96 protein-coding genes, 1 tRNA gene and 1 riboswitch (1 of these 98 running past the window's edge) are annotated in these 115343 nt (G+C 51.8%); of the genes, 51 read left to right on the forward strand and 46 right to left on the reverse strand.

Going from position 1 to position 115343, the window contains the following annotated elements:
• Nucleotides 1-280: 280 nt before the first annotated feature.
• The 3 genes from BZJ19_RS03470 to BZJ19_RS03480 form a co-directional block, all read right to left on the reverse strand.
• Nucleotides 281-493 (reverse strand): hypothetical protein, encoded by a 213-nt coding sequence (locus BZJ19_RS03470; protein WP_069589232.1) that lies wholly within the window; start codon nt 491-493, stop codon nt 281-283.
• Between the two features lie 75 nt (nt 494-568).
• Nucleotides 569-2116, reverse strand: a complete 1548-nt coding sequence (locus BZJ19_RS03475) for an aminotransferase-like domain-containing protein (RefSeq protein WP_201249168.1) — start codon at nt 2114-2116, stop codon at nt 569-571.
• Between the two features lie 62 nt (nt 2117-2178).
• Nucleotides 2179-2265 (reverse strand) — tRNA-Leu (locus BZJ19_RS03480).
• Between the two features lie 216 nt (nt 2266-2481).
• Between BZJ19_RS03480 and BZJ19_RS03485 the strand changes: the two genes are divergently transcribed.
• The 7 genes from BZJ19_RS03485 (at nt 2482) to BZJ19_RS03515 (ending at nt 9968) form a co-directional block, all read left to right on the forward strand.
• Entirely contained in the window at nt 2482-2982 is a 501-nt protein-coding gene (locus BZJ19_RS03485; protein ID WP_077674612.1) for an RDD family protein, read from the forward strand.
• A gap of 518 nt (nt 2983-3500) precedes the next feature.
• Nucleotides 3501-4943, forward strand: coding sequence for a YfcC family protein (locus BZJ19_RS03490; protein ID WP_077457540.1), 1443 nt, complete (start codon nt 3501-3503; stop codon nt 4941-4943).
• Between the two features lie 636 nt (nt 4944-5579).
• On the forward strand, nt 5580-6800 hold the full coding sequence (gene arcA, locus BZJ19_RS03495) for an arginine deiminase (RefSeq protein WP_077674613.1): 1221 nt from the start codon (nt 5580-5582) through the stop codon (nt 6798-6800).
• Between the two features lie 58 nt (nt 6801-6858).
• A complete protein-coding gene (arcC, locus tag BZJ19_RS03500) occupies nt 6859-7821 on the forward strand; it encodes a carbamate kinase (protein ID WP_069589240.1) in 963 nt (320 codons plus the stop codon).
• A 26-nt stretch (nt 7822-7847) separates the two neighbouring features.
• Nucleotides 7848-8852 carry an ornithine carbamoyltransferase gene (argF, locus tag BZJ19_RS03505; RefSeq protein WP_069589241.1) on the forward strand — a complete coding sequence of 335 codons (1005 nt, stop codon included), beginning with the start codon at nt 7848-7850 and terminating at the stop codon, nt 8850-8852.
• 168 nt (nt 8853-9020) lie between these two features.
• A complete protein-coding gene (locus BZJ19_RS03510; RefSeq protein WP_069589242.1) occupies nt 9021-9509 on the forward strand; it encodes an arginine repressor in 489 nt (162 codons plus the stop codon).
• A gap of 66 nt (nt 9510-9575) precedes the next feature.
• On the forward strand, nt 9576-9968 hold the full coding sequence (locus BZJ19_RS03515; RefSeq protein WP_069589244.1) for a RidA family protein: 393 nt from the start codon (nt 9576-9578) through the stop codon (nt 9966-9968).
• 61 nt (nt 9969-10029) lie between these two features.
• Here the strand turns inward: BZJ19_RS03515 and idi are convergent, their stop codons facing one another.
• The 8 genes from idi to nudF all read right to left on the reverse strand — a co-directional run bounded on the left by idi (nt 10030) and on the right by nudF (nt 18316).
• Entirely contained in the window at nt 10030-10590 is a 561-nt protein-coding gene (idi, locus tag BZJ19_RS03520) for an isopentenyl-diphosphate Delta-isomerase (RefSeq protein WP_077641165.1), read from the reverse strand.
• 14 nt (nt 10591-10604) lie between these two features.
• Complete coding sequence (locus BZJ19_RS03525) at nt 10605-11339, reverse strand: 1-acylglycerol-3-phosphate O-acyltransferase (RefSeq protein WP_077457546.1); 735 nt, start codon at nt 11337-11339, stop codon at nt 10605-10607.
• A gap of 108 nt (nt 11340-11447) precedes the next feature.
• Complete coding sequence (parC, locus tag BZJ19_RS03530; RefSeq protein WP_077674614.1) at nt 11448-13706, reverse strand: DNA topoisomerase IV subunit A; 2259 nt, start codon at nt 13704-13706, stop codon at nt 11448-11450.
• Nucleotides 13707-13731: 25 nt separating this feature from the next.
• A complete protein-coding gene (gene parE, locus BZJ19_RS03535) occupies nt 13732-15624 on the reverse strand; it encodes a DNA topoisomerase IV subunit B (RefSeq protein WP_077674705.1) in 1893 nt (630 codons plus the stop codon).
• A gap of 163 nt (nt 15625-15787) precedes the next feature.
• On the reverse strand, nt 15788-16366 hold the full coding sequence (yqiA, locus tag BZJ19_RS03540; RefSeq protein WP_069589251.1) for an esterase YqiA: 579 nt from the start codon (nt 16364-16366) through the stop codon (nt 15788-15790).
• Nucleotides 16367-16370: 4 nt separating this feature from the next.
• Nucleotides 16371-17195, reverse strand: coding sequence for a 3',5'-cyclic-AMP phosphodiesterase (gene cpdA / locus BZJ19_RS03545; RefSeq protein WP_077674615.1), 825 nt, complete (start codon nt 17193-17195; stop codon nt 16371-16373).
• Between the two features lie 22 nt (nt 17196-17217).
• Nucleotides 17218-17664 carry a DUF1249 family protein gene (locus BZJ19_RS03550; RefSeq protein WP_108744080.1) on the reverse strand — a complete coding sequence of 149 codons (447 nt, stop codon included), beginning with the start codon at nt 17662-17664 and terminating at the stop codon, nt 17218-17220.
• A gap of 13 nt (nt 17665-17677) precedes the next feature.
• Nucleotides 17678-18316 (reverse strand): ADP-ribose diphosphatase, encoded by a 639-nt coding sequence (gene nudF / locus BZJ19_RS03555; protein WP_077641168.1) that lies wholly within the window; start codon nt 18314-18316, stop codon nt 17678-17680.
• 231 nt (nt 18317-18547) lie between these two features.
• Between nudF and tolC the strand changes: the two genes are divergently transcribed.
• Entirely contained in the window at nt 18548-19858 is a 1311-nt protein-coding gene (gene tolC, locus BZJ19_RS03560) for an outer membrane channel protein TolC (RefSeq protein WP_077674616.1), read from the forward strand.
• A gap of 72 nt (nt 19859-19930) precedes the next feature.
• Here tolC and hldE read toward each other — a convergent pair whose 3' ends face one another.
• Nucleotides 19931-21358 carry a bifunctional D-glycero-beta-D-manno-heptose-7-phosphate kinase/D-glycero-beta-D-manno-heptose 1-phosphate adenylyltransferase HldE gene (gene hldE, locus BZJ19_RS03565; protein ID WP_077662764.1) on the reverse strand — a complete coding sequence of 476 codons (1428 nt, stop codon included), beginning with the start codon at nt 21356-21358 and terminating at the stop codon, nt 19931-19933.
• Between the two features lie 226 nt (nt 21359-21584).
• On the opposite strand from hldE, the gene lpxL reads away from it, so the two are divergent.
• Entirely contained in the window at nt 21585-22505 is a 921-nt protein-coding gene (gene lpxL / locus BZJ19_RS03570) for an LpxL/LpxP family Kdo(2)-lipid IV(A) lauroyl/palmitoleoyl acyltransferase (protein ID WP_077674617.1), read from the forward strand.
• A gap of 36 nt (nt 22506-22541) precedes the next feature.
• Here lpxL and glnE read toward each other — a convergent pair whose 3' ends face one another.
• The 3 genes from glnE to BZJ19_RS03585 all read right to left on the reverse strand — a co-directional run bounded on the left by glnE (nt 22542) and on the right by BZJ19_RS03585 (nt 28946).
• Complete coding sequence (gene glnE, locus BZJ19_RS03575; protein ID WP_077674618.1) at nt 22542-25391, reverse strand: bifunctional [glutamate--ammonia ligase]-adenylyl-L-tyrosine phosphorylase/[glutamate--ammonia-ligase] adenylyltransferase; 2850 nt, start codon at nt 25389-25391, stop codon at nt 22542-22544.
• 92 nt (nt 25392-25483) lie between these two features.
• Complete coding sequence (locus tag BZJ19_RS03580) at nt 25484-27085, reverse strand: methyl-accepting chemotaxis protein (protein ID WP_077674619.1); 1602 nt, start codon at nt 27083-27085, stop codon at nt 25484-25486.
• 337 nt (nt 27086-27422) lie between these two features.
• A complete protein-coding gene (locus BZJ19_RS03585) occupies nt 27423-28946 on the reverse strand; it encodes a CYTH and CHAD domain-containing protein (protein WP_077674620.1) in 1524 nt (507 codons plus the stop codon).
• A gap of 222 nt (nt 28947-29168) precedes the next feature.
• Here BZJ19_RS03585 and BZJ19_RS03590 point away from each other — a divergent pair, with 222 nt between their 5' ends.
• From BZJ19_RS03590 to BZJ19_RS03605, 4 genes are all read left to right on the forward strand, one after another.
• A complete protein-coding gene (locus BZJ19_RS03590) occupies nt 29169-29849 on the forward strand; it encodes a TIGR00153 family protein (RefSeq protein WP_069590816.1) in 681 nt (226 codons plus the stop codon).
• A gap of 28 nt (nt 29850-29877) precedes the next feature.
• Complete coding sequence (locus tag BZJ19_RS03595; RefSeq protein WP_077479495.1) at nt 29878-31134, forward strand: inorganic phosphate transporter; 1257 nt, start codon at nt 29878-29880, stop codon at nt 31132-31134.
• A 128-nt stretch (nt 31135-31262) separates the two neighbouring features.
• Nucleotides 31263-31874: a TIGR04211 family SH3 domain-containing protein gene (locus BZJ19_RS03600; RefSeq protein WP_077674707.1), complete on the forward strand. Its 612-nt coding sequence runs from the start codon at nt 31263-31265 to the stop codon at nt 31872-31874.
• A gap of 127 nt (nt 31875-32001) precedes the next feature.
• Complete coding sequence (locus tag BZJ19_RS03605; protein WP_420876428.1) at nt 32002-33291, forward strand: multifunctional CCA addition/repair protein; 1290 nt, start codon at nt 32002-32004, stop codon at nt 33289-33291.
• Here the strand turns inward: BZJ19_RS03605 and BZJ19_RS03610 are convergent.
• From BZJ19_RS03610 to BZJ19_RS03625, 4 genes are all read right to left on the reverse strand, one after another.
• Entirely contained in the window at nt 33288-36353 is a 3066-nt protein-coding gene (locus tag BZJ19_RS03610) for an error-prone DNA polymerase (protein WP_077674622.1), read from the reverse strand. The two genes, BZJ19_RS03605 and BZJ19_RS03610, sit on opposite strands and share 4 nt — an antisense overlap.
• 11 nt (nt 36354-36364) lie before the next feature.
• On the reverse strand, nt 36365-37768 hold the full coding sequence (locus BZJ19_RS03615) for a Y-family DNA polymerase (protein WP_077674623.1): 1404 nt from the start codon (nt 37766-37768) through the stop codon (nt 36365-36367).
• Nucleotides 37768-38460 (reverse strand): translesion DNA synthesis-associated protein ImuA, encoded by a 693-nt coding sequence (gene imuA / locus BZJ19_RS03620; protein WP_077674624.1) that lies wholly within the window; start codon nt 38458-38460, stop codon nt 37768-37770. The genes BZJ19_RS03615 and imuA overlap by 1 nt, the downstream gene beginning before the upstream one ends.
• Before the next feature lie 94 nt (nt 38461-38554).
• The gene (locus BZJ19_RS03625; protein WP_162274210.1) at nt 38555-39934 is read right to left on the reverse strand and encodes a transporter substrate-binding domain-containing diguanylate cyclase; all 1380 of its coding nucleotides are present in this window, start codon (nt 39932-39934) and stop codon (nt 38555-38557) included.
• A 636-nt stretch (nt 39935-40570) separates the two neighbouring features.
• On the opposite strand from BZJ19_RS03625, the gene pykF reads away from it, so the two are divergent.
• Together pykF and BZJ19_RS03635 are read left to right on the forward strand one after the other, a co-directional pair.
• A complete protein-coding gene (gene pykF / locus BZJ19_RS03630; RefSeq protein ID WP_077674626.1) occupies nt 40571-41983 on the forward strand; it encodes a pyruvate kinase PykF in 1413 nt (470 codons plus the stop codon).
• Between the two features lie 129 nt (nt 41984-42112).
• A complete protein-coding gene (locus BZJ19_RS03635; RefSeq protein ID WP_077674627.1) occupies nt 42113-42790 on the forward strand; it encodes a GntR family transcriptional regulator in 678 nt (225 codons plus the stop codon).
• Here the strand turns inward: BZJ19_RS03635 and BZJ19_RS17175 are convergent.
• Nucleotides 42768-42920: a hypothetical protein gene (locus BZJ19_RS17175; protein ID WP_167370403.1), complete on the reverse strand. Its 153-nt coding sequence runs from the start codon at nt 42918-42920 to the stop codon at nt 42768-42770. The genes BZJ19_RS03635 and BZJ19_RS17175 overlap by 23 nt on opposite strands.
• Before the next feature lie 153 nt (nt 42921-43073).
• On the opposite strand from BZJ19_RS17175, the gene treR reads away from it, so the two are divergent.
• From treR to treC, 3 genes are all read left to right on the forward strand, one after another.
• Nucleotides 43074-44030 carry a trehalose operon repressor TreR gene (treR, locus tag BZJ19_RS03640; RefSeq protein ID WP_077674628.1) on the forward strand — a complete coding sequence of 319 codons (957 nt, stop codon included), beginning with the start codon at nt 43074-43076 and terminating at the stop codon, nt 44028-44030.
• A gap of 144 nt (nt 44031-44174) precedes the next feature.
• A complete protein-coding gene (gene treB / locus BZJ19_RS03645) occupies nt 44175-45593 on the forward strand; it encodes a PTS trehalose transporter subunit IIBC (protein ID WP_069591000.1) in 1419 nt (472 codons plus the stop codon).
• A gap of 58 nt (nt 45594-45651) precedes the next feature.
• Nucleotides 45652-47316 (forward strand): alpha,alpha-phosphotrehalase, encoded by a 1665-nt coding sequence (treC, locus tag BZJ19_RS03650; protein ID WP_077674629.1) that lies wholly within the window; start codon nt 45652-45654, stop codon nt 47314-47316.
• 60 nt (nt 47317-47376) lie between these two features.
• Here treC and ilvN read toward each other — a convergent pair whose 3' ends face one another.
• The 5 genes from ilvN to BZJ19_RS03675 all read right to left on the reverse strand — a co-directional run bounded on the left by ilvN (nt 47377) and on the right by BZJ19_RS03675 (nt 53602).
• Nucleotides 47377-47874, reverse strand: coding sequence for an acetolactate synthase small subunit (ilvN, locus tag BZJ19_RS03655; protein WP_077479504.1), 498 nt, complete (start codon nt 47872-47874; stop codon nt 47377-47379).
• The gene (locus BZJ19_RS03660; RefSeq protein WP_077662778.1) at nt 47874-49592 is read right to left on the reverse strand and encodes an acetolactate synthase 3 large subunit; all 1719 of its coding nucleotides are present in this window, start codon (nt 49590-49592) and stop codon (nt 47874-47876) included. The genes ilvN and BZJ19_RS03660 overlap by 1 nt, the downstream gene beginning before the upstream one ends.
• 398 nt (nt 49593-49990) lie before the next feature.
• Complete coding sequence (locus BZJ19_RS03665; RefSeq protein WP_077674630.1) at nt 49991-51781, reverse strand: AMP-dependent synthetase/ligase; 1791 nt, start codon at nt 51779-51781, stop codon at nt 49991-49993.
• A 157-nt stretch (nt 51782-51938) separates the two neighbouring features.
• The gene (locus BZJ19_RS03670) at nt 51939-53066 is read right to left on the reverse strand and encodes an MJ1255/VC2487 family glycosyltransferase (RefSeq protein ID WP_077674631.1); all 1128 of its coding nucleotides are present in this window, start codon (nt 53064-53066) and stop codon (nt 51939-51941) included.
• Entirely contained in the window at nt 53063-53602 is a 540-nt protein-coding gene (locus BZJ19_RS03675; RefSeq protein WP_077674708.1) for a phosphatase PAP2 family protein, read from the reverse strand. Before BZJ19_RS03675 ends, BZJ19_RS03670 begins: the two co-directional genes overlap by 4 nt.
• A 521-nt stretch (nt 53603-54123) precedes the next feature.
• On the opposite strand from BZJ19_RS03675, the gene leuA reads away from it, so the two are divergent.
• From leuA to BZJ19_RS03720, 9 genes are all read left to right on the forward strand, one after another.
• A complete protein-coding gene (gene leuA / locus BZJ19_RS03680; RefSeq protein ID WP_077674632.1) occupies nt 54124-55686 on the forward strand; it encodes a 2-isopropylmalate synthase in 1563 nt (520 codons plus the stop codon).
• A gap of 2 nt (nt 55687-55688) precedes the next feature.
• Nucleotides 55689-56783: a 3-isopropylmalate dehydrogenase gene (gene leuB, locus BZJ19_RS03685; RefSeq protein WP_077674633.1), complete on the forward strand. Its 1095-nt coding sequence runs from the start codon at nt 55689-55691 to the stop codon at nt 56781-56783.
• A gap of 21 nt (nt 56784-56804) precedes the next feature.
• Nucleotides 56805-58226, forward strand: coding sequence for a 3-isopropylmalate dehydratase large subunit (leuC, locus tag BZJ19_RS03690; RefSeq protein ID WP_077674634.1), 1422 nt, complete (start codon nt 56805-56807; stop codon nt 58224-58226).
• 9 nt (nt 58227-58235) lie between these two features.
• The gene (leuD, locus tag BZJ19_RS03695) at nt 58236-58838 is read left to right on the forward strand and encodes a 3-isopropylmalate dehydratase small subunit (RefSeq protein ID WP_077674635.1); all 603 of its coding nucleotides are present in this window, start codon (nt 58236-58238) and stop codon (nt 58836-58838) included.
• A 119-nt stretch (nt 58839-58957) separates the two neighbouring features.
• Complete coding sequence (locus tag BZJ19_RS03700; RefSeq protein ID WP_077674636.1) at nt 58958-59749, forward strand: DUF547 domain-containing protein; 792 nt, start codon at nt 58958-58960, stop codon at nt 59747-59749.
• A 38-nt stretch (nt 59750-59787) separates the two neighbouring features.
• A riboswitch (TPP riboswitch) is annotated at nt 59788-59889 on the forward strand.
• A gap of 52 nt (nt 59890-59941) precedes the next feature.
• On the forward strand, nt 59942-60928 hold the full coding sequence (thiB, locus tag BZJ19_RS03705; protein ID WP_077674709.1) for a thiamine ABC transporter substrate binding subunit: 987 nt from the start codon (nt 59942-59944) through the stop codon (nt 60926-60928).
• Between the two features lie 5 nt (nt 60929-60933).
• A complete protein-coding gene (gene thiP / locus BZJ19_RS03710) occupies nt 60934-62523 on the forward strand; it encodes a thiamine/thiamine pyrophosphate ABC transporter permease (protein WP_077674637.1) in 1590 nt (529 codons plus the stop codon).
• Nucleotides 62517-63221, forward strand: coding sequence for a thiamine ABC transporter ATP-binding protein (gene thiQ, locus BZJ19_RS03715; protein WP_077481297.1), 705 nt, complete (start codon nt 62517-62519; stop codon nt 63219-63221). The genes thiP and thiQ overlap by 7 nt, the downstream gene beginning before the upstream one ends.
• Before the next feature lie 67 nt (nt 63222-63288).
• A complete protein-coding gene (locus BZJ19_RS03720) occupies nt 63289-64293 on the forward strand; it encodes a GGDEF domain-containing protein (protein ID WP_077674638.1) in 1005 nt (334 codons plus the stop codon).
• Between the two features lie 36 nt (nt 64294-64329).
• Here the strand turns inward: BZJ19_RS03720 and BZJ19_RS03725 are convergent, their stop codons facing one another.
• The gene (locus tag BZJ19_RS03725; protein WP_077674639.1) at nt 64330-65703 is read right to left on the reverse strand and encodes a PhoH family protein; all 1374 of its coding nucleotides are present in this window, start codon (nt 65701-65703) and stop codon (nt 64330-64332) included.
• A gap of 311 nt (nt 65704-66014) precedes the next feature.
• Here BZJ19_RS03725 and rapA point away from each other — a divergent pair, with 311 nt between their 5' ends.
• The 3 genes from rapA (at nt 66015) to BZJ19_RS03740 (ending at nt 70747) form a co-directional block, all read left to right on the forward strand.
• A complete protein-coding gene (gene rapA, locus BZJ19_RS03730) occupies nt 66015-68924 on the forward strand; it encodes an RNA polymerase-associated protein RapA (protein ID WP_077674640.1) in 2910 nt (969 codons plus the stop codon).
• Nucleotides 68925-68963: 39 nt separating this feature from the next.
• Entirely contained in the window at nt 68964-69683 is a 720-nt protein-coding gene (gene rluA, locus BZJ19_RS03735; protein WP_077481305.1) for a bifunctional tRNA pseudouridine(32) synthase/23S rRNA pseudouridine(746) synthase RluA, read from the forward strand.
• A gap of 86 nt (nt 69684-69769) precedes the next feature.
• Nucleotides 69770-70747, forward strand: a complete 978-nt coding sequence (locus BZJ19_RS03740) for a D-2-hydroxyacid dehydrogenase (RefSeq protein WP_420876429.1) — start codon at nt 69770-69772, stop codon at nt 70745-70747.
• Between the two features lie 12 nt (nt 70748-70759).
• Here the strand turns inward: BZJ19_RS03740 and djlA are convergent, their stop codons facing one another.
• Nucleotides 70760-71593: a co-chaperone DjlA gene (gene djlA, locus BZJ19_RS03745; RefSeq protein ID WP_077674642.1), complete on the reverse strand. Its 834-nt coding sequence runs from the start codon at nt 71591-71593 to the stop codon at nt 70760-70762.
• Nucleotides 71594-71747: 154 nt separating this feature from the next.
• On the opposite strand from djlA, the gene lptD reads away from it, so the two are divergent.
• Genes lptD through apaH form a run of 6 tightly spaced genes read left to right on the forward strand, consistent with a single transcriptional unit; the run spans nt 71748 to nt 78451 of the window.
• Complete coding sequence (gene lptD / locus BZJ19_RS03750; RefSeq protein WP_077674643.1) at nt 71748-74072, forward strand: LPS assembly protein LptD; 2325 nt, start codon at nt 71748-71750, stop codon at nt 74070-74072.
• Between the two features lie 54 nt (nt 74073-74126).
• A complete protein-coding gene (gene surA, locus BZJ19_RS03755) occupies nt 74127-75422 on the forward strand; it encodes a peptidylprolyl isomerase SurA (RefSeq protein WP_069589586.1) in 1296 nt (431 codons plus the stop codon).
• Nucleotides 75412-76398 (forward strand): 4-hydroxythreonine-4-phosphate dehydrogenase PdxA, encoded by a 987-nt coding sequence (gene pdxA / locus BZJ19_RS03760; RefSeq protein WP_077674644.1) that lies wholly within the window; start codon nt 75412-75414, stop codon nt 76396-76398. Before surA ends, pdxA begins: the two co-directional genes overlap by 11 nt.
• The gene (rsmA, locus tag BZJ19_RS03765) at nt 76395-77201 is read left to right on the forward strand and encodes a 16S rRNA (adenine(1518)-N(6)/adenine(1519)-N(6))-dimethyltransferase RsmA (RefSeq protein WP_077674645.1); all 807 of its coding nucleotides are present in this window, start codon (nt 76395-76397) and stop codon (nt 77199-77201) included. The genes pdxA and rsmA overlap by 4 nt, the downstream gene beginning before the upstream one ends.
• Nucleotides 77202-77215: 14 nt before the next feature.
• Complete coding sequence (apaG, locus tag BZJ19_RS03770) at nt 77216-77599, forward strand: Co2+/Mg2+ efflux protein ApaG (protein WP_069589589.1); 384 nt, start codon at nt 77216-77218, stop codon at nt 77597-77599.
• A gap of 21 nt (nt 77600-77620) precedes the next feature.
• Nucleotides 77621-78451: a bis(5'-nucleosyl)-tetraphosphatase (symmetrical) ApaH gene (gene apaH / locus BZJ19_RS03775; RefSeq protein ID WP_077674646.1), complete on the forward strand. Its 831-nt coding sequence runs from the start codon at nt 77621-77623 to the stop codon at nt 78449-78451.
• Here the strand turns inward: apaH and folA are convergent.
• The 6 genes from folA to rplU all read right to left on the reverse strand — a co-directional run bounded on the left by folA (nt 78448) and on the right by rplU (nt 82362).
• Nucleotides 78448-78930 carry a type 3 dihydrofolate reductase gene (folA, locus tag BZJ19_RS03780; protein ID WP_069589594.1) on the reverse strand — a complete coding sequence of 161 codons (483 nt, stop codon included), beginning with the start codon at nt 78928-78930 and terminating at the stop codon, nt 78448-78450. The two genes, apaH and folA, sit on opposite strands and share 4 nt — an antisense overlap.
• 18 nt (nt 78931-78948) lie before the next feature.
• Nucleotides 78949-79413, reverse strand: coding sequence for a threonine/serine exporter family protein (locus tag BZJ19_RS03785; protein WP_077674647.1), 465 nt, complete (start codon nt 79411-79413; stop codon nt 78949-78951).
• Entirely contained in the window at nt 79410-80189 is a 780-nt protein-coding gene (locus BZJ19_RS03790) for a threonine/serine exporter family protein (RefSeq protein ID WP_069589598.1), read from the reverse strand. The genes BZJ19_RS03785 and BZJ19_RS03790 overlap by 4 nt, the downstream gene beginning before the upstream one ends.
• A gap of 201 nt (nt 80190-80390) precedes the next feature.
• Nucleotides 80391-81554, reverse strand: a complete 1164-nt coding sequence (gene cgtA / locus BZJ19_RS03795) for an Obg family GTPase CgtA (protein ID WP_077674648.1) — start codon at nt 81552-81554, stop codon at nt 80391-80393.
• Nucleotides 81555-81773: 219 nt separating this feature from the next.
• Nucleotides 81774-82031, reverse strand: coding sequence for a 50S ribosomal protein L27 (gene rpmA, locus BZJ19_RS03800; RefSeq protein ID WP_069589603.1), 258 nt, complete (start codon nt 82029-82031; stop codon nt 81774-81776).
• Between the two features lie 19 nt (nt 82032-82050).
• Nucleotides 82051-82362: a 50S ribosomal protein L21 gene (rplU, locus tag BZJ19_RS03805; RefSeq protein WP_069589607.1), complete on the reverse strand. Its 312-nt coding sequence runs from the start codon at nt 82360-82362 to the stop codon at nt 82051-82053.
• Between the two features lie 364 nt (nt 82363-82726).
• Between rplU and ispB the strand changes: the two genes are divergently transcribed.
• Nucleotides 82727-83698 carry an octaprenyl diphosphate synthase gene (gene ispB, locus BZJ19_RS03810; protein WP_069589608.1) on the forward strand — a complete coding sequence of 324 codons (972 nt, stop codon included), beginning with the start codon at nt 82727-82729 and terminating at the stop codon, nt 83696-83698.
• A gap of 83 nt (nt 83699-83781) precedes the next feature.
• Here ispB and mdh read toward each other — a convergent pair whose 3' ends face one another.
• Nucleotides 83782-84720: a malate dehydrogenase gene (gene mdh, locus BZJ19_RS03815; RefSeq protein WP_069589609.1), complete on the reverse strand. Its 939-nt coding sequence runs from the start codon at nt 84718-84720 to the stop codon at nt 83782-83784.
• 293 nt (nt 84721-85013) lie between these two features.
• On the opposite strand from mdh, the gene argR reads away from it, so the two are divergent.
• The 3 genes from argR to BZJ19_RS03830 all read left to right on the forward strand — a co-directional run bounded on the left by argR (nt 85014) and on the right by BZJ19_RS03830 (nt 88852).
• The gene (gene argR, locus BZJ19_RS03820; RefSeq protein ID WP_069589610.1) at nt 85014-85484 is read left to right on the forward strand and encodes a transcriptional regulator ArgR; all 471 of its coding nucleotides are present in this window, start codon (nt 85014-85016) and stop codon (nt 85482-85484) included.
• Between the two features lie 304 nt (nt 85485-85788).
• Complete coding sequence (locus BZJ19_RS03825) at nt 85789-88359, forward strand: TRAP transporter permease (RefSeq protein WP_077674649.1); 2571 nt, start codon at nt 85789-85791, stop codon at nt 88357-88359.
• A 61-nt stretch (nt 88360-88420) separates the two neighbouring features.
• Nucleotides 88421-88852 carry a universal stress protein gene (locus tag BZJ19_RS03830; RefSeq protein ID WP_069589614.1) on the forward strand — a complete coding sequence of 144 codons (432 nt, stop codon included), beginning with the start codon at nt 88421-88423 and terminating at the stop codon, nt 88850-88852.
• 42 nt (nt 88853-88894) lie between these two features.
• Here the strand turns inward: BZJ19_RS03830 and BZJ19_RS03835 are convergent, their stop codons facing one another.
• Both BZJ19_RS03835 and mpl read right to left on the reverse strand, forming a co-directional pair.
• On the reverse strand, nt 88895-89515 hold the full coding sequence (locus BZJ19_RS03835) for a flavin prenyltransferase UbiX (protein ID WP_077674650.1): 621 nt from the start codon (nt 89513-89515) through the stop codon (nt 88895-88897).
• The gene (gene mpl / locus BZJ19_RS03840; protein ID WP_077674651.1) at nt 89505-90878 is read right to left on the reverse strand and encodes a UDP-N-acetylmuramate:L-alanyl-gamma-D-glutamyl-meso-diaminopimelate ligase; all 1374 of its coding nucleotides are present in this window, start codon (nt 90876-90878) and stop codon (nt 89505-89507) included. Before mpl ends, BZJ19_RS03835 begins: the two co-directional genes overlap by 11 nt.
• A gap of 259 nt (nt 90879-91137) precedes the next feature.
• On the opposite strand from mpl, the gene fbp reads away from it, so the two are divergent.
• A complete protein-coding gene (gene fbp, locus BZJ19_RS03845) occupies nt 91138-92160 on the forward strand; it encodes a class 1 fructose-bisphosphatase (RefSeq protein ID WP_077674652.1) in 1023 nt (340 codons plus the stop codon).
• A 128-nt stretch (nt 92161-92288) separates the two neighbouring features.
• Nucleotides 92289-92816 carry an inorganic diphosphatase gene (ppa, locus tag BZJ19_RS03850; protein ID WP_069589628.1) on the forward strand — a complete coding sequence of 176 codons (528 nt, stop codon included), beginning with the start codon at nt 92289-92291 and terminating at the stop codon, nt 92814-92816.
• A 51-nt stretch (nt 92817-92867) separates the two neighbouring features.
• Here ppa and tamB read toward each other — a convergent pair whose 3' ends face one another.
• Together tamB and tamA are read right to left on the reverse strand one after the other, a co-directional pair.
• The gene (gene tamB / locus BZJ19_RS03855; RefSeq protein WP_077674653.1) at nt 92868-96632 is read right to left on the reverse strand and encodes an autotransporter assembly complex protein TamB; all 3765 of its coding nucleotides are present in this window, start codon (nt 96630-96632) and stop codon (nt 92868-92870) included.
• Entirely contained in the window at nt 96629-98332 is a 1704-nt protein-coding gene (tamA, locus tag BZJ19_RS03860) for an autotransporter assembly complex protein TamA (RefSeq protein WP_102136097.1), read from the reverse strand. The genes tamB and tamA overlap by 4 nt, the downstream gene beginning before the upstream one ends.
• Before the next feature lie 183 nt (nt 98333-98515).
• Between tamA and msrA the strand changes: the two genes are divergently transcribed.
• Nucleotides 98516-99154, forward strand: a complete 639-nt coding sequence (msrA, locus tag BZJ19_RS03865) for a peptide-methionine (S)-S-oxide reductase MsrA (RefSeq protein ID WP_077674654.1) — start codon at nt 98516-98518, stop codon at nt 99152-99154.
• Nucleotides 99155-99235: 81 nt separating this feature from the next.
• Here msrA and BZJ19_RS03870 read toward each other — a convergent pair whose 3' ends face one another.
• Complete coding sequence (locus tag BZJ19_RS03870; protein WP_069589637.1) at nt 99236-99442, reverse strand: DUF1107 domain-containing protein; 207 nt, start codon at nt 99440-99442, stop codon at nt 99236-99238.
• A 372-nt stretch (nt 99443-99814) separates the two neighbouring features.
• On the opposite strand from BZJ19_RS03870, the gene BZJ19_RS03875 reads away from it, so the two are divergent.
• Nucleotides 99815-100372: a YtfJ family protein gene (locus BZJ19_RS03875; RefSeq protein ID WP_077674655.1), complete on the forward strand. Its 558-nt coding sequence runs from the start codon at nt 99815-99817 to the stop codon at nt 100370-100372.
• 58 nt (nt 100373-100430) lie between these two features.
• On the opposite strand, the gene BZJ19_RS17240 is transcribed toward BZJ19_RS03875, so the two are convergent.
• The gene (locus BZJ19_RS17240; RefSeq protein WP_235608136.1) at nt 100431-100595 is read right to left on the reverse strand and encodes a hypothetical protein; all 165 of its coding nucleotides are present in this window, start codon (nt 100593-100595) and stop codon (nt 100431-100433) included.
• A 187-nt stretch (nt 100596-100782) separates the two neighbouring features.
• Here BZJ19_RS17240 and zrgA point away from each other — a divergent pair, with 187 nt between their 5' ends.
• From zrgA to BZJ19_RS03900, 5 genes are all read left to right on the forward strand, one after another.
• Nucleotides 100783-101649, forward strand: a complete 867-nt coding sequence (gene zrgA / locus BZJ19_RS03880) for a zinc uptake protein ZrgA (protein WP_077674656.1) — start codon at nt 100783-100785, stop codon at nt 101647-101649.
• A gap of 40 nt (nt 101650-101689) precedes the next feature.
• A complete protein-coding gene (locus tag BZJ19_RS03885) occupies nt 101690-102385 on the forward strand; it encodes an ABC transporter ATP-binding protein (protein ID WP_077674657.1) in 696 nt (231 codons plus the stop codon).
• The gene (locus BZJ19_RS03890) at nt 102382-103641 is read left to right on the forward strand and encodes an ABC transporter permease (RefSeq protein WP_077674658.1); all 1260 of its coding nucleotides are present in this window, start codon (nt 102382-102384) and stop codon (nt 103639-103641) included. The genes BZJ19_RS03885 and BZJ19_RS03890 overlap by 4 nt, the downstream gene beginning before the upstream one ends.
• Before the next feature lie 3 nt (nt 103642-103644).
• On the forward strand, nt 103645-104142 hold the full coding sequence (locus BZJ19_RS03895) for a DUF3299 domain-containing protein (RefSeq protein WP_077480313.1): 498 nt from the start codon (nt 103645-103647) through the stop codon (nt 104140-104142).
• 239 nt (nt 104143-104381) lie between these two features.
• A complete protein-coding gene (locus BZJ19_RS03900) occupies nt 104382-105284 on the forward strand; it encodes a TIGR03899 family protein (protein ID WP_077662809.1) in 903 nt (300 codons plus the stop codon).
• On the opposite strand, the gene cysC is transcribed toward BZJ19_RS03900, so the two are convergent.
• Genes cysC through cysG form a run of 5 tightly spaced genes read right to left on the reverse strand, consistent with a single transcriptional unit; the run spans nt 105281 to nt 111470 of the window.
• Nucleotides 105281-105907, reverse strand: coding sequence for an adenylyl-sulfate kinase (gene cysC, locus BZJ19_RS03905; protein WP_077674659.1), 627 nt, complete (start codon nt 105905-105907; stop codon nt 105281-105283). The two genes, BZJ19_RS03900 and cysC, sit on opposite strands and share 4 nt — an antisense overlap.
• A 34-nt stretch (nt 105908-105941) precedes the next feature.
• Entirely contained in the window at nt 105942-107684 is a 1743-nt protein-coding gene (locus BZJ19_RS03910) for an SLC13 family permease (protein WP_077674660.1), read from the reverse strand.
• 3 nt (nt 107685-107687) lie between these two features.
• Nucleotides 107688-109112: a sulfate adenylyltransferase subunit CysN gene (gene cysN, locus BZJ19_RS03915; protein WP_077674661.1), complete on the reverse strand. Its 1425-nt coding sequence runs from the start codon at nt 109110-109112 to the stop codon at nt 107688-107690.
• A 9-nt stretch (nt 109113-109121) separates the two neighbouring features.
• Complete coding sequence (gene cysD / locus BZJ19_RS03920) at nt 109122-110030, reverse strand: sulfate adenylyltransferase subunit CysD (protein ID WP_077674662.1); 909 nt, start codon at nt 110028-110030, stop codon at nt 109122-109124.
• Nucleotides 110031-110042: 12 nt separating this feature from the next.
• Nucleotides 110043-111470, reverse strand: a complete 1428-nt coding sequence (gene cysG / locus BZJ19_RS03925; RefSeq protein ID WP_077674663.1) for a siroheme synthase CysG — start codon at nt 111468-111470, stop codon at nt 110043-110045.
• Between the two features lie 296 nt (nt 111471-111766).
• On the opposite strand from cysG, the gene BZJ19_RS03930 reads away from it, so the two are divergent.
• Nucleotides 111767-113731, forward strand: a complete 1965-nt coding sequence (locus BZJ19_RS03930) for a bifunctional 2',3'-cyclic-nucleotide 2'-phosphodiesterase/3'-nucleotidase (RefSeq protein WP_077674664.1) — start codon at nt 111767-111769, stop codon at nt 113729-113731.
• Nucleotides 113732-113811: 80 nt separating this feature from the next.
• Nucleotides 113812-114264 carry a GNAT family N-acetyltransferase gene (locus BZJ19_RS03935; RefSeq protein ID WP_077674665.1) on the forward strand — a complete coding sequence of 151 codons (453 nt, stop codon included), beginning with the start codon at nt 113812-113814 and terminating at the stop codon, nt 114262-114264.
• An 89-nt stretch (nt 114265-114353) separates the two neighbouring features.
• Here BZJ19_RS03935 and BZJ19_RS03940 read toward each other — a convergent pair whose 3' ends face one another.
• Nucleotides 114354-115343, reverse strand: the 3' portion of a protein-coding gene (locus BZJ19_RS03940; RefSeq protein ID WP_077674666.1) for a methyl-accepting chemotaxis protein. It continues 642 nt past the right edge of the window; only the last 990 of its 1632 coding nucleotides appear in the window; its start codon lies off the right edge, out of view — the gene reads right to left on this strand; it ends in the stop codon at nt 114354-114356.

The raw sequence follows: 115343 nt of genomic DNA on the forward strand, positions 1-115343 counted from the left end.
TAACTAAAAGTTATCGTTTGGTCACTCAGTTCATCGAATAAATCTTTTTGTCTATTCTCAACGAGTGCCCACACAGATTGCATAGGTCAAATTGTTAAAGAGCGTGTCGATTTAGTGGTCGGCATTTCGTGACTTGCGTCTCATTGCCCCGTCGACAGGAAGCGCAGTATAGAGATTTCAGTTTTTCCCGCAACCCCTAAATATAAAAAAAATGCGCCTTGCGGTTTGTTTGTCTATAAAACAAACAAAAACCGTCAAGGCGCCAAAGATTACCGTTCAATTAATGCTGATTCTGGCGCTCTTCTGCCCGCTCTTTCGCGCGGCAATGTCGAATAGACGCCCACGCCATAAAGAAAAGTACAAAAGGGATGGCGCCAGCGGTCCATTCAGCCCACGTGTAGTAAGCCAATGTTTCAATAATGATGACATGGCCCAGAATCAGTAGGGCTGCGCAGATAATCGCAACGACCATCATGCTTAGCTCTGATTTCATCCTTTTCTCCCCCTAAAGTGTGTGCCCAGTTAGTGTATGCCTAGGGCCAGTGACGGGATTAGTACAAAGCCACCGCTATTTAGCTGTAACAGTATCGGCTATTGATAAAGATGAGAGCACAGTCGCAATCTGTGTAAGGCCGCTGTCAACGCTCGCTGGCGTATCAGCATCAACAGTCTCAGGCGCACTGATAGAGAAGTTTAAGCGGAAGCAGTCGTTAAACCGATCATCAGTGGCAAACAAAGCGCCCGGTGCGAGTGTAATGCCATATGGCAAGAGTTCTCGAAATAGCTGGCGAGTGTCCATGCCATTATTCAGTGCGACCCATAAGAAGTAGCCACCTTGAGGGTCGGTGATCGATGCACTCGTCGGCAAAATACGACGCAGACTGTCACGTACCGCGTGTTTGCGCTGTAACAAGGCAGTGCGCAAACGGCGCAGGTGTGCATCATACCCACCCTGCTGCAAATAATGCGCGATAGCGAGCTGGTTAGGGGCACCAACAGATAAACTGGACACATACTGTCGCTTTTCAATTTGCGTGGCATAACACCCTGCCGCCACCCAACCAACCCGGAAGCCAGGCGCTAACTGTTTTGAAAACGACCCACAATGCAAAACTAGCCCTTGGCTGTCATAACACTTCAGTGGCATTGGGCGTGATTCAGAGAAAAAGAGCTCACCATAGACATCGTCTTCTATTAAGGGGACTTGGTGACTCGCGAGCAGTGATACCAGTGCTGGTCTATCTTTTTCAGGAATAGATGCCCCCGTTGGATTATGAAAGTTACTCATCAGCCAGCAGGCAGCGACGTGGTGAGTACTCAACGCAGCTTCAAGCGCGTTTATATTCACTCCCGTTTCAGGATCAACCGGCACGGGCACGGGCTCCAGTTGCAAACGCTCAAGGGTTTGCAGCACCCCATAAAAGGCTGGCGCTTCGATGATCACTTTATCCCCGGGCTGAGTCAGTGCCGCTAGTGATAGGCTTAACGCTTCGATGGCACCATTGGTGATGATGATCTCATCCATCGCCACTTTTATTCCTTGCCGCAGATAGCGCTGCGCAATCATGCGACGCAAACCTTCATCGCCAGGAGGAAGCATGGTGAGATAATCTGGATGCGATGATTGACGAAGTACTCGTGCCATCGCCCGTCCTAACGCTTGCATGGGAAATAGCGTGGGATCAGGGAACGCAGAGCCGAACGGAAAGCACGAGCCTGACTTGCTCGCGCTAATCACATCAAAGACATCTTGATGCGCCTGCAGCCAATGAGAGTCTGCTTGAGGACGCGCCAAAGAGTCGGAGGACAATTGATTGTAATGCGGACGTACAAAGTATCCAGCTCTGGGGCGAGCCTCAACCCAGCCATCCGCTTCTAGCTGCTCATAAGCGCGCATGACAGTCATTGGGCTAACATTTTGGAGGCGGCTCATCTCACGAACGGAAGGGATCCGCTCACCGGCTTGCCACACCCTTTGATCGATTTGCGTTTTTACCCAAACGGCGATGTCTTGATAGCGAACTTGCACCATACCACTCCCTGTGACAACCACGGCTCGATAATACCTTGCCGCGTTCGCTTTGCCTTGCGCGATACCCGAGGATTGTGAAGTCATCACGATTCAGACGACATAAACGAAAAAAGCCCCTGTCTTTCGACAGGGGCTTTTTTGGGATTTGGTGCCGAGAGAGGGACTTGAACCCTCACACCCGTTAAGGCGGCGGATTTTGAATCCGCTGCGTCTACCAATTCCGCCATCTCGGCAAGTGCTGGCAATTATACGTACCGCCCTTTCGAGTGCAAGCATTAAAAAACAAAAAATGTGTGTTCGCGCTATTTTTAACCAATTCGCGGTTAAATACATCAAAGGCGGTGTAATCATGAGCAAACGACATCGCAAAACCGCCCTATCAGCTTACTCACCCAAACAGTGAATGTGCTAGGCTAGCGGCGACTTTGATACTTGGATGTAGCTAAACCATGCAGACTTCTTCTATTGCATGCCCAACCGCCGGTTTTTTTCGCCGTCTTGCTGTTTGGGTTTATGATCTTTTGATTGTTGCCGCATTACTTATGCTTGCGGGCGGCGCGGTGATGGCAGCATTGGCTATCGCACAAGCGCTCGGGATGTCGATGACACCTTATCAAGATGCCAGTGATTTCCTCACCCATCACCCTATCGCACAGCCTCTTTACACTGCCTATCTCGCCTGTGTGATTTGCGGGTTCTACGGCTACTTCTGGTGTAAAGCCGGTCAGACGCTGGGGATGCGAGCCTGGCGCCTGCGCATTCAAAATGCTGACGGTAGTAATATTCGCCCCACACAGGCACTGATTCGTCTTGCAACAGCCTGCTTTGGACTCGGCAACCTTATCGTGATTTTCGATAAGAACAACCGTGCGTTTCAAGATCACTTCGCAGAGTGCGACATGATCGTATTACCGAAGCCCGCCAAAGCCTCGAAAAGAAAGAAGCAATAGCTGTCATTGGGAAGGCCCTGTGCCTTCCTCTTTTTTTCAACAATTCTATCGTAACCTCTAAATTTGATATAAAACAAAAAAACAGCGAGTTTTTAATCCTGCGATATTTTCACTTAATCTGCTTTTTATTCACCACACCTATAGAGTAAGCATGACTAATTACGCAGTCTATGCACATAGAAAAGTCGTGGTAACTTGATGATTAGCGGCTAAAGCAAATTTAAAAAAATAAAAACCCACCTCACCATCATACCAAGAACATTCTGAGTGATATATCTAAGCACATAAACCAAACAGCCATTCACTTTTAACCTGCTCATCAATTAAGCGACAGCATACAGTCCCTTTCTTTTGTGAGATATCACTAAGAACTATTTACGGATGCACTTTTACAATAAAGAAAAAGCCACTGACGACGGCAGAAAAGAACAACGAAAATAACGTGAAACTTAAAAGAGTTACCTCAACACGTGTAGTGCCCTATTTTATTGCACTCAGAAGAGGTATGAGGAGATAGTATGAGTACCCAAAGTGTTCCTGAAAAAAAAGGTTGGTTCGCCAACCTCAAATTCCCATCCGCCTATACCATATTGTTCATTCTGATTGCCTTGGTCGCCGCGCTGAGTTGGATAGTCCCTGCCGGTCAGTACGAACGAGAATATAACGCTGAACTCGGCCGAGATGTGCCTGTATCAGGCACCTACCACCAAGTAGAGAGTAACCCTCAAGGCGTGGTCGACGTGCTGCTGGCCCCCATTGACGGTTTTTATAACCACGAAACCTATGAAGCGGCCGCCATTGATGTCTCACTCTTCATCCTCATTATTGGTGGCTTTTTAGGTCTGGTGACCAAAACCGGTGCCATTGATGCAGGGATTGAGCGGGTGACCAAACGCTTAGAAGGACGCGAAGAGTGGATGATCCCTATCCTAATGGGCCTCTTTGCCGCGGGCGGTACGATTTACGGGATGGCCGAAGAGTCCTTGCCTTTTTATACCCTACTCGTCCCTGTGATGATGGCGGCACGCTTTGACCCTGTGGTTGCAGCGGCTACCGTACTCCTTGGTGCCGGTATTGGTACTTTAGGATCAACCATCAACCCGTTTGCAACTGTCATTGCCGCGAATGCCGCCGGTATCCCTTTTACCGATGGTATTCTGTTACGCCTCGCTATCCTGGCCATTGGCTGGCTTATCTGTGTTGCCTATGTGATGCGTTATGCCCGCAAAGTGCGCGCCGACCAGAGCCAATCCATAGTTTACGATCAGTTTGAGAGCAATAAAAAACACTTCCTTGGCGATCATGACGAAACACAAACGCTTGCTTTCACTACCACGCGTAAAGTGATCTTAGGCATTTTTGCTGCCGCGTTTGCCGTGATGATCTATGGCGTATCCTCGCTAGGATGGTGGATGGCCGAGATCTCTGCCGTTTTCCTCGGTGCTGCGATTATTATTGGTCTGATTGCACGTATGAGTGAAGAAGAGATCACCACCAGCTTTATTGATGGCGCACGAGACCTTCTGGGGGTGGCACTTATCATCGGTATTGCCCGCGGTATCGTGGTGATAATGGATAAAGGCATGATCACAGATACCATCTTAAACAGTGCTGAAGGTATGGTGACTGGGCTATCGTCTTTTGTTTTTATCAACGTTATGTATTGGCTGGAAGTCTTGCTGTCTTTCTTAGTGCCATCGTCATCTGGTTTGGCTGTCCTAACCATGCCTATCATGGCGCCACTGGCTGACTTTGCAAACGTTGGGCGCGAGTTAGTCGTGACCGCTTATCAATCTGCATCAGGTGTCGTCAACCTCGTCACCCCAACCTCAGGCGTGGTGATGGGTGGCCTTGCGATCGCTCGCGTTCCCTATGTTAAATGGATCAAATGGGTGGCGCCTTTACTCGGTATTCTTACCATCATGATTATGATCATGCTCAGTGTAGGTGTCATGCTATAACCTCTATTGATACACCGACTAGCGCGCTCACGTATTCGTCAGCGCGCTTTTTTATGTCTGCCACTCCCTCGCTCAACCATGCTTCACCACGCTGATATATTCCTCTTCTCTTCTCATAACAACATGGCACCGTATTTCTCTTTTTACACCGTTCCGTTACCGGTATAAAACGGACATCCGCCATCGGACACTAAGTACAGTTATTTTACACTTTTAACAAAAAACGTATTTATATCGACATCAATCACAGTTTTGAGGAAAAAAACGTCTTTATTTGTTAACAAAGAAAAAATAGAAAGATAGCCATTCACTTATTACGCATACCCTCACCATTCAAAGTAATACTGATTGGCATAAAAAAGAAAACAGATCCGCATTAACAAAGGGAAATTAAAAAATATTTCGTTAGACACTCACAATTCCTGCTTAATTATTAAAAAACAAAAAAATCTCATGCCATAAATACCATTAACACAGGGTAAAAAAGGCAAAAGACAATGTTTTAATTCACTGTGATCTAACTTCAAGAATACCCCAGACACCGCGTTAGAATGAATCTGTACCCAATAATACATCTGCACTTTTTATTCATCCCTTCCGATAAAAAGCCAAGCAGAGATATACGGAGAAAGAAAGATGAACAACTTCTATGTCGGCTCTGAAATTGGTCAATTACGTACCGTGATGCTGCATCGTCCTGAGCGTGCGCTCACCCACTTAACACCATCAAACTGTCATGACTTACTGTTTGATGATGTTCTGTCCGTTGAACGTGCAGGTGAAGAGCATGACAAATTTGCTCAAACCCTACGTGATCAAGGCGTTGAAGTCCTCCTGCTCCAAAATCTACTGGCTGAGACTCTAGATGTACCTGAAGCCAAAGACTGGCTGATGAACCTAAAAATCTCGGATTATACCTTCGGCCCTTCGTTTGCTAATAACATCCGTTGCTATTTGAATGACCTGCCTCACCATGAACTCGCGTCGATGTTCTTAGGCGGATTGGCCTACTCTGAGCTGCCAATTGCAACAACCTCTATGTTGCAAGCCATGCACGCACCGTCCGACTTTATTATTGATCCACTCCCCAACCACCTATTCACCCGCGATACCTCCTGCTGGGTTTACGGTGGTGTATCAATTAACCCAATGGCGAAACCCGCGCGTAAACGTGAAACCAATCATCTTCGCGCCATTTATAAATGGCACCCTCGCTTTGCGAACGGTGATTTTATTACCTACTTCGGCGGCGAAAATATCGACTATGACAACGCCACCATTGAAGGCGGCGATGTTACCGTCCTCGGCAAGGGCGTGGTGCTTATCGGTATGTCCGAGCGCACAACCCCACAAGGGGTAGAAAACTTGGCTTCTAGCTTATTTAGACACGGCCAAGCCAAACAAGTGATTGCGATGGAGCTACCGAAACACCGCTCTTGCATGCACCTTGATACCGTGATGACCCATATGCGTGAAGATACCTTCTCGGTGTATCCAGAAGTGATCCGTAAAGATATCAAATGCTGGAGCCTCACCGGTGATCGCACCGGCAAACTCAACGTTCGCGAAGAAGATTACTTCCTGACCGCGATTGAAAAAGGACTGGATGTTGGCCCGCTAAACCTGATCACCACAGGGGGTGACAGCTTCGAAGCCGAACGCGAACAGTGGAATGATGCTAACAACGTACTGACTGTCCGTCCTGGCGTAGTCGTGGGTTATGAACGCAACACCTATACCAATGAAAAGTATGACAAAGCGGGTATCACTGTGTTGTCTATTCCCGGTGACGAGTTAGGTCGCGGTCGTGGCGGAGCACGCTGCATGAGCTGCCCAATCCATCGTGACGGCATCTAATCGCCTTGTTGGGCTGAGCAAGTAGCTCAGCCCCCACCGACTGTAGAGAGTATTAAGTATGAAAAAACAAACTGTGGTGGTGGCACTCGGAGGCAATGCACTCCTTCGCCGGGGTGAGCCTTTAGAAGCTGACATTCAACGCGCCAATATTGCCAAAGCGGCAAAAACCATTGCGGCAATTGGCGAACAATACAACGTGGTACTCGTGCACGGTAATGGTCCACAGGTTGGCCTACTCGCCTTACAGGGGTTGGAGTATAAATCCGTCACGCCATATCCACTCGACGTTCTCGGTTCAGAGACCCAAGGCATGATTGGCTATATGTTAATGCAAGAGCTGCATAACCTAGCCCCAGAGCAACACGTTTCTTGCATGCTCACGCAAATGACAGTCGATCCGAATGATCCCGCGTTTGCCAACCCCACCAAGCCCATTGGTCCCGTTTACGACCAACAAGAAGCCTCAGCGCTGGCTGAAAAATATGGCTGGGATATCAAACCAGATGGCCAGTATTATCGTCGTGTTGTACCCAGCCCACAGCCAACCGGCATTGTGGAAGATGACGCCATCGCTAGCCTGATTGCGCAAGGACACCTTGTGATTTGTACCGGTGGTGGCGGCATTCCTGTGATTCAAGAGGGGAATCAGCTTAAAGGGATTGAGGCTGTGATTGATAAAGACATGTCAGCGGCTTTCCTTGCTCGTCAAATCAATGCCGATGCCTTGCTGATTTTGACCGATGCCGACGCGGTGTATTTGGACTATGGCCAACCCACCCAACGTGCATTGGCGGATACCACCCCTGATGATCTGAGCCAATACACCTTCGACGCAGGCTCCATGGGACCCAAAATTGACGCGTCCTGCGAATTTATCCGTCAAGGCGGAAAACTGGTTGGCATCGGAGCCTTAGAGGATGGCCTTGCTATTCTTGCCGGCCAAGCCGGAACACGTATTCGTGCCCAAGCAGTAAATAACAACAATATTTCTCACGGCCAACCTGCACCAGCGCAAGCCTGAGACCAATAACGAGAGGATTACCCACTATGGCATTTAATCTACGTAACCGTAATTTCCTAAAGCTGCTGGACTTCACACCTCGTGAGATCCAACACTTTATCGACATGGCCATTGAACTCAAAAAAGCCAAATACAATGGCTATGAAACCCCACGTTTAAAAGGTAAAAATATCGCGCTGATCTTTGAGAAGTCATCGACTCGTACCCGTTGTGCGTTTGAAACCGCCGTGTTCGACCAAGGCGGACAAGTCAGCTATATCGGCCCAACAGGCTCTCAAATTGGCCACAAAGAATCCATGAAAGATACGGCCCGCGTGCTTGGTCGCATGTATGACGGCATTGAATACCGTGGCTTTGGGCAAGCGATTGTTGAAGAGCTGGGCGAATATGCTGGTGTGCCGGTCTGGAACGGGTTAACCACCGAGTTTCACCCCACCCAAATCTTGGCGGATTTGATGACCATGATTGAACATGGTCGTGGAAAACAGCTTCACGAAATGCGCTTTGCGTACCTCGGTGATGCCCGCAACAATATGGGCAACTCTCTGATGGTCGGTGCGGCTAAAATGGGGATGGATATTCGTCTAGTGGCGCCAAAAGCATTCTGGCCTGAAGAAGAGCTGGTCGCACAATGCCGCGCGATCGCTGAACAAACGGGCGCACGCATTACCCTCACCGAGGACGTGCAGGAAGGTGTCAAAGACTGTGATTTCTTGTACACCGACGTGTGGGTGTCTATGGGTGAATCCAAAGAAGCATGGGATGAGCGTGTCGCATTGATGAAGCCTTACCAAGTCAATATGGACGTGGTCAAAGCAACCGGCAATCCACACGTAAAATTCATGCATTGCTTACCCGCTTTCCACAACAACGAAACCACCGTGGGTGCGGAAATCGAAGCCAAATATGGCTTAAAAGGCCTTGAAGTGACAGAAGATGTCTTCGAGTCTGACTATTCGATTGTCTTTGATGAAGCAGAAAATCGCTTGCACACCATCAAAGCGGTTATGGTTGCCACTCTCGGCGACTGATCCACGCGCCGGGTGCCTATGCATCCGGCGTCTATTCTTTGCGTCAAGCAGTGACCATCATCAAGGTTTGCCCCCGCCAACACTGATACTATGCGTTTAAAATCACCAGAAAGCAGTGAAATTCACTATTTTCGAGGTTAATAGCCATCGATTATAAAGGAGTGACCGGTGAGTGATTATGCAATTCCGTCGGTGACAGCCTCCAATCCGGAGGAGAACATCCTCTCAGCCTGCCGGCATTTATTACAAACCCAAAGCTTTACCACCCAAGACGAAGTGCGTCAGCAGTTGGTCCAACTGGGGTATCTCGACGTCAGCCAATCTACCGTCTCTCGTTTGCTCTCCAAACTTGGAGTGGCAAAGATCCCCAATGCACATGGACAGAAGGTGTATTCGATCAGCGGCGATATTGAGCCCGTTTACGCGGTGTCATCGGTAGGATCTCAAATTGATGAAATCACGTGCAGTCATGCCATGGTGGTGATCAAAACCCACCCTGGTGGTGCGCAGTTGATCGCGCGCTTAATCGATCTGAATCGTCACCCTGCGATTTTAGGCACGGTAGGCGGTAACGACACGATTTTCGTTGCACCTCGCCGTGTGAGCGAGTTGAACTTATGCGAAAAAGCAGTACGAGAACGTCTGGCAAGCGAGTAAGTACTTTACCTCGCCGCGCAACCGTTGCAGACTATTAACGTCGCTTTTTTAACAAAGGAATACAGCATGACCCAAGTACTGCAAACTGAGCAGGCACCTGAAGCTATTGGCCCATATTCACAGGGTGTCGATCTCGGCAACATGGTACTGACTTCCGGTCAGATCCCTGTCAATCCAGTGACTGGTCAAATTTCACCAGAGATCACTGCTCAAACACGCCAATCACTCGATAACGTTAAAGCCGTTGTTGAAGCGGCGGGCCTCAAAGTGAATGACATTGTTAAACTGACTGTCTTCGTTAAAAACCTTGAGGACTTTGCGGAAATCAATAAAGTCTACGGCGCTTTTTTTGATGAGCACGGCGTAGAAAACTATCCCGCCCGTTCTTGTGTGGAAGTCGCTCGCCTTCCTAAAGATGTAGATATTGAAATTGAAGGGATTGCGGTGCGTCACGCGTAACCTATGCCCTTGCATACAAGAAAGCGGCGTTTGACGCCGCTTTTTTTATGCTTCCTCACACCTAAGCCATAGCATGCGTCGGCGTCATCGCACAAATGTGAGCAAATACCTGTGAGAACCAAGCCGTAAATTGCTCCGGCGAGTCCGCCAGTGCCGCTTGTATATCTTGCTCCGACCACCAGCGACAATCTGATACCTCATCCGGGTTTAAGATCATCTCCACATGATTCACTTCACACGCAATCACCTGATCCCACTCGTGCTCAACCAGACCATTATCCAGTTCAGCACGGTAGATAAAGACAGGCCCCATGGCGAAATCAAGCGGACGCGCAATACCAAGCTCTTCATATAAACGCCGCTTGGCCGCGGCAGCCACAGGTTCATCTTTTTTGGGGTGCGAGCAGCAGGTATTGGTCCATAACCCACCGCTGTGATATTTGCTGTCAGCACGACGCTGAAGCAAGAACTCACGCTCACCGTCTTGGTTAAGACGGTATAACATGAGCGAAAAGGCCGAGTGCAGCCATCCTTGCTGGTGGGCCTCCAACTTTTCAGCGGTCCCCTTGGGTTCACCCTCAGGTGACACCAAGACCACATGGTGACGCTGGGTTGGGGTCATGAGACACTCCTCAATTATGCAGACTGCTTATTACGCTCAGCCACTTCCGCATCCAACTGCTCAAGTTTCGCTTTCATCAGTTGATGACAGTGTGCAGCAAGTTCGCGCACATTCTCTTTACTGTAGCCCTCGACCGATATCGGTGCCATCACTTCCACAATCACATGACCATTGTTCCAACGGTTCGCTTTGCAATGATGGGTCGAGCTACATACCACCGGCACCAGCGGCACTTGTGCGCCAATGGCAGCATGGAATGCGCCCGTTTTAAACGGCAATAAGCCGCGGCCACGCGAACGTGTTCCCTCTGGGAATAACCATACGCATAATTGCTTCTCACGGATCTTTTCAATCACTTGAGCAATGGTTCCCATCGCTTTACTGCGGTTAGCACGATCAATCAATACGTTTCCGGTAAGCCAATACAGTTGACCAAAAATCGGGATCCACAACAGGCTTTTTTTGCCCACAGTGACCGCGCCCGGCATCAATGCATTCGAGAGCGTGACCATGTCCCAGTTACTTTGGTGGTTAGCAATACACACACTCGCGCCCGGTTCACGTGGTGCGCCCTCGGCAAAGCGCAGCTCTACCTTGGTGCCAAATACGCCAGATAGACGACCAAACCATTTACTAATCTGGTAGCAGTTGCGTGGGTTACGTGGACTGAGTAGGCAATACAGCCCACCAAACACAAATAGCAAGATTGCGACAATCAGTACGGCAATCAGCCGTAACACAATAATCATTTCTCTCTCCAAAAGAGCAGACTGTCAAAGGCGAGTCAGTATACGGATTCGGAACAAAAATGCACCTAGTGAAAAAACGCACCTTCCAAAGAAGGTGCGTTCATCGGACTAGCTGTCTTGCTCGTCAATAAGGATTTCTACCGCGGAGACCCGTTGCAGGCCTCTTGGCAGCATGCTGCCACGACGACCCCGTTCACCACGGAAGTTGTCGAGATCGGTCGCTTTTAAGGTCAACTTACGCTTACCTGCATGCAGGGTCACGCCTGCTCCTTGCGGTAAGACATGTAACTGACTGAGCACCTCATCACGTGATTTGGCGCGCGCACCAGGGATATTGATGATCTTGTTTCCTTTACCTTTGCCCAACTGTGGCAAATCATGGATAGGGAATACCAACATCCGTCCCTCATTGGAAATGGCCAAGATCTGATCCGTTTCTAAGTCGTGAATACGGCGAGGCGGCATCACTTCGGCATGCTCAGGCACAGTTAACAGCGCTTTACCACTACGGTTTTTCGACAGCATGTCTGCCTGTTTACACACAAAGCCATAGCCTGCATCCGAGGCAAGTAACGTCAGTTGGCTTTCATCCGCCATCATCACATGACGAATCGACGAGCCTGGAGTGATATTGATACGGCCCGTGATCGGTTCACCCTGACTGCGCGCCGACGGCAAGGTGTGCGATTCAATGGCATAGCTACGTCCGTCTGACCCCAAGAACACCGCGGGTTGATTGCTCTTGCCCGGTGCCGCATCGAGAAACTTGTCTCCCGCTTTATAGTTCAGCCCAGCCGCATCAACATCGTGCCCTTTGGCATGACGAATCCAACCTTTTTCCGACAGCACCACGGTAATCGGCTCACTGGGGATCAAATCACGCTCCGTCATGGCTTTGGCTTCTTCACGTTCCACCAGCGGCGAGCGTCGATCATCACCGTACTTTTCTGCATCGGCGAGGATCTCTTTTTTGATCAAGGTATTCAACCGACGCTCTGAGCCTAACAGGGTTTGCAACTTGTCCCGCTCTTTGCTGAGCTCATCTTGCTCACCACGGATTTTGATCTCTTCGAGTTTGGCCAATTGACGCAGTTTGATCTCTAGAATCGCTTCCGCTTGCTTCTCGCTGAGCCCAAAGCGCTTGATCAGTTCTGCCTTTGGATCATCCTCACTGCGGATGATTTCAATCACCTCATCAATATTGAGGTACGCGACCAATAAGCCCTCAAGAATGTGCAAACGCGCCAACACCTTCTCGAGCCGATACTCCAGTCGACGACGCACCGTATCCCGGCGGAACGTCAACCACTCCGACAGGATCATTTGCAGCCCTTTTACTTGCGGGCGTGCATCGAGACCGATCATATTGAGGTTAACGCGATAGTTTTTCTCAAGATCCGTTGACGCGAATAAGTGATTCATCAACTGATCACTATCAACTCGGTTAGAGCGCGGCACCACCACGATACGTGTCGGGTTTTCGTGGTCAGACTCATCACGCAAGTCATCGACCATTGGCAGTTTTTTCGCCCGCATTTGGTTGGCGATTTGCTCGAGTAACTTGGCGCCAGAGACTTGATGCGGCAGTGAGGTGATCACAATGTCGCCGCTTTCTTTGTGCCAACGTGCCCGCATCTTGATGCTGCCACGACCACTGGTATAGAGTTTTTTCAGCTCGTGATGAGGCGTAATGACTTCGGCTTCAGTTGGATAATCCGGCCCTTTGACGTATTCCATCAGGCCATCCAGATCGATACTGGGTTTATCAATCATCGCCGCCAGCGCGTTAGCAAGTTCGCGCGCATTGTGCGGGGGAATATCGGTGGCCATACCGACCGCAATCCCGGTCACCCCATTGAGGAGAATATGAGGAAGGCGCGCAGGTAAGGTTTTCGGCTCTTTCATGGTGCCATCAAAGTTTGGCACCCAATCCACAGTTCCTTGTCCCAGCTCTTGTAAGAGGACTTCCGAGAAGCGCGACAGGCGTGATTCGGTATAACGCATCGCCGCGAACGATTTGGGATCGTCCGGCGCCCCCCAGTTACCTTGACCATCCACCAACGGATAACGATAAGAGAAAGGTTGAGCCATCAATACCATGGCTTCGTAGCAGGCAGAATCACCATGAGGGTGATACTTACCGAGCACGTCCCCAACGGTACGCGCTGATTTTTTATATTTGGCGGAGGCAGACAGCCCCAGCTCAGACATTGCATAAATAATTCGGCGCTGTACCGGTTTTAATCCGTCACCGATAAACGGCAGCGCACGGTCCATGATGACGTACATCGAGTAATTGAGGTAAGCATCCTCTGTAAACTTGCGCAAGGCAAGCTGCTCGACGCCATCATAAGTCACCTCTGTCATGCTGATAATATCCCGTTATATTTGTTTAAATCTCGGTCAGCTCGGCCATGTCGCCTTTTTGCTGCAACCAGTTACGACGATCTTCTGCCCGTTTTTTACCTAGCAGCATGTCCATCATCAATTGGGTTTGCTCAGGATCATCAATCGTCAGTTGCACCAAACGGCGTGTATTTGGATCCATCGTGGTTTCACGCAGTTGCAGAGGGTTCATTTCCCCCAACCCTTTAAAGCGCTGTACGTTGATTTTTCCGCGTTTATTACTTAATCGCTCAAGGATGCCTGCTTTCTCGTCTTCATCGAGGGCGTAAAAGACTTCTTTTCCGCAATCAATACGGTACAAAGGCGGCATCGCAACATACACATGTCCTGCTTCGACCAGGGCACGGAAATGCTGCACAAACAACGCACATAACAGCGTCGCAATATGTAGACCATCAGAATCCGCATCGGCGAGAATGCAGACTTTATCGTAGCGCAGCCCGGACAGGTCATCGGAGTCGGGGTCTATCCCTAGCGCCACCGAAATATCATGCACCTCTTGGGAGGCGAGGACTTGGTCAGCTGATACTTCCCACGTATTAAGAATTTTACCGCGCAGCGGCATCACCGCCTGAAACTCACGATCACGGGCCTGTTTCGCTGAGCCGCCTGCCGAGTCACCCTCCACCAAAAAGAGTTCAGTACGACTGGAATCTTGCATCGCGCAGTCTGTCAGCTTACCGGGCAATGCCGGCCCCGAGGCGACTTTTTTCCGTACCACCTTTTTCGCGGCGCGCATACGCCGATGCGCGCTGGCAATGCACACCTCAGCCAAACGCTCGGCCAAGTGAGGACGCTCGTTCAGCCACAAGCTAAAGGCATCTTTGACCACACCAGACACAAAGGCTGCGCATTGACGTGAGGACAAACGCTCTTTCGTTTGGCCGGCAAATTGCGGATCTTGGATTTTCACTGACAAGACATATGCACAGCGCTCCCAGATATCATCCGCGGTGAGCTTCACACCACGAGGCAATAGGTTGCGGAACTCGCAGAACTCGCGCATCGCTTCCAGCATACCTTGGCGTAAACCGTTGACATGGGTGCCACCTTGCGGCGTCGGAATTAAGTTAACATAGCTTTCAGTGGTTAATTCACCACCTTCCGGTAACCAAATCACCGCCCAATCGACCGCTTCATTTTTGCCACTGAACTCACCGACAAAGGGGGTTTCAGGCAATAATTCAAAGCCCTTCACACTGTCGGCAAGGTAGTCTTTTAGGCCCGCTTCGTAGCACCAGCTAATGGTTTCATCGGTATTTTTATCGGTGAAATTGATGGTTAAGCCCGGGCAAAGGACAGCTTTGGCTTTTAATATGGTTTTTAATCGCGACAGCGAGAACTTTCCGGAATCGAAAAATTGACTATCCGGCCAAAAGTGCACCCGCGTGCCACGGTTGCGTCGTCCGCACGTGCCAGTCACGGTCAAGTCTTGCACTTTGTCACCGTTTTCGAAGGCGATGTCATAGACTTGCCCATCGCGCTTGACCGTGATCTCAACACGACGAGACAAGGCGTTAACCACAGAGATCCCGACCCCGTGCAAACCACCACTAAATTGATAGCTTTTGTTGGAGAACTTGCCGCCAGCGTGAAGCTTACAGAGGATCAGCTCAACCCCAGACACCCCTTCTTCTGGGTGAATATCTACAGGCATCCCTCGGCCATCATCAATCACTTCTAATGATTGGTCGGCATGAAGGATCACATCGATTTTACTCGCGTGGCCAGCAAGGGCTTCGTCGACACTGTTATCGATCACTTCTTGCCCTAAATGGTTAGGGCGACTGGTATCTGTGTACATACCCGGGCGTCGGCGCACTGGCTCGAGCCCGTTGAGGACTTCTATCGATCCTGCGTTATAACTTTGCTCTGTCATAATCGATTGGCTTAATAAATGTGATGACATGGTCAGCAAGGGGGCCTAGCTTGTCAAGCTCCGCCCCCTGTTACCGCGAGTTTATGTGAACTGCCATCCGCCTCGTACGCCGCCGTGTTCAGGCGAGACAAGGTTTGCCTAAGACGTTGGCAATAAAAGGAGGCTACAATCCAAGGAACTGGATAATGTCGGCGCAGTAGCGTTCAAAGCCAACAAAGCTATGATCGCCCTCTGGCTCAACCGTTTGTCGACTGGCACTAAATTTCTCAACCGCTTGACGATAGTCGAGCACTTCATCCCCCATTTGCTGCAGCAGCCAAAATTGCGAAGGGTGCGTCAAGGTAGGCACATCCAGCGTGCGCAGCGCCAAAATATCGTCAGCATCGAGTTGATAGCGCTCATGGGTGTAAGGATTCACCTGCTCGCCGATATAATCTTGTAATAACTCATACGGGCGTACCGCCGGATTGACCAACACCGCGGGTATATCATAGCGCTCACTGAGCCAAGTGGCGAGAAATCCCCCCAGTGAACTGCCAACTAGCCCCAGCTGATGGGTGGCACCATACGTATCGACCAACTCGGTCAACAGATTCACGGTGGGTTCTGGATGGCTCGGCAGTTGCGGGACGAGTACCTGAATATCCGGACGCATCGTTTGACAATACGCCCGCATTTGTCGCGCTTTTAATGACTGCGGAGAGCTATTAAAGCCATGAAGATAGAGCAGTGCTGAGGCCATAGGGTTAGTATCCACTGGAGTCAAAATCAGGACGGAACTGTTGCCCCGTCACACGCTCGACTTGGCTCTCAATCCGTCCATCACTGTGCAAATCCAACCAGCGCCAGCCGGGGTTTTGGTTATCCAATGCAAAATCATGCGAGTCCGGCATAAATTGGATACAGGTTGAGGGCGATGCCATGACTTGTACACCTTGATGGCGAACATTCAGCGCTTGGTGAATGTGCCCACACACCACAGCTTTTGCCTGTGGGTGGGCCGCCATGATCTGCCAAAACCGTTCGCGATTGACCAGTTTGTGCTGATCAAGCCAAGTACTGCCGGCCTCTAGGGGATGATGATGCAATAACACCAGCGCATGGCGCTGTGGGTAGTCGCTTAAATGCTGCTCCAAAAGGCGTAACTGTTCGCTAGACAATTCACCATGTGGCACGCCCGACACTTGGCTGTCGAGTAATATCATTTGCCAGTGCTCGCCAAGCAACACTTGTGAACAATGCGATAGCGAGCCAGATTGCAATACCGAACGCATCTCAGGTTGAAAATCATGGTTTCCCGGCAGCCAAAAACAGGGTTGCTGCCAACGCTGAATTCCATCTACAAAGCGGCGATAAGATAACGCTGAGTGATCTTGAGATAAATCGCCGGTCGCAATAATGGCGTCAAAGGTACGTTGTGTGGCGCTTATCGCATCAAGCACCGCATGATAACTATGCAGTGTATTAACACCCAGCAAACTGCCCTGTTCGTCCGCGAACAGGTGCGTGTCGGTGATTTGCAGAAGACGAATACAATCGCCGTTCGCGTTCTCAATCTGGCAAGGCTGCAACGTTGAAAATACCTTTGCTGGTTTAGTTTAACGATGATTTATACACGGAGTCTGAGGCGGTCACGCCGCGGCGCAAACAGTGCGCCAGCCAATCAGACAAAAATGCATTAACCTGATGTTTTTCATTGCGCTGATGCATGCGCGGATTCGGATAATCATAACGCGCTTTTAGCCGTGAAATCTGCTGCGTGGTACACACTTCAGCAACACGTGCATCATGGTATAGACGCACGGTTAAATTCGCGCGTAAGTAGTCGGGAGCTTGGCCTTCGCCGAGCTGGGCAATGTCCAGTAAGGTGGTGTAACGGGTTGACTCACGGACAACCAACGCATACTCCTGCCCTTGAATATCGTATCGACACACCTGCCCCACCTCGTCGCGTTTAGGCATTAAACGAACAAGTTTGGCGTAGTTGGTTTCATACAGGCGCATCATCGCCGGTAAGTCGACTCGATAATCTGTTTTCACACACACCTACTATTTATTGATTGATTTGTTCATTATAGCTTTGACGTAACCGACTAGCATTGAGTTCCAACCATTGCAGCGCAATGATGGATGCCGCGTTTTCAATCTCGCCATCGACTACCTTTTGATACGCCTGTTGACGTGAGAATCGATGAACCAAGATATCTTCATTTTCGCTTGCCAATCCGTGTACGCCAGCCGCTTCAGACGCATCGACAATCGCCACAAAGACCTCTAATTGTTCCGAGCAGCCGCCGGAGCTGGATAAATAGCGGGTCACTCGCTCCATCTGCTGCAATAAAAGGCCGGCTTCTTCCCGCGCCTCGCGATGTGCCACTTGCTCGGGAGACTCTTGCTTATCCATCATGCCCGCAACAATCTCAAGCTGCCATGGCGAAGCCCCAGCAGCCATCGCTCCGACACGAATTTGTTCTAGCATAACCACTTCGTCACGCACAGGGTCATAGGGAAGTACTGCCACCGCATGACCACGCTCAAATAACTCGCGAACCACGGTACCACTCCAACCGCCTTTAAACAGTCGGTGACGAAACTGATAGCGATGAATCGAGAAAAACCCTTGATAGCATGGTGAGATATCTTCGATCACAATGTCTTCACGGCCAAACTGACCGGGGGGATGGCTGGACATACTCGCTCCTTGCTATTTGTGGTGGCGGTGCAGTCTTATCATTGGCACAGTTGCGCTGCAAACCTTAAACTTAACTTTTTTGATAAAAGTTACAACTATTTTTAAGTCCCAATCGCAAACTGGATAGTTTACACTCAGTGTCTTAACAAATTGTCAGTTTCACGCAAGCATAATTGCGGTAAGCTAGTCGTCGTATTCTTATTGAACAGCTCAAATTCAGGGATTCTACCTATGAAAAAATTGCTCCCTTTGGCATTAGGCTTGGCACTCGGCAGCCTAAGCTCCGTGGCTCTAGCCGACGATCTCGCCCAAATTTACCAACAAGCGAAGCAAAGTGATCCCACACTCAATCAAGCCGCTGCTGAACGTGACGCTGCGTTTTCAGCCGTGGATGCAACGCGCGGTACATTGCTACCCCAAATTGGGTTAAATGCTGGCTATTCGATCACCCGCAATGACAGCAACGATCAGCGTGACAATAACACCACCAGCGCAGACATCAGTCTAAGCCAACAAATTTTTAAGCGTGATAGCTGGATCAACCTCGATATCAGCGAAATGCAAGCTCGTCAGCTAGATGCCGCTTACGCCGCGCAACAGCAAGGCTTGATGCTGCGTGTCGCACAAGCCTACTTTGATGTACTCCGTGCCATGGACAAGCTGGAATTTGTCAAAGCAGAGAAAGCGGCGGTTGGCCGTCAGCTTGAGCAAACCAAACAACGTTTCGAAGTCGGGCTCTCCGCGATTACCGACGTACACGATGCACAAGCGCAATATGACGCAGTACTCGCCGACGAAATCTTGGCCCAGAATGCCCTAACCAATAGCTATGAAGGCTTGCGTGAGATCACTGGTGAAGCGCCACGTGATTTGCGCGTGTTAGATACCGCACGTTTTAGCGCGAGTAAACCTCAGCAGCAGCCTACCGCGTTGGTTGAAACTGCCGAAGAGAAAAACTTGAAGCTGTTGGCAAGCCGCATTGCGCGTGATACGGCCAAAGAGCAGATCAAGCTAGCTGAGTCTGGCCATCTTCCGACTTTAACGTTTAGCGCTAAATACGGAATGACAGATGTCGATAATCAGCATACTCCAGGCTCAGTCGATTCTAACGAAGGGACTGCCGGGCTCACCTTTAGTTTGCCACTGTTTACAGGGGGAAGCACCTCAGCGAACGTTGAGAAAGCGCAGTATAACTTCGTTGCGGCCTCGGAAAGTTTGGAAGCCACGTTCCGTTCAACGGTTAAGGACGTTCGCGCCTTCTATAACGACATTAACGCTTCTATCGGTGCCTTGCGTGCCTATGAGCAAACGGTCATCTCTGCGCGTTCAGCCCTTGAAGCGACAGAGGCCGGCTTTGAAGTGGGCACACGCACCATTGTGGATGTCCTCGACGCCACACGCCGCCTGTACGACGCCAACCGTAACCTGTCGAATGCGCGTTACGACTACATCTTGAGCCGCCTTCAGTTGCGTCAAGCCGTGGGGACACTTAGCGAGCAAGACTTGCTAGAAATCAACAAAGGCTTGATTGAAAAGCGCTAAGCATTAGCCACTATCTTTGATCTAAAAAGGTGCCCTCAGGCACCTTTTTTATTGACGGTTACTCGCTCGGTTTTATTGACCGCGACGAATTGACTCAATGATTTCGGTGGTGGAACAGCCGTCTTCAAAATTCAGCACTTTCACCTCGCCACCGTTATCCATCACCGCCTCAGCACCCGCTATCTCATCAACCTGATAATCGCCGCCTTTGACCAATAGGTCAGGCAAGACAGCACCAATCAGGCGCGCAGGTGTTTCTTCACTAAAGGGCACCACCCAGTCAACCGCCCCCAAGCCAGCCAATACTGCCATACGTCGGTCAGTCGGGTTGACGGGACGTCCAGGCCCTTTTAAGGCTTGAACCGATGCGTCGGTATTCACCGCCACAATCAGGCGATCCCCCAGTTTGGCGGCTTCATTCAGGTACGCCACATGGCCAGCATGTAAAATGTCAAAGCAGCCATTGGTCATCACCACTTTTTCGCCGCGCCCTTTGGCGACTTTCACCGCCTCAATCAACTGCGCTTCTGTGGTGACACCAAATCCAGACTCGTGCGAGCCATGAATCGCTTCAGTCAACTCAATGGTAGATAAGGTAGAGGTACCGAGTTTGCCTACCACCACACCAGCCGCCGCATTCGCCAGTGCGCATGCCTCTTCGATGGGTTTACCCGCTGCCAACGATGCCGCCAATACCGAAATCACCGTATCGCCGGCCCCGGTCACATCATAAACTTCTTTAGCCAGTGTCGGCAGATTCAGTGGAGCGGCATCGGGGCGAAGTAGCGTCATACCGTGTTCACTGCGGGTCACCAATAATGCACCCAACTGATATTTTTCAATCAGCGCAACGCCTTTTTCGACCAAGTCTTCATCACTGTCTACCCGTCCAGCAACCGCTTCAAACTCAGCCATATTTGGGGTTAATAAGCTGGCACCACGATAGCGCTCAAAATCAGTACCTTTCGGATCCACCAAGGTGGTCACACCGGCTTGCTTGGCCGCCTGAATCAAAGGTTGGACTTGCGACAGTGCACCTTTCGCGTAATCGGACAAAATCATGGCCTGACATTGCGGTAAAGCTGCTTCGACTTTTGCCAACATAGGGGCCACATCCACGCCCTCAAATCCCTCTTCAAAATCAAGACGGATCAGCTGCTGGTTGCGACTCATCACCCGCAACTTGGTAATCGTGGGGTGGGAATCGAGCGCGACAAAATCACACGCAACCTTGAGCGAATGAAGTTTCTGCGTGAGCGCATCGGCTTGCTCATCCTTGCCTGTCAAACCAATGAGTTGGGTATGACCCCCTAACGCAGCGATGTTCATGGCAACGTTAGCTGCGCCACCGGGACGCTCTTCTGTTTGATTGATCTTCACTACAGGTACAGGTGCCTCAGGCGAAATTCGCCCCGTTGGGCCATACCAATAGCGATCAAGCATCACATCACCCACGACCAAGACTTGGGCTTGGCTGTAGTCAGGAAGGCTAAGTTTCATCTGGATCTCCGATACTGTCGTTACTGGGCGATAGTAGCACAGCCCCAATAAAAATGACCTATTGTCAGATGGCGCGCCGTACAAAAAACACGCAAAAACATTTCGATACCGTCACAGTGAGGCAGGTTCGCGCACGATTGTGGCGGGACACCTTTTTAATTTTGCTCTACAATAGCGCAAGCCTCTCGGCCCCTTCTGGTTTTGGTTTTCATGAGTCATTAACGCTATGAGCGATTTTTCAGCGCCCACTTTTCGGATTGGGTTTGTTCACCCTCGGTATTGGCATACTTGGCTTGGTGTCGGATTCATGTATCTGGCAAGTTGGCTTCCTTATCGCGTCCAGTTTTATTTGGGCCGCGGTCTGGGTCGACTCATGTATACGCTGATGAAACGGCGCGTTGGCATCGCCGATCGTAACCTTGCACTCTGCTTCCCAGAAATGACCCGCGCTGAGCGTACCGCGATGGTCAAAGAAAATTTTGCGAATTCGGGGCTTGCCTTGTTCGAAACGGGTATGGCGTGGTTTTGGCCTAAGTGGCGAATCAACAAGCATGTCACCATTGAAGGGTTGGACACTCTGATTGATCTGGAAAAGCAAGGTAAAGGGGTATTGCTGATCGCCGTCCACTCGCTCAATCTAGAAATCGGTGCACGTGGCCTTAGTGACCAAACACCTGGCGTTGGCGTTTACCGCCCCAATACCAACCCTGTCTATGACTGGTTCCAGTTTCGTGGCCGAATGAAACGTAACATTGGCGTGGATCGAAAAGACGTCAAATCCATGATCCGCTACCTCAAAGAGGGACACCGGATGTGGTACGCCCCCGACCATGACTATGGCCGACGCCGCTCTACCTTTGCGCCGCTTTTTGCGGTCGAAAAAGCCTGTACCACCACAGGGACGAGCTTGCTCGCCACTGCCGGTCATGCAACCGTGGTACCTTTTTCCGTGATACGCCAACGACGCAATGGGCAGTATCACGTTAAGATAGAGGCGCCAATCAAACACTTTCCTAAAGACGCCCATGAAGCCGCCGTGGTTACCAACCAAGCGGTTGAACGTTTAATTCTTCGCGCCCCTGAGCAATACATGTGGCTACACCGACGCTTTAAAACACGCCCCGAAGGTGAACCTTCGTTGTATTGAGTTAAAAAAGGGCTGCTCGCGCGGCCCTTTTTGCTGCTATTGCTGACCTAACCACTGATGCCAAGCCTGTTCGACTACATCTCTTTGCGCCACAAATTCGCTTTGAGGCACCACGCCTGATTCACCAGCAAGATGGCTGCGATGAAGCGCATTACGCATACCGGTATACGCCTCTTTCAGCGCCAAGGCTTGTGATATCGGCATCACACCAGTCTCTCCGGCTTGTTCAAAAATACGTGCATTATCGCTGTAGCGCGTTAAGGCGGGATACTGCTGGCTATGGCTTAACACCAAATACTGCGCCAGAAACTCAATATCCGTGATCCCACCTTTATCTTGCTTAATCGCAAACACGGCTGGGTCATGTCGGTGCGCATGCTGGCGCATTTTCTCTCGCATCGACGAAACCTGCTCACGCAGAATCTCTGGGCCTCTTGGGGTAGTAAGAATACGCTGACGAACCTCAGAAAATGCTCGGCTTAAAGACGGATCGCCATAGATCATGCGCGCACGCACTAGCGCCTGATGCTCCCAAGTCCACGCTTCATTTTGCTGGTAATCCGCATACGCTTCCAAGGTACTGACCAACATTCCTGAGGTACCCGAGGGACGCAGACGGGTATCAATTTCATATAACACCCCAGATGCCGTGCGGGTTGAGAAAAGATGCACAATCCGTTGCGCCAGTCGTAAATAAAACTGACGGCCATCTATCACCTTGCGGCCATCGGTTTCTATATGGCTTGGACAGTCATGCAAAAACACCACATCCAAATCGGAGTTGTAACCTAACTCCCAACCGCCGACTTTGCCATAGCCGACCACGGCAAACCCGCGCCCTTCACGGTCGGTTAAATGCGTAGGCTGACCATATTTTTCGGTCATTTGGTACCACGCTTGATTCACCACCGCTTCCACAATCGCTTCGGCTAAATAGGTTAAGTGGTCACTCACTCGCATCACCGGCAATACCCCCGCAATATCAGCGGCGGCAATTTTCAGTAACTGGGTTTGCTTGAATTGACGCACCGCTTCCATCTGCTGTTCCATATCTTCAACCGGGATCCGCGCCAGATAGTCCCCAAGCTCACTCCGATACGCGTCGGGCGCTAACGGTTGATAGAGATGGGTTAAATCCAATAGCTCATCCAACAGCATGGGGTAACGGGCAAGCTTTTCTGCGACCAAGGGACTCGCAGCACATAAGCGTAGGACTTGGTCAATGGCGCTAGGGTGCTCGTCCAGAAGCTCAAGGTAGGTCGTGCGTGTCGCAATATTGACCAATAAGTGAGTAATATGCGGCAGTACGCGTTCAGGATGAGGCTGCGCCAGTAATTTACTGAGTAATACTGGCATAAGGCGGTTTAGCACATCCCGACCTCTCGGGCCCAAGGTCCGCTTTGCCAGCTCTTGCTTAAAGCTCAGCAATTGATCTGCGATGCTGGTCTCCGGCACGCCAAGATCGGCCAAGATCAAATTCGCATTATCGGGATCCCGCGCCATCGCCCATAAGTCATGATATTCGCTATCAACGTCGGCATCGCCTTCTTGCTCATCATCCCCAATCAAGCCAGAAAACACCTGATGGACCGCATGCATATGCTGGTGAATTTTAGCGACTAAGGATGGCCAATCCGATTCATTTAACGCCGCACACAAACGTGCTCGATCAAGCTCCGTCTCAGGAAGCGTTTGAGTTTGTTTATCGTCAATCGCTTGCAGCAGATTTTCAACCCGACGCAAGTAAAGGTACGCGGCCTTCAATTGCGCCACATCGTTAGCGGGTAATAACTCCAACTCATCCAGCGCCGCCAAGGTCTCTAACAAGCCCCGCTGACGCAAACTCGGCTCTCGGCCCCCGCGGATTAGCTGAAAAGATTGGGCAATAAATTCAATTTCGCGAATACCGCCAGCGCCTAATTTAATATTGTCCGTCAAGCCGCGTCGACGGACCTCACGCTGAATTAACTGCTTCATACGACGCAGAGCTTGAATGGCACTAAAGTCGATATAGCGACGAAAGACAAACGGGCGCAACATCTGACGCAAGCTTTGATAGCAATCGTATTGCTCTTTGCCCATCACCCGCGCTTTGATCATCGCATAGCGTTCCCAATCTCGGCCTTGTTCTTGATAGTAATCTTCGAGCGCAGCAAAGCTCATCACTAAAGGACCACTGTCGCCAAAGGGGCGCAAACGCATATCAACCCGATAGCAAAAACCATCCACGGTCGGTTGGTCGAGCGCTTTAATCAAACGTTGCCCTAATCGGGTAAAAAACTGCGCATTGGCAATACTGCGTCGCGCACCTTGCGTTTCGCCATTGTCAGGATAGGTAAAAATTAAATCGATATCTGAGGAAAAGTTCAGCTCACCGCCCCCCAGCTTGCCCATGCCAAGGATCAACATAGGTTGCGCCTCACCTTCCGCATTCATTGGCGTGCCCCATGACTGAATGCAATGCGCATAAAGCCATTGATAGGCGGCCAGTATTTGCGCCTCAGCCAATGCCGATAGATGCTGTAAACTTTGCTCTACTGACCAATTACCTTGGATATCTTGCCAAGCAATCCACACCAGCTCTTGTTGGCGCACCTGACGCAACACGCGATGGAACGCGGCTTCATCGTTAACCGATTCAAGTGCTTGGGCTAATAAGGATGGGTACTGACTCGCGCGACATGGATCATCACGATGTTGGTATAACCAGTCCAATAAACCGGCTTGCTGTAATAGGGCGGCCGCAATAAATTCACTGCATCCAAGCGCCCGCTCGAGTTGCTCTCGGGCACAGCCTTGCCAGCGCGCCAATGCGTCTGCACAGTGCGCTTCAAGCTGGGAGGTATGATGATTGATGGTTGGGGCAAGCATATCAGGCAAAGCCATGGTGATTCCTTGTTGCGCTATCCTGCTTTGACATTAACAAAAAACGGCCCGCATGCGCAGCGGGCCGTTCCAGAGTGTGAAAAACGCGTCGATTAAATCTTGAATGCGCCAATTTTTTCATTAAGCGATTGGGCACTTTGCTCCACCATTTCTGCAGTTTCATGCAACTCGGTGACCACGGTCACAGAAGCTTGCACCAGCTCTTTCACGTTGGTGAGATTTTGGTTCATTTCACCCGCGACCGAAGCCTGTTGCTCAGACGACGAAGCAATTTGGAAATTCATATCATTGAGAGAGCGGATCTGCGCCACGATTTGATCGAGTTCCCCACCCGCTTGGCTGACCGAATCAACGCTGCTATCAGCCTCACTCACACTGCGCTCCATCAAGCTCACTGCTTGTTGTGCACTTTGCTGCAATTGGGTGATCATATCCTGAATTTCCACCGTCGCCTCTTGGGTATGTTGTGCCAACTTACGCACTTCATCGGCAACCACCGCAAATCCACGTCCGCTATCCCCAGCACGCGCTGCTTCTATTGCGGCATTGAGAGCCAGCAAATTGGTCTGCTCAGAAATCCCTTGGATAGTGACAACCACAGTGCCAATTTTTTCCACTTGCGATTCAACTTGGCTCACCACTTGTGAGGACTGACTAATGTCGCTAGACAACTCATTGATGGTGTTGATGGTCGTTCCCACATAGCGCTGACCACTTGCCGCCTGTTCATTCGACGCTTCAGTGGCTTTCGAGGCTTCACGCGTATGTTCAGCCACATTCTGCACCGTGGCACTCATCTCACTCATCGCTGAGGCAAGCTGATCGATTTCAGCAAATTGTTCCTGCGCAGATTCTTTTGTCTCCGCCATACTGATGGTCATAATCTCTGCTAACGAGGATAACTCATCAGCGGCTTGACGCTGTGCATCAATCACATCCACCAGTTGTTGGCGAGAGGTCTCAAGCTCACGCGCCAGATCGCCAAACTCATCACGGCTGTTCATTTCGATTGGCTCACTTAAATCTCGCTGTGCCAACGCCCGAATTCGATCGGTGAGGTAATTGATTTGCCGCAGCATAATATTGGAGCCACCCAGCAAAATGACCATAAAGGAGATAATCATCAGTGCCGTCTGCCAAGCTATTTGGATCATATAGTCGTGATAATACGACTGGGCTTCCGACGTTGGCTGAGAGGCAACAATCCACCAATCACTGCCGGCAACAGGCACCGCATAACCATGTCGTGCGCCGTCATACACCGTATAGCTAAAGGCGCTCGACTGATTGAGAAACAGGTCAGCCACGTCACTATCTTGATGATCATCTGGTACGCGTAGCTCAGCGAATTGGGTCATTGAAGGATGTGCCCACACCTGACGCTTTTTATCATTCACCAAGTACAAATAAGCACCTTCGCTAAACTCGGCATTCATACTCTCGACCGCTTCTCGCATCAGTCGCTCACCGTCAGGCTGCGCAATCAATGCCTGAGTCATAGCTGCGCTCGAGCGCGCCAGTTCTTGTGTCTGTTTGAGGGTAAAATCCACCACGGATTGACGGAATGTTTGTGCATCCCATAATTGCTTACCCACCAACAACACGGTGCTAAATACCATCAAAATAACCAGCTTGGGAACTAAACGCAGATTGGTCACTGGTTTTTCCCATGCATAGAAGCTATGTTTCGCCATAATCCTGCACACTCCATGCCCACATTAATGCTGACTCGCGACCCTACGAGGCGGGCGGTAATTATTTTCGACAATCCGTTATATCGGTAAATCCGGTGATGACTAAACCCTTGTTTACCTTATTTGTGATAACTGCCCGCATCCACATTCAATAATGATAAGTTAGTCAGTTCACCGGACACCCCAATGCCTCACCGCGCGGTTATATCTAACCAAAGAGAAATGCATTTTGATGTAGATTGCGTTTTCTTCCACTTTTATTAGGTAGTCATTCAATTTGCGATCGCACGCGCAGTACAAAAAAAGCAGCTCATTGAGCTGCTTTAAAGGAAGGCATTTAATCTTGCCAATAGGGGGTAAGCGTCAGGCCTGTTTGGCGACTTTGCGTCATCGCATGCAATAAAGACTCTTCTTTACGCGCCAACCATTTTTCTGCTTGCTTCTTATCTTCGTCATCGTCCAACTCTGCCACCAGTTCACGCACAGGCTCGAGTAAACGCAGCTCTTCAATGCCTTGCAACATATCCAGCCAAGGCAGGCGGAACGCTTTGCGCCGGCTTTTATCAAACAAAGACGCGAGGCAGGTACCCAGTAACAAGTTGCGTTGCAGTCTTGGATACTGATCAAAATAGTCGTGCCGCGTCAGGGTTTTGGTCTCATCGAAAACCGCCAACAGCTCTTGCCAAGAATCAGGCAAGGCTTTATCGGCAAATTGTTGGATAGGCTGGGCAAGCTTTTCTTCCGCTTTGTCATCTAAGAAAGGCTGCCACCCTTTGGATAAAATCCACCGACTCAAATCCAACAGCAGGTTGCAGTAACGTGACGCATGGAGGAGCGCAACCACGTCTTCTCGCTCAGGCAAGGTTTCGTGCTTTTCTTTTAGCGCCTTAACCAAGGATTTGCGGGCATTAAGTTTGCGTAAATATTGCCCCTTATCTTCGCACAAACGTGCAATGGCAGTGGCATGGTCAAGCCAAGCTAACTCGCCTTCAAACCATTGCAGCTCTTGGCGCAAAAGGGTGCTAGCACGGCGAGGCACCACACTACCAAACAACGCAAGCGCTTGACGGATCAGTAATACCGCATAGCGAATTTCTTGCAGTGCATCGAGCGATTCTCGCTCAATGTAGATTTGCTCATGGTAATGCCAGTGGCTCAGCGCATGCTCCAAAATACGGATCAGCGCTTTCTCTTGGGAGTCGTCATCACGTAACTTCACAATCGATAGTGCGGTGACCGGATCGCCCTGATAGCCCGTAGCTAAACGATAACCACGGGCAGCCTTGCTTAAATTGCCAAGACGCACGCCGCCTTCATCAGCCAAGTTACGCGCCAGTGAGAACAAGGCATCGGTTTGACCAGAAATCAACTCCAGTTCAACCTCAGAAATCACATCTTTATCACCCGCATCCGTCGACACTTCGCCTTGATCACAGGCCAGTTCAATCTGGCTGCCATCTTCGGTCGCCAAAAGCCACTGACGGCGCACAAAGTCTGTCGAAAATAGCGGCTGAAGTTGACCCGCAAGCGCTTGTATATCTAATCCATCGGGCCATGCTTCGACCGGGATCAAAGAAAGGTCCGGCTCAGGTCCGTTAAGCTCGGCGTTGTACTCAGGGCGTTGATGTAGCCCTGCGACCACCCGGCCCGCCGTTTTCAGCGTTTGAATGTAAACGCCGTCAAAGCGGCGCACCCGCAAACCGATATCGTGTTTGCGTAGGGTAAAATCTGGCGTATCAAAGTAGATGTTTCCCAGCTCGCGCTGGCTCTGCTGTAGCTGCTTTACACCGACAATTTTATCGCGAATGCGGTGAGAGAAGTCAGAAGAGACAAAAAACTTGAGCTCTATCTCAGTGTCCATACGGGTACCTATAGCCAATTGCCAGACAAGGATATGAACAATTGATCCTGTCGGCAAGTACTGGAGTTATCAGGCTTGATCAGGCGCAATGAGGGTGAGATCACAAAAGCTGTTTCTTTAACCAATGTTCTGCGCTACCATTCGCCGCTCCGATATACCATCGTTGAACGTTTGGCCTCCATTTTGCCCTTTGGGCACGAGGCAACCAGGTAGATTACGGCTATGCCAGTAAATACAATTGTCGGGCTGTTTGCAAAAAGCCCAATTAAACCCTTACAACGCCATGTTAATCGTGTGAACGATTGCTGTGCGTTACTCATTCCTTTTTTTAACGCCTGTGAGCGTCAAGATTGGGAACAGGCTAACCAACTGCGTCAGCAAATTTCTGATATTGAGAAAGACGCAGATACACTGAAACGCAATATACGACTCAAACTTCCCCGCGGTCTCTTTATGCCTGTTGATCGGACAGACATGCTGGAGCTGCTCACCCAACAGGATAAGTTGGCAAACTTGGCAAAGGATATCGCTGGCCGCGTGATTGGCCGTCAGCTCCGTATGCCCCCCTCGATGAATGATGCCTTTATCGCCTACGTCCAGCGTTGTTTGGATGCAGCCGATCAAGCACGCCGTGTGATCAATGAACTGGAAGAGTTACTAGAAACTGGGTTCAAAGGCCGCGAAGTGACCTTGGTGGCAGAAATGATTCATCAGTTGGATGTGATTGAAGACGATACCGACTCCATGCAAATCCAACTTCGCCAAGCATTGATGGCTGTCGAACACGAATATAACCCGGTCGACGTCATGTTCTTGTACAAAATCCTTGAGTGGGTCGGTGAAATCGCCGATCAAGCGCAGCGTGTTGGCGCGCGCTTAGAGGTGATGCTTTCCCGTTCCTAACCGAGTGATGTAATAACAAGGTACTACAATGGAAATCCTGATGAATCACGGGACCATTTTAATTATGGTCGCCGCGGCTTTTGGTTTTTTAATGGCAATTGGTATCGGCGCCAACGACGTCGCCAATGCAATGGGCACTTCGGTCGGCTCTAAAGCGCTGACCGTAAAACAAGCCATTATTGTTGCCATGATTTTTGAATTTGCTGGCGCTTATCTTGCCGGCGGCGAGGTAACAGACACCATCCGAAAGGGGGTAATTGACACCGCACTCTACGCGGATCAGCCGCTTGAGTTGGTGTTTGGTATGATGTCAGCCCTGCTGGCGGCTGGCACTTGGTTGCTCCTTGCCTCATACATGGGCTGGCCAGTATCGACGACCCACTCTATCATCGGCGCCATCATTGGCTTTGCCTGCCTGTCTGTCGGCTCTGAGGCGGTGGATTGGCACACCGTACAAAGCATTGTGGGCAGTTGGATTATCACACCGCTTATCTCGGGCATCTTTGCCTACCTCATCTTCCTCAGTGCACAACGCCTTATCTTCGATACCGATCATCCGGTGCTAAACGCCAAACGCTTTGTTCCCATTTATATGTTTATTACTGCGTTTATCATCGCGATGGTAACCATTAAAAAAGGCCTCAAACACGTTGGTCTTCACCTCTCCGCCTTTGAGGCCATTAGCGCGTCTATCGTGCTCTCTGCGCTGATCATGTTCTATGGGGTGTACTATATTTCCCGTAAGTATCGCGGCGACGAGAATCAAGGCTTTCAAGGCGTTGAACGTATTTTCAGCTTGTTGATGGTCGTCACCGCCTGTGCAATGGCATTCGCTCATGGTTCTAATGATGTGGCTAACGCGATTGGCCCTCTGTCTGCGATTGTGGCCACGGTACAAAACCTAGGGGAAGTGGCTGAGAAAACCCATATCGCTTGGTGGATTCTGCCTATGGGCGGCATCGGGATCGTGGTCGGTTTGGCTACGCTCGGACACCGCGTGATGGCCACCGTGGGATCAGGCATTACTGAGCTCACCCCAAGCCGAGGTTTTGCCGCACAATTGGCGACCGCAAGTACCGTCGTCGTCGCTTCAGGAACAGGGCTGCCTATCTCAACCACCCAAACTTTGGTGGGAGCGGTGCTCGGCGTCGGCTTTGCCCGTGGTATTGCCGCACTCAATTTAGGCGTAGTGCGTAACATTGTCGCTTCTTGGCTTATCACGCTACCGGCTGGCGCCTTGCTAGCTGTGATCTTTTACCATGTGATGACCGCTGCATTTGCGTAAACTGAGCGAGTGATGTCAAATCACGGTCAAAAAAAGGGGAGCATGGCTCCCCTTTCCTTTTGGCCTATGGCACTATGCGCAACAAAGGCGATGTGTCCCATACTGAAAAAACGCAAAGGACCCCAGACGTGAAACACCTGTATTCTGCTCTTATGTTGCTGATTGTACTTGTGGCCCCCCGTGCAATGGCAGAAAACTATATTTCCGACGAATTGTTTACCTACATGCATTCTGGTCCAGGTACACAATATCGCATTATTGGTAGCGTCGATGCGGGCGATAAAATCACCGTATTAAACCGCGACCGCGATGCAGGTTATAGCCAAGTGGTCGATAGCCGTGGCCGTAAAGGCTGGGTGAAAAGTGATTACGTCACCACGCAACCTGGCTTAAAAGAGCGACTGCCTGCGCTAGAAGCGGAGCTGAAAAGGGTTAAAACCGCGCTGGCAAGCGCCCAAGATGATGCCAAAGCACAGCAAAAAGGCTTGGTTGAATCGCTAGCAAAACGTAACGAACAAATTTCCAAGCTGGAAGCACACAGCAGTGAGCTCAATAAGAAGTTGATTGAGGCACAAAGTGAAATTCGTGCACTGCGCGCCAAGATTGATACCCAAAAAGACGACCTGCTGATGCGCTGGTTTACCTACGGCGGCATGGTGGCCGGCGGCGGCTTACTGTTTGGCCTTGTGCTACCACACCTTATCCCACGCAAAAAACGTCGTCGTGACGGCTGGGCATAATGACTGAAAAAGGCTGCCTCGGCGGCCTTTTTTATTGCAACCGCCACACCAGTTTTCAGGCACAAAATATCCGTGCTGCATTTCAATATGTATACTTGGGAAAGAAATCGGAGTCTGCATGGGCGCCATGTCGGATTCCAAGGTTAATCCAAACAAGGAGTCTCGTGTGAAACACTATCTTGTCGGCGGAGCAGTACGTGATGCGCTATTAGGCTTGCCGGTCACAGATAAAGATTGGGTGGTCGTGGGCGCGACTGTCGAGCAAATGCAAGCGGCCGGTTACCAGCAAGTCGGCCAAGACTTCCCCGTGTTTTTACACCCCAGCACACACGAAGAATATGCCCTCGCCCGTACCGAGCGTAAATCAGGCCAAGGCTACACCGGGTTTATTTGCGACTTCTCACCAGATATCTCACTGGAAGCGGACCTTCAGCGCCGCGATCTCACCATCAACGCCATCGCCCAAAACGAAGATGGCAGCTTGATTGACCCCTATGGCGGTCAGCAAGATTTACACAACCGGATTTTGCGCCATGTCTCGCCCGCCTTTAGCGAAGACCCATTGCGGGTACTCAGAGTGGCACGATTTGCGGCTCGTTTTGCGCCGCTCGGCTTTACCCTTGCCGATGATACCTTAGCGCTGATGAAAAAGATGGTCGCCAAGGGCGAGCTCGCTCACTTGACCCCTGAGCGGGTTTGGCGCGAGTGGGAAAAAGCGCTCGGCAGTGATTGTCCCGATGTGTTTCTTGCTGTGCTGCGCGGTTGTGGTGCCCTTGCGGTAGTGCTTCCTGAAATCGACGCCTTGTACGGCGTGCCGAATCCGGCCAACTGGCACCCTGAAATCGACACCGGCATCCACACGGAAATGGTAAGCCGTTATGCTGCCTCATTGACCGATGACAAAAGCACCCGCTTTGCTGCACAAGTCCATGATCTCGGTAAAGCCCTCACCCCTGCCTCTATTTTGCCGGGCCATCGCGGCCACGGTGATCGCGGACTGCCCGTTATCAAAGAGCTGTGCGAGCGACTACGTATCCCCAACAGCTATCGGGATTTGGCCTTGGTGGTCAGTGCGCACCACTCCAAGGTTCACAAGTGCGATCAACTCAGCCCTGAGCATTGGGTGGCGCTATTTAATCAGATCGATGCGTGGCGCAAACCCGAACGGGTCGAGCAATTGGCCTTGGCGTGTTTAGCTGATGTGCGTGGCCGCAAGGGGCGTGAAAACTATCACTATCCACAAGCCGATGCCTTACGCGAGCGCTTTGCTTGCGCGCAACAGGTAGAGGTTAAGCCGATTGTCGACGCCGGCTTTAAAGGCGCGGCGATTCGTGATGAGCTGCATCGCCAGCGTATTCAAGCGGTGGCCGCGTGTCCGGCGCCCGCCTGTCCCGACGCGGTTAGCGCATCGCGTTAACGGAATTCTCGCGCGGCCACCGACAAGGTGGTGAGCGTCGGAGTCAGGTCAATCAACTTACCGGCAATCACGTGCACCACCTCGCCTTGCCGCTCGACAATGCCATGCACTTTCAACACCTTGGCTTGCATAAAAGCACGGGATTGCGCCCGTGCCGTCCCCGCCCAAACCACCACATTGATATTGCCCGTATCGTCTTCCAAGGTGACAAAGGTTACACCACTGGCCGTACCCGGGGATTGCTTACCCGTCACCACCCCCGCTACCGCCACCCAGCTTTGCGACGCACACTGTGATAACTCAACACCACGAGTAAAACGGCCCAGCGTGCCGGCTTGCGCCATCAAACGAATAGGATGATCGGTGAGCGACAGCCCCAAGGCCGCGTAATCTTCAATCACGTTCTGCCATTGGGAAGGTGAATGAGGCAACGCCACATCATCGTCACTGGCGGCCAGTAGTGGTAGTTGCCGCTGCTGATCCATCAGCGCCCAGCGCGCCTGAAAGCGGTTACCAGCCAGCGATGCCAGTGCGCCACTACTGGCTAGGGCTTGATAGGCATCGCGGTCAAGATTTATCCCTTGCAGTGCCGACAAAGACGCAAATCCCGTCTCTGGACGATGGGCCAGCAACCGGTCTATTGCCGCCATGCTTAATCCTTTGACTAACCGCAACCCCAGCCGCACGCCCCACTGTTCGCCGACCTTTTCTAAGCAATGATCCGCTCCCGAGTGTTGCACGCAAACCGGCAACACAGGCACCTGATGGCGCGTGGCGTCTTGCATCAATTGTGACGGTGAGTAAAACCCCATCGGCTGGCTATTAAGCAAGCCGGTGTAAAACGCGGCGGGATAATAATGCTTTAGCCACGCTGAGACATAGGCCAAAACCGCAAACGAAGCCGAGTGGCTCTCTGGAAAGCCATAATCACCAAACCCACAGATTTGCCGGTAAAGCTGCTCGGCAAAGTCGGCGCGATAGCCTCGCGCAGTCATCCCTGCGATCAATTTGTCGCGAAACGGCGCCAGTCCGCCTTTTTTCTTCCAAGCGGCCATCGCGCGGCGCAGCTGATCCGCTTCCCCACCGGAAAAGCCGGCCGCTACCATCGCCAGTTTGATCACCTGCTCTTGAAAAATGGGCACCCCGAGCGTACGCGCCAGCACTTGCTCAACAGCTTTAGACGGGTAGCTCACCACTTCTTCTCCGTCGCGTCGCTTTAGATACGGATGCACCATGTCACCTTGAATCGGACCGGGGCGGACAATGGCAATTTGGATTACCAAATCATAATAACAAGCCGGTTTGAGCCGCGGCAGCATACTCATTTGTGCTCGCGACTCAATTTGAAACACTCCCACGGTATCGGCGTGCTGAATGCGTGCAAACACCGCCGGATCGTCGCCTTGTTGGGTGATAGCCGCCAAACTCAAGCGAGGGCCACCGGTTTGGGCAATCAAATCAAAGGTACGTCGAATCGCGGTGAGCATGCCCAGTGCCAGTACATCGACTTTCATCAGATGCAGTGTTTCCAGATCGTCTTTATCCCACTGGATCACCGTCCGCTCTGCCATCGCCGTATTTTCCACCGGCACCAACTCATACAAAGGCCCATCTGCAATCACAAAGCCACCCACATGCTGAGAAAGGTGGCGTGGAAAGCCGATCAATGTCTGGGTCAGCGACAGCCATTGTTGGCTTTTTGCGCTTTTAGGATCGAGACCCAACTGCTGAAGTTGCTGCGTCCAAGGCTGGGTTTTATCGCGTCGATTGAGGTTTTGAATAAAAAAATCAATCTGGCTAGCGGGGATCGCCAACGCTTTGCCCACATCGCGCAATGCACTTTTCAGCCGATAACGGATCACGGTTGCCGCCAAGGCGGTCCGCTCTCGRCCATATTTTTGATACAAATACTGAATGACTTCTTCACGGCGCTGGTGCTCAAAGTCCACATCAATATCTGGTGGCTCGTCGCGCTCTTTACTAATAAAGCGCTCAAACAGCACATCGACTTTGCACGGATCCACCGCGGTGATCCCTAAGCAATAACACACCACCGAGTTCGCCGCCGAGCCGCGCCCTTGGTATAAGATCCCACGTGACTGGGCAAAGCGCACCAGATCGTAAATGGTCAAAAAGTAATACGGATAATCCAGCGCCTCGATAAGCGCGAGCTCTTTTTCAATGATGGCTCCCACGTCATTGGGCACCCCCTTGGGGAAACGCTGCTGTGCGCCTTGCTTGACCGCCTCACGCAGATAGGCCATCGCAGACTCGCCAGTCGGCACCACTTCTTTGGGATAGCTGTATTTCAAGCTCGCCAGGGAAAACTGACACTGAGCGGCAATGTTGGCACTTGCCGCCAGCCACTCAGGGGGGAATAGAGAGCGTAGTTTAGACAGCGGGCGTAAGGCGCGCTCTGCATTGGGTAATAACATCCTTCCCAATTCAGCGACAGGCTGGCGATGCCGAATCGCCGTTAAGGTATGATGTAACGCCAGCCGCTCAGGGTGATGCATCAACACATCACCACACGCCGTGACACGAAGCTCATACTGGCTTGCCAGCATGCGACAGTGCGCCAGATACGGATGGTCGTTATCCGCTAGATCGCGCCGCACGGCCAGATACAAGCGCTCGGCATGATAACGCAGCAGCCACGTCGCCCAATGATGATCACTCTCCCCGCCACTGGGTAGCCATAGCACCAAGCCATGACGCACCGACATCAGATCCCACTCGCTCAGCTGGTAGTCACCTTTGTGACTGCGTCGCCGCGCATTGGTGATAATCCGACACAGCTCTTGGTAAGCCGCTTGGGTAGGACACAATAGAACAACATCTAACGCCTGCAGGCGAAAGCGACTGCCAATGATCAGCGAAAGCTGCGGATAATCACGCTGGGCTTGATACGCACGCACCACCCCTGCGACCGAGCATTCATCGGTGATCGCAAGCGCTTGATAGCCCAATGCTGCCGCTTGCGCCACCAGCTCTTCCGGGTGTGAAGCGCCCTCAAGAAAGGTGAAATTGCTGCAACATACCAGCTCGGCATACGTACTCATCACTGCACCGTCTAACTAAACCAGCCGTGTAAAAACCAGGTTTGTTCTGGCGTGCGAAACACCCACAGCCATTGTTGCTGGGCGTTTTGGGCAATAAAGTAATCGCGCTGGATAGGCACGTCTTCCCACCAGCCCGTGACAATCCGCTCCGGCCCTTCACGTAAGGTGACCTTACCCATCAGTGGCGTGGGTTGCGGCAACAATAAACTTGGACGTGGGCGCGTGGGTGCCGAGGCCGTCGGCGTGGCGCGGTGATGATGAGGGACATGTTGGTTGGCCGCCTCGGGACGGTGATGATCTACATACGCCAACCGCATGACCGCCTCCTCTCCTAGTCGGGCTGCCAGGGTCGCGACCAACTCATCACGGTTTTGCTCGCCTTGCTGCGCGCTAAAGAGATCGGTTTGTCCGGGCTGGTGGCAATCAATTTGCGTGGCGCACACACTCACTGCCGTCACTGGCTGGCTCACTTGCCATGACGTCAGTCGTAAACGCACCAATGCCATCCAGCGCTCGACGTCTTTCTCGCCATGCGCGGCCATCACTGGCAGGGTTTCTTCACATCCATCACGCAAGCTAAAGCCCAACGTCAGCGCAGGCGTGCAGGCACTACGCTGCTCAAGAAAGCGGCACAGTGCCGAGACGAGATTCTCGATAATGGGCAATAAATGGGCTTGCTCACTGAGCTCAAACAATAAAACCCGTTGCTGAAAAAATTGCAGCGGTGGCTGAAAATAACGCAGCGGCGTCGGCTTATCGCCACTGACTTCAGCAAGATAATCCACCACAGAGCGCGGAAAACGTCGCGTCAGCGAAGCGGTGGGCAAGGCGATAAGCTCACCTAACTGAGAGAGGCCCAGACGCGTAAACTGGGTTTTCACCGTCTCCGGTAAGGGGGCTGCAGCCAACGGCAATTGCTGCAACGCTGCCTGCAAATGCTCGGGGTCGGTACTGACCTTGCCCGCGTGGCCATACGCCATAAGCTCGGCGGCTCGCGGCGTTTCGCCCACCCCGGCCTGATAACGAATACCACTTTCCACCAGCGTTTGAGTCACGGCCTGCCATAGCGGAGGAAATCCCTGATATAAGGCCAACATCGGTGACACGTGTAGCCATAAACCTTTAGGGGGATTGAGGCTGATTTCTGCGACCAGCGGATAAAGCTGTGTGGCGAGCTGCTCAAGCGCGGACTGCTCTTTCACGGCGCAATAAGGATAGACTGCGAGCTGATGACAAATAAGCGCCGCTGCCCCTAATCCCATACCGGTATTCAGACCGTGCGTGCTAGCCGCCACAGAGAGCTGCACTAAACGGCCTTCTTGCTCGCTAACCAGCCCCACCGCTTGCACCGATGACGGCGCATAAAGGCTATCTAACAGCAAGCTCGGGCAATGCAGATACAGCCACAATGACATTACGCTTGCTCCCGCTGTTGTCGTAAGGGAAAGGCAAGCAAATTCTCAGCGTTGCTCGGCCAGGTCACCAACGCGGGCCATTGCGTGCGCCAATCAAGAGTAAACGGAGCCGGTGGCCATTGGCCGCGACAATAGCGCACCGTGACCGTTACGCCACATACGGAAGGGGCCAATGCCACGCTTAAATCGACCGGCAAGGTCAATGAGTACGTCTGCTGGCGGCGCAACAGTACCACCGCACATTGGCCATGTTCGGCCGCCAGTTTTAGGCGCTTCACTTGTCCAACCGTGAGCGAAGATGGCCATAACACTACCGCCTGACACGCGCCACTGCGCGCCGCTTGCTCAGCGGCCCACAGCGCATCTTGATCGCTTTTGGGGGACACCAACAAGGTGTTGTCTGTGGAATAGCCTTGCTGATATAGCATCGCTGCGTTGAGTCCAACCGGTGGCCGGATCCACACCACCTGTTGGCCGCTCGCGTGATACAACGCGGGTAACACCAGCCGCAACTCACCGACGCCATAGTCACTGATGATATCTGTCACACCTGGAGACGGGAGTCCACCAAGGCACTGATCAAAGGCGCTATAACCGGTCGCTTTTTTATCGGGTAATTCCGCCATTAACGGGCGCTGACTGGCGCGCCATAGGCCGTGTTGTTGGGCTAATTGGTCGAGTGTTTTCATCATTAAAATACCTGTATATATGTACAGTATATTTAATGATGAAAACGCTGCAAGAAAAGAAAACGAAAAGCGTGCTTTTACCTAACAGAAAACGGTATCAGGCTTCTGCGATAGGTGTGGTCACTGATTGAGAGGAGGCCAGCATCACTTGATTACGACCGCGGTCTTTCGCGCGATACATAAGAAGGTCAGCGGCATGGGTCAAGGTATCCAAATCCAGCGAAGCAATGTCGTCAGTAACATCACTGGATACAATTGCGCCAATGCTGACAGTGACACGAATCTCGGCGCCATCGAACTCAAACACACTGTCTGCCACATCGCAGCGGATATGGTTGGCTATGTCGATCATTTCATCTAATGACGTGGCCGGACACAGCACGCAGAATTCTTCGCCCCCTAAACGTGCTACGGCGCCATGCTTCACCAGTCGCTTTAAGTAACTGGCAAGGTGCACTAACACCTTATCACCCTGCATATGACCGTATTTGTCATTCACCTGTTTAAAGTGATCGAGGTCGATGAGGATCAGCCCCATTTCTTGCTGACGCTGAAGTTTGGGTTTAAGGCGAGAAAAATAGCCCTCTAGGCCACGTCGATTCAGCAATTGAGTCAGTGGGTCGGTATTGGCAAATTCACGCAAGCGGGCATTGGCTTGGCGCAAGGCAACGGTGCGCTTATACACCATGCGCTTGAGGAAAAAAATGTACGCGACGGCGCTCAATGCCACCATGATCACTATGGTCGGGATTAACCAATCGGGATAAGCCTCAACCCGCTCGGTATTAATCCATTTTTGCTTAATCCGTAGTAGTTCCTCAGACGGAATACGACTGATCCCAACACGTATTTCATCAAGCAATGCTTGGTTGCCTTTCGGCACTGCTGCATAAATTGGACGGGTATAAAGAACCTGCTCCGCGACAAATGCTAGCGGTTTCCCTTGAGTCAAAAAGTAAAAGTTAGCGACCTGACTATCTGCCACAAGGGCTTGGATCTCACCCTCTAGCGCGGCCGCAAATAAATCCTCGTTATTCAAAAAGCGACGTTGCTCCACTTGTGGATAGTGCTTGGCTAAGAACGAGGATTCATAGCTTTCTGCTACCACACCAACGACTTGATCTGCCGCTAAAGGCTTAATATCCGTGCTGCCCGGCTGGTTTTGCACATACAAAGAACCATTGATATTAAAAATTGGCGTCGCAAAATCTAAAAAGCGCTCTCGTTCAGGCGAACGTAATAAACCGGCATGCACACGGTTACCGCCTTCTCGCATGTAAGAAAGGGTTTCAGGCCAATCTAACAGAACAAACTGAATGGATTCATGATTGTATTTGGCATAAGCCTGCCAGAAATCGATCAATAGCCCTTTGGGCTGACCTGAGTCGGATAAATAGCTATAAGGCTTCCACACAGAGGAATGGGTGGCGACTAAAATGTCTTTATTTTCTGACAGATAGGCGTCATCGGCCCACACCTGCGTACTCGCATACGTGCAGACTATAAGCAGCATCCCTGTCAAAAACCGTAAAATACGCGCAAACATTGTTAGGCAGCCCATCGAAAGTGCTCTGATAGTAGATAAATTCTAGGTGAACGCAAAAGACTTAATAAAAAAGCATGATCCAGTTCAAATTGGAAGACAGATCACACTCATTAATGACAAAAGAATCATTAACAGCTCATAAAACAACCATCTTGTCGCATGGGGTGAGAATCAACAGAAAACGTAATCATCAAAATAAAAGCGTGCTGAAACCGATTACTGTCACCGGCTTGTAATGATCTGGACGGTGAGCTGTGGTAAATTTACGCGCCCAAAGGATGGGAGGTGAATGGTGAATCGATGGCACTGGGTGAAATCGTGTTACACCAACAACGCCTTTATTGCCCGTGATCAACACAGATCAACGCAGACAATCTATACTCACGATCGATAAAACAGTGACGTCACCTCAGCGTGAAGGCTGCGGTAACGTCATTGAGAAATGCGAGAATTTTGCTAACTGCACCGCGATAACGACCTATTCATGTTGTTTAATTACATTTAAATCAGTCTTTTGCAGTTAGGCCCCAAGTTTATGTTTCAATTTTTGACCGGAGAAATGCGTCGATGAAAAAGACCAAAATCGTTTGTACGATTGGACCTAAAACTGAATCGGAAGAGATGCTGACTAAGCTTGTTGATGCAGGCATGAACGTGATGCGTCTTAACTTCTCACACGGTGACTATGCCGAACACGGTGCGCGTATCACAAATTTGCGCAACGTCATGAAGACAACTGGTAAGCAAGTTGCGATTCTGCTCGATACCAAAGGCCCAGAGATCCGTACCATCAAACTCGAAGGTGGTAACGACGTCGCATTAGAAGCTGGTCAAACGTTCACTTTCACCACAGACACCTCTGTCGTGGGTAACAAAGATCGCGTTGCCGTCACTTACGCCAGCCTACCTCGTGACCTAAAAGCAGGCAACACTGTACTCGTTGATGACGGTCTGCTTGAGATGGAAGTACTAGAAACGACTGAAAAAGAAGTGGTTTGTAAAGTACTGAACAACGGTGAGTTGGGCGAAAACAAAGGCGTTAACCTGCCAGGTGTTTCGGTGAGCCTGCCTGCACTGGCTGAAAAAGATAAATCGGATCTGAAATTTGGTTGTGAGCAAGGCGTTGACTTTGTTGCGGCCTCATTTATTCGTAAGAAAGAAGACGTGGAAGAAATCCGCGAGCTGCTGGCTCAAAACGGCGGCAGCGACATCAAGATCATCTCTAAAATTGAAAACCAAGAAGGTGTCGACAATTTTGACGCTATCTTGGAAGCGTCTGACGGTATCATGGTTGCCCGTGGGGACTTGGGCGTAGAAATCCCAGTGGAAGAAGTGATCTTCGCGCAGAAGATGATGATCGAGAAGTGTAACCGTGCTCGCAAGATGGTTATCACCGCAACACAAATGCTGGACTCAATGATCAAAAACCCACGTCCAACCCGTGCTGAAGCCGGTGATGTGGCGAATGCGATCATGGATGGTACCGATGCCGTCATGCTGTCTGGCGAGTCAGCGAAAGGTAAATACCCGGTTGAAGCGGTGAGCATCATGGCGCAAATCTGTGAGCGTACTGACCGTCAAATGTCACCTGCGCTGGGTTCTCGTCTCGATAGCGATCGCCTGCGTATCACCGAAGCGGTCTGTAAAGGCGCGGTTGATACCTCTCAGAAGTTGGGCGCACCTTTGATTGTTGTTGCCACAGAAGCGGGCAAATCAGCACGCTCAGTACGTAAGTACTTCCCAACGGCAAACATCATCGCGGTCACCACCAACCCGAAAACAGCCGCTCACCTGTGTCTAACCAAAGGTGTAACACCTGTGATGATCGAAAGCATCGACAGCACCGATGAGTTCTACCGTCGCGGTAAAACCATCGCGCTTGAGTCTGGTTTGGCGCATAAAGGCGACATCGTGGTCATGGTTTCAGGCGCGCTTGTGCCTTCTGGTACCACCAACACCGCCTCTGTGCACGTGCTGTAATTAAGCACCAATAGCAACGCCTACGCCTCGACAATGTCGGGGCGTTTTTTTATCCATGACACGGTGGCATGATAAAGAGGCTTGCATTTAGTCGCGAGCCAACCTCGTCGACCCAGCACAGGAAGTGTTATGAAGTTCACCAAAGCCCAACACGCTATGGAGCAAATCTGGGCAGCCATATTAACCCGCCAGTTATCACTCACAGCGCGCGCAGAGGGCGATTATCCACTCACTGTCTCCGCTTTGTGTGAGCAACTCAGCCTGTCGACGGCCACAGCACGCGATGGGTTACATTTATTAGCGGTAGAAGGACGGGTCCTTTATCAGCCTCATCTTGGCTATCGGCTCACACCATTAAGCCAAGCAGACTGGCAGGCACTGATTCAAGCCCTAAAAGGTCTGTTTGGTGCGAGCATCGATAGCTTTCCCAGCAAACTTGATGAACAGACCGCATTACAGGTGTTGGGACTGATTCATTCTATTCAGCACTTACCCGCCAAAGATAGCGCCGCTATCACCACCATGGCCTATTGGCACCAAACCCTGCACACCCAGCTGCTTTGTGGTATCAATCCCTACTTGCAAAGGGCGTTGATGCCAGTCATGGCACAGCACCAGCGTTATCTCACCCATCCTGATGTGAAGATAGATTGGCTGACACAATGGCAACAGTTATTTCCGATTGTGCGCGGTTTGGTTTCGCCGCGCCCGCAAGCGTATACGCAACGCTATCAGCTGTACTGGCAATCACTAAACCAGTACATTGACCATCAGCTTATCGCGCTTACCAGTGGACAATTTCTTTGAAGTGCGTTTTGATCAATACCGCTAACGGCACTAAATAAATCGCGCTAAGCTTTAATGCCATTACCGCGAGCGTCAGTGTAGTCATGCGCACTAGGCACTTGTTGATGGTTTGTACGACAGGGTGGCTCATCATCATTTCAGTCTAAAGTAGGATGGTTGTTCAAAAATCAGGCTGTAGTTTACAAATTAATCAATAAATCGCAAGCGCCAATCACGCCTGTTATCATGGCGCGCGAAAAGGCTGAGTCTAAGCCGCTGATTTATCGCTACCACAGAGAAAAAAATGACAAAACCATTAACCATTTTGGATATTGCCCGCTTAGCCGGGGTGGGGAAATCGACCGTATCGCGTGTGCTAAACCATGACGCACGCGTTAAAGACAGTACCCGCGCTAAAGTACAAGCGGTGATCGACCAACATGGCTTTTTACCGTCGAAATCAGCGCGCGCGATGCGTGCGCAACGCAGTGGTGTTGTGGGCGTGATCGTGGCAAAGCTCAGTTCCAACTCAGAGAACACCGCACTGACGGGACTGCTCAATACCTTGTATGCCAAAGGCTATGACGCTGCCATTATGGAAAGCCAGTTCTCACAACAAAAAGCACAAGCCCATCTCGATGTGCTAAAACGCCGTAATGTAGATGGGATTATCTTTTTTGGTTTTTCGGGCTGTGATCTCGAGGCGCTAGCGCCATTCGCTCCCAACTGTGTCGTGCTCGCCGTTGATAGTGAGCAATACGCCAGCGTCAGTTACGACAACCAAGGTGCTGTCACGCAAGTCATGGATCATTTTTATCATCAAGGATGCCGTCATATCGCCTTCTTGGGGATTGATGAGCGCGATGAAACCACAGGTCTCGCCCGCTCTGATGCCTATCAGCGTTTTTGCCAAACCCACCAGCTTTCACCACAACTCCATCGTTGTGAGATGAGCCTGCATGCCGCCTATGCCGCAACAGATTGCCTATTAACCCCGCAGACTGACGCCATTGTCTGCGCCTCCGACACTCTCGCCTTAGGGGTCGCAAAACGCCTACAAACCCTAAATCGTGAAGATATCGCCATTGGCGGCATTGGCAACCATGACATGCTACGCTTTATGTTCCCACGCGCAGTCAGTGTGGAACTGGGCTACCATCAAGCAGGGCAACATGCCGCTGAGTTACTGCTCAAGCAGTTGGATGATGAGGTGACCACTATCACACATTGGACGCAACCCTGTCATCTGGTGACTCCCTAGCGAACACTAAAAATCAAGCAGTTACGAATTTCTGTGTGATGGTTTTCAAAACATGGGAACGATTCCACTGATAATTGGCTTAGTACGATCAATAATCAGTGGGAACGTTACCAATGAATACCCTACAGCAATACAGGATTGCTTATGAGCCAGATAAATAAAAATGCCGTTGATCAATTGATCACTCATATAGGCGGCAAAGACAACATCGCCACCGTGAGCCACTGCCTCACCCGTTTACGCTTCGTACTAAATGATCCAGAAAAAGCGGACGTCGCCGCCATTGAAGCGATCCCCATGGTTAAAGGCTGCTTTACCAGCGCTGGCCAATTTCAAGTCGTGATCGGCACCAGCGTGGACCAAGCCTTTGTCCTGTTGCAACAGGCTACCGGCGTCGAAGGCCAATCAAAAGATGAGGCCAAGCAAGCCGCGCGTAAAAACATGAGCCTGCTAGAGCGTGCGATTTCACACCTCGCGGAAATTTTTGTTCCCCTTCTCCCCGCGATCATCACCGGTGGTCTGATCCTCGGCTTCCGTAACGTGATCGGTGATATCCGCATGTTCGATGGCAAAACCTTAACAGAGATCAGCGAGTTTTGGGCGACCGCCCACGGCTTTTTATGGCTGCTTGGCGAAGCCATCTTCCACTTCCTGCCTGTCGGCGTGTGTTGGGCGACGGTCAGAAAAATGGGCGGCACGCCGATTTTGGGTATCGTACTAGGTATTACTCTGGTATCGCCGCAGTTGATGAACGCTTACCTTATCGGTAAAGAAATGCCTGAAGTGTGGGACTTTGGCTGGTTCTCAATTGAAAAAGTCGGCTACCAAGCACAGGTGATCCCAGCCATGTTTGCGGGGATGGCGTTAGCGTTTATTGAAACCCAGTTAAAACGCATTATTCCGGATTATTTGTATTTGGTGGTGGTGCCGTTTGTCGCGCTACTCACTTCCGTTATCTTGGCGCACACCCTCATCGGTCCCTTTGGCCGCGAGATTGGTAATGGCGTCGCCTTCTTAGCCCGTTCGGCAATGACCGGCGATTACGCCTACATAGGCGCGGCCCTGTTCGGCTTCCTGTATGCACCGTTGGTGATCACCGGTGTTCACCACACCACCAACGCGGTGGATTTGCAGCTGATGCAAGAGATGGGCGGCACACCCATTTGGCCACTGATTGCCCTGTCTAACATTGCACAAGCCTCGGCGGTAGTCGGGATCATTTGGATGAGCAAAAAAGAAAACGAACGTGAAATCTCTGTACCCGCGGCGATTTCCGCCTATCTTGGCGTGACAGAGCCGGCTATGTACGGGATTAACCTACGTTACAAATTCCCAATGTTGTGCGCGATGGTTGGCTCGGCGCTGGCCGCCATTGTGTGTGGTCTTTCCGGTGTGATGGCCAACGGCATTGGTGTAGGTGGCTTGCCGGGTATTTTATCTATTCAGCCACAGTTCTGGGGTGTTTACGCGGTCGCGATGCTGATTGCCATTATCGTGCCGATTGCACTCACCGCCTTTATGTATCGCCGCCAAGCCAGCAAAGGCAAACTGGCGGTCGTCTAACTCCCATTCAGTCTGCGGGGAGCATGCTCCCCGCTTTATTAGCGTTAAGAGAGACATTATGCACGCACATCCCTGGTGGAAAACGGCCACCATTTATCAGATTTATCCCAAGAGCTTCCGTGATACCACACAAACAGGGACAGGTGATCTACCGGGCATTATCGAAAAGCTGGACTACTTTTCGGCCTTGGGCATCGATGCATTATGGCTAACCCCCATTTATGTATCACCACAAGTCGATAACGGCTACGACATTGCCGATTATTACGCCATTGATCCTAGCCTAGGCACCATGGACGACTTCGACACCCTGCTCGCCGAGGCGCACAAACGCGATATCCGTATCATCATGGATATTGTGATTAATCATACCTCAACCGAGCACCCTTGGTTTCAATCAGCGCTGGCCAGCAAAGACAGCCCCTATCGCGATTACTACATCTGGAAAGATCCGATTAACGGCGGTGCCCCAAACAACTGGCAATCAAAATTTGGCGGTAGCGCGTGGCAATGGCATGAACCGACCGGCCAGTATTACCTCCACTTATTTGCCACCGAACAAGCCGACCTTAACTGGGAAAACCCAGCGGTGCGTTCGGCAGTCAAAGACGTAATGGCTTTTTGGGCCGAAAAAGGCGTGGATGGTTTTCGCCTCGATGTGATCAATTTGATCTCCAAAGATCAATCGTTCCCCGATGATCACCAAGGCGATGGTCGCCGTTTTTATACCGATGGGCCACGCGTTCACGAATACTTGCAAGAGATCAGCCGCGACATTTTCCAGCGTTACGGCAGCGTCACTGTGGGCGAGATGTCTTCGACCACCTTGGAACACTGCCAGCAGTATTCCGCGCCAGATGGCAAAGAGCTCTCCATGGTGTTTAACTTCCACCACTTAAAAATCGATTATCCGGGCGGCGAGAAGTGGCGACTGGCGCCGTTTGACTTCTTGGCCCTAAAACAACTTTTCCGTACTTGGCAGCACGGCCTACATAACCAAGGTTGGGGGGCACTATTTTGGTGTAACCACGACCAACCGCGTGTGGTCAGTCGCTTTGGTGATGATCGCCACCATCGCGTTGCCTCCGCCAAAATGCTCGCCACCGCGATTCATATGCAGCAAGGCACGCCTTACGTGTATCAAGGGGAAGAAATTGGCATGACCAACCCTGGCTATCAGCGTATTGATGACTACCAAGACGTTGAGAGCCGCAACATGTATCGTCTGCTGTGCGAACAAGGCATGCCAGAAGGGGAAGTGCTGGCCATTCTGGCGGCACGCTCACGCGACAATTCGCGTACCCCCATGCAGTGGGACAGCTCAGCAAACGCTGGTTTTACCACAGGTACACCGTGGCTAAAGCCTGCGCCTAACTATGTTGACGTCAATGTCGACACCGCACTGGCGGATAAAGACTCAGTGTTCTATCACTACAAGCAGCTGATTTCCCTGCGTAAAGCCTTACCCGTGATCCGTGAAGGCGATTATCAGGACTTACTGCCTGACCACCCACAACTGCTCGCCTATCGTCGCGACAATAGCGACAGCCAACTGGTGGTAGTGTGTAATTTTTATGGCGAACCGGTCACAGCAACCTTGCCTGTCGCCCCTGCCCCGAACGCAGACTTGGTGAGCCATAATTACCCAGAAGCCAAGCCCTTGATGCCAGAAATGCAATTGGCACCCTATGAAGCCTTGGTGTACTTGATTAACCCCGACTAACACGCACAAAAATGGCACGCCTTGGCGTGCCATTTTCCTTACCTCAACCAGCTGCTTTGGTTACTGGCGCAGCGCTCGCTCGCCGCGAGCAATGCCAACCACGCCACTGCGTGCTACTTCAATGATCTCGGTAATTTCACCGACCGCGCGAATAAAGGCATCCAACTTGTCACTGTCACCCGTTAGCTGCACGGTATATTGTGAAGCTGTCACATCTACAATTTGCCCCCGGAAAATATCGGCGGTGCGTTTTACCTCCGCGCGGGCGTAGCCACTCGCTTTCACTTTCACCAACGCCAGTTCACGTTCAATGTGATCGCTTTCAGTCACATTGCTTACTTTCAGCACATCAATCAGCTTGTGCAAATGCTTTTCGATTTGCTCGCGGTCCGCGTCGCTCACCACTGAGGTGGTGATATTTAAGCGCGACAAGGTCGCATCATCGGTGGGTGACACCGTCAGTGATTCAATGTTGTAGCCACGCTGAGAGAACAGACCCACCACGCGCGACAAGGCACCCGGCTCGTTTTCCATTAAAACCGATACAATACTGCGCATTAGGTTCTCTCCGTTTTGCTCAACCACATTTCATTCATCGCCCCACCGCGTACCTGCATCGGATACACGTGCTCAGTTTCATCGACATGGATATCGACAAACACCAAGCGATCTTTCATTGCCAGCGCCTTTTCTAGGCCGGCTTCTAACTCAGACGGATGGCTAATGCGCATCCCCACATGGCCATAGGCTTCAGCAATCGCGGCAAAATCCGGCACCGAGTCCATATAGGAGTGCGAATGGCGGCCTTGATAAATCATGTCCTGCCATTGTTTGACCATCCCGAGGAAACGGTTGTTGAGGTTAACGATCACCACCGGGATATCATATTGCAGTGCGGTGGACAGCTCCTGAATGTTCATTTGAATACTGCCATCACCGGTAACACACACCACCTGCGCGTCCGGTAGCGCGAACTTCACCCCCATAGCGGCGGGTAGCCCAAAGCCCATGGTGCCCAAGCCGCCCGAGTTTATCCAACGACGTGGTTTATCAAACGGATAATAGAGTGCCGCAAACATTTGGTGCTGACCCACGTCGGAGCTTACATAGGCCTCGCCATCGGTAAGGCGATACAAGGTTTCAATCACTTGCTGCGGTTTGATGCGCTCCGGATCCACGTCATACTTCAAACACTGACGCTCGCGCCAAGTTTGAATATTGTGCCACCAAGTACTGATCGCATCACTGTCGTTACTGCCACCTTGCTCCACCAGCAATTTCAGCATGCTATTTAGTACCGCATCCGCCGAGCCGACGATAGGAATATCTGCCGCCACGGTTTTAGAAATGCTCGATGGGTCGACATCAATGTGCATGATGGTGGCATCGGGACAGTATTTTTCTAAGTTGTTGGTGGTGCGATCGTCAAACCGGACACCAATACCAAAGATCAGATCGGCTTGGTGCATCGCCATGTTCGCTTCGTAGGTGCCATGCATGCCCAGCATACCCAGCGAGTGTTGATGGGTGCTGGGAAACGCGCCTAGCCCCATCAAGGTGCTGACAACCGGTATGTTAAGGCTTTCTGATAGTTGGCGGATTTGTTGACCGCAATCGGCCATGATGGCCCCACCACCGACATACAGTACCGGCTTTTTCGCCGCCAGTAGTGCTTTTAAACCACGCTTTATCTGCCCTTTATGTCCCGAAGTAGTCGGATTATAGGAGCGCATGCGTACACTGTCTGGATACTGATAAGGATGCTTTTGTGCCGGATTTAGCATGTCTTTAGGAATATCCACTACCACAGGGCCGGGACGTCCCGTTGAGGCAAGATAAAAGGCTTTTTTAACAATGTTAGGAATGTCTTCAGCGCGCTGGACTAAAAAGCTGTGTTTGACCACCGGGCGGGAGATCCCCACCATATCGCATTCTTGGAAGGCATCATTGCCAATCAGGCCGCTCATGACTTGGCCAGAAAACACCACCATGGGGATCGAGTCCATATACGCGGTGGCAATGCCGGTAATTGCATTGGTTGCCCCTGGGCCTGACGTCACCAGCACCACCCCTACTTCCCCCGTGGCACGCGCATAACCATCGGCCATGTGGACCGCGGCTTGTTCGTGGCGTACCAACACATGGTCGATATCACTCTTTTCGTGCAATGCGTCGTATATATCCAGTACTGATCCGCCTGGATAACCAAAAATATGTTTTACGCCTTGATCGATCATGGAACGCACGATCATCTCGGCACCGGATAACATTTCCACTCTACGCCTCCCTGTTTGCATAGTTAGGACTTACTTTTAGCCTAATCTTGCCCCTTACACTTAGATGTACTGGTGATCACTCACCACGCGGACATCGAAACCAAATACTGGCGGTAAGGCGGCGTTAGATTGTCACTTGGCCTGCTTCGGATGAAGCTGCAATCAATGTAACGTTTTATTTGCAAAACTGTCTATTAGCTAACCAGTATTTACATTTTTAATCTAAATGTTGAGTGAATGTTGCTGGATAACACTGATTGGGAGGTCGAAAATCGGAAAGATCCACTACAAGAAAACAGATTTACCAGATTTACTATACAAGCCGAGGAGAAAAAGGACGTGAAAATAGCCGTCAGAGGAGACATTTCTCATCGATGAGAAACGTCCCCCTTTACACATCATTGACGCTGGTACATCGCCTCAATGTGATGTTGGTAACGTGAAAGGATCACTTTACGGCGCAGCTTCATAGTCGGCGTGAGCTCGCCACTGTGCATGCAAAAGCCCTGAGGCAACAAAGTGAAGCGTTTGACTTGCTCAAACTTGGCCAACTCGTGTTGCAAGCTCTGCAAACGCTTTTCAAACAAGGCCACCACATCGGAGTGTTTCAGCAGCTCTTTGCGATTTTGATATTCGATATTGGCCGCCCGCGCCCACTCTTCCAAGGCATCAAAGCAAGGCACAATCAAGGCCGATACAAAGTGACGCGCCTCGGCCACCACCGCAATCTGATCAATAAAATGATCGCGCACCAAAGCGCCTTCTACCCGCTGTGGCGCGATGTATTTGCCACCAGAGGTTTTCATCAGCTCTTTGATTCGGTCGGTGATAAAGACGTTGCCCTTGGCATCGAGATACCCCGCATCGCCGGTTTTCAAAAAGCCATCCTCGGTAAAGGTGGCAGCGGTCGCATCGGGCTGATTAAAGTAACCTCGCATCACCATTGGCCCACGGACTTGAATTTCATCCTCCGCACCAATTCGCACCTCCGCCCCTGGCATCGGATAACCAATCGAGTGAGGGTCAAAGCGCGTATCGTCCCAACAAGAAACCGTGGCAGTGGTTTCGGTCATGCCATAACCGAGCTTGACGTTAATGCCTATGGCATGGAAAAACGCGCCAATGTCAGGGTCAAGACGCGCTCCACCGCATGGCATCAAGCGCATCTTGCCACCCAATAGCGCACGCAGCTTACTCAGTACCAGCTTGTCGGCCAACGCTACTTGCCATTGCTGACGTCGCGACGGTGATTGACCTGCGCGTAACTGAGCAGCATGACGCTCGCCTTGGCGCAGCGCCCAACGGAATAAATGCGGTTTAACACCGGTGGCCCGACTGAGTTTGTCGTGAATAGCACCATGAATTTTTTCATAAAAACGCGGTACCGCACACATCACCGTCGGTTTAATCTCCGCCAATGCATCACGTACCTGAAGCGGGTTTGAAAGATAACAGTTCACCGCCCCGCGGTGCAGGACGTAATAGCTCCATGCACGCTCGAACACATGAGAAAGCGGCAAAAAGGCCAAAGACACATCATCGGGTCTTAATGCCAAGACTTGGTCATGTACCTCCAGCTGCGCCGCAACATTGGCATAATCCAGCATCACCCCTTTCGGATCGCCCGTGGTGCCGGAGGTATAAATCAAGGTGATCAAATCATCCATGCATCGCGCATCAATGCGCGCGTCTAATTCGGCTTGATAGCTGCGATCGTCTTGCAATAACCAACTGGCCCAGTCCCACACCTTGGGATGTGCAGGTACCTGTGCCTCTTGGTTGAGGGCGATTACCCCTTTGACATTGGGGCAGTGTTCAAGGGCTGCAACCGCGCTCTCTAGTTGTTCGTCACCGGCGAAGATCCATTGCACGTCCGCATCATTGATAATGTGTGCCGCTTGCTGATCAGTACTGGTTGCGTAAATCGGCACCGGCACGGCACGAATTTGCAACGCGGCATAGTCCAACATCGCCCATTTTTCACTGTTCGGCGCAAAGATAGCGACGGTTTGCTGAACCTGACAACCAGCTTTGAGTAAACAGCGTGATAGCTGATCAATGCGCTCGCCCAGTTGGCGCCAGCTGATACTCGCCCACTGTGACTGTTGCTGAAAACGGATAGCTTCGCGTTCACCTTGGGCAGTAATTTGCTCGCGGATGCGCGTGACGATATGGTTTTGGGTGTTCACTGTGTCTCTCTTGGATCGCCGTTTGGCGAACACATGTACGCTCAATAATGGCAGCGAGTTTACCGAGCGCACCACCAAACTCAAGAGAAATTGAGTGAATGCTCTAGCGAAAATGTAAAAACGTGATTCAACAGACCAGACCGCCGTTATTGGGCGGTCAGCGCATCAAGCGGTTTAACAGTAAGGGGTGCTGACGTCGACGTGGAAGCGGGCGGCCAATATCCAGCAAACACTCTTCAACTGCTTCTGGAAAACGGACCTGTGACCAAAGCTGATGAAATAAACTTTGCGTTTGGTCGAGCTCACCTTTGACCAGCCACTCCGCTAACGCTCTTGCGACATCAGGGTAACGGATCTCGCCGCTGGCCGGGGCTTTCAACCAATCTCTCACCGCGCGAGCGTCTAAGTGTGTCATGGCGTGCGCCAACCCTAATTGTGCCAGCGTTGCAACATTACTCAGCTGCTCAAACTGTCCTGCCAAGGGTTTTAGCAACAACTTTTTCCCCATCGTTAATGCTTCAGAAGGCAGTTCAAAGCCACCATTCGCGATCACACCTTGGCAAGCCTTTAGCGCAGTATGAAAGCTGGCTTTCCCAAGTGGCATAAAGCGAATATTCTCTCGCCGATAGTCTTGCTTCACATCCGGATGAAAACAGATAAAACCTTGGTTAAAGCGCAGTAACAGCGCCGTCACAGCATCGAGTGACTCAAAGGGAAGATAGACCAAGACATCCTCTGATTGACTCGCCTTTAGTGAAAGGGTGTCATCTCTGCCGATATCAATGATGGGAGGCAAAATCGGCTGATTAAAGTGATACCAATGTAGCCCTATGGCATGATCCGTCGGCGCAAAATAACGCATAATCAGCCGGTTTATCAGTCCTTCTCCCTGTTTAGGGACCGCATGGGCAAAGGCAGCTTGATGGCTAATCGCCACGGAGGGAACGCCTTGCTGGCGTGCCGCCCAAGCCGTGATAGGCTCAAAATCGGATACCACTTTGTCGTAGCCGGTAACATCAAGCGCGCGAATATCGCGATAAAGTTGCCGAACGTGATTCTTTTTCGCCGTCTCAAGCAGCGCAATTTTACCGTCACGACTGATAAAACTCATGCCGGTAAACGTGCGATAGTCACCAAACGGCGCCATATCAAAATAGCGCTCTGCAGGTCGCCCAGAAAAGACAAAATCCACACTCACGTCATACGCTTTTAGGGCCCTTGCCATCGCCCTTGCTCGTGAAATATGACCGTTACCGGTTCCTTGCACACCGTATAAAAGCTTCATGTACTTGCCGCCATCCAGTAAAGATCGTCGGTGATGTTTTGTGCCAACGTAGTACATAGAAGTCCGAGCACCGCGCCGACCAGAATATCGCTAACAAAATGGACCCCCAGCAATACGCGGGACAGCCCAATCAACCCCGCCCAAATAAAGGCCACTGTCGCCAAGGGGGGATAAAAGGTACTAATCAGCGAAGCCATTAAAAAAGCGGCCGCCGTGTGGCCAGAGGGCATGCTGTATAAATCTGAGGGCGTGATAAAAGCGGGCAGCTGTGAAGGCCGTGCGCGGCGGAAGCTCCGTTTAAGTACCCAATAGATGGGCAATTCAATCGCAAAGGCGACGATTCCAGTGCACAACAACCATAAGCCAAATGCACCATCGAGCCACCATGCGGCCAAGCCAATTCCTGCATATAACGGCCCATCACCAGAGTGTGATATCACCCGCGCTACTTTGGCTGTCGCTGCACTAAATCGATGAGAAAGGCACAGATACGACACCGTGTGGTCAAAACGTTGAATCGCTGTAAAGCTTCTCATCATGCCCCCGCTTTCGGTTAGCTGATGGTCAAACTCTAGACAGCGGGTATGACAACGGGGTGACGTTATGAGGTCATATTGATGAAGATAACACTCCCTGCAGTTTGTTATCCTGACACAGCGAAAGTGCTATCTAACTGTATACCTTCCCCGCAACCAGCAGCCGTTTATTTCAAATTATCCACTAAAAACCAGTGTAATAAACTAGTTTTGATCAGGTTAACTAAGCAGATCCATTTTTTTATTTTTTTGTGATTGACGCTTTCCCCGCCGCTCTGTTATTTCTGTAACCAGCAAACACATTGAATGGATAGTTCATGACACTGATTACACTACGCCTCATCCTCCTCCTTATCGTGACTCGGTCGCGCGGGTAGGTATTGGGCAGCAATCAGTGAATGCCAAATGTCAAAAACCCGCGCCAGACGCGGGTTTTTTTGTATCTAACGCCGTCAAAATAAAACACAGCGCCCATTAAGAGAGCCATGAAGGCGGCGAGCAAACACAACAGGGAGTCACCCATGAGCGACAACAGTCAGGTCATCATCTTTGATACCACTTTGCGCGACGGTGAGCAGGCCTTATCCGCCAGCTTAACCGTGAAAGAGAAGTTGCAGATCGCCCAAGCCTTGGACCGACTGGGCGTCGACATTATTGAAGCGGGTTTTCCGGTCTCCTCACCGGGCGATTTTGAATCAGTACGCACTATCGCCGAACATATGCAACATGCGCGCGTTTGTGCCTTATCTCGCGCCGTACCTAAAGACATTGATGTTGCCGCTGAGTCCCTCAAAGCCGCCGACGCTTTTCGTATCCACACTTTTTTATCCACCTCGACCATTCATGTAAAAGATAAGCTTCGCCGCAGCTACGACGACGTGGTCGAGATGGGGGTACGCGCCGTCAAGCACGCGCGCCAATATACGGACGATGTGGAGTTTTCCTGCGAAGATGCTGGGCGCACTCCGATTGACAACCTGTGCCGTATGGTCGAAGCAGCGATTAATGCCGGTGCGACCACCGTTAATATTCCCGACACCGTCGGCTACACGGTTCCCAGTGAATTCGGCAATATCATTGCGACCTTGTTTAATCGCGTACCCAATATCGACAAAGCGGTCATTTCTGTTCACTGCCATGATGACTTGGGGATGTCGGTCGCTAACTCCATTGCTGCCATACAAGCCGGCGCTCGCCAAGTGGAAGGCACGATCAATGGCATCGGCGAGCGCGCCGGTAACTGTGCGCTGGAAGAAATTGCGATGATTTTAAAAACGCGCGCTGACTTGTTAGGCGTAGAAACAAGGTTGAACCACACCGAAATTGCCCGCACCAGTAAGCTGGTTAGCCAACTTTGCAACATGCCAATCCAGCCCAATAAAGCCGTGGTCGGTGCCAATGCCTTTAGCCACTCCTCCGGCATCCACCAAGATGGCATGCTCAAAAACAAAAACACCTACGAAATTATGACCCCAGAGTCGATTGGTTTGGGCAAAAAGGCGCTTAATCTGACCAGCCGCTCCGGCCGTGCCGCGGTGAAAAGCCATATGGATAACCTTGGCTACGACCAACAAGATTACGATTTAGACACCTTGTATCAATCTTTCTTGCAGCTGGCGGATCGTAAAGGTCAGGTGTTCGATTACGACTTAGAAGCCTTGATGTTCTTCAACAACCTCAAAGAAGAGGACGACTTCTACAAGCTGAACTATTTAGGCGTGCAATCGGGCAGCCTAATGGCGACCACCAGCATCAAGTTGCAATGTGGCGACGAAGAAAAACGCGAGGCGGCGATTGGTAACGGCCCCGTCGATGCCCTTTATCAGTGCATCTACCGCATTACTGGCTATGACATTGAACTGGATAAATTCGATCTGACCGCCAAAGGGGAAGGAGAAGATGGTCTCGGCCAAGCCGACATCATTGCCAACTACAAGGGCCGTAAATATCACGGCACCGGAGTGTCGACCGACATTATCGAAGCCTCCGGTGAGGCGCTATTGCACGTGATCAATGCTATCTATCGCGCGGATAAAATTGCGCAGATTAAGGAACAATCCCACTTAAAACAGGAGACAGTATAACCATGGCCAGCGCACACCAGATTGCAATTTTACCCGGCGACGGTATCGGCCCCGAAGTAATGGCGCAAGCCGAAAAAGTGCTTGATGCGGTTAGCGAGCGATTCGCTGTCACCTTTGAGCGTCACCACTACCCTGTGGGCGGCGCCGCGATTGATGCCCATGGCTCTCCGCTGCCAGCACACACCTTGGCCGGCTGTGAAAAAGCCGATGCGATTTTATTTGGCTCAGTGGGCGGCCCAAAGTGGGAGCATTTACCGCCAACCGAGCAACCGGAGCGCGGTGCCTTGCTGCCATTGCGCAAACACTTTGGTCTGTTTTGTAACTTGCGTCCGGCACAAATCCATACCGGCCTCGAAAGTTTTTGCCCACTGCGCGCCGACATTGCCGACAAAGGCTTTAACATCGTGGTGGTGCGAGAGCTGACCGGCGGGATTTATTTTGGTGAGCCCAAAGGACGTGAAGGTGAAGGCCGCGAGGAAAAAGCGTTTGATACGGAAATCTATCATCGCTATGAAATTGAGCGTATTGCCCGTATTGCCTTTCAATCGGCCCAGCTTCGCAACAAACACGTGTGCTCAATCGATAAAGCCAATGTGCTGCAAAGCTCGATGCTGTGGCGTGAAGTGGTAGAAGAAGTAGCAAAGGACTATCCAGATGTCCGCTTAAGCCATATGTATATCGACAACGCCACCATGCAGCTGATTAAAGACCCGTCGCAATTTGATGTGATGCTATGCTCGAACATTTTCGGCGACATCATCTCCGATGAGTGCGCGATGATCACCGGCTCAATGGGCATGTTGCCATCTGCGAGCTTGAACGCGAGTAAATTTGGTTTGTATGAGCCCGCAGGCGGCTCTGCGCCCGATATTGCGGGTAAGAATATCGCCAACCCAGTGGCGCAAATTCTCTCCGCCGCGCTAATGCTGCGCTACTCGTTAGGCGAAGAAGACGCAGCCTGCGCGATTGAGCATGCAGTCAGCCAAGCGCTGGCGGCCGGTGAGTTGACCGCGGATCTAGCAGGTAACCGCCCCGCATTGAGTACCGAACAAATGGGCGATCGTATCGCCGCGTATATCCGCCAAGGCGCAGAATAATTACCCGTAAGGATACGAGCTATGTCGAATGCAAACACCCAGCAAGGCGCTAAGACCTTGTATGAAAAAATCTATCAAGCCCATGTGATCACCGAGCAGCCTGGCGAAGCGCCGCTGCTGTATATCGACCGTCATTTAGTGCACGAAGTGACCTCACCACAAGCCTTTGATGGCCTGCGGGAAAAAGGGCGCCCAGTGCGCCAAGTGAGTAAAACCTTCGCCACCATGGATCACAATGTCTCCACCGAAACCAAAGACATTAACGCGTCAGGGGAAATGGCGCGTATCCAAATGGAAACACTGGCCAAAAACTGTGAAGAGTTCGGAGTGACCCTGTACGACTTAAATCATCCTTACCAAGGCATTGTGCATGTGATGGGCCCCGAGCTTGGCATTACCCTGCCCGGCACCACCATCGTCTGTGGTGATTCGCACACCGCAACTCACGGTGCCTTCGGTTCCCTTGCCTTTGGTATTGGCACCTCAGAAGTCGAACACGTACTGGCCACCCAAACACTCAAGCAATCCCGCGCCCGCACGATGAAAATTGAAGTCACGGGCAAAACCGCCCCCGGGATCACCGCCAAAGATATTGTCCTTGCGATTATTGGTAAAGTTGGCCACGCAGGTGGCACTGGGCATGTGGTGGAGTTTTGTGGGGACGCCATCACTGCCTTGTCGATGGAAGGGCGAATGACGGTCTGCAACATGGCCATCGAATTAGGCGCAAAAGCTGGCCTGATCGCGCCAGATGACACCACCTTTGCCTACCTAAAAGACAAAAAGTTTTCCCCTAAAGGCGAGCAATGGCAGCAAGCCGTTGCGTATTGGCAAACCTTGCACTCAGATGCCGATGCGCACTTTGATCGCGTGGTCACTCTCGATGGCAGTCAAATCCATCATCAAGTCACATGGGGCACCAACCCCGGCCAAGTGGTCAGTGTGCATGATAGCGTGCCTGCTCCAGAGAGCATGACCGACCCGATAGAGCGCCACTCGGCTGAGCGAGCCTTAAAGTACATGGGACTGACGGCAGGCCAAGCCATTACAGATATCCACATCGATAAAGTCTTTATTGGCTCTTGCACCAACTCACGGATTGAAGACATGCGCGCAGCCGCCGCGGTCGCCAAAGGACGACGCGTGGCAGAGGGTGTACATGCCATGGTGGTGCCGGGCTCCGAGCAGGTGCGCGCCCAAGCAGAGCAAGAAGGGCTGGATGTGATTTTCCGCGAAGCGGGCTTTGAGTGGCGCTTGCCCGGCTGCTCTATGTGTTTGGCGATGAATAATGATCGCTTAGGCCCCAAAGAGCGCTGTGCATCCACCAGCAACCGTAACTTTGAAGGCCGCCAAGGCCGTGAAGGCCGCACCCACTTGGTCAGCCCTGCGATGGCCGCCGCCGCTGCTATTGCCGGTCATTTTATTGACGTTAACCAATTATAAGGAGGCCTCATGTCAGGCATACACACTCATACCGGCATTGTTGCCCCATTGGATGCGGCGAACGTCGATACTGATGCGATCATCCCTAAACAGTTTTTGCAAAAAGTCACCCGTACTGGCTTTGGTCAGCATCTATTTCACGATTGGCGCTTTTTAGACGATGCGGGCAAGCAACCGAACCCCGAGTTTGTGCTCAATCAAGCGCGTTACCAAGGCGCAAGCGTCTTGCTCACCCGCGAAAACTTTGGCTGTGGCTCGTCACGCGAACATGCCCCTTGGGCGCTAGATGATTACGGCTTTAAAGTGATAATCGCCCCCAGTTTTGCCGATATTTTCTATGGCAACTGCATTAATAACCAAATGGTGCCGGTGACCCTTGAAGAAGGCCAAATCGATGCTTTATTTACGTATGTGGCAGAAAATGAAGGCGCGACTGTAATGTTAGATTTGCCCGCCCAAACCATCCGTGCCGGTGAACACTGCTTTAGCTTCCAGATGGATGATTTTCGCCGTCATTGCTTGTTGGAGGGGTTAGATAGCATCGGCCTCACGCTGCAGCACGACGCTGAGATCTCACGCTTTGAGCAAAACATTCCCGCCTTTTTGGCATAACACAACGCTTTAACCACTAAAACGCTGCTTGAGCAGCGTTTTTTTATGGCTATGAAAGCAAACATGGCTCAAGCTGGTCTAGGATATAAACAAGATACGCTCGCGATTGAGGAAGCGGTATGCGAACACGGATCACGCTCATTTTTTGGTTACTCTTTGCTTTTCCAGCCTTGGCCGCCCCGAAAGCCGATTATTGGGCAATGTGGGATGCGCACAACCCCGCCAGCCAAGCCACGTTTACCCATCACAGCTGGCAAGTGTTACTCGATAAATATTTACAGCCTCAAGGACAGCACACCTTATTTAACTACGCAGCCGTCACCGAGGCCGATAAAGCGACTCTCGATCATTACATTAGCATGCTCACCGCGCGCGACCCGCGCACCTTGACCAAAGACGAACAATACGCGTACTGGGTTAATCTCTACAATTCAGTCACCGTAAAGCTAGTTTTGGATGCGTATCCAGTCCGTTCGATCACCAAACTCGGTGGGCTGTTTAGCTTTGGACCTTGGGATGATGAGGTGGTCACGGTAGCAGGAGAGCCGCTTACCTTGAATGACATTGAGCACCGTATTCTACGTCCGCTCTGGCAAGATCCGCGTACCCATTATGCGGTCAACTGTGCCAGCCTTGGCTGTCCGAACCTACAGCCACAAGCCTTTCAAGCCGACACCTTAGAGGTACAATTAGAACAAGCCGCCTATACCTTTATTAACAGTGATAAAGGCGTGAGTCAGCAAGGCGGTCAGTGGCAGCTTTCTTCTATCTATGAGTGGTTTGAGGCCGATTTTGGCGGCAGTGAACAAGGAGTAATTACCCATATCAATCAATACCGCGATATCAAACTTCCCGAGGATGCACGCTTAGACTATGACTACGACTGGGCGCTTAACCGAACCGCTGACTAAAAGGCTTGGTTAACCCTAAGCCAATCAGTACAATGGCTTCGTACTCATTGGGGAGCCTCTTGGCTGAGATTGCGCACCGCGCTAAACCCATCGAACCTGATCCAGCTAACACTGGCGTAGGGATTGAGACTTGATGATGTCATCAACCAGCCTCAACACCCACGCCCAACTTAGGAGCGTGCTGTGAAAGTCATTACGTCTGTTTTAACCGTACTTTCTTTGTCTCTGTTATCGCTTGGCGCCCGCGCCGCTGACCCGCTGACTATTTATACCTATGACTCATTTATCGCCGATTGGGGCGCAGGGCCAAAAATTAAAGCCGCCTTCGAGAAACGCTGTAATTGTAAGGTCGAGTTTGTGTCCCTTGAAGACGGTGCAGCCTTGCTCAACCGCATGCGGATTGAAGGCAGTACCACCAGCGCCGATATCGTGCTGGGTATGGACACTAATTTAATGAAAGAAGCGGAGCGGAGCGGCATTGTCGCCGAGCACGCAGTGAATACGGAGCGCCTACAGGTACCCGGCGGTTGGGATAATCCCTACTTTATTCCCTACGATTACGGCTACTTTGCCTTCGTGTACGACACCACGCGCCTGCTCGATCCGCCCAAGAGCTTGAAGGCCTTGATTGAAGATCGTGATGACATCAGTGTGATTTACCAAGATCCCCGTGTCTCCACCGTTGGCCAAGGCTTAATGCTGTGGATCCAGAAAGTATACGGCGATCAAAGCCAGCAAGCATGGCGTGATCTCGCGGATAACACCATTACCGTGACCAAAGGCTGGACCGAAGCGTACAACATGTTCCTGAACAAGGAAGCGGACATGGTGCTCTCTTACACCACATCACCGGCTTACCATTTGGTTGCCGATGATGATGACCGCTTTGCCGCCGCGACGTTTGAAGAGGGCCATTATATGCAGATTGAAGTGGCCGCGAAATCAGCGTACACCGACCAGCCAGAACTGGCCGATGCGTTTTTGCAGTTTATGATTAGCGATGAAGCGCAGTCGATCATTCCCCTTACGCAATGGATGTATCCTGTTACTGATATCACTTTACCGGATGCCTTCTACACCTTGAGTAAGCCCGAAAAAAGCTTGATTTATCAACCCGATGAAGTGATGGGCAACCGTCAACAATGGGTGCGTGACTGGCAAACGGCGTTGGTTGAATAATCATCATGCTCAACCCTTCACGCACTTGGCCGGGCAGTCTCGCGGCCAGTCTAGTCGTGCTTTTAATTGGCAGCGCTCTATGGGCGCTGTTCTCTCACAGCCAAGATCTTAACCTTCAGGCACTATGGCAAGATGCCTACCTTCGTCACGTCACCGTATTTAGCTTCAAGCAAGCCATTTTATCAGTGATCCTCAGTGTAGGACTGGCGATTCCTGTTGCCCACGCCCTGTCGCGTCGCGAGTTTGCGGGTAAGCGTTGGTTGTTGAAACTATTTGCCATGACCTTAGTGCTGCCTGTGCTGATTGGGGTATTTGGCTTGGTAGCCATTTTTGGTCGCAGCGGCTTGCTCGCCGACACCCTACAACACTTTAACCTCTCCCTGCCTTTTTCCATTTATGGATTAAGCGGCATTTTGCTGGCACACGTGTTTTTCAACTTACCATTTTCCGCCCAGATCATGGTGCAAACACTCGAGGGGATCCCCGCCGATCAACGCCGCTTAGCGACTCAATTGGGCTTAGGTGGCTGGCAGCGTTTTCGTCACCTTGAATGGCCTTATCTTCGCCAAAGTTTGCCCCATATCGTCGGGCTGGTGTTTATGCTCTGCTTTACCAGTTTTGCCACCGTCATGGCGCTTGGAGGCGGCCCCAAAGCCACCACCATAGAGTTGGCCATTTACCAAGCCATTCGCTTTGACTTTGATTTGCAAACCGGCGCGGCATTAGCGCTGTGGCAGATGATGCTGTGCGGCACCATTGCGTTTGTAGTGCAAACATTCACACGCGCGGTGCCGAATACACCCAGTGAAGTATTACCATTGCCGCATGCCCTCGATAGCCGAGCGGCGAAATGCTGGGATCTGCTCTGGATAACCTTGGTCTTGCTTCTCGTATTGCCGCCACTGGGTGTAGTGCTGTATCGCGGGTTCAACCCGAGTGCGCTCACTGTCCTTGCCGATACAGCGTTATGGCAAGCCACCATGCACTCATTGTGGGTGGCCACCGGCGCGAGCGCCATTGCATTTGTGTTGGCAATTGCAGTGATCTTAGCCAGTCGTCACTGGCGATTTCATGGTCAAAAAAGACGAGCCGATGGTATTGAGACGCTGGGGGCCATGATTCTGGTGGTGCCCAGTATCGTATTAAGCACTGGGCTATTTTTGCTGTTTCGCCAATTTAGCGATGTCTTTAGCCTCGCCTTGTGGTTGGTGATGGGGGTCAATGCGCTGATGGCCTTACCGTATTTGATTAAGGTGCTCAGTGCCCCTGCCTATCAAGTGGCGCAATCTTATCATGCACTCTGTGCCACCCTAGGCGTGCGCGGGGTTACCCGCTTGCGCTTAATTGAATGGCAGTGCTTACGCCGCCCAATAGCACGTGGCCTCGCGGTCAGTTTTGTCCTCTCGATGGGCGATCTCAGCGCCATTTCTTTATTTGGCAGCCAACACTTTCAAACGCTGCCTTTGTATCTATTTCGTCTGATGGGCAGTTATCAAATGGATGCGGGCGCCGCGGCGGCCATGCTGTTATTAGCGACCAGTTTAGGCAGCTACGCTCTGATCATCCGCCTCGTCCAATGGAGACACGCATGCTAACCCTTTCCAATATCACGTATCGCTACCAGCAAGCGTGGATGCACTTCGACGCCCACATTGCGCCGGGGGAGATTGTTGCTGTACTCGGCCCAAGCGGCGCCGGGAAAAGTACCTTACTCTCTCTGATTGCAGGATTAATTGCTCCTGATAGTGGCGAGATTTTGATTGCAGGTAAGCCAGTCACTACCGCGCCAGCTCACCAGCGCCCACTCTCCATCCTGTTTCAAGAGCATAATGTCTTCACCCACTTATCGGTGTTTGACAACATGGCGATTGGACTTTCGCCCTCACTCAAGCTCAGTCACGCACAAAAAGAGAGCGTGAGAAGCGCCGCGGACGCTGTGGGGCTGACACCTTATTTAGATCGTTTACCCGGCGCATTGTCCGGCGGGCAGCGCCAGCGGATTGCACTTGGCCGAAGCATTGCGCGTCAACAGCCTCTGTTGTTACTTGATGAGCCTTTTTCAGCCCTTGATCCTGCGTTGAAAAAAGACATGTTAGCCTTAGTGAAACGGACCGCCCACGCGCAAGGTACAACCGTTTTAATGGTGACCCATCACCCCGACGATGCGAAAGCCATTGCCTCACGTTTTCTTTACGTCGATGAGGGCCAGATTGCCTTGTCTCGCCCCGTCGCTGACCTGAATGCGCCCCCACCGGCGATGCATCGTTATATGGGCATGATGGAATCCCCCTAATAGATGGCGCCGCCTCGTTTGGCTTCTATACTGACAACAGGAATAGACCCTTTTAAGGAGGCGCTTTGTGCCCGCCAGTAGCATTCAGATACTTGACTCCATCGTCGATTTCACGGCCAAAACTGAAGTTGATGCGATTACCAAGAGCCTACTGACGTCGATCCTTGAGCTAACGCCTGTCAGTGAAGTGGTGTTACTTGATTACTGTTCTGGACTCAATCCCCCTTTCACAGTGCTGGGTACCAATGACAACAGTGCCTTTCAACAAGAAAATATCGAACAAGTGGATGCGCTGCTAGAAGACTGCCTCGAGAGCCAAGAGGTCACCGTGCATCAGGCGCACGATCATACCTTAGTTGCCGTCCCTATCTATTACGAAAAAGACGAAGACATTCGCGGTGTCTTATGTGGCCGCGCCGAGCAATTAAACGAGGAACAGCTTGCTCTGGTGTCTGGCCTCACTCACATCTATGAGAACTATCAACAAATCATTATGGCCAGCGAGCGAGACAGCTTCACCGGTCTATTCAATCGTAAGGTGCTGACCAAAAAGTTGGACCTAATTAGTGATCGCTTAGCGCAAGCGCCCGCGGCGATGGACAGCGATTTGGATCAGGCAAGTTATCCTTGGATTTGTATTTTTGATGTCGACCATTTCAAGCAAATTAATGATAACTTTGGCCATGTATTTGGCGATGAAGTCATTTTGTTGCTCGCGTCTTTAATGCGACAAACCTTTTCTATCGAAGACACCCTGTTTCGCTACGGCGGGGACGAATTTGTGGTGTTACTTCACCCTTGCACACGCGCTATGGCTGAGCAAAAAGCCAATACCTTTATTGCCAATGTCAACGCACGCGACTTTGGCGCAGCGGAAACCGTGACCATTTCCATGGGCGCAACGCGTATCGATAAAGCGCATCAGAGCACCAGTACCTTATTGGGCAATGCGGATCAGGCGCTTTATCACGCCAAGCAAAACGGTCGCAATCAAGTGGCTTTCTACGAAGGATTGCTGGAAAGCGGCATCATCAAAACCTTTGTTGCCGCCGACGATGTCGAGCTGTTTTAACGCAAGGAAAACACGGCGGCTGAGCCGCCGGTTCGGTTAAAGGTTTTCTTCGGCAAACTCGGCAAGACGGCTGCGTACTACCCCATTGAGGTATACGCACGCACTGCCCTCGAAATTTTTAAATCGCTCGACAATGTAAGTCAGCCCAGAGGTAACCGGTGTGAGGTAGGGGGAGTCGATTTGCGCTAAGTTGCCTGAGCAAACCAGTTTAGTCCCTTCACCACAGCGGGTGATAATGGTCTTCAGTTGCGAGGCAGTCAGGTTCTGGCACTCATCCAAGATCACAAACGCGTTTTGAATCGAGCGACCACGCATAAAGTTAATCGACTTAAACTGTAAGTTAGCTTTCTCCATGATGTAGCGCATCGAGCCATCCGTGCATTCATCATTCATGTGCAGCGCTTCTAACGTATCGGTCACCGCTCCCAGCCAAGGCAGCATTTTTTCCTCTTCCGTGCCCGGCAAATAACCGATCGATTCACCAATATCTGGGGTGTTGCGGGTGACGATGATCTTGTCATACATTCCCTTTTCCACCACTTGCTCCAGCGCGGCGGCCATCGCCAGAATGGTTTTCCCGCACCCTGCCGGTCCGGTCAAAATGGTTAAATCAATGGTCGGGTCCAGTAACGCGTCCATCGCCATGCCTTGGTAGATATTTTTCGGCTTCACGTCCCAAGCCGTACGGTGCATGAGTCGCTCGCGACTAAGGTCTTTAATAATCGCTTTTTCACCATTGATAGCTTGAATGCGTGCCGCGAAATCATCGCTTTCATCCAACAGGTACTGGTTAACGAACGGTGTTTCCAGTAATTCAGACGGTAAAGTGTGGAGGGTATCTGAACCATACGCTTGGCTATCACATTCCCCGACTTTGTCCCAAAAACTGCCCTCAAAGGTATGAAATCCTTTGGTCAGCAATCGCACATCGTCAATCAATTGATCAGTGCGATAGTCTTCCACATACATCACTCCCGCGCCTTTAGCGCGCAGTCGCATATTAATATCTTTGGTCACCAATACGACTTTGCGCGGTGAGCGTTTGGTTTGTAGATGTAGCACCGCATTTAAGATTCGGTTATCGCCAGCCTTGTCAGCAAAGGCGTGTACCGTTTCTTTAATTTCAAAGTCGGCCAGTATCGATACAGTTCCCGTCGCATCGCCTTTGCCAACAGCAATGCCCTCGCCGATTTCATCGGGGGTGGCTTCTTTAAAGATATCTTCCAACGCTCGAATCGCGACACGCGCATCTCGTGAGACATCACGCTTGCTGTCTTTGATGCGGTCAAGCTCTTCGAGGACGGTCATGGGGATCACAACATCGTGTTCTTGGAAGGAGTAAATAGCGAAGGGTTCGTGGAGGAGAATATTGGTATCCAATACAAACAGCTTCCGGTCGGCGTCGCCCATAGGCACCTCCTGTGTCGGCAGTTCACTGTCGGTGACAGCGCTTAAGTTAAGCGTAGACCTGGCATTGGGAATTCCCAATCTATTTCGCTGCGCCACGTCACGCTTTTATCTTTGCCGCTCAATAATGACGTTTGTGTGTCAGCGTGACCTTTGCGGGGATTCGTTGAGTTTCATCGTGACGCTCCTCACAAGTTCGAGTACTATTGGCGGCCAATTTTTTCAGTGCCACACTGAATAGCACAGTATTTAAACGGCGCCGCTGTCGCGGGGCTGCGTCTTCGACAATCGAGTTAATTCAGAGGTTTTCCCCTATGTCATTTGCGCTTGGACAACGTTGGATCAGTGATACGGAGCATGATCTAGGACTGGGCACCGTGGTGTCTGTTGACGGCCGTACCGTGACCCTAATGTTTCCTGCTAGTGATGAAACACGGCTGTATGCCAGCCACGATGCACCCGTCACCCGGGTGATGTTCAACCCGGGCGATGAAGTTGAAAGCCATGATGGCTGGACCATGACAGTCTCGCGTGTTGAGGAAAACGACGGGGTATTAACCTATATCGGTACACGCAATGATACCGGCGAAGACGAGGTATCACTGCGCGAAATCTTGCTCAGTCACCAGATTCGTTTTAACAAACCGCAAGACAAGCTGTTTGCTGGCCAACTTGATCGCATGGATCGCTTTGCCCTACGTTATCGCGCCCTGACCAATCAACACCAACAACTCCGTAGCCCGCTGCGGGGGTTAACCGGCATGCGTGCTGGTCTGATCCCTCATCAGCTTTACATTGCTCACGAAGTCGGTCGCCGTCATGCGCCACGCGTACTGCTTGCCGATGAAGTGGGCTTGGGTAAAACCATTGAAGCGGGCATGATTATCCACCAGCAGGTGCTGGCAGGTCGCGCTGAGCGGGTCCTGATTGTGGTGCCCGAAACTTTACAGCATCAGTGGCTGGTCGAAATGATGCGCCGCTTTAATCTGCACTTCTCGATTTTTGACGAAGAGCGCTGTGTGGAGGCCCTAGCGGATGCCTACAACCCCTTTGATACCCAACAGTTGGTCCTGTGTTCGCTGGAGTTTTTGCGTAAAAATCGCCGTCGTGTCGAACAAGTCTGTGAGACCCACTGGGATCTGCTAGTGGTCGATGAGGCTCATCACCTCTCATGGGCACCAGAAGCCCCTAGCCGCGAATACCAAATCATTGAGAGCATCGCCGAGCATACACCGGGCGTGTTGCTACTTACCGCTACACCGGAGCAACTTGGCCAACAAAGCCACTTTGCCCGCTTGCGTCTGCTCGACCCAGATCGCTTCTACGATTACGACGCCTTTGTGGAAGAGGCAGCGCAATACGCGCCAGTGGCGGAAGCGGTTGAAGCTTTGCTTGCCGATGCGCCCCTGGGTGATGCGGCACAACATAGCATCCGCACCTTGCTCCAAAGCGACGATTTGGAGCAGCGCTTGGCCCTCATCCACAGTGATGATGAGTCGACTCAGCGCGACGCTCGCCAACAGTTAATTGACGATCTCATGGACCGCCACGGCACCGGCCGTGTCCTCTTCCGTAACACTCGTGCAGCGATCAGTGGCTTTCCAACCAGAAACCTGCACATGCATGCGCTTGCCTTGCCCAAACAGTATCAAACGGCCATGCGCGTTGCCGATATGATGGGCGGCCGTCTCGCGGGGGAGCAAAAGGCGGTACAAAACCTCTACCCTGAAGATATTTATCAACAGTTTGAAGGCGACAGTGCCAGCTGGTGGGGCTTTGATCCACGCATCGATTGGTTGCTCGATTACCTGAAAACGCACCGTAATGACAAAGTCCTGATCATTTGTTCACGGGCACAAACCGCGTTGACCTTAGAGCAGGCGCTGCGTGAGCGCGAAGGGATCCGTGGCACTGTATTCCACGAAGGCATGTCGATTGTCGAGCGAGACAAAGCCGCGGCTTACTTTGCCCAAGAGGAAGGGGGCGCGCAGGTCTTGATCTGCTCGGAGATCGGCTCAGAAGGCCGGAACTTCCAGTTTGCCCACCAGTTGGTGATGTTCGACTTACCCATGAACCCAGACCTTTTGGAGCAGCGTATCGGTCGTCTTGACCGTATCGGTCAGCAACAAGATATTGCCATTCATGTCCCCTATCTTGAAGGCACCGCGCAAACCATTTTGGCGCGCTGGTATCACGAAGGCCTCGACGCGTTTGAAGATACCTGCCCAACCGGCCGTGCGGTGTTCGAGCAATACGGCGAGACCTTACTGACCCTGTTGGCCGCAAACCAACAAGACGACGCCCTCAGTACGCTGATCGAAGACAGCGCTGCCATGAACCAGCGTCTCAAAGCAGAAATGGAGCAAGGTCGCGATAAACTGTTAGAAATGCATTCACATGGTGGGGACGCGGCGAAACAGTTAGCACAAACGATTGCCGACCAAGATGGCGATACTGGCTTGGTCACCTTTACCTTGGGGCTGTTTGATACCATCGGCGTCAACCAAGATGACAAAGGGGAAAATGCGCTGGTAGTCACGCCATCAGAACATATGATGGTTCCGAGTTATCCGGGCCTCCCCACCGATGGCTGCACCATCACCTTTGATCGCGATACCGCGCTCAGTCGCGAAGACGTCCAATTTGTCTCGTGGGAGCACCCTATCGTGCGCGGTGGTATCGACTTGCTGCTGAGCGAAAACATCGGCACCACCGCGGTCTCTTTACTCAAAAACAAAGCGCTGCCCGTGGGCACCTTGTTCCTCGAGCTTATCTATGTGGTGGATGCCCAAGCGCCGAAATCAAGCGGGATTCATCGCTTCTTACCGCAAACACCAGTACGTGTCTTGCTGGATGCGAATGGCAACGATTTATCCACCAATGTCGAGTTTGAAGGTTTCCATCGCCAGTTAAGCCCCGTCAATCGCCATTTGGGCAGCAAAATGGTTAACTCGGTACAAAGCCAAGTTCACCGCTTGATTGAAAAAAGTGAGCCTTTAGCTGAAAAAGCACTGGGTGAGATTCAAACCCGTGCCCACCAAGAAATGGAAAGCGAGCTGACCCAAGCCTTGGCGCGTTTAGAGGCACTCAAAACCGTCAACCCCAATATCCGTGATGATGAGTTGGATGCTCTACGCGAGCAAATCAGCACCCTTTCACATCACATTCAACACGCGCAGATTGAATTAGACGCCTTGCGTCTAATTGTGGTCAGTCATCAATAATTTAGCGTTAGGCGGGGCTAGCCGGCCCCGATGTATCCTATGGCAATGACAGAATACCATCCTCCCACCGAGCCTTGGCTTGATATTCTTTATCAAGATGCGGATTTGGTGGTGATCAATAAACCCAGCGGATTGCTGGCCAATCCTGGCCGCGATCCGGCCCACTACGATAGTGCGTGGTCACGGGTGAAAGACGCCTTCCCCGAGGCAGAGCTGGTCCATCGCTTAGATATGTCTACGTCCGGAGTGATGGCCTTTGCCGCCCACAAAGAGGCTGAGCGAAACCTTAAGGCCCAGTTCCGAGATCGTATCCCGACCAAGCTTTACTACGCCGAAGTATGGGGGCATCCTGCTGATCATGAAGGGCAGATTGATTTACCGCTGATTTGTGACTGGCCTAACCGCCCGCGCCAAAAGGTCTGCTTTGAGCATGGGAAACCATCGCAAACGCACTATCGCTGTTTACACACCTTCCCTAAGACCAGTTTGATGGCCTTGTACCCACTGACTGGACGCTCGCACCAGCTTCGTGTGCACATGCAATCGTTGGGACATAGCATCGTTGGCGATGAGTTTTATGCCTCTCCCGAGGCACTCGACTATGCCCCTCGCCTTCATTTGCATGCGGCCGAGCTGAGTTTATTACATCCAACTACCGGCGACGTCCTGCATTTTCACGCCCCCTGTGAGTTTTATACCACGATGCCCGCCAATCGCCTTGCCGATGAGTATCAGTTGGCCTCACCTAGCGCGACCTAGCACACCGAATTGCCCTCGTGGTCGCTGAAACGATTGCACAATGTGACGATATTTCGCACCCTAGAGCCATGGATTGAGACACGGAGATCAACATGGCTCAGCGTACCCCCACCAATATCGTCTTTCTCGACCGTAACACCATTCCAGCCCATATTGTGCTGCCCACACCTCGCTCGCCCCATCACTGGCAAGCCTATGGTGAAACACAGCCTGATGAGGTCGTGGCACGTTTGCAAGAGGCCGAGGTCGCTATCACCAATAAAGTGGTCATCGATGAGGCGGTGCTCGCCTCCTGTCCTAATCTCAAACTGATTGCGGTCGCTGCGACTGGCGTCAACAATGTGGATTTAGCAGCATGCCGCGCGCGTGGTGTGCAAGTCTGTAACGTCCAAGGTTATGCCTCTCAATCGGTACCTGAACACGTCATCGCACTGATCTTCGCACTTAAACGTCAATTACTCGGCTACCACCACGATGTTCAACACGGCGCATGGCAACAGCATGGTCAGTTTTGCTTTTTTACTCACCCAATCGGCAGCGTTGCGGGCAGTAAATTGGGGATTATCGGTAAAGGGGTTTTAGGCGAGGCGGTTGCACGTTTAGCGCGCGCAGTCGGCATGACCGTCATGTTTGCGGAGCACCGCGGAGCCACCGATTGCCGGGAGGGTTATGTACCCTTTGATGAGGTGATCAGCCGTGCCGATATCCTCTCTTTGCACTGCCCGTTAAATCCGACCACAGAAGCCTTGATTAACCGTGATGTCCTCGCCCGCATGCCAAACCATGCCTTATTGATCAATACAGGGCGTGGCGGATTAGTTGATGAAAGCGCGCTCCTCGACGCCCTCAAAACCGGTCAAATTGGTGGCGCCGGACTAGATGTGCTGAGTGAAGAGCCAGCCCCCAATGATCACCCACTTATCACCGCATCACTGCCGAATTTAATCGTCACCCCCCATATCGCATGGGGAGCGGATGAAGCAGTGAACCGGCTCACCCAGCAACTGATAGATAACATTGATGGCTATCTGCGAGGCACACCACAGCACACCTTGATTAATTAACACGGCCGCCCGCTAAAGATCGCGGGCTTTTTTAATCACATCGTAAGCTTTTTGAATTTCTTGTGCTTTTTCTTTCGCCAATTCCATCATCTCAGGGGGTAACCCTTTGGCCATCAGCTTGTCAGGATGGTGTTCATTCATCAACTTGCGGTATGCCTTTTTCAATTCCTGAGCAGAAGCTGAGGAATCCACACCGAGAACCTCATAGGCATCATCCACTTCACGTTGACGCGGTGGTGCTCCCGCCCCACCCGCGTGCTGGTGCCAATCTCCTTGGTAGCCTTGGCTAAATCGAAACGCGGCTTCTTGCATACGCAGACGCTGCTCAAGTTGCTGCGCGGAAAAACCCAATCCCTCCGCAATGATATACAGTAACTCACGCTCTTTCGGATGCAGCTCTCCGTCCGCAAACGCCGCTTGTACCTGCACTTCAAGGAAAAAGCTAAGCAGATCGCGCCGCCCTTGGCTTAACGCCCGGATCCCATTCAAAGTCTCTTGGAGCGGGAAATCACCGCCTTTTCCTTCTCGAAAAGCGTCTTGCGCGGATTGCCTCGCCGCCCCATGCAACTGCATGCGATCCATAATTAAGCTGGCTAGACGAATCTCTTCCTGTGTGACTTGCCCCTTGGCCTTTGCCACATGTCCCATCACAGCAAAGGTGCCATGAAAAAAGACACGTTGCGCCTCGGCACCTTGAGCACCGAAACCTCCGCCAAAACCGCCCAGTGAAGCGCGTTGTTTGGCTTTATCAAACTGATGACCTAAGAACAGGCCAAGAAAAAAACCGAATGGGCCTCCCAGCAAAATGCCGAGAAAAGCGCCAATTACCTTGCCATATAGTTGCATGCCATGGTCTCATTGCTGGTTTCACACCCTGCACATTTACAGGTGATGCCGGGCGTAAATTGATTTATGATAATCGCATTTTGCAGCCAAAGCATACTGATGCGTTGCCTTCGTGTACACCACGCTATCAGATAAAACAGGAATGTCTTCTTCAATGTCACCGACTGCACGCAGCTTTTTAGCCACCATGATTAGCCTGGCGCTCTATGGCCCAGCGCTTGCTTTTGCCAATGCGGATTCCGCCGACAAACCTTGCCCGGACAGCGAGGCGCGGTGTATTCCTCCCAGTAAACAAACGCAAGATGTGAACAACGCCCCAATTCGCGTTGTGGCTGATCGCGCCGAAGCCCAATCCAACGAAAAAGCCATTTACAGCGGCAATGTTGAGGTTACCCAAGGGCATCGTAAAATGACCGCGGATACCGCGACGCTGCGCGACCCTGAGCGTATTGTCACCGCCCAAGGCGATGTGGTCTTCAATGATGGGCAAATGATGGTGACCTCAGATTACCTGCAGGCCAACCTTGACACGGAAGACACCACACTCAACAACGCACAGTACAAAATGCTGTGTACACCGGGGCGCGGTGAAGCCAAACGGGTATTTAAAAATGGTACTACCTTCTATGAAATGGAAGACGGTACCTTTACCACCTGTCCGGATGAAGATAAAAGCTGGCGCTTTTCGGCTTCTAAAATCGAAAAAGAAGAAGACAGCCTGTTCGCCGACTTGTATCACCCCAAATTTGAGGTGATGAATGTGCCCGTCTTTTACCTGCCTTATTTGCGTGTACCGGTCGAGGATGGGCGCTTAACGGGTTTCCTCTATCCATCGGTGTCGTGGAGTGATCGCGACGGGGTTGAGCTAGAAACCCCGTTTTATTGGAATATTCACCCACAACTTGATGCCACCATTACGCCGAAATACATGTCGGAGCGTGGCGTTCAGCTTAACACCAATATTCGTTATTTAGCGCCATTCGGATACGGCTCGTTATATTCCGAGTACCTTCCTGACGACCAACTCAATCCTGAACTGGATGAGCGTTGGGGCTTCAACTGGAAACACAGTGGCGTCCAAGGTCACTGGCGCTATGAGGCCGATTACAGCAAAGTCAGCGATATTGCTTACTTTCAGAATATCGACTCCGATGTGGGTAAACGGGAAGACAATACCTTGCTACAAACCGGCGAAATCAGCTATCGCGGGTTAGATTGGAATAGCACGGTACGTGTCCGAGATTTCCAAGCACTGACTGAGAATACCAGTGTCTATCGCCTCATGCCGCAGGTGGATCTCAATTACTATGCGCCGCAAACCTTAGGCTGGGCGGATATTAGCTTACCCGCACAATTGAGCGTGTTTGCCAGTGATGACCCGAACAAACCTGAAGCCACCCGGACCCATTTGGCGCCGACCTTAAGCATTCCCTTCACGCGTCCTTGGTTTAGCGCCACCGCCGAAGCCAGCATGCTCTACACTCACTACGATCAGCGCTTTAATAACGCCTCACCCGATGCTGAGTCGACCGCCAAACTGAGTAAGTCGGTCGAGCGGAAAATCCCTACATTGCGGTTACACTCAGGGCTGGTGCTTGAGCGTAATTTCTGGGCGATGGGGAGCAACTTTAGCCAAACCCTTGAGCCACAAGTTCAGTACTTGTATATCAAGGATGTCAATCAAAGTGATATCTACAACCCGGTGAACTACAACGGGGGCGGATACGATACCGCACGCTTGCAAACCGATTACTATGGCCTATTCCGCGGTAATCAGTTCAGTAGTATCGACTTTATCAATCCCGCTAACCAGCTCACCTACGGGGCTACCACGCGCTTTTACGACAGCGGTTATAAAGAGCGCTTTAACCTGTCGTTTGGTCAAATTTATTATTTTGATCGCTCCTCGGATGACGATGTGGATGCGTTCGACTATTCCGCGTGGGCGCTCGAAGGGGAAGCTAATTTCAACGATAATTTCTTTGTTCGCGGCTCCATGCAGTACGACAGCAACTTGAGTGAGTTGCAATTCGGTAACGCGATTGCTGAATATCGACAAAGCGGCTTTTACGCGCAAACCAGCTATCGTTACGTGGCGCAGGACTACATAGTGTCGACCTTGCCAAACCGAGATATCAGCAAGCTAACTGACGATGGGTTGTCGCAAGCAGGGATCGTGACAGGCTTCCCACTTTGGAATGGGCTGAGCTTTAAAGGGCAATACTGGCGCGATCTTACCCAAGATGTCATGCTGGAAAACCAGTTTAGCCTGACTTATCGCTCCGACTGCTGGGTCATTGGACTGAGCTACAATGAGTACTTGCTCTCGCGCTCTAACATCAACAGCGATCCTGAATACGACAACAACGTCACCCTCTCGTTTAGTCTGCTGGGTCTCGGCGCACAAAGCGGTTTCAATTTCAGTACAGACTCAGGAAACGCCCTTGGCTACCGCGATCCTTTTGCGCTGAAGAACTAACACGGCGCACTGTGGTCTGGACAGTAGAACGATTTTTTTAGAAGTGGACAAAGCATGAACAAATGGAGTCACGCCCTCATCACTGGCGTTTTAGTGTTGCTTACACCTTTTTCCCACGCAGCGCCCAAAGAGCTGGATAGCGTGGTCGCTGTAGTTAACGACGGGGTTGTGCTGAACAGTGATATGGAAGCCATGCGTCGCACCGTGACCCTGAACGCACAACAAAATGAGCGTCAATTGCCGCCAGCTTCTGTGTTGGAAGAGCAAATGCGCGAACGCTTAATTGTTGAAGAGCTGCAATTACAAGAAGCGAAGCGTTTAGGCATTCAAATTGACGATAGCCAGCTACAGCAGGCAATTACTAATATCGCCAAAGAACAGTCGCTGAGCCTTGATGAGCTGCGCAAACAAGTTAGCGCGCAAGGTACCTCTTGGGCGCAATACCGCGAACAAGTGCGCCGCGAGCTGACAATTTCAGAAGCACGCAATGCCCAAGTGCGTCGTCGGATCAGTATTTTGCCGCAAGAAGTCGAATCCTTGGCTAAACAACTGAACGAACAGCAATTGCAAAAAGTGCGCTACAAGCTGTCTCACATCCAACTAAAGCTGGATGATGACGCGGATAAAGCCACGCGCGAAGCCGTGAAAAAGCAAGCATTTGAGCTTGTCGACAAACTACGCCACGGTGGAAAAGTTGCTGATTTGGCCATGGCATACTCGAAAGGGCCGAAAGCGCTCGACGGGGGAGATTGGGGCTGGCTACGTTTAGAGGAAATGCCAACCATCTTTGCCGACCAGATCAGTAACCAAGGGAAAGATGCCATTATTGGCCCCTTCCGCAGTGGTGTGGGCTACCATATTCTTAAAATCACCGATGTAGAAGGACTCGAGACCGTCGCGGTGACAGAGGTAAAAGCGCGTCATATTTTGATTAAGCCATCGATTGTCCTTAGTGACAAAGGTGCGCAAAAAGAGCTGAATGACATCATCGCCCAGATCAAACGGGGTGATCAGAGTTTTGCCGATTTGGCCAAACAGTACAGTGATGACCCAGGCTCGGCCGTCAATGGGGGTGACTTAGGCTGGTCAACCACAGATGTCTATGTCCCTGCCTTTAAAGCCAAAGTGGATGCCCTTCCACAAGGCCAGATCAGCGAGCCATTCAAAACGGTACATGGCTGGCATATTGTCGAAGTCACCGACCGTCGCGAAGTAGATAAAACCGATGCAGCGGTTAAAAACCGAGCCTATCGTATGCTGTTTAACCGCAAGTTTAACGAAGAAGCACAAGCATGGTTGCAAGAGTTACGCGCCGGTGCGTACGTTGAGGTACTCGGCGATGACCGTTAAGCGTATTGCCATCACCCCAGGAGAACCTGCGGGGATTGGCCCTGATTTAATTTTAGCGATGGCACAGCATCCTTGGCCACACCAACTGGTGGTGGTGGCCAATCGAGACATGTTGGCAGCGCGCGCCAAAACACTTGGCCTATCAGTTACGCTTGAGCACTACGACACCACGCAGCCAGCCACGCCACACCAAGCCGGTACGCTGATTGTCGAGGATATACCACTCGGCGCGCCTGTAGTGGCGGGCCGCTTAGATGAAGCCAATGGCCGCTACGTGCTTGAGACACTGACACGCGCCGCTGAAGGGAATCTCAACGGCGAATTTGCTGCCATTGTCACTGGCCCCGTTCATAAAGGCATTATCAACCGTGCTGGCGTGTCATTTAGCGGTCATACTGAGTTTTTTGCTCAACACGCGAACGTCAATCAGGTCGTGATGATGCTGGCCACTGAAGGCTTGCGTGTCGCACTCGTGACTACCCATATCCCGCTCGCCTACGTCGCCAAAGCGATCACCCGAGAGCGCCTGCATGACGTGATTGCGATTTTGCATCAAGACTTGCAAGAGAAATTCGCCATCAAGCAGCCGCGTATTTATATCTGTGGTCTCAACCCGCACGCTGGGGAAGACGGCTGTCTTGGTCGCGAAGAAATTGACATCATTGAACCTGCGCTCGACGAGTTACGCGAGCAAGGGATCGACTTGGTCGGCCCGCTCCCTGCTGATACGCTTTTCCAAGAGAAATATCTGCAAGATGCCGATGCTGTACTGGCGATGTATCACGACCAAGGCTTACCTGTGTTAAAATTCAAAGGATTTGGGCGCTCAGTGAATATCACCTTGGGTCTCCCTTTCATCAGAACATCAGTAGATCATGGTACCGCACTGGATTTAGCAGGTACTGGTACGGCGGATACAGGAAGCCTGCGGACGGCCATCTCCCACGCCATTGAATTAGTAGATAGCAAAGCATGAGCGATAAAGTCCACCAAGGCCACCGCGCCAGAAAACGTTTCGGACAAAACTTCCTAAACGACCCTTACATCATTGGCGGCATTGTTTCGGCCATCAATCCGCAATCCGGTGAAAATCTGGTTGAGATTGGTCCGGGACTGGGCGCGTTGACTGAGCCTGTCACCGAGCAAGTGGATCATTTAAACGTGGTCGAGCTTGACCGCGATCTGGCCGCTCGCCTGCGTAGTCACCCATTTATGGCCAGCAAGTTAACCGTTCACGAAGCGGATGCGATGCAGTTTGATTTTGCCGAGCTTGCCAAGCAAGGGCCTTTGCGAATTTTCGGTAATCTGCCTTACAACGTATCGACCCCTTTGATGTTCCATCTGTTTTCATTTGCAGGCCATGTGCAAGACATGCACTTCATGTTGCAAAAGGAAGTGGTAAACCGCTTGGCGGCGGGTCCAGGAACCAAAGCGTACGGTCGATTGACCGTTATGGCGCAATATTACTGTCAGGTCATTCCGGTACTAGAAGTACCACCCAGCGCGTTTAAACCTGCGCCTAAAGTGGACTCGGCTGTGGTGCGTCTGGTCCCACACAAAACGTTGCCGTACCCTGCAACGAGCATGCAATGGTTAGAGCGCGTTTGTCGTGAGGGCTTCAACCAACGCCGTAAAACCATACGTAACGGTTTCAAATCCCTGGTGAGTGTGGACACACTGACTGAGCTCGGTATTGACCCTAGTTTGCGACCGGAGCATTTGACGCTGGCGCAGTTTGTCAGCTTGGCAAACTGGCTGGACGCCAACCATCAACAATAAACAGGAGCCTTGACTTGCAAGCCACCGATAACCCGCAATTCGAGATTAATATCGCGACCCAATACGTCGAAGATCAATCCGAGCCGGACAACGAGCGCTTTGTGTTTTCTTACACCGTCACCATTAAAAACCAAGGTGATGCGCCCGCACAGTTGATGCGACGCAAGTGGTTAATCACAGATGCCAACGGTAAAGAGCTCGAGATTGAGGGCGAAGGCGTGGTGGGAGAACAACCCAGTATTGCCGCGGGGGAAAAGTATACCTATACCAGTGGCACCATCATTGAAACGCCTGTAGGCGTGATGCAGGGTTTCTACACCATGCAAGATCAAGCCGATAACCAGTTTAAAGTGGAAATTGAGCCGTTCCGCCTCGCGCTCCCTAACATTCTTCACTAACGTCCCTCAAGGAGGCCACACATGGCTACCTATCTTATCGGGGATATTCAAGGTTGTTACCAAGAACTGCGCGCGCTGTTGGCGCGCGTTGATTTCTCCCCCACTCACGATACCCTCTATGTCGCGGGTGATTTGGTCGCTCGCGGAGCGGATTCCTTATCCGTGTTGCGCTATCTTCATTCGCTCGGCGCGTCGGCCAAGATAGTCCTTGGCAACCACGATCTGCATCTATTAGCCGTTGCACACGGGATTAAACCGGCCAAGCCAAAAGACCGTACCCAGCCGATCCTCGACGCGCCAGACCGAGAAACATTGCTTCAATGGTTAGCGGCCCAGCCTCTGTTAATCGACGAATCAGAGCGAGACGACGGTGGCTTTTTGCTGACCCACGCGGGGATTAGCCCACAATGGGATAAAGCGACGGCTGTCGCCTGCGCGCGAGAAGTCGAAGCCATACTGCACAGCAATGAGCAAGCGTGGTTATTACGACATATGTATGCGGATCAACCCGATCACTGGGAGGAAACGCTGGAAGGCCTGCCTCGCTACCGCTATATCATCAATAGTTTGACCCGGATGCGATTTTGCTGGCCCGATGGTCGCCTCGATATGCAATGCAAGTTGCCTCCTGCGAAAGCGGCAGACACGGGTCTCATCCCTTGGTTTGAGGTGGCGCGCCAACAACCACTGGGACACGCGATTGTGTTTGGCCATTGGGCGGCTTTAGGGGGAACCATCCAGCCCGGCTTATACGGACTGGATACCGGCTGTGTTTGGGGCGGTGAGTTAACCTTGCTGCGTTGGGAAGACAAGGTTTGCTTTACCCAGCCAGCGCTCAGTGACGGTGCTTAACCACGCTCCCAAACCGTAAAAGTCAGTGGGTGGGCGTTTTTCTCGTCCGGTGCATGAGTTTCACTGGCCACTTGCGTCCACCCTTCACCCCAATCAGGGAAACGAGTATCGCCTTCAACATGGGTGTCGATAAAGGTGAGATACAAGCGATCCGCGCGCGGTAAAAACGCGTCATAAATGGTCCCACCGCCAATCACCATCACCTCAGCCACATCACCCACCGCGGCCAGCGCCTGCTCAGGTGAAGCGACCACGGTCACGCCGTCTGGTTGATAGTCAGGATCGCGGCTGATCACAATATTGGTACGCTTTGGTAAAGGGCGGCCAATCGACTCAAAGGTTTTACGCCCCATCACCACAGGATGCCCTAGGGTGGTGCGCTTAAACCACGCTAAATCAGCCGGCAAATGCCAAGGCATCTGGTTATCTTTTCCAATTACTCGGTCTTTTGCCATTGCGGCAATTAAGCTGACTCGCATTACGCTGGCCTCATTGAATTAAATCACTGGTCGGCGACGATAAAATAATAACCCCGGCATCGCAAGACCAATGGCTAATGCGGCCAAGATAAACCCAGCGCTAATCAAATTCTCCATCAAGCTGGCCCACAAGGCCGGCGTGTATCCTTGGTTATTGATAGTCACCAAGGCGATCATCGCTTTAAACGCGTAAACGCCGGGGATCATGGGAATAATGGCGGCGACGGTAAATACCTTAGGATGGGCCAGAAAGCGCTGAGACCAATACACCCCTAAAAAACCGATGGTGGTTGCGCCCGCAAGCGTAGCCCATTCGATAGCCATGCCCGACTCCATCAACACAAACCTTAGCCCATGACSAATCGCGCCACCGTAAGCGCAGTATTTGAGCGCCTTGGCAGGCACATTGAAGACCAAGGCAAACCCTACCGCAGGGATCATGGCGAAAAACATATCTTCCAATAAGGCGAGCAGCAAACTCATAACCACCCCCATGCACCGACAAGATTCATCGCCCCGACAATGCCGAGCGCGGTGGCGAGGGTCAGTAACGACGCCATGGTCCAGCGTGCAATCCCCATATCGACAAACCCTTTCACCATGTCAGAGACCGCGTTAATGAGCGGATAACCCGGCACCAACATCAACACCGACGATGCCATGATCAGAAAAGGTTCATTGCCCCAATTCATCACCGTCCCCACGCTTGAAATTAAGGTGGTCACCATGGCGGTAAGCGCAAAAGTGAGCAAAGGATTAAACTGACGGTGGGCAAGTAGTTGGCGCACACGCATGCCGCACGCCGATGCGACAAAGGTTAAGGCAAAGATAACCGCATCACCACCGGCCAACCGGCTAAACGCGGCACAGGAAAGCCCTATCATGCCCACCACTAGCCAAGGAGGATAACGATGAGGCTTGATGCGGGTGAGACGTTTACGCACCGCTGGCGCGTCGAGAATGCCCTTTTCCGCGAGGATCACCGTGCGCTGAATATCCGTTACCACCTGCATATTGATCCCGCGGTCGGGGCACTGTCTCGCAGTGGTAATGCAATGGCCGCGGTTCAAGGTGGTGACCACCAATGAACTGGCTGATAGCGCGAGCTCAACACTGTCTAGCCCCAACGCTTTGCCCAAGCGAATGCTGACATCGCTCACCAGTTTACTCTCTGCACCATGTTGCAAAAGTCGCTGCCCGACTTCTATGACCAAACGTGAAATCGCACGCTGTTCTGGTTCGGTTAACCGTCTCGTCACCCGCTATCCCTCTCGCCTTTATCTACTATCGCAGTATTGATGAATAACTGCTTAAAATCTTTGATGCAAATAAAACACCTCCGATTTCCTTGTCGGAATTGGGCAGCGTACCTTTTTCTGCGCTCAGCCAATACAGCGACGATCAAACATGGCGACGATAGGCATAAAAAAAACCGCTGCTCGGGAGCAGCGGTTGTCAGGTTAAGGCTTGTAGATGATTTCGACGTCGTAGTCGTCTTCATCCCAATCGTCCCAATCATCGTCGTCATCGTCCGATTGATTGAGTTTCTTCTCGTGGTAGTCATCCCACTTGAAGGCTACCGTCTCATCTTCTGGCTCAACCTCTGGCGTCGGTGCCGGTAAGGTATCAATAAAGCCCATCAGATCGTAAATCAGTGGCTGGACGTTCGCCTTGTTGATCGCAGAGATCGCGTAATATTTATCATCCCACGCGAGCGCTTCTAACACACGGTCGATTTGCTCTTGCGCCTGCTCTTCTGGCATGAGGTCGACTTTGTTAAAGACCAACCAACGCGGCTTATCTGCCAGCTTCTCACTGTATTGGTTTAACTCATCAATGATGGTAAACGCATTGTCGACTGGATCGGTGCCATCCACAGGCATGAGATCAATCATGTGCAACAAGACACGGCAGCGCTCAAGGTGTTTCAAGAAGCGAATACCCAGTCCCGCGCCATCGGCAGCGCCCTCAATCAGACCCGGAATATCCGCCACGACAAAGCTTTTATCGGCAGCGACACGGACCACGCCAAGGCTTGGCACCAAGGTGGTAAAGGGGTAATCAGCGACCTTTGGCTTAGCGGCCGACACCGCGCGAATAAAGGTTGATTTACCCGCATTCGGCAAGCCTAACATGCCTACATCGGCGAGGAGCAACAGCTCTAGGCGCAGCTGACGGACTTCCCCTTTGGTCCCCATGGTTTTTTGGCGTGGGGCGCGGTTGACGGATGATTTGAATCGGGTATTCCCCAACCCATGGAAGCCGCCTTTCGCCACCATGATTTTCATACCATGTTGCGTCAAATCGGCAATCACTTCGCCGGTATCTTCATCGACAGCACGGGTACCAACAGGCACATTCAGTACCAAGTCATCACCGCGTTTGCCGGTACAGTTACCACCGCGACCATTTTCACCACGCCCTGCGGCATGAAAGCGCTCGAATTGGTAATCAATCAAGGTGTTAAGGTTCTCGTCGGCGAGTAGGTATACATCACCGCCATCGCCACCGTCGCCGCCATCTGGGCCCCCTTTGGGCACATACTTTTCACGTCGGAAGCTGACGGTACCATTGCCGCCGTCACCCGCGTCTACGCGAATTATCGCTTCATCTACAAACTTCATGCTAACTTCTCCGCACCAGCGGCCAGAAACATCTCGTTCCCGGGCTACTAGCCTTATCCCAGATTGGTGTGTGGCGATCTTATCGATCTTAGGATCAATTTTCAGCCTTGGCTGACTTTCTGCTTACCGTGGATTGGCGGCGGCTCGACGAGGGATCACCAGACACAATAAAAAGCCCCGCCAAGTGGCAGGGCTTCAAAATTCGCTTGGCGTTGAAACTTATTCAGCTTCGATAGTAACGAATTTACGGTTCTGAGGACCTTTAGTCTCGAACTTCACTTTACCGTCGGTCAAAGCGAATAGAGTGTGGTCTTTACCGCAACCTACGTTAGTACCTGCGTGGAATTTAGTACCACGCTGACGCACGATGATGTTACCTGCTAGAACAGACTCACCACCGAAACGCTTAACACCTAGACGTTTACTTTCTGAATCGCGGCCGTTTTTAGTAGAACCGCCAGCTTTTTTGTGTGCCATCTCTTCTCTCTCCTAACTCTTAAGCGCTGATGCCAGTGATTTTCACTTCAGTGAACCACTGACGGTGGCCCATTTGCTTGCGAGAATGTTTACGACGACGGAATTTGACGACTTTCACTTTATCGCCACGACCGTGGGTAACAACTTCCGCTGTTACTTTACCGCCACTAACAAATGGCGCGCCAACTTTAACGTCTTCGCCGTTTGCTACTAGCAGCACGTTGTCAAATTCAACACTTTCGCCAGTTTCAACGTCTAGCTTTTCCAAGCGAATAGTCTGGCCTTCGCTTACTCGGTGTTGCTTACCACCACTTTGGAAAACTGCGTACATGGTTTACTCCGCATTTCCGCACGGCCTACTGCGTTTAATATTTGAGCAGCAAGGGGTGCGCATATAATTCATCAATAGGGCGCGAATTCTACGGTAGAAATTGATTTGAGGCAAGAGGGGATCGCAAGAAAATTGGTGAAAAGCTGCTCAGCATAGATTCCCACACTTTTTGCAGGCGTGAAAGCTATCTCGTCGCACGTGATTTGGTGTACCATTGATACCTTAAACACCCGCGCTAGCGCCGATACTGACCCTGAAAGTACGCCAACGCTGATACGTCATGCGTCTTTCATCCATCACGTCGTAGAAACGTGCAGTTTTGTGGCGGCAAGCAAGCAACTAGGACAAAGCCCGGATTTTATTCATGGATTTCAAATCAATCCAAGCCTTGATCAGTGATGACATGGCGCAGGTCGATCAAAAAATACTGGCTCAACTCAATTCTGACGTCGCGCTTATTAACCAACTTGGCTTTTACATCGTAAACAGCGGGGGTAAACGCTTACGCCCTATGTTAGCAGTTCTTGCGGCGCGAGCCCTTGGGTATCAAGGTGAAAAACACACCACAGCGGCCGCGTTTATTGAGTTTATTCATACCGCTACCTTGCTTCATGATGATGTGGTCGATGAATCAGATTTACGCCGTGGCAATGCAACGGCCAATGCCATGTTCGGTAATGCCGCCAGTGTGCTGGTCGGCGACTACATCTACACCCGTTCATTCCAGATGATGACCAGTCTGCGCTCGTTGAAGATATTGGATCTGATGAGTGAGGCCACCAATGTGATTGCCGAAGGGGAAGTGCTGCAGTTAATGAACTGTAACGACCCGAATACCACCGAAGCGAGCTACATGCAGGTGATCTACTCTAAAACCGCACGTCTTTTTGAGGCAGCGACCCAGGTCGGGGCCATTCTCAACGACGCGGATCCGGAGACAGAAAAAGCCTTCCAAGATTATGGCCGCTATTTGGGAACGGCGTTTCAACTGATTGATGATGTCATGGACTACACCAGCGCGGATGACGAAATGGGTAAGCATGCCGGCGATGATTTAGCCGAAGGGAAACCAACGCTCCCCTTGCTGCATGCGATGCAACACGGCACTGAGCATCAATCGGCTATGATCCGCGAAGCCATTGAGAAAGGGAATGGACGGGACAAACTCGAGACGATTTTGGCCTGCATGGACCAATGTGGATCCTTGTCCTATACCCGTGAGCGTGCAGAGCAGGAATCAGAAAAGGCGATTCGCGCCCTAGATGGTTTAGCGGATTCGGACTACAAGGCCGCCTTAGTCGCACTGGCAAAATTAGCGGTTAACCGGAATAAGTAACCACAAGCGTCTATTGCTATTTAGCGACAAGCAAGCATAAAAAACGGCGCCTATCGCGCCGTTTTTCAATCGATGAAGGGGCTCTATTTCGCCGCGAATTCTTCACCCATTTGAATGTCTTTACGCAAGGTATCGAGCATATCGTCCATGGCTTTTTGCTCAAACGCGCTCAGCTCACCGATGCTCAAGATTTCTTCTACACCGTTTTTACCCAGGCGTACCGGTTGGGCAAAGAAGCGCGCGTGCTGACCATCGCCTTCCACGTAGGCACACTCCACCACATTTGACTCACCTTGTAGTGCGCGCACTAGAGATAGGCCGAAACGGCACGCTGCTTGCCCCATCGACAAGGTCGCAGAACCACCACCTGCTTTGGCTTCGACAACTTCTGTGCCCGCATTTTGGATACGTGGCGTAAGCGCTGCGACTTCTTCGTCAGTAAAGCTCACTCCTTTCACCTGAGACAGCAAAGGCAAAATGGTAACGCCTGAGTGACCGCCGATCACCGGAATGGAAACCTCACGCGGATCCATGCCTTTTAGCTCACCAATAAAAGTTTCAGAGCGAATCACATCCAAGGTGGTGACGCCGAACAATTTGTTTTTATCGTAGACGCCTTTGGCTTTGAGGACATCCGCCGCAATCGCCACTGTCGTGTTCACAGGGTTGGTGATAATACCGACACACGCTTTCGGACAAACATCGGCAATTTTTTCCGCTAAAGACTTAACAATACCGGCGTTTACGTTGAACAGATCTGAGCGGTCCATGCCAGGCTTACGGGCGACGCCTGCAGAAATCAAGACCACGTCCGCGCCTTCCAGCGCTGGGGTTGGATCTTCACCGCTGTAGCCTTTAATAGAAACCGGGGTTGGGATATGGCTTAAATCCACAGCTACCCCAGGGGTAACCGGTGCGATATCGTACAGAGCCAAGTCGGAACCCGCTGGCAGGTTATTTTTTAGCAGTAGGGCTAACGCCTGACCAATGCCTCCCGCGGCGCCAATCACAGCAACTTTCATGTCGTTCTCCTTTCGATATTTCTTATAGTCCGGATCCGGTCCGGCTTCTGTTCGGGCACAAATCGCCACGTAATGGTGCGAACTGTGGGCTCATCATATGCCCGCCTATGCGTGCACTCAAGCGTCAAGCGGTGATGATCAGCCAAAGCTCTCATTTTTCTTTTTGCTGCGTTGAAATCGCGTGAATCGAGTTAGGAACAGTGATGCTGTCGCCAATTTGTGGGGTCAGCAATTGCCCTTCAGTGAATGTATATGCAAAATAGCCACTCGTTTGTCATTGCGAGTCAGCCGTCATGCGTAACTCAGAAAAACAAGACCAATTGGTTCGGGCGTTTAAAGCCATCCTCAAAGAAGAAAAGTTCAGTTCTCAGGGCGAGATCGTGGAAGCCTTACGTGCTCAAGGATTTGAGGGCATTAACCAGTCGAAAGTGTCGCGCATGTTGACCAAGTTCGGCGCTGTACGTACCCGAAATGCCAAGATGGAGATGGTGTACTGCCTTCCTATCGAATTGGGCGTACCTACTACAGGCAGCGCATTGCGCGAGCTAGTGATGGAAATCGACTACAACGAAGCGGTTGTCGTCATTCACACCGGTCCAGGCGCAGCACAATTAATTGCCCGTTTACTCGACTCTCTCGGCAAGGCTGAAGGGATTTTGGGCGCCGTCGCTGGGGATGACACCATCTTTATCACACCCACCCGTGGCACCACCACAGAGGCACTGTTTGAAGCCGTCTGTGATCTGTTTGAATATCACTATTAATCTTTTTATCAGGCAGCGTGATCCCGCTGCCTGTCTGTCTTTTCCCCTCTTCGCCACACACCTTTTCACACAAAAGCGATAACATCCTTTTAATTTTTCTTTATCGCTCTGTTACTATCGGCGTTTGACCGCCAACAAACGATTAACGCATTGGCCACCCATCGGCCCATTATAATTAACGGTTAGGTACTCATCGTTGACACTGATGTCATTGTCTACAGGCTATGCTTTGTGACAGAGAGTACCCTTTTCTCGGGACATTGCTGCCGCTCTCGCGGTGCAAATGATAATAAGGACAAACTGCATGACGAAGACAAGTCAATCGTCTCCTGATGTGCAAGACATGGTCGCGCAAGCGGATACAGGTGCGCGCTCACCTCATGGACTGCCGGGACGCATTTTATGGCTGGTACCACTTTTTTGGTCACTGTTTCAGCTATGGTATGCCTCACCTCTCCCCTTTATGCTCGATTTTGGTGTCCTCAACGACACTGAAGCACGCGCGGTTCACCTCGCTTTCGCGATGTTCTTGGCCTACACCGCTTATCCTGCATTAAAAACCTCTCCCCGCGATCGTATCCCCCTACTCGACTGGGTATTCGCCTTAGCGGGAAGCTTTGCCGCAGGGTATTTATTCTTATTTTATAACGATCTAGCTGGACGCGCCGGCGCTTATACCGACGTGGATATCACGGTCGCTGCCATTGGTATGGTGTTGATGCTTGAGGCGACCCGCCGTGCACTTGGCCCGCCATTAATGGTGGTCGCCGGCGTATTCTTGCTCTACACCTTCGCCGGTCCCTACATGCCGGACGTGATCGCACATAAAGGGGCGAGCTTAAATAAAGCCATGTCGCATCTGTGGCTCACCACGGAAGGGGTTTTCGGGGTGGCGCTGGGCGTCTCTACCTCGTTTGTATTCCTGTTTGTCCTATTTGGTGCATTACTCGATCGCGCCGGTGCCGGCGGCTACTTCATTAAAGTGGCCTTCTCGCTACTCGGTCACATGCGCGGTGGTCCCGCCAAAGCCGCGGTGGTCGCGTCCGGCCTGTCCGGTTTGGTCTCGGGCTCATCGATTGCCAACGTCGTCACCACCGGGACTTTCACCATTCCACTGATGAAACGTGTGGGCTTCCCGAGCCATAAAGCCGGCGCGGTTGAGGTAGCCGCCTCGACCAATGGCCAGCTCACCCCACCCATTATGGGAGCTGCTGCGTTCTTGATGGTCGAGTACGTAGGGATTTCCTACGTCGAGGTGATTAAAGCCGCACTGCTTCCTGCGCTTATCTCCTACATCGCTCTGATTTACATCGTGCACTTAGAAGCGTGTAAGGCTGGGATGCAGGGCCTACCGCGCCGCCACACCAGCACCTTGCTACAAAAACTGTTCTCATTTATGACCGTGTTTGTGGGCTTGCTGGTCCTCAGTGCCGCGGTCTATTACGGCATCGGTTGGACCAAAGACGTATTCGGTGCCATGGCAACCGTTATCATTGGTCTGCTGACATTAATCGCTTATGTTCTATTGGTGCGCTATTCCGCCCAGTACAAATCCGAAGCGGCAGAAGACCCGGCGGCCGCCGATTTATCCGAAGTGCCAGAGCCGGGCCCAACCGTGCGTTCTGGCTTGTACTACTTGTTGCCTATTGGCGTGTTGGTTTGGTGTTTGACCGTCGAACGCTTCTCACCGGGTTTGTCCGCATTTTGGGCGACGGTGTTTATGATCTTTATTGTTCTCACCCAGCGCCCGCTGATTGCTTACTTCAATCAACGGACCAACTTTAAAGAAGAAATCCGCGACGGTGTGGTCGATCTGGCCGAAGCCTTTGTGACCGGTGCGCGTAACATGATTGGTATCGGTGTTGCCACCGCGGCCGCAGGGATTGTGGTGGGTACCGTCACCCTCACTGGCATCGGTCTAGTGATGACGGACTTTGTCGAGTTTATCTCCGGCGGCAACATATTCTTGATGCTGCTGTTTACCGCTGTCATCAGCTTGCTATTGGGAATGGGCCTACCGACTACCGCCAACTATATCGTGGTCTCCACCCTGATGGCGCCCGTGATTGTTACCTTAGGCGCGCAACAAGGGCTGATCATTCCCCTGATCGCGGTGCACTTATTCGTGTTCTACTTTGGCATCCTTGCCGATGATACGCCACCGGTCGGCTTGGCCGCCTTTGCTGCGGCGGCCATTGCTAAATCCGATCCGATACGTACCGGTGTGCAGGGCTTTACCTACGACATCCGTACCGCCATCCTGCCGTTTATGTTTATCTTCAACACCCAGTTGTTGTTGCTAGACCTAGAGGGCCCTATTCACCTGATCTTAACCGTGGTGTCGGCAACCATCGCAATGCTGGCTTTTTCCGCAGCGACACAAGGGTGGTGGCTCACCAAGAATAAATGGTGGGAAACCGCACTGCTTCTAGTGATCACCTTCTCACTCTTCCGCCCCGGTTTTTGGTGGGACGAAGCGTACCCACCGACCACCAGCTATCCGGGCACTGAATTAGTGCGTATCGCAGGCACCTTACCTGAAGGCGAGCCATTACAGCTGGAAGTGGAAGGGGAAAACTTCTTTGGTGAGCAGATAGCGAAACATGTCGTGCTCCCCATCGATCACAGCTTGGAAAGTGGCGAAGCACGCATCAGTGACACAGGCCTCATGCTCCGTGAGGAAGATGGCAAACTCTTGGTAGATATGATTCAGTTTGGCAGTGATGCAGACAAAGCAGGCATCGATTTTGATTGGCAAATCAAAGCCGTGACTGTCGATAATATCCGCCCATGGAAAGAATGGGTCTTCGTGCCAACTTTGTTGCTCTTGGCATTACTCGGCTGGAATCAACGCCGTCGCATTCGCCAAGCCTAGTGTTAAGGGCACGTGTTTTACCGCGTGCCCTTTTCTTTTTTAGACCGTAAAGGATATCGCTATGTATAAACACATCTTGGTTCCGGTTGACCTCAATGATGAGAGCTTTGCTGACAAGGCCGTCGATCATGCGGTCTGGCTGGCCAGCCAATCTGGCGCAAAAATCCACCTACTGACCGTGCTGCCAGGCATCCACAATTCGATGGTGGCCTCCTATTTCCCCGAAGACGCCGCCAACAAAATGAAACGCGATATGAAGCGAAACTTACAAGGCTTTGCGGATAAATACGTGCCAAAAACCATCGCCTGTGAGGTGTCAATTGCGGAAGGGAAACCTTACAAGGGGATCATTAAAACCGCCGAGCGTATTGGCTGCGATCTCATCGTGATGCCAAGCCACAAACGTTCACGCGTCAATAAAATGATGCTCGGCTCCGTCGCCGCCAAAGTGCTCGAAGGGGCGACAGTGCACGTGATGGTACTCAAACCTTAGCTGTGTAGTGCTCAGGCATGCTTGCGCTTGCCTGAGTACCGTTCATCGTTCGCGTTGGTCATAGCCCCAACGTGGCACCAGCTGTTGCTCAGCACCGACATGATCCAAAATACGCGCTACCATAAAGTCGATGAGATCATCTATCGACTGGGGTTGATGATAAAAACCCGGCGCGGCTGGCATAATCGTCACCCCCATTTGCGACAGCTTGTGCATGTTCTCAAGATGCAAGGTCGAAAAGGGCGTCTCACGCACCACCAACAGAAGTTGTCCGCGCTCTTTAAGCACCACATCCGCCGCCCGCTCAATCAGGTTATCGGACAAGCCATGCGCAATCGACGCCAATGAACCGGCGGAGCAAGGGCATACCACCATTTGCTTCGGTGCCGCTGACCCTGAGGCAACTGGCGAAAACCAATCCTCTTTGCCACACACCACCAGCTTATCCGTGTTGCACTGTAAATGTTCCACCAATACCTTTTTTGCCGCGTCAGGCCCGGCAGGTAATTTCAGGCCATGTTCGGTGGCCAACACCACACGTGCTGCCGATGAGATCAATAAGAAAACCTGATAATCCTGTGCAAGCAGGCATTCGAGCAAACGTAGCCCGTATGGCGCGCCAGAGGCACCTGTCCACGCCAGAGTGATGCGTTTATCCACCATGCTTTTCCCCTTTATCGCCGAGCGCGTTAAGCAGCTTGTCGTGAATGCCACCAAAGCCACCATTGCTCATCACCAACACGGTATCGCCTGCTTGGGCTTGCTCACATAAGGCTGTCACCAACGCATCAATATCGGTATGAATGTGTGCCGGCTGCACGCAGCTATCCACCACCGCTTCAAGCGACCAATCCAGCCCTTGGGGTTGGAACAAGAACACTTGGTCAGCACGAGCCAATGACGCCGCCAAGGTGTCTTTGTGAACCCCTTGCTTCATGGTATTGGAGCGTGGCTCTAACACCGCCAGAATACGACCATTACCGACTTTCGCACGTAATCCCTCAAGGGTCAGTCGAATCGCCGTCGGGTGATGAGCAAAGTCATCATACACAGTGACACCGGCTTGCTCGCCGCGCCACTCAAGGCGTCGCTTGGTATTGATAAAGGTCTCGAGCGACTGGCAGGCTAAGTCAGGCGTCACGCCCACATGACGCGCTGCCGCAATGGCCATTAACGCGTTACGTACATTGTGATCGCCAACCAAGTCCCAGTTCACATCCCCAACATGTTCGCCAGCAAAATAGACCGAAAAATGATTGCCGGCCGGATCTTTTTTCACCGTCTGCCATTGTCCATCCGGTCCTGCATAGACGCATTCACTCCAGCAACCCATGGCAAACGTCTCTGCGACATTGACATCATCAGAGGGCGCAATAATTTGGCCAATCCCCGGCACAGTGCGCACCACATGGTGGAATTGCTTTTGAATCGCGGCCAAATCATCAAATATGTCGGCATGGTCGAACTCAAGGTTGTTGATTACCAAGGTTTTCGGTTGGTAATGAACAAACTTGGAGCGTTTATCAAAAAACGCGCTGTCATATTCATCGGCTTCTACCACAAAAAATGGGCTATCACCCAATCGTGCCGAGCCATTAAAATTCCCCGCGACACCGCCAATTAAAAAGCCGGGCGCATAGCCACAATCTTCTAAGATCCATGCCAACATGCTGGCGGTAGTGGTTTTGCCATGTGTGCCAGAAACCGCCAGCACCCAGCGGTCTCGCAATAGGAAATCATGCAACCATTGCGGGCCTGAGGTATACGGTAAGCCTTGGTTTAGTACCGCCTCAACACAGGGATTGCCACGACTCATTGCATTACCAATCACCACAAGGTCCGGAGCGGGAACAAGCTGAGCCGGATCATAACCTTCGATAATCTCAATACCCTGAGATTCGAGTAACGTACTCATCGGGGGGTAAACATGGCTATCAGAGCCTGTCACCCTGTGCCCCAATTGTTTTGCGAGCATCGCGGCGCCACCCATAAAGGTGCCACAGATGCCGAGAATATGAATATGCATAGCCTTCACTGTGTTGTATTGGTTGCTCAGCCATCCGGCATAAGGCTGTCATTATGCCTTGGATTGCCGCTTGGGTCTTATCGCTTGCGTACATCTGACATGGTTTTTATGTGGCGATCACACTTCCCTTGCTCCATGTATTTCTTCAGTACGATTAAAAAGTCGCTGACGCTAGAATATCAGCGATTTTAAGAGGCAGCTGACTGCCCATGTATCCGATTGCATCAGAAAGAAAGTTCATCATCATTAAGGATTGAGAATGCCCGACATTAAGACCCTCGGCGAGTATATTGTTGAGAAACAGCACGCCTTCCCGCACGCCAGCGGTGATTTATCTTCTCTTCTCGCCTCCATCCGTCTGGCCGCCAAAATTGTTAACCGCGAAATCAACAAAGCTGGTCTGGTCGATATTGCCGGCGCGATTGGCACAGAAAACGCACAAGGCGAAGAGCAGCAAAAACTCGATGTCTACGCCAACGAAAAGTTTAAAGCCGCCATGGAAGCCCGCGACCACGTCTGTGGTGTCGCCAGCGAAGAGGAAGATGAAGCGGTTATTTTCAACAAGCAGCTCAACCGTAACGCCAAGTACGTCGTCCTCATCGACCCACTCGATGGTTCTTCCAATATTGATGTCAACGTCTCTGTCGGCACCATTTTTTCCATTTACCACCGCGTATCGCCGGTGGGTACTCCCCCCACCGAGGAAGACTTCTTACAGCCCGGCCACCGCCAAGTCGCTGCTGGTTACATCATTTACGGCTCCTCGACCATGTTGGTTTACACCACAGGCGATGGCGTGCACGGTTTTACCTATGACCCGTCACTTGGGCTATTCTGCTTGTCGCATGAGAACATGACCATTCCCCAAGACGGTAACATTTACTCGATTAACGAGGGGAACTACATCAAATTCCCGCAAGGCGTCAAAAAATATATCAAGTACTGTCAAGAAAACGTCCCTAACGAGAAGCGTCCCTACACCTCACGCTACATTGGCTCTTTGGTCGCGGACTTTCACCGCAACCTGCTCAAAGGCGGTATTTACTTGTACCCCAGCACACTCGCCTATCCAAACGGCAAACTGCGCTTGCTTTACGAGTGCAACCCCATGGCATTTATTATTGAACAAGCGGGTGGTAAAGCGACCGATGGCACCCAGCGCATCATGGATATCGATCCGAAAGAGTTGCACCAACGCGTGCCTTTCTTTGTCGGCTCCAGCAATATGGTGGATAAAGTGGGTGAATTCCTCGAACGCTACCCCGRTCACGACGATAACTAAGTGCGGTGAGACGGTGAGATTTCACCGCAATTTATGATTAAGAGGCGACCACGGCGGTCGCCTCTGTTATTTTCACGCTCGGTGGTTATAATTGGCACACACTTTTTTGATAAACAAAAGGACATCCCATGAGCCTGAACCAGGTCCCAGCGGGCAAAGATCTGCCTGAAGATATTTATGTGGTGATTGAAATTCCTGCCAACGCCGATCCAATTAAGTACGAAGTCGACAAAGACAGCGGCGCCGTATTCGTTGATCGCTTCATGGCAACGCCTATGTTCTACCCATGTAACTATGGCTATGTAAACCACACCTTGTCTTTGGATGGCGACCCAGTTGACGTGCTGGTTCCAACCCCATTCCCATTGGTACCCGGCTCAGTGATCCGCTGCCGCCCTGTTGGTGTGCTGAAAATGACCGACGAGTCTGGTGAAGATGCCAAAGTGATCGCGGTACCGCACAGCAAGTTGACCAAAGAGTACGATCACGTGAAAGACGTGAACGACCTGCCTGAGCTGCTAAAAGCACAAATCACGCACTTCTTCGAGCGCTATAAAGAGCTAGAAGCTGGCAAATGGGTGAAAGTGGATGGCTGGGAAGATGCCCAAGCCGCAAAAGACGAAATCCTGTCTTCATTTGAGCGCGCGCAAAAATAATCGTGCCAYCGCCATGAAGCTAAAAGCCCGCGTTAATACGCGGGCTTTTTTCTATTTAATCTCAAACTGATAGAGTAGATCCACCGCCTGATCGACACCGGACACCGCTTCAAGATATAGATCTTTCATCAATCGATAGCGCACCGTGAACACCCCTATCGCATCAAAGATCCCCACCCCATACTTCACTTCCAAGTCAGGCAGAATATATCCCGAGACTTCGACTTTTTGCTCATCGCCGGCGCCAGAGGTATCGAGAGTAAGATCCTCGACCCCAAACGCCTGACCAATTTCGCCCACCAGTTTGCCACTTTGCGCCAAGCCCAAACCAATCAGCATAGAGGTCATATTGGCATCACCGGCGCCAGCATCAAGCGCGCGGCCGCGTAATAAGTATGACAAGGCATTGGCCTGCGAACCGGCCGGGTCCATAAACACAGTTGCGACTGGCTCATCGGCAGGTCCTGTAAGTCGGATCCCTGCGATGACATCGCCCTCAGTGCGCTCGGGATTGCGAATCGCTTCGACTTGCAAATACGGCTGATCAGCAGGGCCATTAAATAAGATTTCCCCTTTACGGATAATCAAATCTTGTCCAAATGATCGATAGGTTCCTTCCAACAAGCTCACGTTACCGACAATCAAGGCGCCTTTACGGTTGTTCTTAATGTTAAGCTCTCCTGCCAAGCGCGACTTCAAACCAAACGCCGCCAGCCGAACTTCATCACCAAGCACTAAGCGTACATCCGTGACCAAATTAAAAGGAACCGCATCTTTTTGTTCCGCGTCTTCAGGCTCATAGTTTTGATTGAGGATCACCGTATCATCCGACACAGTGACGGCCGACTCCGGCAAGTGCTCCACCTCAATCCGTCCCCATGGCACCTCAATATTCCCCCGAATCGCCACTTGTTCTGGGGTTGCTGAAACCGTTAAGTCAGGCGCAACATCAAGACGGACCATCGGCGGCACATTCACTCGCAACGCATCGCCCGCGACATTCAGATTAAACAACCAATCTCTCACGGTCGGCCACCGACCCTCACCTTTGAGGCGTAAGATGCCATCGGGAGTAATCAGCTGGCCGGTTAACTGTCCCTGCTGACCATCAAGGTTGACCGTCACCTGCCCGTCATTAACATCAACCGGCGATGATAACCCTTTCACACGTAATGCGCTGATATCCAGCTCGCCAAAGACTTTCGGCAATGTAATCGGGCCTTGAACGCGTAAGTTAGCATTCACTTCGCCATTAACATCGGCCTGTTTGTCACCGCCGAGTAACGGCTCCAGTTTGGCAAGTTGCACCGCATTCATGTGCACATTCCCATCAATCGTACGTGTCGACGCTAACAGATCATTCAAGGTAAAGGCTGAGGCCAGTGTGCCGCCCTCAGATAAGGTTAGTGCCAGCGCACCTTGCAGTGCATCTTGATGCCAACGCGCATTGAAGTTGGCATGCTGCCAGCCAATCACCAGTGGCGTGTCGGCCTGCTGGCGCAGATTGCCATCCGCGATATCAATCGAGGCTTGCACATCGGGCGAGGCATCAGGCTGCCAGCGTGCATGAACCGCGGCATTAGCACGCATATCAAGCTGCCATTCCTGCGGTAAGAAGGCAGCGATTTGCGCGGCTTCAAAGCCTTCAATCTTGGCAACCACCTCCCCTTGCTCGCCGATTGTCGCCGGTTGCGATAAGCACAAAGACGTTGCTTGCCACTGCCAACAATGTTCACCAACCTCGGTTTGCATATCAGTGAAACTAAACGCAATTGGTGCCGCACTTTGCTGCACAATGTCGCCAAGTTCTTCCACGTTCACTGATGTATCAAGCAGTTTACCTTTCCAGCCAGTGTCTCGCGCCAATGCACCTTCAACACGTAACGCGCCAGACGCCGGCGCCCCTTGCCAGCGCAAATCCAGCTGATGTGCCGCTTCATCACCGCGCACGGTTAAATCAAGGTTATCTAAGCGCACTGTTTGATAGCGCCCGCCCAATATCGACACCGTCAGATCGCCGCCTAAGCGGTCTTTTACGGCCAGATCTCCGTCTACCGTTAGCTGATTAATGCGCACATCCTGCCAACGCAATTGCTTAGCATGAAGCGACAACTTTGCGGTTGGCTGTGCAAACGGCCCGCTCAGTTTTGCATCGCCGCGGATCACACCAGTGAACATCGGCAAGGATTGCGATAAGTCAGCAATATCGACCGACAGTCCCATTTGCCACTCATCACGCACTTGCCCTTGTGCCGTGACGTGATTGGGACCATGCGACAGCGTCAGTCCCGGCGTCGACACGCTCGGCTGGCCATAGCCATCACGATCGTGCGCGTTAAGCGCGCCCGCGACCGCTAGCGGCAGTTTTTGTAACTCCCCATGCACCACCAACGTAGGCACCGACACATCCCACCCGCCTTGGGCGGTTAAGCGGCCACGATGGCTGATTGCACCGGTTAAATCTCCCGTGACCTCTGGCCATTGCTGCTGAGGTTGGATGTTGGCAAACCCTAACTCAGCTTGCCAAAAAGGCTCGCTGGACCAATCCACGCTGGCACGACCAGCCACCTTTCCACCCAGTGTATTGGCCTCCAGCTGCGAGAGAGTCAGCGCCGTTAGACTGCCTTGGCCGGTTAAATTAAGCTGGGTGGTCGGAACCTCAGGGCCCTCAACGCCGGTTTGTAAACCGAGCTGATAGTCAGACAAATCCCCATCGGCGTGAAATTGTAGCTCGCGTAATACCGCGATCGCTTCCCCCGTCAGCGGCCACGCCAAGGCTTTGCTCTCCAACTGCACCGCAAAAGGTAAGTTTGCCGCCAGCAGGTTTGCCTCTCCTTCCAGCGTCGCCGTCACCGGTCCGCGCGCGGTCGCGTTTAGCTCAAGCGCGGCCAGGCTTCCAGAGGCCGACAGTGATAAAGCTTGGCCTTGAAGAGGGGAAAGATTACTGGTCAACTGGGTTTGTAAAGTCAGTGGGTACTCACCTTCAAGTGTAATATCACCTGCAAGGCTCGCCGTGCCTTGGGGGACGGTCACTGAGAAGCTATCAATGGTTACCGCACTGCCTCGAACGCTACCCGCCAAAGATAACGCTGAGAGGGTTTGTACTGTGCCCGCTTCAATCCGCGTATCTTGCAGGCGAAGCTGCTCCACCTCGATAGCCAGCGGCAGCGCCACCGTGGGTAATTCCAGTCCCGGATAATGCCATGGCAGGCTTGCCACCGTGCTATCCGGTTTACCGACCGCTTGGTCGGTATTTTCTTGGGGCTCACTCGGCAGACTCACCACTAGCTGCTGCCAATCGGTCGGCGATAAAGTTAAGGTGCCGCCAACAAAATGCACGCCACCTTGCAATTGATGCCAACTCACCGACTGTCCAGCGACCTGAATCGCCACATCCTCAAAGGCAAAGGCATTGATGTAAATAGGCAGCAGCGCTTGGATAGCCGACGTGGATACGTCTTGCGAGGATGTATCCTCCTCACTCGCGGGCAAATCAATATCGAGCGTCACCCCCTCGACGGCCAATTGATCAATACAAAGCGCAGGCGTCAGTAAGCACTTACCTTGGATGACAAGCCTTAGCTGTTCGGCATTCAGTCGCAGCTGCTCATCATCATAGCGCACCCCTTGCAGCACAAAGCCGGTGAGTAGACTGCCGTCGGCCTCATCGACTGATAACGCAGGTAGCGCTTTCTGCGCACCCCAAATCCCGACCTGTAAGCCCACAGGTGTAAAAAGTGCGGCCGCTACCAGCCCCACCAAAGAAAAAATACTGATTAACGCAATAAACGTTAGCCTGACTAACCAACGACTCATAACTCAGGCCCTAGCGTAAGGTGTATACGAAAATCATCATCGTCATTATCAAAACCACGCGCGACATCAAGACGAATCGGGCCTACCGGCGATGACCAGCGAATACCGGTACCAGCCGCACGCTTCCACGATAGGTTGTGCGTCCACGCGTCACCACCATCAGCAAATAGCGCCCACCACCAGTTGCCACCTAGACGATACTGGTACTCCAACGTACCGGTTAACATGTAGCGGGCGCCACTGAGCTGACCGCTATCATCGACAGGCGAAACGGTCTCGTAGCCATAACCGCGAATACTGTTATCACCCCCGGCGAAAAAGCGTAACGATGGCGGCGCTTCACTGAACTCTTCAGAAATCAGGGCACCACCATCAACACGTAATAAGCCGCGATGGTTTTTATTGAGGCTACGAATCCACGCACTCCGCCCTTGTAAGCGCACCAAACTAATATCGGACAGCCAAACCGGATCGGCCGCTTCCAATGTAATGGATTGTTTGTCTCCCCAATGCGGCATTAATCCACCGCGAGCGCGGGTGCGGGTAAAATTGATCCCAGGCAACACCACGCTGACGCTATCTTCATCTTGCCCTTGGGTGTAGTCCTCATAAAGCCAGCGTAACGAGACACTGCGTTGCCAGCCGGTATCATAGAGCCAATGTCTGGAAATCGAGGTCGATACCTCGAGGCTGGAGGTATCGCGTTGTTCGGTATTTTGTAACCCTAACTGCACTTGATAATACTCGCGGGAAACATCCTCCAAGGGGACCTTGTAGGTAGAGGTCAACGTCTGCTCGGGCTCAGAAATCGCCAATGATGTGGTGATACTGTGACCGCGTGAGTTATACCAAGGTTTGCGCCAATTAAACTTGAGCCGCGGGCCAATGTCGGTGGAATACCCGACCCCAGTTTCAAACTTGTTGCGTGCTTCGGGGGTCAGTGTCACCTTGATCGGCACTTCCGTGTCTTCGGCTTCTTCCATGTCTGCTTGGACTAACGCACTGGAAAACCACCCGGTGTTGGCAAGCGCTTGGTTAAACTCACCCAATGCCGAGACCTGATACGGATCGCCCGGTGAAAAGCCACGTAAGGTATCAAGACGCTGCAACTGAATTTGTGAGCCTTGGTAACGAATCGCGCCAAAGTGGTAACGCTTGCCACTGGCAAAGTGCAAACGAATAAACGCTTGTTGGCGGGTGGGAGAGACTTCGAGACGTGTTTGCGTAAAACGACCGTCAAAGTATCCCTTTTTCACCGCCAAGCTTTGGATTTGGCTTTTCAGGGACTCATAGTCTCCGTGGTTAAGAATCGCGCCCGGCTGCGGCCCGTCAGCCTTGAGAGCATGAAAATCGTCATCCATGCCCGCTTCACCGCTAAACACCACATCCACTTGTGCCAAACGAACGGGTTTGCCCGGATCAACCTTGACCTCCAGCGTAGCGTCTCCGTCCATTCGCATAGTGATCTTAGGCTGATAAAACCCCACCGCTTGCAGTGCTTTACGCACATCCTGCTCAACACGGGCAATAAACCGGTAGGAACCGTCCCGCTCTTCTGGAGCAATCGCGGCTAAATAGGTCTCAACGTTGTCTTGTGCAATACCATCGAGTCCTTCAATATCAATGTCGACTTCCGCATGGGCGATGCTAGACATCACGCTGATAGCGATCGCGAATAGGGGGAATAGCCGTATATTCATGCAGTGAGATCCAATACTCGGGTGTCGCCCGGCTAAATTGATGATATCTTGCCATATTACGTGTTGAGCGGGGCAGGATGCCAGCATCATGTTGATGACAAGGTGCGGAATCCATGCCTGTATGCCAACCCACTGACGCGCACAGCAGTCCGCTTTGCGCTTTTACACCACAGCAGTCAAAGGATGCCTATGTCGATGCAATCTTCCTTTACCCAACCCGAGAATGCGATAGCCGATCGCACCGACCCGATTGTTCCAGCCGAACCGCACGCGGTATTTAATCAGCCTATCACGGCCACCCCCGCGGCAGGTCAAAAACAGGTTATTTTTGGCATGGGCTGTTTTTGGGGTGCCGAACGCAAATGGTGGCAACAGCAGGGTGTCGTGATGACCTCGGTCGGATACAGTGGCGGCGTCACTCAACATCCGCGTTATCAAGACGTGTGCACGGGACAAACCGGTCATGCCGAAGTGGTCAATGTGATTTTCGACCCGTCCGTGGTGAGTTTAGACACCCTACTGGCGGTATTCTGGGAAAACCACGATCCGACCCAAGGTATGCGTCAAGGCAATGACATTGGCCCGCAATATCGTTCCGCGATTTACTATTGTGATCCGGCGGACCAAGCCAGCGTCGAGGCAAGTCTGGCAACCTATCAAGCGGCATTGAGAGAGGCCGGCAAGCCAGATGCTGTCACCACTGAGATCGCACCGGCTGGCGCTTACTACTTCGCAGAAACTGACCACCAGCAGTACCTACACAAAAACCCGCAAGGCTACTGCGGCTTAGGTGGCACAGGTGTGTGTTTCCCACCACAATAAGCCTTTGGCAATTAACCATTGCTAAATGGCTAGGCATAAAAAAACACGTCCGTTTGGACGTGTTTTTCAGTGTGGCGATGTTTATGCGGTAATGGCCATGGCTTTAATTTCTTTATTCACCTCAGTCATCACCGACAGTGCACGTCTATCACTATGCCCGGGCGGCAGTAAACGTCCACCATCAAACTCAAACGCGCCTACACCTTCAATATAGAGTCGGCCCTTAAAAAATCGTTTCACATACCGCGCAATCTGGGTTGGCCGATATTGACGAAAGATTCTAAGCATAAGGATCCCTTTCTTGTTCTCAAAGTCTGTCTAAGCAGACCGAAACGGCAATTCATTTCTTTCACAGTCACGATGACCGTATGATATTGCCACCTTGGAGCGCCGAATATTATCTGGCAATCTCCGCGTATAAAGCTAAGCAAGCAAAGTGCCACCTCAATAAGATGGCAATCACAGAATTAGAGCCTACTTGTGCACAGAAGTTCCCGCTTTAGATAAATACGTTTTGCAGCACACGTTCGATCGACGCAAAAAAGTCCGATCTTGCGCACGGATTAACCTTTGCCACTTGGCACAACTCACCGTCTGGCGTAACCATAGATAACTTGGCACCTGATGCCAAATAATGACCACAGACATGGATGATAAAGAATGAAAAAGACCACCCTACTTGCTCTCACCTTTGCGCTATTCACAGGCACCAGTTGGGCGCATACGATCCAAAATGGTGCACCTTTACCTTCAGCCAAAGTCGCCGAGCACGGCGAGCTGACCTTGAATGGCGACGATATTGTTTATCAAGCTTGGCAAACCGAACAACTGCCGGGCAAAGTACGCGTGATCCAAGCCATCGCCGGACGCAGCAGCGCCAAAGAAATGAATGCCCCCTTGATGGAAGCCATCACAGCCGCAGACTTTGACGACTCTCGTTACCAAACCACCACCATCATTAATCAAGATGATGCGATTTGGGGCACCGGCGGTTTTGTTAAATCGTCGGCAGAAGACAGTAAGCGGGATTTTAGTTGGTCCTCAATTGTGCTCGACGAAAACGGCAGTGTTGCCGAAGCGTGGCGCCTAAAAGAAGAAAGCTCACTGATCGCGGTACTAGACGACCAAGGCACGGTGCGTTTTGTCAAAGAAGGCAAATTAAGTCCCGACGAGGTGAACCAAGTGATTAGCTTAGTGACTCAACTGGTCAACCAATAGTGCCATGCGCGGGCAAGGCCCGCGTTTTTTCAACACTTGGCGTCGATGGTGATAATTGTTATGTTATTACATTACTCTTAGAGGTGTGGATGCCTGCATGACTCGGCCATTGATCGTCCATCTGCTGTTGATCGTCGTACTCAGCCAATCTGGGCTGTGGGCGCATCATCACCTCGATACCTTCACGCCCACACATCACAGCGAACATTGCAGCCTCTGTCATTTGACGCCTCCCGCACTTATCGCGTATGCGGCCTCACCACCGGCCCCCACTTATGTGGTCAACGAGATTGTTGCGCTCTCAAAGCCAGCTCAGGCTTACCACATCGCCATTGCCTTTTCGGCACGCGACCCACCTAGTCGGATAAATACCGCAATGATTTAACCCATTTATTCACTAGGAGAACCCAATGAAAACGCGTTTTTTACCCAATGTTATCGCCATGGCCATCGCAACCGCGTCCACAGCCACACTTGCTGACGAAGCCAACTATCAGTCGTTCGATGCCCATGTGCACGGTGAAGTCACCGCAAGCCTTGCCCAAGACGGTGAGCGTGTGCTGATTGAACTGACCGCCCCCGGCCATGATGTGGTTGGTTTTGAGCACCACCCTAAAAACGCCAAGGATCAGCAAACGCTCGAAGATGCTTATACACTGCTGCGCGATGGCGGGAAACGCTTCCAGCTTGCTGAAGCGGCGAATTGCCAGCTGGTCGACGTCAAGGTAACGAGCAGCTTTGAAGACCATGACCATGACCACAAGCATGAGCATGAGCATGAGCATGAGCATGAGCACAATAGCATTCACGGTGAAGATGGCGAGGATGGCCACGCAGGCCGTGACGGTCGCGATGGCCGAGACGGCAAAGATGCTCATCATGAGGATCATGGTGACCATCATGATCACGACAAGCATGAGCACAATAGCATTCACGGTGAAGATGGCGAAGATGGTCACGCAGGCCGTGACGGTCGCGATGGCCGAGACGGCAAAGATGCTCATCATGATCACAGCCACCATGCGCATGAGGGCCATCATGATCACGACAAGCATGGTGATCACCATGACGATCATCATGGGCATGATCACGGTAACCACAACACCTTATCAGCGAACTACCAATTCGTTTGCCAAAACCCGCAAGCCTTCACCGAATTGCAAACTGATTGGTTTAGCCTATTCCCCAACACAGAAACCATGAAAATTCAGGCCTTTACTGATGACAAGGTCTGGGTTGAAACCTTGAATCGTGCCAAGTCGCACATCCAGTGGTAGTGAACAAGGAGGCGGGGCGCATCTAGCGCCCCTGTCAGGCATGATAACCATCGAACAACTACGTTTTACTTGGCCAGCTCAGCCGCAACCGATCTTAGATATCGATAGCTTTGCGGTCGGTGAGGGCGAGCATGTATTTTTAAAAGGCCCCAGTGGCAGCGGGAAATCCACCCTGCTGAGCCTGATTGCAGGCATTCATACCCCACAATCGGGAACACTGACGGTCAATCATCAAGCGCTAACCGCACTGAATGATCGCCAACGGGATCAGTTCCGTGCTAACCATATTGGTTATATTTTTCAGCAATTTAATCTGCTGCCCTATTTATCGGTGATTGATAATGTCACCGTCCCGCTGCGCTTTTCTCACACGCGGCGTCAGGCTCTCAGCCAACCAGCACACCAAGAGGCGGCCAATTTACTCGATAAGCTTGGTCTTCCCGTGCACTGTTACCATCAGCCAGTGACTGCGCTAAGTATCGGCCAGCAACAGCGGGTCGCAGCGGCACGGGCATTAATTGGTGCGCCAGCATTAATTATCGCTGACGAGCCCACTTCTGCGCTTGATGCGGACACCCGCAATACCTTTATTCAATTGCTTCAAGACCGATGCCGAGAGGCCAATAGCAGCTTATTGTTTGTCAGCCATGACAGCCAATTAGCGCCCTTGTTTGACCGCGATGTCTCGCTTCTCGCGCTTAATCGCGCCATACATCGCGAGGAGGCCAACCAATGATTTCACTATTAGGATTGGCAGGACAAAGCCTCAAGAATCGCCGCGCCACCGCCCTGCTTTCTTTGCTGACTGTCACCATCGCCGTAGTGCTCTTGCTCGGGGTGGAGAAGGTGCGCACTCAAGCTAAAGCCAGCTTTGCCAACACCATCTCCAACACCGATTTAATTGTCGGTGCCCGCTCCGGTCCCATTAATTTACTGCTCTATTCCGTGTTTCGTATTGGTAACGCCACCAACAATATCGGCTGGGACAGTTACCAGCGCCTTCGTGAGCATCCGGATGTGAGTTGGACCATCCCCATTTCACTGGGGGACTCTCACCGCGGCTTTCGCGTGGTCGGCACCACCAATGATTACTTCGACCATTATCAATATGGTCAAAAACAACCACTGGCCTTTCGCCAAGGCGGCCCATTTTCCGGCTTATTTGATACCGTGATTGGCGCCCAAGTGGCAAGAGAGCTGGGATACAAGATGGGCGATAGTCTGGTCATTGCCCATGGGCTGGCCGACAAAGGCTTTAATCAGCATGACAACTTGCCCTTTACGGTCACTGGGATCTTGGCGCCCACTGGCACCCCCGTCGACCGTAGCGTACATGTGTCGCTCGAAGCCATCGAAGCGATTCATGTCGGCTGGGAAAGTGGCGCACGACTCGGCCAAGGCCTCACCCAAGCGCAAGCGCAACAACGCGAGCTACAACCAGAACAACTGACCGCGGTGATGGTGGGACTAAACAGCAAAATCAAAACCTTTGCCGTCCAGCGCTGGGTTAATACTTATCCACGCGAACCATTAACCGCCATTATGCCCGGTATTGCCTTGCACGAGCTGTGGGGCATGATGCGAGTTGGCGAACAAGCCCTGTTGGTGATCTCAGGCTTTGTGGCCGTCGCCGGGCTGTTGGGTATGCTCTCAAGCCTGCTCACTAGCTTGAACGAGCGTCGACGCGAAATGGCAATCTTACGTGCGATGGGCGCGCGTCCTTTGCATATTATTTTGCTATTGGTCAGTGAGGCGGTCGCGATCACTCTTGCAGGGATCGTCTCTGGCGTGTTCCTGCTTTATGGTGGATTCGCTCTAGCACAGCCCTATATTCTCAGTGAATTTGGCTTATTCTTACCGCTCGACTGGCCGTCCTCTTATGAGCTTTCATTGATGGCCGGAGTGTTAGTCGCTGGCTTTATCGTGGGATTAATTCCGGCTTGGCGCGCCTACCGACAGGCGCTCGCCGATGGAATGACAATTAAGGTATAACAGATGAAAAAACGAATAATGCTCGGGCTTATTGCCTTACTGAGCGGTGTTTTGAGCTCGCCTACGTGGGCGAGCAATGAGCCACTCACGCTGGATTGGATTGATTTGGTGCCTGAGCACGAACGTGCTCAATTCGATAGTCGGGGCATGCCAGAAATTACTCACGATGGTGAAAACCCACAAAGCTTGGTTGGCTCAGTTCGCCCTGAGCTCAACAACAGCCAAGTCAAAATTCCCGGCTTTGTGATCCCTCTAGAAGGCGACGACAAAGTGGTAACGGAATTCCTACTGGTGCCCTTTCTTGGCGCCTGTATTCATGTTCCACCCCCGCCCCCCAATCAGATAATTTATGTAAAGTTTGCTGGCGGTGCGCCGATTCAACAGTTATGGGATGTGGTTTATGTCGAAGGCACGCTGAAAACCGAACATGTCAGCCATGACTTAGCAGAAGTGGGTTATGTGCTACAAGGTACACAATTAACTGACTACGACGACGGATAAATCCCTATCAATCAGTGAGCCCGATCGGCGCACACGATATTGTCAGGCAATATAATGAGACAAGATCGCCAGTGCGCCTATGTACACGGCAATCAACAGCAGATTGATGGGGTTGAGTTTTTGCTTACGCACACGCATCCCTACACTTGATTGTTAACGCTCATAATGTTAACAAATTTAATCTTTAATTAACATATTTGCCAGCATTAAATTTTGCTGACAATCAGTGTGAGACGCGCATGGCAGAGCAAGACAAACCTGTGGTCATCGATGCCCATCCCGATAAACGGCAGCATCAGGAACATAGTTATAAAGAAGACGCTGACCTACGTGGCAGTAAAGGGCGGCTAAAAGCGATTGCCAGTGAGTATCACGTCGATGCGCGTCTGCAAGAGGTCGAGCAGGAAGATCTCGCCCATCGCAGTGCCAATCGCCAACGTCATGTGATGCAAAAGCAGCAGGCCAATCTCGAAGCCATCATTGCTCTGACCTACGACCAGTGTCACAGCGAAACCGCCCATACCCCCGATCCTGACTGGTTAGTTCGCTTTTTCGATTTGGCCCGCAATATTCACGGCCATGCGATGCAGCAGCTGTGGGCGAAAATTCTCAAACAAGAAATGCAACGACCCGGCAGCACCTCGATTAAAGCCCTGACCATTCTCGAAACCATGACGCAACGTGAAGCGCAAGCACTGCAACGCGCTTGTGCATTGTCCAGCACCTTTGGGCAAGACAGCACCAAAAAGCTGGTGACCGGTTTTCGCCGCCGCCAAGGCTTGGTGCAACTGCTGCGCCCAGAGCCGCCCCATAAGCTCTCGCTGGGTCACTATCAACTGTCTTACACCGACTTAATGCTGTTGATGGACTTGGGGCTAATCCTGCGCACTGAGCTCGAATCCGGCGTGATTGAAATGCAACCGGCCATGCCGTTTAAACTGCAAGACACCCAATACATGCTTACTCCGCTCCACAAAGGGATGCGTCTTTATTACTACCGCTTTAGCCCCACCGGCCATGAGCTAGCAAAACTGGTCGGTAAACGCGTGCATCCCGATTATCACCACGCCATTTGTGAGTTGCTCGCCGAAGGCTTTGAGATGCACAGCGATGTGGGTGATACAGTCAACACCCACGCTTAATCCGACGAGCGCAACACTCCGCGCTCACGCAGTACGCGAAGACAGGTCGCCACATGTTCGGCGACGCTGTGATCACCGGTCAAATGGACCGCCGGTTTTTGCGGTGGCTCATAGTCTGACGATATGCCAGTAAAAGCAGGGATCTCGCCGGCACGCGCTTTTTTGTACAGCCCTTTGGGGTCGCGCTGCTCACACACTGCCAGCGGCGTATCAACAAAGACTTCGATAAATTGCCCCTCTGGCAAACGCTCGCGCACCATCTCTCTCTCCGCGCGAAACGGTGAGATAAAGGCACTCAAGACAATCAGGCCAGCATCGGTCATCAACTTGGCCACTTCACCAATCCGGCGAATATTTTCGCGCCTGTCTTGATCGGAAAACCCCAGATCGCGACATAAGCCATGACGAATATTATCGCCATCCAGCAAATAGGTATGGTGCCCTTCGGCCACCAAGGCCGCCTCTAGCGCGCCAGCGATGGTCGATTTGCCCGAGCCAGACAAGCCGGTAAACCAAAGCACCACGGGTTGCTGCTGTTTTTGTTCACTGCGCTGGGCTTGGTCAACATGATGCTGATGCCAAACCACATTGGGATCGGTTGGCGCAGATACAGTGTCAGTCATGAAAGTCTCCGCTATTTCGTTGGCCACGCCATAATCAAGGGGCGACCGCCGTTAAAGGAAAAATAATCGGTAACAGGGTGAGCACTACTGCGGAATACACCACAGATAATGGCAGTCCCAGACGCAAATAATCACGTAGCTGGTAATTACCCACGCTGTATACCAATAAATTGGTTTGATACCCATAAGGGGAAATAAAACTGGCACTGGCGCCAAACAGCACCGCCATCACAAAGGGCATAGGATCCACTCCATACCCTAGCGCCAAGCTATAGCCCAGCGGGAAAGCCAGCGCCGCTGCGGCATTGTTGGTGATAAGCTCGGTTAGCAACAAAGTCAGCAAGTACACGGCCACCAGCGCGCCTATCGCGCCCCCTGCGCTAAAGGTCGCCATAAACCAATCACTAAAGCGTGCTGAAAGCCCTGACGCCAACATCAGTTGTGCCAATGTCAGCGCCGCGCCGACAATCACCACCACTTCAACCGGAAAGCGGCGTTGCAAATCGTGCAAGGAGATAATGCCGCTGACCAGCAACACCACCAAATAAGCGGCTAAGCCATTAAGCAGCGGCATTGGAGTGAGCAAGGCCGCGCCAATCACCGCGACAAATCCCGCCAGTACCGCAGCGCTTTTCCGCTCGGAAAGACGGGTACTGGCTTCCAAACCATTAAAGAGCACGAATTCGCGCCGTAACGCTTGGCTGTCTTGGCGAAAGGTTTTGCCCGGCACCAACACCAACGTATCGCCGGCATGCAAAGGAATATTGCCCAGTCCCCCGTCGAGTTTTTCATGGCCACGGCGAATGGCGACCACCACGGCATCAAAGGTCTCGCGAAAACGGGCGGCTTTGAGGGTTTTGCCACAAATACTGGCGCTGTGGCTCACCACCACCTCAATCAAATTTTGCCCATCAATGTGATGCTGGCCGAACAAGGTCAGGCCCGGGATCTCTTGTAACGTCGCGACACTTTCCACATCGCCAGCAAACTGCAACTTGTCACCTGCCAATAACGGCGTATCCGGACACACAGGCGCAATGACGCCGTCTTGACGATGAATTTCGGCCAAGTACAAACGGCGTAGTGCCCGCAAGCCATTGTCTGCCACACTGCGACCGCATAAGGGTGAGTCAGCAGCCAACCGTGCTTCAAGCACATACGGCAAGCTCTCTTCTTGTTCACCATCATGGCGTGGCAACCGATAGCTAAACGGAATTAATACCAATAGCCCTGCCACCAATGCAGCAGCACCAATGACCGTTGGGGTGAAAAAGCCCAAACTGGGTAAACCCGCCCGCTCAACAAAGCTGTTCACAATAAGATTGGTGGACGTGCCAATCAGCGTTAGGGTGCCGCCGAGAATGGCGCTATATGACAATGGGATCAAAAGCTGCGAGGGTGAGTGACGTCGGTTGCGCTTGATCGCGCCAATCATCGACACCACCACGGCGGTGTTATTGACCAGCGCCGATAGCAGCGCGCTCGATATACCTAATTTGGCAATCACGGTGGGGAGTGTGCCGTGCGACGCCTGCTGCGCAACCCAACTGGTTAAATGGGTTTTCTCTAACGCACAAGAAACCAAAATCAGCAATACCAAGGTCAGCAGTGATGGCGCGGTAAAGTTCGCCGTCAGCGCTTCAACCGAGGTGAGCCCAGTTTGGAAGGCCACAAACGCGGCCCCCGCAAACAAGAGTACAGGCTTTATGCGGGTGAGCACCAAGCCGGCGACAATTGCCACCAGCAAGGTGAGTACCGTGGTTTCTTGCCAACTCATCGTTTACCCCAGTTGGCGTAGATCCCGCGCTTGCCAATGCGGAAAGTGCTTGCGGATCAACTGGTTTAACTCAAGCTCAAACGCTGAGAACGACGAGGTGATTTGTGGCTGCGCCTCAGTCACATGGCGGATCATGCCCGCGCCGACCGTCACATTGGTGAGGCGATCAATCAGGATAAAGCCACCGGTATTCGGGCTATCGTGATAGGTATCCAGCGGCACCGCTTCGCTCAGGGTCAAGGTGCAACGGCCAATGCCATTGAGCGGCAAGGTGTCCGCGTCATGGGTGTTAAGCGTATTCACATCCACCCCATACGACAGCGCCTCAACCTGCGCCGAGGTTTTCTTGCTGGCCAACTTAATGTCGTATTCGCGCCCCGGTGCCAGTGGGGTTTGTGTCATCCACACCACGTCGGCGTCAAATCCTTGCCCCACCGCGACGTCATCGTCCGCACGCACCAGGAGATCGCCACGCGAGATATCAATTTCTCTATCTAAAGTGAGAGTGACCGCTTGACCGCTAAAGGCAAATTCACGATCACCGTCAAAGGTGACGATGCGCGCGACCTTCGCGGTAAGCCCAGAAGGGAGTACCTTAATCTCATCGCCCACATGTAACTCGCCGCTGGCAAGAGTACCGGCGTAACCGCGAAAGTTCAGATCCGGTCGATTCACATACTGCACCGGAAAACGGAACGCGCCTGTTCCGCGCGATTTTTCAATGTCGATGGCTTCTAGCTGGCTGAGTAGCGGCTCGCCTTGATACCACGCCATCGCGTCACTGGCATTGACTACGTTGTCGCCTTCCAGTGCCGACAAGGGCACCATAGACACTGACAAGCCGGGGTTGAGCTGATCGGCAAACGCCAAATATTGTTCTTGGATTTCATCAAACCGAGCTTGGCTATATTCCACCAAATCCATCTTGTTCACCGCTACCACAAAATGCTGAATACCCAGCAAGTTAGCGATGTATGAATGGCGACGGGTCTGATCCAAGATGCCGTGACGCGCGTCGATTAAGATCACCGCCACATCACAGGTCGACGCACCGGTGGCCATATTACGGGTGTACTGCTCATGGCCGGGGGTATCGGCAATGATAAACTTGCGTTTGGAGGTGGAGAAATACCGGTACGCCACATCAATGGTGATCCCCTGCTCACGCTCGGCTTGTAGGCCGTCTACCAATAGCGCCAGATCGGGTTTCTCGCCCGTGGTACCGACACGCTGGCTATCGGCATGGACAGCAGCCAGTTGATCTTCATAGATCTGCTGCGAGTCGTGCAGCAAGCGGCCAATCAAAGTCGATTTACCGTCATCGACCGAGCCACAGGTCAAAAAGCGCAATAAACTTTTGTGTTGATGCTGTTGCAGATAACCCTCAATACCCAGATCGGCCACCTGTTGTTGAATTGCTGGATTCATGACTACTCCTTAGAAATAACCCTGACGCTTTTTGCGCTCCATGGATCCGGACTGATCGTGGTCGATCGCCCGCCCTTGGCGTTCACTTGAGGTAGCGACCAACATCTCTTCGATGATCTCTGGCAAGGTGGTCGCGGTAGATTCAATCGCCCCGGTGAGCGGGTAACAGCCTAGGGTGCGAAAACGCACCGATTTATGGGTCACGGTTTCGTCGGGCCCAATCGGCATCCGCGCATCATCCACCATGTACAAGGTGCCATCACGATCTACCACTGGGCGCTCGGCCGCTAAATAAAGCGGAACAATGTCGATATTTTCCAGATAGATGTATTGCCAGATATCAAGCTCAGTCCAGTTAGAGAGCGGAAAGACGCGAATACTCTCGCCCGGGTTAACTTGACCGTTATAGTTGCGCCACAGCTCTGGCCGTTGGTTTTTGGGATCCCAGCGATGGTTCTTATCACGGAACGAATAGACACGCTCTTTGGCGCGGGATTTTTCTTCATCCCGACGCGCGCCGCCAAACGCCGCATCAAACTTGTGCTGATCCAGCGCCTGCTTCAGCGCTTGGGTTTTCATGATATCGGTGTGCTTGTCGGAGCCGTGATCAAAAGGATTGATCCCCTGAGCCATCCCTTCTGGGTTTTTGTGCACAATCAGATCCAGCCCGAGCTCCTTGGCAGTACGATCGCGAAAGGCAATCATGTCGCGAAACTTCCAGTCGGTATCGACATGCAGCAGCGGAAACGGGATCTTTCCAGGGTAAAAAGCTTTGCGCGCCAAATGCAGCATCACTGACGAGTCTTTGCCAATCGAATACAGCATCACGGGGTTATCAAACTCCGCCGCGACTTCCCGCAGTATATGAATGCTCTCGGCTTCTAACTGCTGGAGGTGAGTGAGTGTTTTTGCATCCATCCTAACTATCCTTTAAGCGAAGTTAACCACAGCGGTGGGGGCTTGCGTGGGGTCGGCATCGCTTACCGCGCGCCCCTCGCCAAACCATGTCAGCTGACCGGCGAGTGCCGCCACTTCGCCCACCACAATAAGCGCGGGCGACGCAGCTTGTTCCGCCAGAGACGGTAAGTTGTTGAGTTGACCGGTAAAGACTTTCTGCTCCGGACGCGTGCCGTTTTCAATCACCGCCACAGGGGTGTCCGGCGATCGGCCGTGAGCCATCAGTTGGCTTTGAATATGGGCAGATTTCATCAATCCCATATAAATCACCAAGGTCTGACGCGGGCGTGCTAACGTCGCCCACTCCAAGGTGTCTTGTTCTTTTTTCAAATGACCGGTAATAAACAGTGCGGTCTGGGCATGATCACGATGGGTGAGCGGAATACCGGCATAGGCCGTCGCCCCCGCCGCCGCAGTGATCCCGGGCACCACTTGAAACGAGACACCGGCGTTGGCAAGGGTTTGTAATTCCTCACCACCACGGCCAAACATGAAAGGATCGCCCCCTTTTAAGCGCACCACCCGTTTTCCGGCTTGAGCATGCTCGACCAACAGACGATTGATGTCGTCTTGGCTCACACTGTGGTAGCTCGCCCGTTTGCCCACACAAATCAGCTCCGCATCTCGGCGGCACAGCTCCATAATCGGTTCAGCCACCAAGTAGTCGTAAAGCACTACATCCGCTTGCTGCATTAACTGCAACGCGCGCAAGGTCAATAACCCAGGATCCCCCGGCCCGGCACCAATCAACGCCACTTCGCCTTGGGTGGTGATTTGTCCACTAAGCTGCTCCAGCGCTTGCTCGGCTTGCTGGTGTTTGCCTGCCGCGACTAAATCGGCAAACCGCCCACTAAAAGCGGCCTCCCAGAATTTGCGCCGGCCCGTTAAGGTCGGAATACGCGTTTTCAGTTTGTCGCGAAACGCACCCGCCATTGCCGCCATTTTGCCAATATGTTGCGGCACTAGAGTTTCAATTTTTTCACGTAACATCCGCGCCAATACCGGCGCTTTGCCGCCCGATGAGATGGCAATAATGATGGGAGAGCGATCAACCAAAGAAGGGACAATAAAGCTGCATTTAGGGGTATCATCAACGACATTGACTAAGATATTACGGCTATCAGCGGCAGTGGAGACCAGCTCATTGACGAGGGCGTTGTCAGTCGCCGCAATCGCCAGCATCTTTCCGTCCAGATGATCGGGACGAAACGCCTCACGCAATACCGTCAGCTTTCCTTGCGCTTGCGCCTCCGCAATTTCACGGTCGACGTCAGGGGCAACGACAGTGACGGCCGCGCCCACCTTGAGCAACATGCGCGTTTTGCGCCATGCGACTTCGCCGCCACCTACCACGAGGCAAGGACGCTGTTTAAGCTGAGCAAAGAGGGGGAGATAATCCATGATCGCGCATTCCCTTGATGACAATGCAGCCACTATATCGCCCAGCAACTATTACCTGAAATTCTATAAATTCATTTTTTATTCTTTTTTGTGATTAAGAGTCGCGTACTTGTCCGCTGAAAACCCTGACGTTCATCTACCACGCAATGATGACGGTCCCAAAATGCCGCTTTCCTCAACACTCAACTCCGACAAAATGACAGAAGCCGATCAAGACCACAGCTTTTGTCATAATGTAAGTTGCATAATGGCGCCGCTTGATACCTGACGCACACTTTTTTACTGGAGACTTTGTTATGCGTTTGATGCCTTCTGCGGTCACTACAGCGGTAGTTGCCGGCCTGCTTGCTGCCTCTGGCAGTGCCTTTGCCGACACCGTTAACCTACGTGTGATTGAAACTACCGACATTCACACCAACGTGATGGACTACGACTACTACAAAAACAAGCCCTCGCAAAAAATCGGCTTGGTCCGCGCCGCCACTGTGGTGAAACAAGCACGTGATGAGGCACAAAATGCCCTTTTGGTCGATAATGGCGACCTGTTGCAAGGCAGCCCAATGGGCGATTACATGGCCAGCAAAGGTATCAAACCCGGTGAAGTGCATCCGGTATATAAAGCGATGAACTTGCTCGATTATGAAGTGGGCAACATTGGCAACCATGAGTTCAACTACGGCTTAGCGTTCTTAAAAGAGTCGATTAACGACGCCAACTTCCCGTATATCAACGCCAACGTGTTTGATGCAGAGACTGGCGAGCACTACTTTGACCCGTATTTAATTAAAGAATACCAACTCAAAGATGAAGACGGTGACAGCCATACCATCAAAGTCGGTTACATCGGCTTTGTCCCGCCGCAGATCATGACTTGGGATAAAGCGAACCTTGAAGGCAAAGTGATAGCCAAAGACATTAAACAAACTGCTGAAAAACTCGTTCCAGAGATGAAAGCCAAGGGTGCCGATGTGGTGGTAGCCATTCCACACTCTGGCGTCTCTCAAGCACCGTATAAAGCGATGGCTGAAGACTCTGTCTATTACCTCTCAGAAGTCGATGGTATTGACGCGATTGCCTTTGGTCACTCACACGCGGTATTCCCAAGCGATGATTTTGCCAATATTCCCGGTGCCGATATTGAAAAGGGCACCATCAATGGCGTGGCCAGTGTGATGGCCGGTCGCTGGGGCAGCCATGTTGGCGTGATAGATTTGAAGCTCGAGCAAGTCGATGGCCAGTGGCAAGTGGTGGATAGTGAAGCGCATGCTCGCCCTATCTTTGACCGGGCCAGCGGCAAAGCGTTGGTCGATGCCGATAAAGCCCTACTCAAAGCCGTTGAAAAAGATCACAATGCTACTCGTGAGTTCGTTAATCAGCCAATTGGCCAAGCCAATGATGTAATGTACTCCTATTTGGCATTGCTCCAAGATGACCCCACCGTACAGATTGTTAACTTGGCACAGCAAGACTATGTCGAGCGTATGATCCAAGGCGATCCCGACTTAGCAGAGCTACCGGTACTGTCTGCTGCCGCGCCTTTTAAGGCCGGTGGTCGCAAAAACGATCCGAGCAACTTTACCGAAGTAGAAGCCGGCCAACTGACGTTCCGTAACGCCGCCGATCTTTACCTGTACCCAAATACCTTGGTCGCACTGAAAGTATCTGGCGCTGAGTTAACACAATGGCTGGAATGCAGCGCCGGTCAATTTAACCAAATCGACCCCAATGCGAAGCAGCCTCAGACGCTAGTGAACTGGGACGGATTCCGTACTTACAACTTTGATGTGATTGACGGGGTAGAGTATCAAATTGATATCACTCAACCCGCTCGTTACGACGGCGATTGTAATGAAGTGAATCCAGACGCATCACGCATCGTCAATCTTACTTATCAAGGCAAACCGGTTGACCCTGAGCAAACCTTCTTGGTCGCCACCAACAACTATCGCGCTTATGGCGCGAAGTTCCCGGGCACCGGCAGCGATCATATTGCCTTTGCCGCGCCGGATGAAAACCGCACAGTGGTCGCCAACTACATCAGCCGCGTAAGTGATGAAAAAGGCCAAGTCACGGTGAGTGCTGACAACAACTGGTCCATCGCCCCAATAAAAGGCGATGCCATCGTGCACTTTGAAACCTCACCCAGCGAGAAAGCCGCGCAATTTATTGAGCAAAAAGGCCGCTGGGCGATGACGAAAGCCGGTAAAGATGACGTTGGCTTCGCGGTCTATCGCGTCGATTTAAGCCAGCCTCGCCAATAAATAGCCTGCATAATAAATAGTCTTTGAATACCGCAGCTTGTCTGCGGTATTTTTTTTATCTTTAATCAGGAGGACGTCGTATGGAATGGCAACGGGCAACCTTTGACACATTGGATACTCGCACTTTATTCACACTGATGAAATTGCGTGTCGATGTGTTTGTGGTCGAGCAGGCGTGTGCTTACCCAGAGCTAGACACACATGATACCGCACCAGACACCGTGCATTTACTGGGCTGGCTGAATGGTGAGCTAGCCGCTTATGCCCGTATTCTCGCACCGGGCGCGAGTTACTCTGGAAGCAGTATTGGCCGCGTGATCATTGCTCCCGCACATCGCAGCGGACAATGGGGGCATCAGCTCATCCGCCAAGCCATTCAACTATGCCAACAGCAATGGCCCGAGCAAGACATCGAAATAGGCGCTCAAGCTCACCTACAACACTTTTACCAAAAGCATGGTTTTGTGGCCTTTTCCGAGCCCTATCTAGAAGATGGGATCCCTCATATTGATATGCGCCTTTCCACTCCATAAAAAAATCCCGCGACAGTGCGCGGGATTTTATGTCTAGGCAAATAACAAGCTTGTTGAGTTCAGCTGTTTCTTTGCGAGCGTCCGTGGCGTTATTTGGTCAAACGGAAACGCTGCATGGTACTTTGTAGTGAGTGCGCCAACTGGCTGAGCTCGCTACACGCTTGCGCGGTTTGATCCGCACCACCCGCCACTTCTTGTGACGAGTCATTGATGCGCTCAATATTGCGGCTTAGCTCATCGGCAACCGAGTCTTGCTCACCACAAGCACTCGCAATCTGCATGCCCATATCGGCAATGTTCTCAACCGATGTTTCGATGCCACGGATCAATTGCTGCGCTTGGCTACCTTGCTCCACACACTGCTCAATACTCTCACGGCTTTGAGTGGTGGCATCGCGCGCTTGGGTCGCGAATTGCTGGAGCTTCTCGATAATTTCAGTAATTTCACCCGTCGAGTCTTGGGTACGACCGGCCAGTGTACGAACTTCATCAGCTACCACCGCAAAGCCGCGGCCAGACTCACCGGCACGCGCCGCTTCGATCGCCGCATTCAGTGCCAACAGGTTAGTTTGCTCGGCGATATCACGAATAACATCCACCACAACGTTGATTTGCTTCGACTGCTGGTCCAACTCGTTGACTGTGTCACCCGTTTTACGCATGTCTTCTGCCACTTTGGTGATAGATCCCACCATGCTATCGACATCACGCCCACCGAGGCGTGCCTGCTCACTGGCTTCGTTAGCCGCGGTCGACGAGCTTTCGGTATTCTGCGCAACATCCGCGACAGTGGCTTTCATTTGCGCCATCGCAGTGGCAACTTGCGAAATCTCATGTTGCTRACTTTGCATGCCGCTTGAAGTTTGGCTAGATACCGCGCTGACTTCTTCGACCGCACTGCTTAGCTGGGTCACCGCGGCAATCACTTCTTCAATCAGCGTGCGCAGGCTATCTTGCATGGCGATGCTCGAATCTGCCAACTGCCCCATTTCATCGTTACCGATTTGGCTACGATCTAACTGGTAAGTCAGGTCGCCCTTGGCAATCGCAGAGGATTGTTCCATCACCAAACGGAGTGG

Source organism: Salinivibrio proteolyticus (genome assembly GCF_001996165.1).
In the GTDB taxonomy this organism is placed as follows: domain Bacteria; phylum Pseudomonadota; class Gammaproteobacteria; order Enterobacterales; family Vibrionaceae; genus Salinivibrio; species Salinivibrio proteolyticus.

Coding starts and splice junctions, on each gene's coding strand:
- BZJ19_RS03470 (WP_069589232.1), bottom strand. CDS start 493: ATGAAATCAGAGCTAAGCATGATGGTCGTTGCGATTATCTGCGCAGCC.
- BZJ19_RS03475 (WP_201249168.1), bottom strand. CDS start 2,116: ATGACTTCACAATCCTCGGGTATCGCGCAAGGCAAAGCGAACGCGGCA.
- BZJ19_RS03485 (WP_077674612.1), top strand. CDS start 2,482: ATGCAGACTTCTTCTATTGCATGCCCAACCGCCGGTTTTTTTCGCCGT.
- BZJ19_RS03490 (WP_077457540.1), top strand. CDS start 3,501: ATGAGTACCCAAAGTGTTCCTGAAAAAAAAGGTTGGTTCGCCAACCTC.
- arcA (WP_077674613.1), top strand. CDS start 5,580: ATGAACAACTTCTATGTCGGCTCTGAAATTGGTCAATTACGTACCGTG.
- arcC (WP_069589240.1), top strand. CDS start 6,859: ATGAAAAAACAAACTGTGGTGGTGGCACTCGGAGGCAATGCACTCCTT.
- argF (WP_069589241.1), top strand. CDS start 7,848: ATGGCATTTAATCTACGTAACCGTAATTTCCTAAAGCTGCTGGACTTC.
- BZJ19_RS03515 (WP_069589244.1), top strand. CDS start 9,576: ATGACCCAAGTACTGCAAACTGAGCAGGCACCTGAAGCTATTGGCCCA.
- idi (WP_077641165.1), bottom strand. CDS start 10,590: ATGACCCCAACCCAGCGTCACCATGTGGTCTTGGTGTCACCTGAGGGT.
- BZJ19_RS03525 (WP_077457546.1), bottom strand. CDS start 11,339: ATGATTATTGTGTTACGGCTGATTGCCGTACTGATTGTCGCAATCTTG.
- parC (WP_077674614.1), bottom strand. CDS start 13,706: ATGACAGAGGTGACTTATGATGGCGTCGAGCAGCTTGCCTTGCGCAAG.
- parE (WP_077674705.1), bottom strand. CDS start 15,624: ATGACAGAGCAAAGTTATAACGCAGGATCGATAGAAGTCCTCAACGGG.
- yqiA (WP_069589251.1), bottom strand. CDS start 16,366: ATGGCCTCAGCACTGCTCTATCTTCATGGCTTTAATAGCTCTCCGCAG.
- nudF (WP_077641168.1), bottom strand. CDS start 18,316: ATGTCCAGCCATCCCCCCGGTCAGTTTGGCCGTGAAGACATTGTGATC.
- tolC (WP_077674616.1), top strand. CDS start 18,548: ATGAAAAAATTGCTCCCTTTGGCATTAGGCTTGGCACTCGGCAGCCTA.
- hldE (WP_077662764.1), bottom strand. CDS start 21,358: ATGAAACTTAGCCTTCCTGACTACAGCCAAGCCCAAGTCTTGGTCGTG.
- lpxL (WP_077674617.1), top strand. CDS start 21,585: ATGAGCGATTTTTCAGCGCCCACTTTTCGGATTGGGTTTGTTCACCCT.
- glnE (WP_077674618.1), bottom strand. CDS start 25,391: ATGGCTTTGCCTGATATGCTTGCCCCAACCATCAATCATCATACCTCC.
- BZJ19_RS03580 (WP_077674619.1), bottom strand. CDS start 27,085: ATGGCGAAACATAGCTTCTATGCATGGGAAAAACCAGTGACCAATCTG.
- BZJ19_RS03585 (WP_077674620.1), bottom strand. CDS start 28,946: ATGGACACTGAGATAGAGCTCAAGTTTTTTGTCTCTTCTGACTTCTCT.
- BZJ19_RS03590 (WP_069590816.1), top strand. CDS start 29,169: ATGCCAGTAAATACAATTGTCGGGCTGTTTGCAAAAAGCCCAATTAAA.
- BZJ19_RS03595 (WP_077479495.1), top strand. CDS start 29,878: ATGGAAATCCTGATGAATCACGGGACCATTTTAATTATGGTCGCCGCG.
- BZJ19_RS03605 (WP_420876428.1), top strand. CDS start 32,002: ATGTCGGATTCCAAGGTTAATCCAAACAAGGAGTCTCGTGTGAAACAC.
- BZJ19_RS03615 (WP_077674623.1), bottom strand. CDS start 37,768: ATGTCATTGTGGCTGTATCTGCATTGCCCGAGCTTGCTGTTAGATAGC.
- imuA (WP_077674624.1), bottom strand. CDS start 38,460: ATGATGAAAACACTCGACCAATTAGCCCAACAACACGGCCTATGGCGC.
- pykF (WP_077674626.1), top strand. CDS start 40,571: ATGAAAAAGACCAAAATCGTTTGTACGATTGGACCTAAAACTGAATCG.
- BZJ19_RS03635 (WP_077674627.1), top strand. CDS start 42,113: ATGAAGTTCACCAAAGCCCAACACGCTATGGAGCAAATCTGGGCAGCC.
- BZJ19_RS17175 (WP_167370403.1), bottom strand. CDS start 42,920: ATGAGCCACCCTGTCGTACAAACCATCAACAAGTGCCTAGTGCGCATG.
- treR (WP_077674628.1), top strand. CDS start 43,074: ATGACAAAACCATTAACCATTTTGGATATTGCCCGCTTAGCCGGGGTG.
- treB (WP_069591000.1), top strand. CDS start 44,175: ATGAGCCAGATAAATAAAAATGCCGTTGATCAATTGATCACTCATATA.
- treC (WP_077674629.1), top strand. CDS start 45,652: ATGCACGCACATCCCTGGTGGAAAACGGCCACCATTTATCAGATTTAT.
- ilvN (WP_077479504.1), bottom strand. CDS start 47,874: ATGCGCAGTATTGTATCGGTTTTAATGGAAAACGAGCCGGGTGCCTTG.
- BZJ19_RS03670 (WP_077674631.1), bottom strand. CDS start 53,066: ATGAAGCTTTTATACGGTGTGCAAGGAACCGGTAACGGTCATATTTCA.
- BZJ19_RS03675 (WP_077674708.1), bottom strand. CDS start 53,602: ATGAGAAGCTTTACAGCGATTCAACGTTTTGACCACACGGTGTCGTAT.
- leuA (WP_077674632.1), top strand. CDS start 54,124: ATGAGCGACAACAGTCAGGTCATCATCTTTGATACCACTTTGCGCGAC.
- leuB (WP_077674633.1), top strand. CDS start 55,689: ATGGCCAGCGCACACCAGATTGCAATTTTACCCGGCGACGGTATCGGC.
- leuC (WP_077674634.1), top strand. CDS start 56,805: ATGTCGAATGCAAACACCCAGCAAGGCGCTAAGACCTTGTATGAAAAA.
- leuD (WP_077674635.1), top strand. CDS start 58,236: ATGTCAGGCATACACACTCATACCGGCATTGTTGCCCCATTGGATGCG.
- BZJ19_RS03700 (WP_077674636.1), top strand. CDS start 58,958: ATGCGAACACGGATCACGCTCATTTTTTGGTTACTCTTTGCTTTTCCA.
- thiP (WP_077674637.1), top strand. CDS start 60,934: ATGCTCAACCCTTCACGCACTTGGCCGGGCAGTCTCGCGGCCAGTCTA.
- thiQ (WP_077481297.1), top strand. CDS start 62,517: ATGCTAACCCTTTCCAATATCACGTATCGCTACCAGCAAGCGTGGATG.
- BZJ19_RS03725 (WP_077674639.1), bottom strand. CDS start 65,703: ATGGGCGACGCCGACCGGAAGCTGTTTGTATTGGATACCAATATTCTC.
- rapA (WP_077674640.1), top strand. CDS start 66,015: ATGTCATTTGCGCTTGGACAACGTTGGATCAGTGATACGGAGCATGAT.
- rluA (WP_077481305.1), top strand. CDS start 68,964: ATGGCAATGACAGAATACCATCCTCCCACCGAGCCTTGGCTTGATATT.
- djlA (WP_077674642.1), bottom strand. CDS start 71,593: ATGCAACTATATGGCAAGGTAATTGGCGCTTTTCTCGGCATTTTGCTG.
- lptD (WP_077674643.1), top strand. CDS start 71,748: ATGTCACCGACTGCACGCAGCTTTTTAGCCACCATGATTAGCCTGGCG.
- surA (WP_069589586.1), top strand. CDS start 74,127: ATGAACAAATGGAGTCACGCCCTCATCACTGGCGTTTTAGTGTTGCTT.
- pdxA (WP_077674644.1), top strand. CDS start 75,412: ATGACCGTTAAGCGTATTGCCATCACCCCAGGAGAACCTGCGGGGATT.
- rsmA (WP_077674645.1), top strand. CDS start 76,395: ATGAGCGATAAAGTCCACCAAGGCCACCGCGCCAGAAAACGTTTCGGA.
- apaH (WP_077674646.1), top strand. CDS start 77,621: ATGGCTACCTATCTTATCGGGGATATTCAAGGTTGTTACCAAGAACTG.
- folA (WP_069589594.1), bottom strand. CDS start 78,930: ATGCGAGTCAGCTTAATTGCCGCAATGGCAAAAGACCGAGTAATTGGA.
- cgtA (WP_077674648.1), bottom strand. CDS start 81,554: ATGAAGTTTGTAGATGAAGCGATAATTCGCGTAGACGCGGGTGACGGC.
- rpmA (WP_069589603.1), bottom strand. CDS start 82,031: ATGGCACACAAAAAAGCTGGCGGTTCTACTAAAAACGGCCGCGATTCA.
- rplU (WP_069589607.1), bottom strand. CDS start 82,362: ATGTACGCAGTTTTCCAAAGTGGTGGTAAGCAACACCGAGTAAGCGAA.
- ispB (WP_069589608.1), top strand. CDS start 82,727: ATGGATTTCAAATCAATCCAAGCCTTGATCAGTGATGACATGGCGCAG.
- mdh (WP_069589609.1), bottom strand. CDS start 84,720: ATGAAAGTTGCTGTGATTGGCGCCGCGGGAGGCATTGGTCAGGCGTTA.
- argR (WP_069589610.1), top strand. CDS start 85,014: ATGCGTAACTCAGAAAAACAAGACCAATTGGTTCGGGCGTTTAAAGCC.
- BZJ19_RS03825 (WP_077674649.1), top strand. CDS start 85,789: ATGACGAAGACAAGTCAATCGTCTCCTGATGTGCAAGACATGGTCGCG.
- BZJ19_RS03830 (WP_069589614.1), top strand. CDS start 88,421: ATGTATAAACACATCTTGGTTCCGGTTGACCTCAATGATGAGAGCTTT.
- BZJ19_RS03835 (WP_077674650.1), bottom strand. CDS start 89,515: ATGGTGGATAAACGCATCACTCTGGCGTGGACAGGTGCCTCTGGCGCG.
- mpl (WP_077674651.1), bottom strand. CDS start 90,878: ATGCATATTCATATTCTCGGCATCTGTGGCACCTTTATGGGTGGCGCC.
- ppa (WP_069589628.1), top strand. CDS start 92,289: ATGAGCCTGAACCAGGTCCCAGCGGGCAAAGATCTGCCTGAAGATATT.
- tamB (WP_077674653.1), bottom strand. CDS start 96,632: ATGAGTCGTTGGTTAGTCAGGCTAACGTTTATTGCGTTAATCAGTATT.
- tamA (WP_102136097.1), bottom strand. CDS start 98,332: ATGAATATACGGCTATTCCCCCTATTCGCGATCGCTATCAGCGTGATG.
- msrA (WP_077674654.1), top strand. CDS start 98,516: ATGCCTATGTCGATGCAATCTTCCTTTACCCAACCCGAGAATGCGATA.
- BZJ19_RS03870 (WP_069589637.1), bottom strand. CDS start 99,442: ATGCTTAGAATCTTTCGTCAATATCGGCCAACCCAGATTGCGCGGTAT.
- BZJ19_RS03875 (WP_077674655.1), top strand. CDS start 99,815: ATGAAAAAGACCACCCTACTTGCTCTCACCTTTGCGCTATTCACAGGC.
- BZJ19_RS17240 (WP_235608136.1), bottom strand. CDS start 100,595: ATGACAGAGGCTGCAATGTTCGCTGTGATGTGTGGGCGTGAAGGTATC.
- zrgA (WP_077674656.1), top strand. CDS start 100,783: ATGAAAACGCGTTTTTTACCCAATGTTATCGCCATGGCCATCGCAACC.
- BZJ19_RS03885 (WP_077674657.1), top strand. CDS start 101,690: ATGATAACCATCGAACAACTACGTTTTACTTGGCCAGCTCAGCCGCAA.
- BZJ19_RS03890 (WP_077674658.1), top strand. CDS start 102,382: ATGATTTCACTATTAGGATTGGCAGGACAAAGCCTCAAGAATCGCCGC.
- BZJ19_RS03895 (WP_077480313.1), top strand. CDS start 103,645: ATGAAAAAACGAATAATGCTCGGGCTTATTGCCTTACTGAGCGGTGTT.
- BZJ19_RS03900 (WP_077662809.1), top strand. CDS start 104,382: ATGGCAGAGCAAGACAAACCTGTGGTCATCGATGCCCATCCCGATAAA.
- cysC (WP_077674659.1), bottom strand. CDS start 105,907: ATGACTGACACTGTATCTGCGCCAACCGATCCCAATGTGGTTTGGCAT.
- BZJ19_RS03910 (WP_077674660.1), bottom strand. CDS start 107,684: ATGAGTTGGCAAGAAACCACGGTACTCACCTTGCTGGTGGCAATTGTC.
- cysN (WP_077674661.1), bottom strand. CDS start 109,112: ATGAATCCAGCAATTCAACAACAGGTGGCCGATCTGGGTATTGAGGGT.
- cysD (WP_077674662.1), bottom strand. CDS start 110,030: ATGGATGCAAAAACACTCACTCACCTCCAGCAGTTAGAAGCCGAGAGC.
- cysG (WP_077674663.1), bottom strand. CDS start 111,470: ATGGATTATCTCCCCCTCTTTGCTCAGCTTAAACAGCGTCCTTGCCTC.
- BZJ19_RS03930 (WP_077674664.1), top strand. CDS start 111,767: ATGCGTTTGATGCCTTCTGCGGTCACTACAGCGGTAGTTGCCGGCCTG.
- BZJ19_RS03935 (WP_077674665.1), top strand. CDS start 113,812: ATGGAATGGCAACGGGCAACCTTTGACACATTGGATACTCGCACTTTA.